The 112106-nt window shown below is 62.9% G+C and carries 119 protein-coding genes (1 of these 119 cut by a window edge); 37 read left to right on the top strand and 82 right to left on the bottom strand.

What is annotated here, in order from left to right:
- The 5 genes in view from WBR68_RS06495 to WBR68_RS06475 are tightly spaced (at most 23 nt apart) and all read left to right on the top strand, a layout consistent with a single transcriptional unit that may run on beyond the window.
- Window positions 1-1098 carry the 3' portion of a hypothetical protein gene (locus tag WBR68_RS06495; protein WP_127186141.1) on the top strand. Its footprint begins 156 nt before the window's first position, so only the last 1098 of its 1254 coding nucleotides appear in the window; its start codon lies off the left edge, out of view; its stop codon occupies window positions 1096-1098.
- Window positions 1095-2096, top strand: coding sequence for a glycosyltransferase family 2 protein (locus WBR68_RS06490; RefSeq protein WP_205736946.1), 1002 nt, complete (start codon window positions 1095-1097; stop codon window positions 2094-2096). Before WBR68_RS06495 ends, WBR68_RS06490 begins: the two co-directional genes overlap by 4 nt.
- Window positions 2097-2119: 23 nt before the next feature.
- Complete coding sequence (locus tag WBR68_RS06485) at window positions 2120-3019, top strand: glycosyltransferase family 2 protein (RefSeq protein WP_127186142.1); 900 nt, start codon at window positions 2120-2122, stop codon at window positions 3017-3019.
- Entirely contained in the window at window positions 3012-3887 is an 876-nt protein-coding gene (locus WBR68_RS06480) for an NAD-dependent epimerase/dehydratase family protein (protein WP_127186143.1), read from the top strand. The genes WBR68_RS06485 and WBR68_RS06480 overlap by 8 nt, the downstream gene beginning before the upstream one ends.
- Complete coding sequence (locus WBR68_RS06475; RefSeq protein ID WP_127186144.1) at window positions 3884-4948, top strand: MraY family glycosyltransferase; 1065 nt, start codon at window positions 3884-3886, stop codon at window positions 4946-4948. The genes WBR68_RS06480 and WBR68_RS06475 overlap by 4 nt, the downstream gene beginning before the upstream one ends.
- Here WBR68_RS06475 and rfbC read toward each other — a convergent pair.
- The 4 genes from rfbC to rfbB are packed head-to-tail and all read right to left on the bottom strand — an operon-like array spanning window position 4933 to window position 8310.
- On the bottom strand, window positions 4933-5478 hold the full coding sequence (rfbC, locus tag WBR68_RS06470; protein WP_127186145.1) for a dTDP-4-dehydrorhamnose 3,5-epimerase: 546 nt from the start codon (window positions 5476-5478) through the stop codon (window positions 4933-4935). The two genes, WBR68_RS06475 and rfbC, sit on opposite strands and share 16 nt — an antisense overlap.
- A complete protein-coding gene (gene rfbA / locus WBR68_RS06465) occupies window positions 5478-6359 on the bottom strand; it encodes a glucose-1-phosphate thymidylyltransferase RfbA (protein ID WP_127186146.1) in 882 nt (293 codons plus the stop codon). Before rfbA ends, rfbC begins: the two co-directional genes overlap by 1 nt.
- Window positions 6356-7252, bottom strand: a complete 897-nt coding sequence (rfbD, locus tag WBR68_RS06460; RefSeq protein ID WP_127186147.1) for a dTDP-4-dehydrorhamnose reductase — start codon at window positions 7250-7252, stop codon at window positions 6356-6358. Before rfbD ends, rfbA begins: the two co-directional genes overlap by 4 nt.
- A complete protein-coding gene (rfbB, locus tag WBR68_RS06455; RefSeq protein WP_127186148.1) occupies window positions 7249-8310 on the bottom strand; it encodes a dTDP-glucose 4,6-dehydratase in 1062 nt (353 codons plus the stop codon). Before rfbB ends, rfbD begins: the two co-directional genes overlap by 4 nt.
- Window positions 8311-8490: 180 nt before the next feature.
- Here rfbB and WBR68_RS06450 point away from each other — a divergent pair, with 180 nt between their 5' ends.
- From WBR68_RS06450 to WBR68_RS06440, 3 genes are all read left to right on the top strand, one after another.
- Entirely contained in the window at window positions 8491-9060 is a 570-nt protein-coding gene (locus WBR68_RS06450; RefSeq protein ID WP_230693733.1) for an SRPBCC family protein, read from the top strand.
- Between the two features lie 99 nt (window positions 9061-9159).
- On the top strand, window positions 9160-10512 hold the full coding sequence (locus tag WBR68_RS06445) for an MFS transporter (RefSeq protein WP_050446098.1): 1353 nt from the start codon (window positions 9160-9162) through the stop codon (window positions 10510-10512).
- A gap of 18 nt (window positions 10513-10530) precedes the next feature.
- On the top strand, window positions 10531-11400 hold the full coding sequence (locus WBR68_RS06440; RefSeq protein WP_127186150.1) for a DMT family transporter: 870 nt from the start codon (window positions 10531-10533) through the stop codon (window positions 11398-11400).
- Between the two features lie 9 nt (window positions 11401-11409).
- On the opposite strand, the gene clsB is transcribed toward WBR68_RS06440, so the two are convergent.
- The 12 genes from clsB to WBR68_RS06380 form a co-directional block, all read right to left on the bottom strand.
- Complete coding sequence (gene clsB / locus WBR68_RS06435) at window positions 11410-12621, bottom strand: cardiolipin synthase ClsB (protein WP_050446096.1); 1212 nt, start codon at window positions 12619-12621, stop codon at window positions 11410-11412.
- On the bottom strand, window positions 12618-13484 hold the full coding sequence (locus WBR68_RS06430; protein ID WP_050446242.1) for an endonuclease/exonuclease/phosphatase family protein: 867 nt from the start codon (window positions 13482-13484) through the stop codon (window positions 12618-12620). Before WBR68_RS06430 ends, clsB begins: the two co-directional genes overlap by 4 nt.
- Window positions 13485-13759: 275 nt before the next feature.
- Window positions 13760-15544 carry an aspartate--tRNA ligase gene (aspS, locus tag WBR68_RS06425; RefSeq protein WP_127186151.1) on the bottom strand — a complete coding sequence of 595 codons (1785 nt, stop codon included), beginning with the start codon at window positions 15542-15544 and terminating at the stop codon, window positions 13760-13762.
- 40 nt (window positions 15545-15584) lie between these two features.
- A complete protein-coding gene (locus WBR68_RS06420) occupies window positions 15585-16250 on the bottom strand; it encodes a DUF502 domain-containing protein (protein WP_164741322.1) in 666 nt (221 codons plus the stop codon).
- Window positions 16251-16266: 16 nt separating this feature from the next.
- Entirely contained in the window at window positions 16267-16605 is a 339-nt protein-coding gene (locus WBR68_RS06415) for an FmdB family zinc ribbon protein (protein WP_127186153.1), read from the bottom strand.
- A 220-nt stretch (window positions 16606-16825) separates the two neighbouring features.
- Window positions 16826-18109 carry a putative Na+/H+ antiporter gene (locus WBR68_RS06410; RefSeq protein WP_050448337.1) on the bottom strand — a complete coding sequence of 428 codons (1284 nt, stop codon included), beginning with the start codon at window positions 18107-18109 and terminating at the stop codon, window positions 16826-16828.
- Window positions 18110-18288: 179 nt separating this feature from the next.
- Window positions 18289-19185: a DUF6999 family protein gene (locus WBR68_RS06405; protein ID WP_127186154.1), complete on the bottom strand. Its 897-nt coding sequence runs from the start codon at window positions 19183-19185 to the stop codon at window positions 18289-18291.
- On the bottom strand, window positions 19182-21113 hold the full coding sequence (locus tag WBR68_RS06400; protein ID WP_127186155.1) for an iron-containing redox enzyme family protein: 1932 nt from the start codon (window positions 21111-21113) through the stop codon (window positions 19182-19184). The genes WBR68_RS06405 and WBR68_RS06400 overlap by 4 nt, the downstream gene beginning before the upstream one ends.
- Window positions 21114-21145: 32 nt before the next feature.
- On the bottom strand, window positions 21146-22078 hold the full coding sequence (locus tag WBR68_RS06395) for a fatty acid desaturase (protein ID WP_230693732.1): 933 nt from the start codon (window positions 22076-22078) through the stop codon (window positions 21146-21148).
- Window positions 22038-22814: a sterol desaturase family protein gene (locus tag WBR68_RS06390; RefSeq protein ID WP_127186157.1), complete on the bottom strand. Its 777-nt coding sequence runs from the start codon at window positions 22812-22814 to the stop codon at window positions 22038-22040. The genes WBR68_RS06395 and WBR68_RS06390 overlap by 41 nt, the downstream gene beginning before the upstream one ends.
- Window positions 22815-22948: 134 nt before the next feature.
- Window positions 22949-23842, bottom strand: coding sequence for a 4-hydroxy-tetrahydrodipicolinate synthase (gene dapA, locus WBR68_RS06385; RefSeq protein ID WP_127186158.1), 894 nt, complete (start codon window positions 23840-23842; stop codon window positions 22949-22951).
- 393 nt (window positions 23843-24235) lie between these two features.
- Entirely contained in the window at window positions 24236-24721 is a 486-nt protein-coding gene (locus WBR68_RS06380) for a GAF domain-containing protein (protein WP_050448331.1), read from the bottom strand.
- 158 nt (window positions 24722-24879) lie between these two features.
- Here WBR68_RS06380 and WBR68_RS06375 point away from each other — a divergent pair, with 158 nt between their 5' ends.
- The 5 genes from WBR68_RS06375 (at window position 24880) to WBR68_RS06355 (ending at window position 29606) form a co-directional block, all read left to right on the top strand.
- On the top strand, window positions 24880-26082 hold the full coding sequence (locus WBR68_RS06375; protein ID WP_127186159.1) for an aminotransferase-like domain-containing protein: 1203 nt from the start codon (window positions 24880-24882) through the stop codon (window positions 26080-26082).
- 101 nt (window positions 26083-26183) lie between these two features.
- On the top strand, window positions 26184-27110 hold the full coding sequence (gene ubiA, locus WBR68_RS06370) for a 4-hydroxybenzoate octaprenyltransferase (protein WP_230693731.1): 927 nt from the start codon (window positions 26184-26186) through the stop codon (window positions 27108-27110).
- Between the two features lie 106 nt (window positions 27111-27216).
- Window positions 27217-27621 (top strand): DUF1090 domain-containing protein, encoded by a 405-nt coding sequence (locus WBR68_RS06365; protein WP_050448329.1) that lies wholly within the window; start codon window positions 27217-27219, stop codon window positions 27619-27621.
- A 268-nt stretch (window positions 27622-27889) separates the two neighbouring features.
- Window positions 27890-28282 carry a DUF4148 domain-containing protein gene (locus WBR68_RS06360; protein WP_083447464.1) on the top strand — a complete coding sequence of 131 codons (393 nt, stop codon included), beginning with the start codon at window positions 27890-27892 and terminating at the stop codon, window positions 28280-28282.
- A gap of 202 nt (window positions 28283-28484) precedes the next feature.
- A complete protein-coding gene (locus WBR68_RS06355; protein WP_230693730.1) occupies window positions 28485-29606 on the top strand; it encodes a saccharopine dehydrogenase family protein in 1122 nt (373 codons plus the stop codon).
- A 45-nt stretch (window positions 29607-29651) separates the two neighbouring features.
- On the opposite strand, the gene glcC is transcribed toward WBR68_RS06355, so the two are convergent.
- Window positions 29652-30416 carry a transcriptional regulator GlcC gene (gene glcC, locus WBR68_RS06350; RefSeq protein ID WP_050448326.1) on the bottom strand — a complete coding sequence of 255 codons (765 nt, stop codon included), beginning with the start codon at window positions 30414-30416 and terminating at the stop codon, window positions 29652-29654.
- Window positions 30417-30655: 239 nt separating this feature from the next.
- Here glcC and WBR68_RS06345 point away from each other — a divergent pair, with 239 nt between their 5' ends.
- The 3 genes from WBR68_RS06345 (at window position 30656) to WBR68_RS06335 (ending at window position 34681) form a co-directional block, all read left to right on the top strand.
- Window positions 30656-32827: a malate synthase G gene (locus WBR68_RS06345; protein ID WP_050448325.1), complete on the top strand. Its 2172-nt coding sequence runs from the start codon at window positions 30656-30658 to the stop codon at window positions 32825-32827.
- Between the two features lie 105 nt (window positions 32828-32932).
- Window positions 32933-33565 (top strand): TetR/AcrR family transcriptional regulator, encoded by a 633-nt coding sequence (locus tag WBR68_RS06340; RefSeq protein ID WP_050448324.1) that lies wholly within the window; start codon window positions 32933-32935, stop codon window positions 33563-33565.
- A 246-nt stretch (window positions 33566-33811) separates the two neighbouring features.
- Window positions 33812-34681 (top strand): cysteine hydrolase, encoded by an 870-nt coding sequence (locus tag WBR68_RS06335; RefSeq protein WP_230693729.1) that lies wholly within the window; start codon window positions 33812-33814, stop codon window positions 34679-34681.
- Between the two features lie 117 nt (window positions 34682-34798).
- On the opposite strand, the gene WBR68_RS06330 is transcribed toward WBR68_RS06335, so the two are convergent.
- From WBR68_RS06330 to WBR68_RS06310, 5 genes are all read right to left on the bottom strand, one after another.
- Window positions 34799-35401 carry a TetR/AcrR family transcriptional regulator gene (locus tag WBR68_RS06330; protein WP_050448322.1) on the bottom strand — a complete coding sequence of 201 codons (603 nt, stop codon included), beginning with the start codon at window positions 35399-35401 and terminating at the stop codon, window positions 34799-34801.
- 127 nt (window positions 35402-35528) lie between these two features.
- On the bottom strand, window positions 35529-35837 hold the full coding sequence (locus WBR68_RS06325) for a DUF4148 domain-containing protein (protein WP_230693728.1): 309 nt from the start codon (window positions 35835-35837) through the stop codon (window positions 35529-35531).
- A 106-nt stretch (window positions 35838-35943) separates the two neighbouring features.
- Window positions 35944-36252, bottom strand: coding sequence for a DUF4148 domain-containing protein (locus WBR68_RS06320; RefSeq protein WP_050448320.1), 309 nt, complete (start codon window positions 36250-36252; stop codon window positions 35944-35946).
- 111 nt (window positions 36253-36363) lie between these two features.
- Window positions 36364-36672, bottom strand: a complete 309-nt coding sequence (locus WBR68_RS06315; protein ID WP_230693727.1) for a DUF4148 domain-containing protein — start codon at window positions 36670-36672, stop codon at window positions 36364-36366.
- Window positions 36673-36993: 321 nt separating this feature from the next.
- Complete coding sequence (locus WBR68_RS06310) at window positions 36994-37971, bottom strand: helix-turn-helix transcriptional regulator (protein ID WP_050448318.1); 978 nt, start codon at window positions 37969-37971, stop codon at window positions 36994-36996.
- A 143-nt stretch (window positions 37972-38114) separates the two neighbouring features.
- Here WBR68_RS06310 and WBR68_RS06305 point away from each other — a divergent pair, with 143 nt between their 5' ends.
- Window positions 38115-40322: a TonB-dependent siderophore receptor gene (locus WBR68_RS06305; protein WP_127186162.1), complete on the top strand. Its 2208-nt coding sequence runs from the start codon at window positions 38115-38117 to the stop codon at window positions 40320-40322.
- Window positions 40323-40434: 112 nt separating this feature from the next.
- Here the strand turns inward: WBR68_RS06305 and WBR68_RS06300 are convergent, their stop codons facing one another.
- Window positions 40435-41601: a mandelate racemase/muconate lactonizing enzyme family protein gene (locus tag WBR68_RS06300; RefSeq protein WP_050448316.1), complete on the bottom strand. Its 1167-nt coding sequence runs from the start codon at window positions 41599-41601 to the stop codon at window positions 40435-40437.
- A gap of 112 nt (window positions 41602-41713) precedes the next feature.
- Between WBR68_RS06300 and WBR68_RS06295 the strand changes: the two genes are divergently transcribed.
- Window positions 41714-42613 carry a LysR family transcriptional regulator gene (locus WBR68_RS06295; RefSeq protein ID WP_230693726.1) on the top strand — a complete coding sequence of 300 codons (900 nt, stop codon included), beginning with the start codon at window positions 41714-41716 and terminating at the stop codon, window positions 42611-42613.
- Window positions 42614-42725: 112 nt separating this feature from the next.
- Here the strand turns inward: WBR68_RS06295 and ssb are convergent, their stop codons facing one another.
- Window positions 42726-43247 (bottom strand): single-stranded DNA-binding protein, encoded by a 522-nt coding sequence (gene ssb / locus WBR68_RS06290; protein ID WP_046802916.1) that lies wholly within the window; start codon window positions 43245-43247, stop codon window positions 42726-42728.
- Between the two features lie 356 nt (window positions 43248-43603).
- Entirely contained in the window at window positions 43604-44788 is a 1185-nt protein-coding gene (locus WBR68_RS06285) for an MFS transporter (protein WP_050448314.1), read from the bottom strand.
- 195 nt (window positions 44789-44983) lie between these two features.
- Here WBR68_RS06285 and uvrA point away from each other — a divergent pair, with 195 nt between their 5' ends.
- Window positions 44984-47839, top strand: coding sequence for an excinuclease ABC subunit UvrA (uvrA, locus tag WBR68_RS06280; RefSeq protein WP_370641202.1), 2856 nt, complete (start codon window positions 44984-44986; stop codon window positions 47837-47839).
- Window positions 47840-47873: 34 nt separating this feature from the next.
- Window positions 47874-48536, top strand: a complete 663-nt coding sequence (locus WBR68_RS06275) for a glutathione S-transferase family protein (protein WP_050448312.1) — start codon at window positions 47874-47876, stop codon at window positions 48534-48536.
- 30 nt (window positions 48537-48566) lie between these two features.
- Here WBR68_RS06275 and WBR68_RS06270 read toward each other — a convergent pair whose 3' ends face one another.
- Genes WBR68_RS06270 through WBR68_RS06260 form a run of 3 tightly spaced genes read right to left on the bottom strand, consistent with a single transcriptional unit; the run spans window position 48567 to window position 51433 of the window.
- Window positions 48567-49694 carry a deoxyguanosinetriphosphate triphosphohydrolase gene (locus WBR68_RS06270; protein ID WP_050448349.1) on the bottom strand — a complete coding sequence of 376 codons (1128 nt, stop codon included), beginning with the start codon at window positions 49692-49694 and terminating at the stop codon, window positions 48567-48569.
- A 24-nt stretch (window positions 49695-49718) separates the two neighbouring features.
- Window positions 49719-50795: a 3-dehydroquinate synthase gene (gene aroB, locus WBR68_RS06265; RefSeq protein ID WP_127186168.1), complete on the bottom strand. Its 1077-nt coding sequence runs from the start codon at window positions 50793-50795 to the stop codon at window positions 49719-49721.
- Window positions 50792-51433: a shikimate kinase gene (locus tag WBR68_RS06260; protein ID WP_050448310.1), complete on the bottom strand. Its 642-nt coding sequence runs from the start codon at window positions 51431-51433 to the stop codon at window positions 50792-50794. Before WBR68_RS06260 ends, aroB begins: the two co-directional genes overlap by 4 nt.
- Before the next feature lie 114 nt (window positions 51434-51547).
- Between WBR68_RS06260 and WBR68_RS06255 the strand changes: the two genes are divergently transcribed.
- Window positions 51548-53992, top strand: a complete 2445-nt coding sequence (locus WBR68_RS06255) for a penicillin-binding protein 1A (protein ID WP_050448309.1) — start codon at window positions 51548-51550, stop codon at window positions 53990-53992.
- A 57-nt stretch (window positions 53993-54049) separates the two neighbouring features.
- Here WBR68_RS06255 and WBR68_RS06250 read toward each other — a convergent pair whose 3' ends face one another.
- The 6 genes from WBR68_RS06250 to hydA form a co-directional block, all read right to left on the bottom strand.
- Window positions 54050-55702, bottom strand: coding sequence for an ABC transporter ATP-binding protein (locus tag WBR68_RS06250; protein WP_230693725.1), 1653 nt, complete (start codon window positions 55700-55702; stop codon window positions 54050-54052).
- Window position 55703: 1 nt separating this feature from the next.
- Entirely contained in the window at window positions 55704-56600 is an 897-nt protein-coding gene (locus WBR68_RS06245) for an ABC transporter permease (RefSeq protein WP_230693724.1), read from the bottom strand.
- Between the two features lie 10 nt (window positions 56601-56610).
- Window positions 56611-57552, bottom strand: coding sequence for an ABC transporter permease (locus tag WBR68_RS06240; RefSeq protein WP_230693723.1), 942 nt, complete (start codon window positions 57550-57552; stop codon window positions 56611-56613).
- 6 nt (window positions 57553-57558) lie between these two features.
- Window positions 57559-59163 (bottom strand): ABC transporter substrate-binding protein, encoded by a 1605-nt coding sequence (locus WBR68_RS06235; protein ID WP_127186171.1) that lies wholly within the window; start codon window positions 59161-59163, stop codon window positions 57559-57561.
- A gap of 69 nt (window positions 59164-59232) precedes the next feature.
- Window positions 59233-60675, bottom strand: coding sequence for an amidohydrolase family protein (locus tag WBR68_RS06230; RefSeq protein ID WP_230693722.1), 1443 nt, complete (start codon window positions 60673-60675; stop codon window positions 59233-59235).
- A gap of 42 nt (window positions 60676-60717) precedes the next feature.
- A complete protein-coding gene (gene hydA / locus WBR68_RS06225; RefSeq protein WP_230693721.1) occupies window positions 60718-62166 on the bottom strand; it encodes a dihydropyrimidinase in 1449 nt (482 codons plus the stop codon).
- Between the two features lie 319 nt (window positions 62167-62485).
- On the opposite strand from hydA, the gene WBR68_RS06220 reads away from it, so the two are divergent.
- Window positions 62486-63166, top strand: a complete 681-nt coding sequence (locus tag WBR68_RS06220; RefSeq protein WP_050448347.1) for a GntR family transcriptional regulator — start codon at window positions 62486-62488, stop codon at window positions 63164-63166.
- A gap of 124 nt (window positions 63167-63290) precedes the next feature.
- Here the strand turns inward: WBR68_RS06220 and cyaY are convergent, their stop codons facing one another.
- On the bottom strand, window positions 63291-63620 hold the full coding sequence (gene cyaY, locus WBR68_RS06215) for an iron donor protein CyaY (protein ID WP_006227433.1): 330 nt from the start codon (window positions 63618-63620) through the stop codon (window positions 63291-63293).
- Here cyaY and lptM point away from each other — a divergent pair.
- A complete protein-coding gene (gene lptM / locus WBR68_RS06210; protein ID WP_332310611.1) occupies window positions 63571-63828 on the top strand; it encodes an LPS translocon maturation chaperone LptM in 258 nt (85 codons plus the stop codon). The two genes, cyaY and lptM, sit on opposite strands and share 50 nt — an antisense overlap.
- Window positions 63825-65114 carry a diaminopimelate decarboxylase gene (gene lysA / locus WBR68_RS06205; RefSeq protein WP_230693720.1) on the top strand — a complete coding sequence of 430 codons (1290 nt, stop codon included), beginning with the start codon at window positions 63825-63827 and terminating at the stop codon, window positions 65112-65114. Before lptM ends, lysA begins: the two co-directional genes overlap by 4 nt.
- A gap of 100 nt (window positions 65115-65214) precedes the next feature.
- Here lysA and ccsB read toward each other — a convergent pair whose 3' ends face one another.
- The 3 genes from ccsB to WBR68_RS06190 all read right to left on the bottom strand — a co-directional run bounded on the left by ccsB (window position 65215) and on the right by WBR68_RS06190 (window position 69491).
- Complete coding sequence (gene ccsB / locus WBR68_RS06200) at window positions 65215-66582, bottom strand: c-type cytochrome biogenesis protein CcsB (protein WP_083447463.1); 1368 nt, start codon at window positions 66580-66582, stop codon at window positions 65215-65217.
- A gap of 9 nt (window positions 66583-66591) precedes the next feature.
- The gene (locus tag WBR68_RS06195; RefSeq protein WP_230693719.1) at window positions 66592-68670 is read right to left on the bottom strand and encodes a cytochrome c biogenesis protein ResB; all 2079 of its coding nucleotides are present in this window, start codon (window positions 68668-68670) and stop codon (window positions 66592-66594) included.
- A 119-nt stretch (window positions 68671-68789) separates the two neighbouring features.
- Window positions 68790-69491 carry a c-type cytochrome gene (locus tag WBR68_RS06190; protein ID WP_127186176.1) on the bottom strand — a complete coding sequence of 234 codons (702 nt, stop codon included), beginning with the start codon at window positions 69489-69491 and terminating at the stop codon, window positions 68790-68792.
- 222 nt (window positions 69492-69713) lie between these two features.
- Between WBR68_RS06190 and yihA the strand changes: the two genes are divergently transcribed.
- Both yihA and hemB read left to right on the top strand, forming a co-directional pair.
- A complete protein-coding gene (gene yihA, locus WBR68_RS06185) occupies window positions 69714-70337 on the top strand; it encodes a ribosome biogenesis GTP-binding protein YihA/YsxC (RefSeq protein ID WP_006216506.1) in 624 nt (207 codons plus the stop codon).
- Window positions 70334-71350, top strand: coding sequence for a porphobilinogen synthase (gene hemB, locus WBR68_RS06180; RefSeq protein ID WP_050448301.1), 1017 nt, complete (start codon window positions 70334-70336; stop codon window positions 71348-71350). Before yihA ends, hemB begins: the two co-directional genes overlap by 4 nt.
- Here the strand turns inward: hemB and WBR68_RS06175 are convergent.
- From WBR68_RS06175 to cutA, 3 genes are all read right to left on the bottom strand, one after another.
- A complete protein-coding gene (locus tag WBR68_RS06175; RefSeq protein WP_050448344.1) occupies window positions 71347-72222 on the bottom strand; it encodes a DMT family transporter in 876 nt (291 codons plus the stop codon). The genes hemB and WBR68_RS06175 overlap by 4 nt on opposite strands.
- 129 nt (window positions 72223-72351) lie before the next feature.
- A complete protein-coding gene (gene dsbD, locus WBR68_RS06170; protein WP_230693718.1) occupies window positions 72352-74280 on the bottom strand; it encodes a protein-disulfide reductase DsbD in 1929 nt (642 codons plus the stop codon).
- Complete coding sequence (gene cutA / locus WBR68_RS06165) at window positions 74280-74627, bottom strand: divalent-cation tolerance protein CutA (RefSeq protein WP_050448300.1); 348 nt, start codon at window positions 74625-74627, stop codon at window positions 74280-74282. Before cutA ends, dsbD begins: the two co-directional genes overlap by 1 nt.
- 170 nt (window positions 74628-74797) lie before the next feature.
- Between cutA and WBR68_RS06160 the strand changes: the two genes are divergently transcribed.
- The gene (locus tag WBR68_RS06160) at window positions 74798-75235 is read left to right on the top strand and encodes an HIT family protein (protein ID WP_230693717.1); all 438 of its coding nucleotides are present in this window, start codon (window positions 74798-74800) and stop codon (window positions 75233-75235) included.
- A 108-nt stretch (window positions 75236-75343) separates the two neighbouring features.
- On the opposite strand, the gene rplQ is transcribed toward WBR68_RS06160, so the two are convergent.
- The 19 genes from rplQ to WBR68_RS06065 all read right to left on the bottom strand — a co-directional run bounded on the left by rplQ (window position 75344) and on the right by WBR68_RS06065 (window position 85513).
- Window positions 75344-75736 (bottom strand): 50S ribosomal protein L17, encoded by a 393-nt coding sequence (gene rplQ, locus WBR68_RS06155; RefSeq protein ID WP_006389635.1) that lies wholly within the window; start codon window positions 75734-75736, stop codon window positions 75344-75346.
- A gap of 184 nt (window positions 75737-75920) precedes the next feature.
- Window positions 75921-76907 carry a DNA-directed RNA polymerase subunit alpha gene (locus WBR68_RS06150; RefSeq protein WP_006216514.1) on the bottom strand — a complete coding sequence of 329 codons (987 nt, stop codon included), beginning with the start codon at window positions 76905-76907 and terminating at the stop codon, window positions 75921-75923.
- Between the two features lie 214 nt (window positions 76908-77121).
- A complete protein-coding gene (gene rpsD, locus WBR68_RS06145) occupies window positions 77122-77745 on the bottom strand; it encodes a 30S ribosomal protein S4 (protein WP_006389633.1) in 624 nt (207 codons plus the stop codon).
- 11 nt (window positions 77746-77756) lie between these two features.
- Window positions 77757-78158 (bottom strand): 30S ribosomal protein S11, encoded by a 402-nt coding sequence (gene rpsK, locus WBR68_RS06140; protein ID WP_006216516.1) that lies wholly within the window; start codon window positions 78156-78158, stop codon window positions 77757-77759.
- Between the two features lie 15 nt (window positions 78159-78173).
- A complete protein-coding gene (gene rpsM, locus WBR68_RS06135) occupies window positions 78174-78539 on the bottom strand; it encodes a 30S ribosomal protein S13 (protein ID WP_006216517.1) in 366 nt (121 codons plus the stop codon).
- Between the two features lie 43 nt (window positions 78540-78582).
- The gene (gene rpmJ, locus WBR68_RS06130) at window positions 78583-78696 is read right to left on the bottom strand and encodes a 50S ribosomal protein L36 (RefSeq protein ID WP_003806928.1); all 114 of its coding nucleotides are present in this window, start codon (window positions 78694-78696) and stop codon (window positions 78583-78585) included.
- A 34-nt stretch (window positions 78697-78730) separates the two neighbouring features.
- On the bottom strand, window positions 78731-78949 hold the full coding sequence (gene infA, locus WBR68_RS06125; protein WP_003806927.1) for a translation initiation factor IF-1: 219 nt from the start codon (window positions 78947-78949) through the stop codon (window positions 78731-78733).
- Between the two features lie 8 nt (window positions 78950-78957).
- The gene (gene secY / locus WBR68_RS06120) at window positions 78958-80283 is read right to left on the bottom strand and encodes a preprotein translocase subunit SecY (RefSeq protein WP_050448298.1); all 1326 of its coding nucleotides are present in this window, start codon (window positions 80281-80283) and stop codon (window positions 78958-78960) included.
- Between the two features lie 14 nt (window positions 80284-80297).
- Window positions 80298-80738, bottom strand: a complete 441-nt coding sequence (gene rplO, locus WBR68_RS06115; RefSeq protein ID WP_006216519.1) for a 50S ribosomal protein L15 — start codon at window positions 80736-80738, stop codon at window positions 80298-80300.
- A 9-nt stretch (window positions 80739-80747) separates the two neighbouring features.
- Window positions 80748-80933, bottom strand: a complete 186-nt coding sequence (gene rpmD / locus WBR68_RS06110) for a 50S ribosomal protein L30 (protein WP_006216520.1) — start codon at window positions 80931-80933, stop codon at window positions 80748-80750.
- A 3-nt stretch (window positions 80934-80936) separates the two neighbouring features.
- Window positions 80937-81458 carry a 30S ribosomal protein S5 gene (rpsE, locus tag WBR68_RS06105; RefSeq protein ID WP_006216521.1) on the bottom strand — a complete coding sequence of 174 codons (522 nt, stop codon included), beginning with the start codon at window positions 81456-81458 and terminating at the stop codon, window positions 80937-80939.
- Between the two features lie 15 nt (window positions 81459-81473).
- The gene (gene rplR, locus WBR68_RS06100) at window positions 81474-81839 is read right to left on the bottom strand and encodes a 50S ribosomal protein L18 (protein ID WP_006227039.1); all 366 of its coding nucleotides are present in this window, start codon (window positions 81837-81839) and stop codon (window positions 81474-81476) included.
- A 21-nt stretch (window positions 81840-81860) separates the two neighbouring features.
- Entirely contained in the window at window positions 81861-82394 is a 534-nt protein-coding gene (rplF, locus tag WBR68_RS06095) for a 50S ribosomal protein L6 (RefSeq protein ID WP_050448297.1), read from the bottom strand.
- Between the two features lie 12 nt (window positions 82395-82406).
- A complete protein-coding gene (rpsH, locus tag WBR68_RS06090; RefSeq protein WP_006216525.1) occupies window positions 82407-82802 on the bottom strand; it encodes a 30S ribosomal protein S8 in 396 nt (131 codons plus the stop codon).
- 10 nt (window positions 82803-82812) lie between these two features.
- On the bottom strand, window positions 82813-83118 hold the full coding sequence (gene rpsN / locus WBR68_RS06085; RefSeq protein ID WP_006216527.1) for a 30S ribosomal protein S14: 306 nt from the start codon (window positions 83116-83118) through the stop codon (window positions 82813-82815).
- A 12-nt stretch (window positions 83119-83130) separates the two neighbouring features.
- Window positions 83131-83670: a 50S ribosomal protein L5 gene (rplE, locus tag WBR68_RS06080; protein WP_006216529.1), complete on the bottom strand. Its 540-nt coding sequence runs from the start codon at window positions 83668-83670 to the stop codon at window positions 83131-83133.
- A gap of 12 nt (window positions 83671-83682) precedes the next feature.
- Window positions 83683-84003, bottom strand: coding sequence for a 50S ribosomal protein L24 (rplX, locus tag WBR68_RS06075; protein WP_006216530.1), 321 nt, complete (start codon window positions 84001-84003; stop codon window positions 83683-83685).
- An 11-nt stretch (window positions 84004-84014) separates the two neighbouring features.
- Window positions 84015-84383: a 50S ribosomal protein L14 gene (rplN, locus tag WBR68_RS06070; RefSeq protein WP_046807446.1), complete on the bottom strand. Its 369-nt coding sequence runs from the start codon at window positions 84381-84383 to the stop codon at window positions 84015-84017.
- Between the two features lie 374 nt (window positions 84384-84757).
- Window positions 84758-85513: an aspartyl/asparaginyl beta-hydroxylase domain-containing protein gene (locus WBR68_RS06065; protein WP_230693716.1), complete on the bottom strand. Its 756-nt coding sequence runs from the start codon at window positions 85511-85513 to the stop codon at window positions 84758-84760.
- A 192-nt stretch (window positions 85514-85705) separates the two neighbouring features.
- Here WBR68_RS06065 and WBR68_RS06060 point away from each other — a divergent pair, with 192 nt between their 5' ends.
- Window positions 85706-87133 carry an NAD-dependent succinate-semialdehyde dehydrogenase gene (locus WBR68_RS06060; RefSeq protein WP_046807447.1) on the top strand — a complete coding sequence of 476 codons (1428 nt, stop codon included), beginning with the start codon at window positions 85706-85708 and terminating at the stop codon, window positions 87131-87133.
- Window positions 87134-87181: 48 nt separating this feature from the next.
- Here the strand turns inward: WBR68_RS06060 and WBR68_RS06055 are convergent, their stop codons facing one another.
- A complete protein-coding gene (locus WBR68_RS06055) occupies window positions 87182-88141 on the bottom strand; it encodes an AraC-like ligand-binding domain-containing protein (protein WP_127186180.1) in 960 nt (319 codons plus the stop codon).
- A 161-nt stretch (window positions 88142-88302) separates the two neighbouring features.
- On the opposite strand from WBR68_RS06055, the gene WBR68_RS06050 reads away from it, so the two are divergent.
- From WBR68_RS06050 to WBR68_RS06025, 6 genes are read left to right on the top strand one after another with little or no spacing between them, the layout of a single operon-like run.
- The gene (locus WBR68_RS06050; RefSeq protein WP_370641198.1) at window positions 88303-89202 is read left to right on the top strand and encodes an alpha/beta fold hydrolase; all 900 of its coding nucleotides are present in this window, start codon (window positions 88303-88305) and stop codon (window positions 89200-89202) included.
- A 13-nt stretch (window positions 89203-89215) separates the two neighbouring features.
- Window positions 89216-90388, top strand: coding sequence for a substrate-binding domain-containing protein (locus WBR68_RS06045; RefSeq protein WP_127186181.1), 1173 nt, complete (start codon window positions 89216-89218; stop codon window positions 90386-90388).
- Window positions 90389-90403: 15 nt separating this feature from the next.
- Window positions 90404-91174 (top strand): ABC transporter ATP-binding protein, encoded by a 771-nt coding sequence (locus WBR68_RS06040; protein ID WP_230693715.1) that lies wholly within the window; start codon window positions 90404-90406, stop codon window positions 91172-91174.
- Window positions 91171-91923, top strand: a complete 753-nt coding sequence (locus WBR68_RS06035; RefSeq protein WP_230693714.1) for an ABC transporter ATP-binding protein — start codon at window positions 91171-91173, stop codon at window positions 91921-91923. The genes WBR68_RS06040 and WBR68_RS06035 overlap by 4 nt, the downstream gene beginning before the upstream one ends.
- On the top strand, window positions 91920-92930 hold the full coding sequence (locus WBR68_RS06030; protein ID WP_230693713.1) for a branched-chain amino acid ABC transporter permease: 1011 nt from the start codon (window positions 91920-91922) through the stop codon (window positions 92928-92930). Before WBR68_RS06035 ends, WBR68_RS06030 begins: the two co-directional genes overlap by 4 nt.
- Before the next feature lie 10 nt (window positions 92931-92940).
- Complete coding sequence (locus tag WBR68_RS06025) at window positions 92941-94008, top strand: branched-chain amino acid ABC transporter permease (protein ID WP_050448291.1); 1068 nt, start codon at window positions 92941-92943, stop codon at window positions 94006-94008.
- Window positions 94009-94068: 60 nt separating this feature from the next.
- Here WBR68_RS06025 and WBR68_RS06020 read toward each other — a convergent pair whose 3' ends face one another.
- From WBR68_RS06020 to WBR68_RS05940, 17 genes are all read right to left on the bottom strand, one after another.
- Complete coding sequence (locus WBR68_RS06020; protein ID WP_050448290.1) at window positions 94069-94512, bottom strand: hypothetical protein; 444 nt, start codon at window positions 94510-94512, stop codon at window positions 94069-94071.
- Window positions 94513-94665: 153 nt separating this feature from the next.
- Window positions 94666-95151 (bottom strand): hypothetical protein, encoded by a 486-nt coding sequence (locus WBR68_RS06015; protein ID WP_230693712.1) that lies wholly within the window; start codon window positions 95149-95151, stop codon window positions 94666-94668.
- A 111-nt stretch (window positions 95152-95262) separates the two neighbouring features.
- Entirely contained in the window at window positions 95263-95544 is a 282-nt protein-coding gene (gene rpsQ / locus WBR68_RS06010) for a 30S ribosomal protein S17 (RefSeq protein WP_006216549.1), read from the bottom strand.
- A gap of 2 nt (window positions 95545-95546) precedes the next feature.
- Window positions 95547-95738: a 50S ribosomal protein L29 gene (gene rpmC, locus WBR68_RS06005; protein WP_003806912.1), complete on the bottom strand. Its 192-nt coding sequence runs from the start codon at window positions 95736-95738 to the stop codon at window positions 95547-95549.
- Between the two features lie 11 nt (window positions 95739-95749).
- Window positions 95750-96166: a 50S ribosomal protein L16 gene (gene rplP, locus WBR68_RS06000; protein ID WP_006216552.1), complete on the bottom strand. Its 417-nt coding sequence runs from the start codon at window positions 96164-96166 to the stop codon at window positions 95750-95752.
- A gap of 2 nt (window positions 96167-96168) precedes the next feature.
- Window positions 96169-96963, bottom strand: a complete 795-nt coding sequence (rpsC, locus tag WBR68_RS05995; protein ID WP_050448288.1) for a 30S ribosomal protein S3 — start codon at window positions 96961-96963, stop codon at window positions 96169-96171.
- 9 nt (window positions 96964-96972) lie between these two features.
- The gene (gene rplV, locus WBR68_RS05990) at window positions 96973-97302 is read right to left on the bottom strand and encodes a 50S ribosomal protein L22 (protein WP_006227021.1); all 330 of its coding nucleotides are present in this window, start codon (window positions 97300-97302) and stop codon (window positions 96973-96975) included.
- Window positions 97303-97305: 3 nt separating this feature from the next.
- A complete protein-coding gene (rpsS, locus tag WBR68_RS05985; protein ID WP_006216555.1) occupies window positions 97306-97581 on the bottom strand; it encodes a 30S ribosomal protein S19 in 276 nt (91 codons plus the stop codon).
- Between the two features lie 12 nt (window positions 97582-97593).
- On the bottom strand, window positions 97594-98421 hold the full coding sequence (gene rplB, locus WBR68_RS05980; RefSeq protein ID WP_006216556.1) for a 50S ribosomal protein L2: 828 nt from the start codon (window positions 98419-98421) through the stop codon (window positions 97594-97596).
- Window positions 98422-98718, bottom strand: coding sequence for a 50S ribosomal protein L23 (gene rplW, locus WBR68_RS05975; RefSeq protein WP_006216557.1), 297 nt, complete (start codon window positions 98716-98718; stop codon window positions 98422-98424).
- The gene (gene rplD / locus WBR68_RS05970; RefSeq protein WP_006216558.1) at window positions 98715-99335 is read right to left on the bottom strand and encodes a 50S ribosomal protein L4; all 621 of its coding nucleotides are present in this window, start codon (window positions 99333-99335) and stop codon (window positions 98715-98717) included. Before rplD ends, rplW begins: the two co-directional genes overlap by 4 nt.
- 4 nt (window positions 99336-99339) lie before the next feature.
- Window positions 99340-100029: a 50S ribosomal protein L3 gene (gene rplC, locus WBR68_RS05965; RefSeq protein WP_050448287.1), complete on the bottom strand. Its 690-nt coding sequence runs from the start codon at window positions 100027-100029 to the stop codon at window positions 99340-99342.
- A 389-nt stretch (window positions 100030-100418) separates the two neighbouring features.
- Window positions 100419-101186, bottom strand: coding sequence for an ABC transporter permease (locus WBR68_RS05960; RefSeq protein ID WP_230693711.1), 768 nt, complete (start codon window positions 101184-101186; stop codon window positions 100419-100421).
- A complete protein-coding gene (locus WBR68_RS05955; protein ID WP_230693710.1) occupies window positions 101187-101975 on the bottom strand; it encodes an ABC transporter ATP-binding protein in 789 nt (262 codons plus the stop codon). It lies immediately after the preceding gene.
- Window positions 101968-102975 carry an ABC transporter substrate-binding protein gene (locus WBR68_RS05950; RefSeq protein ID WP_164741323.1) on the bottom strand — a complete coding sequence of 336 codons (1008 nt, stop codon included), beginning with the start codon at window positions 102973-102975 and terminating at the stop codon, window positions 101968-101970. The genes WBR68_RS05955 and WBR68_RS05950 overlap by 8 nt, the downstream gene beginning before the upstream one ends.
- A 79-nt stretch (window positions 102976-103054) precedes the next feature.
- Entirely contained in the window at window positions 103055-103654 is a 600-nt protein-coding gene (locus tag WBR68_RS05945; RefSeq protein WP_230693709.1) for a cupin domain-containing protein, read from the bottom strand.
- Between the two features lie 62 nt (window positions 103655-103716).
- Window positions 103717-104793: a porin gene (locus WBR68_RS05940; protein ID WP_230693708.1), complete on the bottom strand. Its 1077-nt coding sequence runs from the start codon at window positions 104791-104793 to the stop codon at window positions 103717-103719.
- A gap of 174 nt (window positions 104794-104967) precedes the next feature.
- Here WBR68_RS05940 and WBR68_RS05935 point away from each other — a divergent pair, with 174 nt between their 5' ends.
- From WBR68_RS05935 to WBR68_RS05925, 3 genes are read left to right on the top strand one after another with little or no spacing between them, the layout of a single operon-like run.
- A complete protein-coding gene (locus WBR68_RS05935; protein WP_230693707.1) occupies window positions 104968-105900 on the top strand; it encodes an alpha/beta fold hydrolase in 933 nt (310 codons plus the stop codon).
- Between the two features lie 13 nt (window positions 105901-105913).
- Window positions 105914-106726 carry an IclR family transcriptional regulator gene (locus tag WBR68_RS05930; RefSeq protein ID WP_050448338.1) on the top strand — a complete coding sequence of 271 codons (813 nt, stop codon included), beginning with the start codon at window positions 105914-105916 and terminating at the stop codon, window positions 106724-106726.
- Window positions 106727-106758: 32 nt separating this feature from the next.
- Window positions 106759-107568, top strand: coding sequence for an aspartate dehydrogenase (locus WBR68_RS05925; RefSeq protein WP_230693706.1), 810 nt, complete (start codon window positions 106759-106761; stop codon window positions 107566-107568).
- Between the two features lie 105 nt (window positions 107569-107673).
- On the opposite strand, the gene rpsJ is transcribed toward WBR68_RS05925, so the two are convergent.
- From rpsJ to rpsG, 4 genes are all read right to left on the bottom strand, one after another.
- Complete coding sequence (rpsJ, locus tag WBR68_RS05920; protein ID WP_003806903.1) at window positions 107674-107985, bottom strand: 30S ribosomal protein S10; 312 nt, start codon at window positions 107983-107985, stop codon at window positions 107674-107676.
- Between the two features lie 74 nt (window positions 107986-108059).
- Entirely contained in the window at window positions 108060-109250 is a 1191-nt protein-coding gene (tuf, locus tag WBR68_RS05915; protein WP_006221899.1) for an elongation factor Tu, read from the bottom strand.
- 75 nt (window positions 109251-109325) lie between these two features.
- The gene (gene fusA, locus WBR68_RS05910; RefSeq protein WP_050450090.1) at window positions 109326-111428 is read right to left on the bottom strand and encodes an elongation factor G; all 2103 of its coding nucleotides are present in this window, start codon (window positions 111426-111428) and stop codon (window positions 109326-109328) included.
- Window positions 111429-111446: 18 nt separating this feature from the next.
- The gene (gene rpsG / locus WBR68_RS05905) at window positions 111447-111917 is read right to left on the bottom strand and encodes a 30S ribosomal protein S7 (RefSeq protein ID WP_050450091.1); all 471 of its coding nucleotides are present in this window, start codon (window positions 111915-111917) and stop codon (window positions 111447-111449) included.
- Window positions 111918-112106 lie beyond the last annotated feature (189 nt).

Raw genomic sequence — 112106 nt, 5'->3', positions numbered from 1 at the left:
TCGGCCGTCGCGGCCCAGCGTCTGGATCTGCCGATGGAGCAGATCTCCACCATTCGTGCCGACGATGGGTCGCGTCTGGTCCGCACGATGAAGCGCGCTTTGGCCGCGCGACGTGATGGTATGCGAGATTTCAGGCAGATGCTGGTTCGCAACCAAGCAAGACTCCTGGTGCTGGGCAACGATACAGGCCATCTCGAACGCGCCGCGATCGCCGCAGCGCAATCCTTGCGCATTCCGACTCTACTCGTCCAGGACGGTTTCGTCTCCGACCAATTCTCGCTCGATTGGCGAGGCCGCCTGCATTTGCTACGCACCAAGGCATGGCTAGCTCTGGGTGGAGCACAACTGGGCCGTGTTCCGTATGGCATGGGTGGATGCGACCATATCGCCGCACATGGCGAAAGATGGGCCAAAATTCTGTCCGACAGGCAGCCGAGTCCGGGCACCACGGTACATATCACCGGTCATCCCAGCCTGGATATCTCCCATACCGAACCAGGCGTGTTCGACACCCGCGACGTGCTGTATTTCTGCACCAACTTCCTAAGTGGGATGGGAGATGCTCATGCCCATGAGAGGCAGATTGAGGAACTCCTGCAGCTACGCGGTGTGCTCGACCGGCGCTTGCCGAAGGGAGCCATCCTGCACATCAAATTGCACCCCGCCGATGACGTGGCAGCCTACAAAAGGCTGCAAGATGTACCTGGGCTGCAATTACATGTCGACATCGAGTTAAGCGCGCTGGTCGAACGTGTGTGGCTTTGCGTCACCAATATTTCGTCCGCCGCCGTGGAGAGCATCGCACGTGGGCGTATCTGCCTGATGTCGGGAATTTCGGTACGTTCGCCATATGACCAGCGTCTGTTCTCCTCGCTGCCCGGCACCAAATTCACCACTTGGGAAGAATTCGATACGCTTCTGGACACACTGGCAAACCCAGCCCAGTACCATGCGATGTTAGATACCGAACGACAGGAGATCCGGATGTATTTCGACTTTCGTCCGGACGCCCTGGCGCCCGCACGCCTTGCCGAGCTGATCGACTTGCTCACCGCTGGCACGGCGTCGCCAGCAGCCCCGGAATCTTCTCGGCCATGAACACCTTCGCTCTTGCCGGGGCCGCCACCGGAATGCCCGGGGCGCCGCGCTGCTCCGTCGTAATCGTCGCCTTCAACTGCTGGGACCTGCTGCACCCTTGTCTGGAAGCCCTGATGACACAGACTATGCCGCCCATGCGCATCGTTGTCGTCGACAATGGCAACGAATCTCCCGACGACGTCGCGCGACTGGCGCATCACACCAATCTGGTCTACGTCAAAGCGGCTGGCAACCTGGGTTTTGCCGCTGGCAATAACCTGGGATTCGCCCACGTGGGTGATTGCGAATGGATTGCACTGCTGAATCCGGACACCGTGCCGCATCCTGAGTGGTTGGCGCGGCTGGCGCAGGCCACCCTCGACTATCCGCAGTTTGCCTTTTTTGGCTCACGCCTGCTGCGAGCAGATAATCCGGCCTTGCTCGATGGCAATGGCGATTGCTATCACGTCAGCGGCTATGCGTGGCGTAGCGGTATCAATCGGCCGGCCACCGCCTATTCCACGGATAACGGTGAGATATTTGCACCCTGCGCGGCGGCCGCACTATACCGGCGAGATATTATTCTTGCCGCCGGCGGGTTTGACGAAGATTTTTTTTGCTATATGGAAGATGTTGACCTCGGTTTCAGGCTGCGCCTAGCGGGCCATCGCTGCCTGGGCGTACCCGGTTCGACCGTATTGCATGCTGGCTCGGCCGTGACCGGAAAACAAAGCGAGTTCTATATTTATCATGGACAGCGCAATCTGGTCTGGACGTTTGCCAAGAATATGCCGGGGTACCTGTTCTGGCTCTTCCTGCCACTGCATATCGCGCTCAACATGCTTGGAATCGCGCGGTATGTCCGGCGTGGCAACTTTCGGGGTGTCATGCGCGCCAAATGGGATGCCATTCGCGGCTTACCAAAAATCTGGCGCAAGCGCCGGGTCCTGCAGCGCAACCGCTTGATCGCGCCCTTGCAACTGCTCCGCGTACTGAATAAGAAACCGTATAAAGACTAGCGCGCAGACAGCGCGCACTACAAATGAAAAGCCCTACTTCGATCATCATCGTGAACTACAACGCCGGCCCAGGATTGGCGGCCTGTGTCTTGTCAGCTATCGATGACGTGCAGGAAATCATCGTGGTCGACAACGCATCCGCGGATGACAGTCTGGCCATCCTCGAACAACGCTGCGCCGGTCGCGACAATCTAGTCATCCTACGCAACCCCGACAACCAGGGCTTCGCCAAAGCGTGCAATCGCGGAGCCCACTCAGCCAAGGGCAAGTATCTACTGTTTCTGAATCCGGATTGTGAACTGCAGCCTGGCGCGCTCGCGCGCCTGCAGGCGGTGTGCGAAGCAGATCCCAGGGCGGGCATGGTCGGCGGCCTGCTGCTCAATCCGGACGGCACCGAGCAGGCCGGTGGCCGGCGCGCCGTGCCCACGCCGTGGCGTTCCTTTGTGCGGGCATTCGGCCTGGCCCGACTTGCCAAGCGTTGGCCGAAACTCTTCACCGATTTCCACCTGCACAAGCAGCCGTTGCCACCCGCCCCGATCGAAGTCGAGGCCATCTCAGGCGCGTGCATGTTCACCCGTCGTGAAGCGCTCGACGAAGTCGGCCTACTGGACGAGGAGTACTTCATGCACTGCGAAGATCTGGACTGGTGCATGCGGTTCTGGCGGGCACACTGGAAGATTCTATTCGTGCCGGACGCGAAGGTGCTGCACTATAAGGGAGTCTGCAGCCGGTCACGACCCGTATTCGTGGAATGGCACAAGCACCGCGGCATGATGCGGTTCTACCACAAGTTCTTCAGTCACCAGTATCCAGGCGCCTTGATGTGGCTCGTCACCGCCGGCGTATGGCTGCGTTTCTCGCTAGTCTCGCTGTACCACACGCTGTGCCGATGGTTCGGTATCCAGGGACGCAAGAATGGCTGATGGCCGCCGCGTCGCCGTTCTGGGCGGATCGAGTCTGGTCGGGCAAGCCGTGCTGCCGCTACTGGCGGCGTCCGGATGGCATGCGTGTGTGTATTCCCGTCGTCCACGCCCGTCCGGCCTGGACGTGACGGGCATTCCGTGGCGCCTGATGCCACCCGTGCTCGCCTCTGACGAGGCGCAGATTCCTTGGTGGTTGTGCCTGGCGCCCATCTGGACACTGCCTCAGTATTTCGCGGCGCTGGAAGCCTGTGGCGCGCGCCGGGTCGTGGCGTTGTCCTCGACCAGCCGATTCACCAAGATCGATTCCAGCGACGACGAGGAAAACGCTGTAGCACAGCGGCTCACGCAAGCGGAAGAACAAGTGCGGCAATGGGCTGAACGCCGCAATATCGAATGGGTGATCTTGCGACCAACGCTGATCTACGGCTTCGGCCAAGACAAAAACGTCTCCGAGATTGCCCGCCTCATACAGCGCACTACGCTGTTTCCACTCTTGGGACCCGCTCAGGGGCTGCGCCAACCCGTCCACGCTCTGGATATTGCCAGCGCCTGCGTCGCGGCATTGACCTCGCCTGCGGCCGCCGATCAAGCCTACAACCTGTCCGGTGGCGAGACCTTGCCCTATCGCCAGATGGTGGCACGAATTTTCGAGGCCCTGGGCCGACCGGTACGAATGATCGCCATCCCGCTGTTCATGTTTCGAATCGCGGTATGCCTTGCGCGCGTGCTACCTCGCTTCCGGAAATGGTCGCCCGCCATGGCGGAACGGATGAACCGCGATATGGTGTTCGACTATACCGCCGCCCGCCAGGACCTTGGTTTCCGCCCTCGCCCCTTCCATCTTTCACCAAACGACATCCCGGCATGAATCCAGGCCTTATCCTCCTGAGCGCCGCGCTGCTGCTCTCCGGTCTCGTCACCGTGCTGACGCTGCGTTTCGCAGCCCGGCTGGGCCTGATCCAGGCGCCCAATCAGCGCTCGTCGCACGAGGTGCCCACACCAGGAGGCGGCGGCGCGGGTATGGCGGTGGCCGGTGTCGTCTCCGGATTGTGGATCGCGACGCAAAGCGCGCAGCCGCAAGCGTGGGTAGCGCTCGCTGGCGCCGGCGGCATCCTGGCCCTGGTCGGCTTCCGCGATGATGTCGCGCCTGTTTCAGCACGCGTGCGCTTCTTGGTACAGATTGGGGTATGCGCCACGCTCCTGATCGTGTTGCCCCCGTTGCCACCATTGGTCCTGCCGGGCGGTTGGTCACTGAGTGGCGCTATGCAACTGGCCCCGCTACTGTTTATTGGAATATGGTGGGTCAACCTGTTCAACTTCATGGACGGCGTGGATGGCCTGGCCAGTGTCCAGGCTCTGTTCATGGCAGTGGGGGGTGCCGTACTGACCGCAGTCGTCGCGCCCGCTGTTCCCGACAGCCATCCCATCTGGCTCTGGAATTTGGCGTTAGTGGGTGCGATCACCGGTTTTCTGCCATTCAATTGGCCTCCGGCAAAGATATTCATGGGTGACGTGGGCAGCACATTCCTGGCCTTCTCTCTGTTCGCACTTGCCCTGCTGTCGGCCTCGGCAGGCTGGATGCCGCTGACGACATGGTTGATTCTTGCCGCCGTATTCGTATCGGATGCCACGTCGACGCTATTGCGCCGGATGATGGCAGGCGAGCGCTGGTTGCAGGCCCATCGCAGCCATGCCTATCAGCACCTTGCACGCCGTTGGCATGGACCGCGCAAGCGTGGCCACCGCCGAGTCACCTGCCTTGTGCTGGCCGTGAATGTATTGTGGTTGGCGCCCCTGGCAGCGGCCAGCGTCGCCTGGCCTAAATGGCAGTGGGCGTTCGCCGTGCTTGCCTATTTGCCGCTGGTCGCCGCGGCCATACGCCTGGGCGCCGGACGTTCGGAAACCGCGGCCAGTCAGTCGAACACCTGAGCTTCAGCCAAGACCACCCCGGCCTGATCCTTGGCCGACAGGGCCGGCACACCCTCGAATGGCCAGTCGATGCCAATCGACGGGTCATCCCATTTGAGGCTGCGCTCGTGCTCCGGTGCGTAATAGTCCGTCGTCTTGTAAAGAAAGCTGGCGTAATCCGACAACACCACAAAACCATGCGCGAAGCCTTCCGGCACCCATAGCTGCTGCCGATTTTCCTGGGACAGGACCGCGCCGACCCATTTCCCGAACGTGGGCGACGACTTGCGCAGGTCTACGGCCACGTCAAACACTTCGCCTTCCACCACCCGTACCAGCTTGCCTTGCGTGCGCTGGATTTGATAGTGCAGCCCGCGCAACACGTGGCGGGCCGACCGCGAATGATTATCCTGCACGAACTCGACCTTACGACCCACCGCCGCGTCAAACGCGGCTTGGTTGAAACTCTCGTAGAAATAGCCGCGCGCGTCGCCAAACACCCTGGGTTCGATCAACAGCACGTCACGAATGGCAAGCGGAGTGGCCTTCATCAAAACACCGATTCGTTCAGAATACGCAACAGGTACTGACCATAACCATTCTTGGCCAAAGGCTGCGCCAGCGCTTCGAGCTGCGGCCCGTCGATCCACTTCTTGCGGTAGGCAACTTCTTCGGGACAGGCGACTTTCAAGCCCTGGCGATTCTCCAGCGTAGCGATGAACTGGCTCGCGTCCAGCAGGGAATCATGCGTACCCGTATCCAGCCAGGCGTAGCCGCGGCCCATGATTTCGACGTTGAGTTGATCCTGTTCCAGGTACAAACGGTTCAGATCCGTGATCTCGAGTTCGCCCCGCGTCGATGGACGGATTCGCTTGGCCAGCTCGACCACCTGGCGATCATAAAAATACAGGCCCGTGACCGCGTAGTTCGATTTCGGCTGCGCCGGCTTTTCCTCGATCGACAGCACCTTTCCTGCCTGGTTGAACTCGGCCACGCCATAGCGCTCCGGGTCCAACACATGATAGGCAAACACGCTGGCACCCTGCTCACGCCGCATTGCGCTGCCCAGTAGTTGCGGAAAGTCGTGACCATAGAAGATGTTGTCGCCCAGGACCAACGCGCACAAGTCGTCGCCGATGAACGACTCGCCGATCAGGAATGCCTGCGCCAAGCCATCGGGAGACGGCTGCACCGCATACTGGAGGTCCAACCCCCAGCGCTCTCCGGTACCCAGCAATTGCTGAAACCTGGGAATATCCTGTGGTGTGGAAATAACCAGAATTTCCCTGATGCCAGCCAGCATCAGCGTGGTCAGGGGATAGTAGATCATCGGTTTGTCGTAGACCGGCAGCAACTGCTTGCTAAGCGCCAACGTCGCTGGATGCAGTCGGGTACCGGATCCGCCCGCCAGGATGATGCCCTTGCGCTTCATGATCGATTTTCCTGTTTGGTGAGTTGATCCACGACGCGGTCCACGTGAATCGTCCAATGGGGCAATTGCAGCCCCAACGCCTCGGACAAGGCGGCGCAGTCCATGAGGGAATTCCGCGGCCGGACGGCGGGCAAGGGATAATCTTCCGTGTTGATCGCCGTGATGCCGCGTTCGTCGACCTTCAACGCCACGCCGTTGTGGCGAGCGCGAGCCACGACATGCCGAGCCAAACCGCACCAGGACGTCATGCCAGATGCGGTCAGATGGTATACGCCCGCTGCCAGCGCGCCACGTTGGTAGGCCACGATCGCCAGCGCGGTCGTATCCGCCACCAGTTCGGCGGCCGTCGGGGCGCCGAACTGGTCGTCCACCATGCGCAGGGCATCACGGCTGCCAGCGAGCCGCAGCACCGTCTTCACGAAATTCGCCCCGGTCGCTGACACCACCCAGCTGATGCGAAAGACCAGCGCCTGGCAGCCGCTCTGAACGATAGCCCGTTCGCCTGCCAGTTTCGAACGCCCATACGCGTTCAAGGGCGCGGGCGTGTCGGTCTCGCGATATGGCCGATCCAGCGTTCCATCGAACACATAGTCCGTGGAGTAGTGCACCAGCAGAATGCCAGCCTGCCTGGCGTAGGCCGCCAACGCCGCGACCGCGACAGCATTGACCGCGTCGGCGGCATCCGGCTGGCTTTCGGCTTGGTCCACCGCCGTATAGGCAGCCGCATTGACAATCAGGTCGGGCGCGCAGGCGGCCAGCATCGACGGCAAGGTGTCGGGGCTGGCCAGATCGGCGTCTTCCCGCCCCCAGGCAGTAACCTCCGCCAGCGGCAATAACGTCCGCCGCAATTCCTGCCCCACTTGGCCATTGGCACCGATCAGCAGAATTTTCATACGTCGTACTGTACCTTCATCCAGTTGCGGTACGCACCGCTGGTCACGTCCGCCACCCACTGCGGATTATCCAGATACCACCGCACTGTCTTACGGATGCCGGACGCGAAGGTCTCGGCCGGCTTCCATCCCAGCTCTCGTTCCAGCTTGCGCGCATCAATGGCGTAACGTCGGTCGTGGCCAGGGCGATCCTTGACAAAGGTGATCTGCGCCTCGTACGGCTGGCCGTCCGTACGCGGCTTGAGCTCGTCGAGCAGACGGCAGATGGTCTTGACGACGTCAAGGTTGGACATTTCGTTCCAGCCGCCCACGTTATAGGTCTCCCCTGCCCGGCCGCCCGCCAGCACGGCACGGATAGCGCTGCAATGATCCTTGACGTACAGCCAGTCGCGAATCTGCTGGCCGTCGCCGTAGATCGGCAGCGGCCGATCGCCCAGCGCGTTGTGGATCACCAGCGGAATCAGCTTCTCGGGGAAATGATAGGGGCCGTAGTTGTTCGAGCAATTCGTCGTCAGCACCGGTAGCCCGTAGGTATGGTGGTAAGCGCGTACCAGATGATCACTTGCCGCCTTGCTGGCCGAATACGGACTGTTGGGTTCGTACCGGTGCGTCTCGCTGAAGGCTGCGTCTCCGGGTGCGAGCGAGCCATACACCTCGTCGGTGGAGATGTGCACGAAGCGAAAGGCCGCACGTTCCGAAGACGGCAGCGCGGCCCAGTAGGTCCGCACCACTTCGAGCAGATTGAAGGTGCCGACTATATTGGTCTGGACGAATTCACCTGGCCCGAGAATGGATCGATCAACATGTGATTCTGCAGCGAAATTGACCACGGCCCTCGGACGGTGCTGCGCAAGCAGGGACTCAACCAACTTGGTGTCGCCGATATCGCCCACCACCAGCTCATGCCGCAGATCGCCATTCAGCGACGCCAGATTGGCGGGATTGCCCGCGTAGGTCAGCTTATCCAGCGTGACCACCGGTTCGCCAGAGTCGCCCAACCAATCGAGCACGAAATTCGAGCCAATGAAACCGGCCCCACCGCTAACAAGAATGCTCATGGAAATGCGCGCCAGAGTAGATTGCCGCCACCCCTCGGGTTATGACCGGCGGAACTCGGTATTTTACCTCTACGCCATGGGGATACCCAGGTCCCCTGCAGCGCCTGCCGAAGTATGGTTGGCATTTCCGTGGATTAAGTCCAAAATGAACTTACAACTACGCCAAGCAAGGAGACAACCATGCGCATTGCAGATGCCCAATGGATTCCCTCCACCCAGCACCAAACCTGGGATTCCCTCACGGATCCGGCGGTGTTGCAACGATGCATACCGGGATGCGTGAACGTGACGCAACGGTCCGCTACCGAATACGCCGTCACCTTGCGGGCCAACATCGCGGGGATCGACACTGACTACGAGGGCGAGATCCTGCTCTCGGACGTCAACGCCCCTGACAGTTGCACGCTGGTCTTCGAAGGCAAGGGCCGCGCGGCCTGCCTGGCCATCGGGACCGCCCAGGTCAACCTCAGCACCAAGGACCAAGGCACCCGCGTCGCCTACACCGTGGCCGGCATGGCCGGGGGCAAGCTGGCTGAGTGCGGAGAAGGCCTGCTGCTGAAAGCGGGCGACAAAATCATCCAGAAGTTCTTTGCCGCCTTCATCGACCACATGGCTGCCCAGCCACGCGTCGCGCCTCCCCCCCCGCCTCCCGAACCCGAACCCCGCGGTCTGTCCAATTCCCGTTGGTCTTGGCTGTTGGTCGTATTGGTTATCGCGGTTTTCTGGGGTTATCACTCGTTTTACAAGTGAAAACCCTAGTGGGCCGGTGATATCCTAGGCGGCATGACTCCGCCGCCGCCACCGACACAGCCAGCCGCCGATTCCACTCGCTCTCGACGAGACTTGCTGATGGCCATGGCGGGCGTATCGGCGACGGTGGTGCTGGCCGCGCTGGATTCCACCATCATCAGCACCACACTGCCTCGCGTGGCCGAGGCCCTGAACGGCATGGCGCTCTACGCCTGGGTGGGCACCGGCTATCTGCTGGCCACCGCGGCGTCCATCCTGATCTTTGGCCGGCTGGGCGACATGTTCGGCCGCAAACCCTTGATGCTGGTTTCCGTGCTGATCATCGCGCTGGGCTCCATCGCCTGTGGACTGGCGCAGTCCATGACCCAGTTGATCGTGTTCCGCACCTTGCAAGGGGTAGGCGGGGGCATGATGATCGCCACTGCTTTCGCGGCGCCCGCCGACCTGTTTCCCGATGCCAAGCAGCGGGTGCGCTGGATGGCGCTTGTGTCCGCCGCCTTCGCCATGGCCAGCGGAATCGGCCCGGTGCTGGGTGGCGCGGCGACCCAGGCGCTGGGATGGCGCGCGGCGTTCTTCATTTCTCCGATTGCAGCGGCCGGCGCATTTTTTCTGCTGGCCCGGTACTTCCCCCGTATCCGCCCCATTCACGACGGCAGCCGAAAGATCGACTGGGTGGGCGCCATCCTGCTGGTCTTGGCCGTGGGCGCTCCGCTCGCAGCGCTGGAACTGGCCTTTGCCCAGGGCGAACATGCCCATCCCCTGCTGGGCGCCATGTTGGCGGTGGTTGGCGTGGCCGCCATCGCCATCCTGATTCCCACTGAACGCCGCGTAAAGTCGCCCATTTTTCCGCTGCGTGTGCTGGCGGGGCAGGAATCCCGCCTGCTGAACCTGGCCGCCATGATGGTGGGCGCGGTGATGTTTGTGCTGATCTTCTATAGCCCGCTGTTGTTGCAGCAGGTGCTGGGCTATTCCCCCAGCGAAGCGGGTTTGCTGCTGACTCCGCTGGTCGCCGCGATTTCGGTGGGCAGCATCATCAATGGCCGGATGTTTCCCAAGCAGGCCGAACCACAACGCCTGATGGTGTTCGGCGGCCTGCTGCTGGCGGGCGGCACGCTGATGGTGCTGTTGATCTCGCCCGGGACGTCGGCATGGTGGATTCTTGCCGCCTTCTTCGTCAACGGCTGCGCGCTGGGATTCCTGCTTCCCAACCTGACGCTCTTCATGCAGATGCTGAGCGAACGCCGCGACGTGGGCGTGGCGTCGGCGCTGGTCCAGACCACGCGCGCGATCGGCAGCGCCTTGGGTACCGCGCTGGTGGGCATCATGATTTCACACGGCACGGTACTAAACGGAGTGCGGGCCGGCCTGGTCTTGTGTATTGTCCTGTCCCTGGCCTGTGCGCTGCTTGCGCATCGGGTCAAGATGAAGAATCTGGTCACTGGCCGGAAATAAGGCAAACCGAGATACATCATGCGTCAACGCAATCTGTTGGACCTGCTGCTGCTGGCGGCGGTCTGGGGCGGCTCTTTCCTGTTCATGCGCCTTGCCGTGCAGGACTTCGGGCCCATCGCCCTGATCGAGTTGCGTGTCGGCCTGGCCGCGCTGTTCCTGCTGCCGGCGGCCATCTGGCGCGGCAAGCTGCCCTTGATTGCGCGGCACTGGAAGGCGCTGCTGGTGGTGGGCACCTTGAACGCCGCCGTGCCCTTCCTGCTGTATGCCTACGCGGCACAATCGCTGGGCGCGGGGTTCCTGTCGGTGGCCAACGCGGTGACGCCGGTATGGGGCGCGGTTGTCGGGTGGCTGTGGCTGAAAGACAGGTTGCCCTGGATGCGGTCGCTGGGCCTGTTGATTGGTTTTGTGGGCATTATCGTGCTGGTGTGGGACAAGCTGAATTTCCAGGCCGGGGGCACCGGGCCCGCCGTGCTTGCCGCCGTGTCGGCGCCCGTGTTCTACGGCATCGCCGCCAACTGGACCAAGCGTTTCCTGACCGGCGTGGACGCCTTGGCCAGCGCCACGGGCAGCATGATCGCCGCGTCGCTCGTGCTGCTGCCGCTGGCGATATCCGCCTGGCCGGAGACGCCAGCGTCGATGACCGCCTGGATCTCCACGATCTTGCTGGCTGTCGTCTGCACGGGCGCGGCCTACATCATCTTCTTCCGGCTGATCGCCAATGTGGGGCCGACCGGCGCCGTCAGCGTCACCTTCCTGGTGCCGATCTTCGGCGTGGTGTGGGGCGCGTGGTTGTTGGACGAGAGCATCACGCCGTCCATCGCGCTGGGGGCCGCCATCATTCTGATAGGGACCGCGTTGGCGTTGGGGCTGATCAAGCGCCGGGCCTGAGCAGGCGCTTCAGTATTTATCCGACGACCCCGTCAACGCCACACCTATACGCAGCAGCGTGTAAGACACCGCGTCCACCCAGCGCCGCAACCATCCCCGGCGCTGGTAATCCAAGGGCCGGATGAAGCGGCCGCCTTCGCGGATGGCCGTTTCCAGGCGTTCTTGCAGGTCCCACGCAAAGGGCTGGCTGTCGATGACGACGTTGGCCTCGCGCGCCAATAGCAGGCTGAACGGATCCAGGTTGGACGAGCCCACCGTGGCCACGTTATCAATGACGGCAACTTTGGCGTGCAGGTATCCCGGCATGTACTCGAAGATCTCGATGCCGTCGCGCAGCAGTTGGTCGTACAGGGAACGGGTGGCGTGGTACTGCATGCGGTATTCGACCTTGCCCTGCAACAGCAGCCGCACCCGCACACCGCGCGCGGCGGCTTTGGCCAGCGCGCGGCGGAACTGGCGTCCTGGAAAGAAATAGGCGTTGGCGATCAAGATATCGCGGCGCGCCTGCGTGATGCCATACAGATACGCGCGTTCGAACGTCTGGCGATACCGCAGGTTGTCACGCAGCACCAGCGCCGCGCGCAATGTGCCGCAAGGTTCAACCGGCGCATGGTGCGGCTTGGTGAGCCGCATGCGGCTCCAGTCGCGCGGATGGCGCCGCAACCGCGCCCAGTTCAAGCGCACCCACAGCAAGTCCTGCGCATAGGCCGCTTCGGTGACGAGCGGGCCTTCCACCTGCACCGCGAAATCAAAGCGCGGCGCGGATATGCCGTCCGTGGGATCCAAATCATCGTAATCGTCGATGACGTTGATGCCGCCGATGAACGCAATGCGTCCATCCACAATGCTGACCTTGCGATGCAGCCGTCGCAGCCGGCTGCGCGACGGAATAAAGCGAGCGAACCAGCGCGGTTCAGGCCGGAAGATGCGGCATTGGGCACCTGCGTCCAGCAGCATCGCGCGCACGTGCTCGACGCTCATGGCGCTGCCGAAGCCATCCAGCACCACCCGCACTTTGACGCCGCGCCGCGCCGCCGCCGTCAGGCACTCCAGCACCTGCGAACCGGTGCGGTCCACCATGAAAATATAGGTTTCCAGATGCACGCTGACCTGCGCGGCATCGATAGCCGAACACAGCGCGGGGAAGAAGTCGGCGCCGTTCTGCAACAAGCGGATGTGGTTGCCGTCCGTCCATTCCAGCTTGACCTGCTCGGTCTTCACGGAAGTTCCAGCTCCGCCAGCAAGGGGGAGTGATCCGACAGCCGCGCCCACTCCCGCCCGCGCAATACCCGCGCGCTGCGCACGGCAAACCCGCGCTGGTAGATGCGGTCCAGGCGAAACCACGGAAACACGGCCGGAAAGGTGCGAGGCGGCGGCTGCAGCATGCGCGCGCTGCCGCCCATGCCCAGTTGGTTGGTGCGTTCCATGACGGATAAGCCGCCATTGGGCAAGCCGCGCAGCGCGTTGCTCAGCCGTTTGACCGAATCGCGCAAGCGCGGCAATTCACCGCCATGGCTGCGCGGCGCATGGGAAAACACTTCGTACAGCCCCAACTGTTGAACGAACAACGGCGCCAGGCGGTCATTCCAATCGTTGAAATCTCCCGCGATCAGAATGGGCTCGCCGTCCGGCACCATGCGCCGGATCCGCTCGGTCAAGGCCAGCACCTGACGCGTACGGCTGCCGGCAAACAGGCCCAGATGCACCACAAAGCAATGCACCGGGCGGTCGCCCACGTCGATGCGCGCGTGCAGCAGGCCGCGTTGCTCCAGGCGGTGGTCGGAGATGTCGAGATTTTCGTGATCAAGAATGGGAAAGCGCGAGAGCAGCGCGTTGCCATGGTCCGTGGCGTGGCGGATGGCATTGCGGCCGTAGGCCACATCTAGCCGCAAGGCGGCGGCAAGCGATTCGTGTTGCGCGTGAAGCAAGGATCGTTGCTCGTTGCGGCCCTGAACTTCCTGCAGGAAGACCAGGTCGGGGCGCAGGCCATACAGCCCCAAGCGAAGTTCATTCAGGGAGTCGAGCCGGCCCAATGCCGAACGGCCCTTGTGAATGTTGTAGCTGACGACACGGATGAGCGACATAAAAGCGATGGCGCCTTTGAAAGCAGAGGAACCACGAGCCAGGCCCAACAACAGCCCCGGCAAGCACCGCCAACAAAGCGGCGTCTGCCAGATTACTCCAATTCAGCAAGCCCTAGCCGCAACAAGAACACACTTATCGCAAGCCAAGCCGCCAAAGAACGCAACCCGCCGCAAGCCCATGCCGCCCCACAAGCCGGGCCGCCGAGGATCCGGCTCCGCCGGTCCCGTGAGGCGCCCCCTGGGGGGGGGAGGCGCCCCCGGCGCCTCGGGGGGGCTTACTTTTCTACGTTACGCAAGCGGATGTGCAACTCGCGCAACTGCTTTTCGTCGACTTCGGAAGGCGCTTGCGTCAGCAGATCCTGAGCGCGTTGCGTCTTCGGGAAGGCGATCACGTCGCGGATCGATTCGGCGCCGGTCATCATCGTGACGATGCGGTCCAGGCCGAACGCGATACCACCGTGCGGAGGCGCGCCATACTGCAACGCGTCCAGCAGGTAGCCGAACTTTTCCTGGGCTTCCTCGGCACCGATCTTCAGCGCGCGGAACACCTTGCTTTGCACTTCTTCGCGGTGGATACGGACCGAACCGCCGCCGATTTCCCAACCGTTCAGCACCATGTCGTAAGCCTTGGCGAAGGCCTTGCTGGGATCGGTTTCCAGGAAGTCTTCGTGGCCGTCCTTGGGGCTGGTGAACGGGTGGTGGGCAGCGGTGTAGCGGCCGTCTTCCTCGTCGTATTCGAACATCGGGAAGTCAACCACCCACAGCGGCTGCCAACCGGCTTCGAACAGGCCCGTCTTCTTGCCGAATTCGCTGTGGCCGATCTTCACGCGCAGCGCGCCGATGGCGTCGTTGACGACCTTCTCGCGATCCGCGCCAAAGAAAATGATGTCGCCGTCTTGCGCGCCGGTACGCTTGACCAGTTCGGCCAGCGCGGCGTCGTGCAGGTTCTTGACGATGGGCGATTGCAGGCCGTCACGGCCCTTGGCCACATCGTTGACCTTGATGTAGGCCAGGCCCTTGGCGCCGTAAATGCCCACGAATTGCGTGTAGGCATCGATTTCGCTGCGGGACATTTCCGCGCCACCCGGCACGCGCAGGGCAACCACGCGGCTGCCAGGCGCCGTGGCGGCGGCGGCAAACACCTTGAAGTCCACGTCGCGCATGACGTCGGTCATGTCGGTGAATTCGAGCTTCACGCGCAGGTCCGGCTTGTCCGAACCGTAGCGGCGCATCGCTTCCGTCCACGGCATGATGGGGAACGGCGCAGCCAGGTCCACACCCTGCACGACCTTGAAGACGTGACGGATCAGGTTTTCAAAGATTTCACGAATCTCGAACTCGTCCAGGAACGACGTTTCGCAGTCGATCTGGGTGAATTCGGGCTGGCGGTCAGCGCGCAGGTCTTCGTCGCGGAAGCACTTGGTGATCTGGTAGTAGCGGTCAAAGCCCGACACCATCAGCATCTGCTTGAACAGTTGGGGCGATTGCGGCAGCGCGAAGAAGTGGCCGGCGTTCACGCGCGAGGGCACGAGATAGTCGCGCGCGCCTTCGGGCGTGCTCTTGGCCAGCATCGGCGTTTCGATGTCGATGAAGCCCAACTGGTCCAGGAACTTGCGCGTTTCGATCGACACGCGGTAACGCAGCATCAGGTTGCGCTGCATCTGCGGGCGGCGCAGGTCCAGCACGCGGTGCGTCAGGCGGGTGGTTTCGGACAGGTTGTCGTCGTCCAGCTGGAACGGCGGCGTGACCGACGCGTTCAGGATTTCAACTTCCTTGCACAGCACTTCGATTTCGCCCGAAGCCAGTTCGCTATTGGCGGTGCCGGCCGGACGCTCGCGCACCAGGCCGGTGACGCGGACGCAGAATTCATTGCGCAGGCGCTCGGCGGTGGCGAAGGCGGCATTGTCCGGATCGAACACGATCTGGGCCAGGCCCGCGCGGTCGCGCAAATCGATGAAGATGACCCCGCCGTGGTCGCGGCGGCGGTTCACCCAGCCGTACAGGGTGACGGTCTGGCCGAGATGGTCACGGCAAACCTGGCCGGTGTAGCAGGTACGCATGCGGGATGACTCCGTTGTGTGCTTAGTTGTAGCGTAAGGGTTACGAATCGGCGCGCGGCGCGTCTTGCGCGCCAGCCGCCGGAGAGAGCGGGGCCGATTGGCCTTCAGGCGTGAACGCCTGGGCCGGGGCGACCACGCCCATGGAAACGATGTACTTCAAGGCCGCGTCCACGCTCATCTGAAGATCGATCGCGTCGGCGCGAGGCATCATCAGGAAAAAGCCGGACGTGGGGTTCGGCGTCGTCGGCACATACACGCTGATGTGGTCGCCTGGCATCAGGCTGGCCACTTCACCGCTGGGCGTGCCGGTGACGAAAGCGATGGTCCAGGAACCCGCCCGCGGATACTGCACCAGCACCGCGCGGCGAAACGCCTGCCCGTTCGGGGCAAGCACGGTATCGCTGACCTGCTTGACCGAGTTGTAGATGGAACGCACCAGCGGAATACGGCCCAGCAGGTTTTCCCACTGGTCCACCATGGTACGGCCGATCAGGTTGGCCGCAAACACGCCCGTCAACAGCACCACCACGATGACCAGGACGAAGCGGAAGCCGGGGATGTCGATGCCGAACAGCGATTCGGACGACAGAAAGCCAGGCACGAACCCTTCCAGGGTGGCGACCAGCAAACCCAGCACCCACACCGTGATGACCAGGGGAACCCAGATCAGCAGGCCGGTGATGAAATACTTTTTGATAAGGCGCATCCGCATCGCGAGGGCTCTAGGCGGCAGGCGTACCTGCGGCAGGCGATCCTGCGGCAGGCGTACCTGAGGCAGGGGCGCTTGCCGCAGGAGCCGCCGCCGGCGTGGCTGCCGGCGCCGCGGCAGGCGCACCGCCTTCCGCTGCCGCCCCGGTGGACGCAGCGCCCCCGGAACCGTTACCGCGAAAATCGGTGACGTACCAGCCGGAGCCCTTGAGCTGGAATCCAGCCGCGGTCACCTGCTTGGAAAACGTGCTTTGGCCGCATTCGGGGCAAACCGAAAGGGGCGCATCGGAAATCTTCTGCAAGACGTCTTTGGCATGGCCGCAGGCGCTGCATTTATAGGCGTAGATGGGCATCAAGGGCTCCCAGGCGCGCGCCCGGAAAATCATAAGCCGTCAGTCGCCAGGCAAGGAATGCCGGGAGCAACGGGAGGGCAAGGCCGGAAAAAAATTCGGGAAAGTCTTGAATTTTAGCGGTTTTTCATTAACCGTCGGTGTCTGGCCCGGCCTGGGGCGCCGGGCGGCATCCGCCGGGGGCCGGCCGCGGCGACGCCAGCCGACTTTCCCAGGCTTTTCCCTATACCGGCAGCAGGAACATGATGGCCGCAACCAGGGTCGGCGCCAGCGCCGACAGGAATAGGCGGCCCGACGAAATACTGCCGTCCGGAAAGTGGTTCTTCAGAATTGCAAAGCCCGCCGGGTTGGGCGCGTTGGCAATCACGGTCAAACCGCCGCCCGTCACCGCGCCGGCCACCAGCATGTAGCGCCAGGTCTCATTCGTGCCTTCAACCAGCGAGCCCAGATACGTCAACGCGGCGTTGTCGGTAATGGCCGTCAGCGCCGTGGCGCCCCAGAACAGAACAAAGGGCTCAAGCCCGCCCAGCAAGTCCTGCAGCCACCACTTTTGCAAGCCGCCCAACACCACCAGGCCAGCCAGGAAGAAGCCCACCATCAGGCCTTCCTTGATCAGCAGGCGGTTCTGGTGACGCTTGTAGGCTTCCGAAAAGCCGATGAACATCATCAGCAGGCCCATGAAGATGGCCGGGTGGTGGGCGGTGAGCACCACGGCCACCAGGAACGCCAGATGCACCAGGATGACCAGCACAGGCACCGGGGGACGCGAGTCCGACCCTTCCGGCGCATCCACCCCGCCGCCCGTACCGACCGAGCGTTCCATCAGCGCCTTGCGGCAGACGAAGGTCAGGATGCCTGCGTTCAGGAAGACCGCCACCGCGGCGCGCCAGCCGAAATGCTGCACCATGTGCGCGGCGTCCCATCCGAAGGTGGAGGCCACCATCAGCACCGGCGGCGCGGCGTATGACGTCAACACACCACCGATGGACACGTTCACGAACAGCACGCCCAAGGTCAGGTACTTGAAGCCGGCGCGGCCGCTGGTGCGGAAATAGGCGTCGCGCAGCAAGATGGCGGCCAACGTCATGGCGGCGGGCTCGGTAATGAACGAGCCGCCCAGCGGCACCAGCGACATCACCACGAAGAACGTCGCCAGCTCGCGCGGCAGCGGCAGCACGCGCGCCACGATGCGCACCATCAGCCCCACCATTTCCAGAATCGGCCGGCTGGCCGCCACCACCATGATCACAAAGACGAACAGCGGTTCGGTGAAGTTGCGCGTATCCATGTAGCCGACGGCGCTGGCGGGGCCGGACAGCGCCGCCATGGTCACGATCAGCGCAAACGCCCAGACGCCGAACACCGCCTCCACTTCGGCAAACAGATGCCAGATGCCCGCGTGCGGGCCGCCGCGGTGGGCAAGCCGCGCAAAAACGGGAACGGAAAAGGTATGAAGAACCGCCACGGCAAACAGAATGGTGGCGATGACTTCAATGGGTTGAGGCATAGGAGGGACTTCCGAAATAAAGAATCACGCAACGGGAATTCACGCGAGGCGAGCGCGATCCGGCGCTGCTGACCGAACAAGGCAGGCAATATAACGCAGGCATATTGCCGTGTAACGCAGGGTCTATACCAACACGCCCCGCGCCAAGCCCGATACGCCGGCCCGCTCCAGGGCCCTGCCTAGCTGATCGGCGCGGGCGGTTCCGCGCCCTGCTGCGCCGCCTTCATCTCCATCAACAGACTGTGCAGCATTTCGGTGGACAAGCCGTGCAGCACCAGGCGGTAGCCCGCGCGCAAGGTCGACATGGGCACCAGCGGATGGCTGTTGTTGACCAGAATCAGGTGCTGCGGCGCGCCCAGCAACTTGGCCGCGTAGATGCCAATGGTTTCGTCCAGCTGCAACGAATTGGCCGCACGCCAGAAGTCGTTGTCGGTCAGCATCAGCTGATACAGCGGCGTGAACAGTTCGATGGCGCTTTGAAGGTCCAGGAAGTTCAGCCTGCCCTGCGGCATGTCTTCCAGCTTCAGCGGCGGGTCCTGGATCATCGAAAAGTCGACTGTCTCGGGCGCGTGCATTTCCACGCCAGCTTCGCGCAGCGCCTGGTTCAAGCGGATGACGAAGTTGAACAGGTTCAGGTCGTGCTTGACGAAGAGTTCGTCCTTCAGATCATCAATCTCCATTGGCTCAAGCGGCGTGGTGGTGATCGGCACCGGGGAATTGGCGGCGATGAACGCCAGCACCTGCGCGCCCAGATGGAAGTGACGCAGGATCAGCCAGTTGGCCTCGGGCGACACGAAACGCTTGAGCCCCCAGGCCAGAATGCGATGCAGCAGCTTTGAATGCGACCAGCGGCGCGGCACGAACGTCTTCACTACCTGGATCAGGATGATGAAGGCGCGCGCCAGCGGCCGCAGAAACGGCAATAGGTATTGACGCGAGGCGCAACTGGAATCCGTCAGCCAGGCCTTTTTCACCTTGTCCGGCAAGGGTGTGCTGCGGTCCAGATACAGGGCAAGCCAGGGATTGGGGTCGGCCGGGTCGTGCGGCTTGGCCAGAAATTCGGGTTCCTTGCTCATGCTGCATCGCCCTCCATGACGTGATGGAACTGCATCAGATACAAGGCCGCCGTACGACGCGCGGTGTCCACGATGCGTTGTTCGGCGCGGCCATCTTCGTCGCAATCCAGCGCCAGTTCCACCGCCGACAGCCAACGCGCCAGGTGATGCTCGTCGTTGTGGCCGTGGTATTCCAGAAAGCGGAAGGCGTCGGGCGGCAGCTTCAGGCTGGCTTTCAACAGCGGCAGCAGCGCCGGCACGATGCGCTGGCCGGTGCCTTCGATGATGTAGATGGCGCCCAGCAAGCCAATCGGGTCGCGCGTGGCGGCCAGACCGTGCAGATAGGCGTTCAGCGCTTCGCCGCCGGGGTTGCGGCGCAGCGCGTCGATGTTGTCGACCGCGCCGCCCGCCGTTTGATAATCCTGGAACAGAATCTGGAAGTCGTTCTGCTCTTCGCCGGCATGCATGTCGATCAGCGCGGCCAGCGGCGCGTATTGCTCCGTCAGCGACGCGGCGCCCTCGCGCATCCACTTGCTGCCTTCACGCACCTGCGGAATCCAGTTCTCCATCCAGTTCAGGTAGTCGGCCGTCTGGAATTGGCGGTTGCGCAGCCGGCGCACTACCGGCGTGCGCCATACTCGCGAACGGTAGTCGTGCCAGATCGCGGCCAGCTCGGTCAGCAGTTGGCCCAGGCCTTGCGGGGCCATGTCAGGGTCGTGCGGGGGCGCGATGGCGTCGGCGTCATCGCTTTGCGTGTCGTCGCGGGTCGCCGGCTTGGCGGCGGACGTCGTGATTCCGGTCGCGGCTGGCGCATGTACCGCCTCAGCCTCCAGCAGCATGTAGGCCGCCATGAAGCGCCCCGATTCCGGGATGTAGCAGAAGATCTGCTCGCCCGGCTTGATCTCTCGCGTTTCCAGGAACTCGGCCAGCATGATCAGGATCGATGCCGCGCCCGTGTTGCCGCGCCACGTCAGATTGCTGAACCAGCGCTCGCGCGGAATCACCAGGCCCGCCTTCTCCATCAGGTCTTCGACCACGGGAATGAATTTCTCGGATGAGTAATGGCACAGGAAATGGTCCACCTGGTCCGGGTCCAGCCAACCATCGCGCACCAGCTTGGCGTACTCGTGGATACCGATGTCGAACAGATGCGGCAACAGGCGGATGTCCTGGCGCAGCGACAGCGCGCCGTCGGCCTCGGCCTCGTTCCAGGACGGATAATCCAGATGGCCCTTTTGGCGATCAGCGGACAGGCCCAACTGCATGCACACGGGGTAGTCGCCCGAGAACGAGCGCTGATGCACCCATTTCAATTTCAGCCGCACGCCGCTGGACGCCCCCGCCAGCGCGCGGCCCGAGTTGCCCAGCAGCAACGCGCCCGCGCCGTCCGACAGCATCCAGCGCAGGAAGTGCGCGTCGAAGTCCGCGTCATAGCCGCGCGCCGCGAAGCGCGACCGCTTGAACAGGCGCGACGGCAGTTCGCTGGCTACGGCCAGGGCGCTGGCGTGTCCGCCCATCTCCACGCCCTGCGCCGCCACCTGGATCGCCGACACACCGGCCGCGCAAATGCCATGTACCGACAGCGTTTCCATGGGCTGCGCGGCAAGCTCGCCCTGGATCATGTTGGCAAAGCCCGGCATCAGGGCGTCACCACCCGACGATCCGCTGGTCAGCAAGGACACGGCGGCAAGCTCACTGTCATTGCGCCGCAGGCAGTCGCGGATGGCGTTGGCCGCCAGTTGCGCGTTGGTGTAGACGGTCTGGCCTTCCGGATCAATGGCGTAGTAGCGCTGCTTGATGCCGTTCTCGGCAAGGATGCGGCTTTTGATGCGGCTGGACATCCGGTTCAGCGGCGCGATGTAGCGGTCCATGGCGTCGTTGGACACGGCTTCGCCCGGCATGAAATAGCCGGCGCTTTCCAGGTAGACACGATTAAACGCGATGGGCATGTGACAGGCCTCGTTGGGGAAAGGATAGGGCGCTAGCGGACATGCTCGGGCGCCATGCGGGAACGGCTGCGCAAACGCGGCACGAACGCCGCCAACACGAAGACCCGGCACATATAGGGCAGCAGCCCGCGCTCATTGAGTACCGGGTCGACGCCCGCGCGATAGTGCTCGCGATGCAGTCGGGTCAGTTCGGACCAATGCGCGCGCGGATGCTCGTGATGCGCGGTGTGCAGGCCGATATTGAACAACAACGGGTTGACCAGCCCTTCGAAATTACGCGCGTAGTTCAGGCCCGCAACCTGGCGCGGCCCGCCATCGGCATGCGCATGCTGCAAGTAATTGGTGGCCAGCAGCCAGTGCAATCCGTGCAATTGCGGCACGATCACCAGCACCAGCGCCTTGACGGGGTTGACCATCAGCAGCCCGCCCCACAAGCCCAGCCACGCGCCGTATTGCGCCAGGCAATAACGCCAGGCGCCTGGCCAATGGCGGCGCAGCCGGCCCAGCCACGCGAAAAACAGCGGGTACAGCACCCAACCCGCCTGCAGCGGGTGTAGCAGGTAGCCCGCAAGGTGATTCGTGTCGCCGCCAAAGCGATAGGTGCGCGCCACGTCGCGTTCGCCGTGCTTGAACCGGTGATGGTTGGCCACATGCGCCGGATAGAACACAAACGTGGGGTGCCCTTGCAGCAGCGTGATCCAGAAATCGGTGGCGCGATTGGTCCAGCGGCCGCGCCACATGCGCAGATGCGTGTGGTTGTGGTGGATGACGCCGATGCCCAGCGTCAGGAAAAGCATCAGCACGTAGAGCGGCCACCAAATGCCGTAGACCCATTGCCAGGCCGCCAACGCGGGCAGCGCGGCCAGGTAAGCCAGGCTTTGCCAATCGCGCGGGTTACGCAGCGACGGCAGTCGGCGCCGAATGCTAAGCCCTTGCGCCAACAGATTCTCTGCGCTGAAACGCATCCAGCTGCGGGGCCGCGGCGTCGGCGGTCAGGCGGGTGCGGAACAAGCGGTCCATGAAGGTGAACTGAAAGCCGTAATTGCCGTTGTAGCAAGCGTGGTGCAGATGGTGGCGCCGGCTGGCGGCGAACCAGTGCGCGTAGGACACCTTGGGGAAAAAATCGTAGTTGGCGTGCCCGATGCAATTGAAGAACAGGCTGAACAGCGGCACCGACGCCAGCGCCCAGAAACTGAAATCGTGCAACACCATGGGCAGCAAGATCACGTTGCCCAGCATCAGCGCTTCAATCGGGTGAAAGCTGTAGGTCGAGAACGGCGTGGTCACCACCGACCGATGATGCGGCAGGTGAAAGCGGCGCAGCGGCTTGGTATGCAGCAGCCGGTGGTTGACCCAGAAATGCACGTCGTTCCAGGCCACCAGCACCAGGATTTCAAGCATCACTTTCTGCCAGCTTGGGTTCGGGTCCAGATGCGCCCAGCCCAGTTGCAGCAGGCCCCAGGGAAAGATCATGCCGGTGCCGAACAGCAGGATGGACAAGCCAGATTGCGCCAGCTCGCGCCGCATCTGGCCAGGGGCCAGCGGGCGCGGGTCCAGCGGCCGCCCCATGCCCAGCGCCGGCAACACGTGCCGCGTCAGCAGCCACGTAGCCGCGCCGAAGGCCAGATAGATACCGCCGAAGAACAGCAGCCCCGCCAGCATTACCTGCCACGCGGACAAGGCTTCAAATGCTTGAGCCATGAACGTTTTGTTTCACCCGAAGAATGGCCGCATGATAAGCAATCCGTCAGCTTCCCGGTGATGCATGTATTACCAAATGCATCAAGGCACCACAAAGCGGAAGAGCCTTGCTCTTGCTACGGCCTGACTCCGGGCTAGTGGCAGGGATACCGGCGGTTCAGGCTGGCCACCGCCGCGTCCAGGCGCGTCGCCAACGCCGCGCTGGCCGCGGGCATGGGCAGCCGCAATTCGTCGGTCAACAAACCTTGCCGCCCCAGTTGCGCCTTCAACGGTCCCGGGTTCGGCTCTTCAAACGCCAACTGGATGACGGGCGCCAAGGCATGAAACAAGCTGCGCGCCAGATCCAGTTGTTGGCCCCGCACCGCTTGATACATCGCCACGAACAGGTCGGGCCGCAAGTGCGCGGCGGCCGCGATCATGCCGGTGCCCCCCAGGCAAAGCACCGACAGCGTTTGCAGGTCTTCACCCGCCAGCACGTTCATCTGGCCGTCGGCGATCAATGCCAGCGTCTTGTCCAGGGCCCCCCCGCAATCCTTGATGGCGGCAATGTTCGGATGCGCCGCCAGCGACAGCAAGGTCGATGTGTCCAGCGTGGTGCCCGTGCGGTACGGAATGTCGTAGAGCACCAGGGGAAAGCGCGAAGCATCGGCCAGACAGCGGAAATAGGCGGCGGCCCCTTCTTGCCCGGCCCGCACGTAGTACGGCGCGGGCGCCAGAATGCCCGCCAGCGGCCGGGTGCCAAAGGCCGACAGGCGTTGCAGCACATGCCCCTGGTGGTTGCCGGCCAGGCCCATGATGACCGGCAGCCTGCCGGCTTCAGTCAACACCGCGTCCAGCACGGCCAACTGCTCGGCGTCGTCCAGCGAGGCGGCCTCGCCCGTGCTGCCGCACACGACCAGCCCGTTCACGCCCGCCGCGGCATAGTGGCGCACCAGTCGGCGCAATGCGCCGCCGTCAACGGCGCCGCCAGCAAATGGGGTAACCAAGGGCACCCAGACGCCCTGGAACACAGATTGTTGAATAGACATGAGAACACTCCTTCGATGTAGGCGGACCGCGGTTGGACCGTACAGAAGTGCTCGGGATACCAGGGGATGCGCGCGGAGGCGCTGCTGCGCCGCCAGGAGGCCGCTGTTCCGTCGCCCATCTGACGGAACAGCATGCTCCGGTCAGATGAGCGGCTGTTTTTTGGATTTCAGGCCGACCGCAGCCAACACCACGCCCAGGGCGCGGATGCAGGAAACGGATTGGATGGCCTGATGAATCATGAATGAATAAAACGATAAGACGCGCCAACAAGACACAGGTGGCGGCTGATGCGGAAATCTACCGGGCGGCCGTCAACGTGTCAACGGCGCGCGGTGGCGGGCGGCTTGCGCGCATAGGACGGCTCGAAGGCGCTCAGCCCGCCCTTGTCTCGCCTAACCCAGGCTGGCCAGGAACACCGCGCACAGCGCCTGCATGCCTTGGCGGTCGTCTTCGTCGAAGCGATCCGGCACGGGGCTGTCCACATCCCAGACCCCGATCAATTCGCCCTGATGCACCAGCGGCACCACGATTTCCGAACGCGACGCAGCGTCGCAGGCGATGTGGCCGGGGAAAGCATGCACGTCGGGCACCAACTGCGTCTGCCGTTGGCTGGCGGCCGCGCCGCACACACCGCGATTCAAGGGAATGCGCACGCAGGCCGGCTTGCCCTGGAAGGGTCCAAGAACCAGCTCGGTGCCATCAAAAAAATAAAAGCCCGCCCAGTTCAAATCGGGCAAGGCCTGGTAGGCCAGCGCGCTCAGGTTGGCGGCGTTGGCGATGCGGTCGGGCTCACCTTCCAGCAGCGCGCGGGCCTGCGCCACCAGTTCGGCGTACAGGGCGGACTTGGATTCGGCGACGATAGGGGCGGCTTCGAACATGGCGATAAATGTAACTGTACAGGCGGTTTTCGATGCAGGTGATTTTAGGGGTTCCGCGCGTTAAAGGGGCCGGGCTGCTACCGTATGGGACAATACTTTTTTGTCGCAGTGCCTGTTACAAGCCTCTCCCTTTACCCTTCTTCTTCAAGAAGCAATCCATGGACAAGCCTCTAGAACCTGCGTTTTCCTTTTCGGAACGCGCTCAGCAACTCACCAGCTCCGCCATCCGCGAGATCCTCAAGGTCACCGAGCGCCCCGAAGTCATTTCGTTCGCTGGCGGCCTGCCGGCGCCCGGCGGCTTCCCGGTAGAAGTGGTACGTGCTGCGTTCGACAAGGTACTGTCCACGAACGGTCGCGCTGCCCTGCAATACGGCCCCACCGAAGGCTATGCGCCGCTGCGCCAATGGGTTGCCGACGACCTGAACCGCGCGGGCGCCAACGTCGCCGCCGACCAGATCCTGATCGTTTCGGGTTCGCAGCAGGCGCTGGACCTGCTGGGCAAAGTGCTGATCGACAAAGACAGCAAGGTGCTGGTCGAAGACCCCAGCTACCTGGGGGCGCTGCAATCGTTCAGCCTGTATCAGCCGAAGTTCGTGCCGGTGCCCACCGACGAAGGCGGCCTGATCCCCGAAGCCATCACGCCCGAACTGGCTGACGGCGCGCGCTTCCTTTACGCGCTGCCCAACTTCCAGAACCCCACGGGCCGCACGCTGAACCTGGAACGCCGCATCGCGCTGGTCAAGCGCGCCGCCGAACTGAACCTGACCATCGTTGAAGACGACCCCTACGGCGAGCTGCGCTACGCAGGCGAGCCGCAGCCGGGCCTGGTTGCACTGGCCGCCGAATACGGCGCCAACGTGGTGCGCCTGGGCACGTTCTCGAAGGTACTGGCCCCCGGCCTGCGCCTGGGCTACATCGCCGGCGCACGCTCGCTGATCAACAAGCTGGTGCAGGCCAAGCAAGCCACCGACCTGCACACGCCCACGCTGACGCAGATGGCCGTGTACGAAATCGTCAAGGACGGCTTCCTGGAAGAGCACTTGCCCAATGTGCGCGAAATCTACCGCGCACAAGGCAGTTGCATGCTGGACGCCATCAAGCAGGAATTCCCGTCCACCGTCACCTGGACCAAGCCTGAAGGCGGCATGTTCATCTGGCTGACGTTGCCCGAACACATGGACAGCACCAAGCTGCTGGAAAAAGCCATCGCGCAAAACGTGGCCTTCGTGCCGGGCGCGCCGTTCTACAGCGGCGCGGGCAAGCCGAACACGCTGCGCTTGAGCTTCGCCACCGTGCCGGAAGACAAGATCCGCACGGGCATCGCCATCCTGGGCAAGCTGCTCAAGGAATACACGGCCTGAAAAACGCCGGCTTGAACGTCGCTTGAACTTCCACGGCCGGGCGCAATGCCCGGCCGTTGTTTTATGCTGTCGGCTTTCCCGACCATTTTCTGACCGTGACAGTGAGCGCCTCGCAACAATCTCCCGTCGATCTCAGCGACATCGTCTTCACCGACTGGGTCGAACGCTGGCTTCCGAAGTCGTGGCGGCCCTACGCTCGTCTGTGCCGCCTGGACCGGCCCATCGGCACGTGGCTGACGCTGCTGCCGGCCATCGCCGCGCTGGTTCAATCGGCGGGCGGGCTGCCCGACCTGCAACGGCTGGTCGTCTTTTCGCTGGGCGCGCTGCTGATGCGCGGCATCGGCTGCACCGTCAACGACATGTGCGACCGCAACTTCGACAAGCACGTCGAACGCACGCGCTTCCGTCCACTGACCAGCGGCCAGTTGTCGATGAAGAACGCCGTGTGGTTCCTGGTGGGCCAGTTGCTTGTTTGTGGATCGTTGCTTTTTTTCCTGAACGAAATGAGCCGCTGGCTGGCCCTGGCCGTGCTGCCTTTCGTCTTCATCTACCCGCTGTGCAAACGCGTCACGTACTGGCCGCAAGTGGTGCTGGGCATCTGCTTTAACTGGGGCATGCTGATGGCCTGGTCCGACACGCAGAACGTGGTGCCGCTGGCCGCCATCGCCATGTGGCTGGGCGCGGTGCTCTGGCAGGTGGGCTACGACAGCATCTACGCCTATGTCGACGTGCGCGACGACCGCAGCCTGGGCCTGCACTCCACCGCCATGCGCTTTGGCGACCAGGGCAAGCTGTGGATCGGCGGCTTCTACGCCGCCACCGTGGTGCTGTGGGCCTGGGGCGGGTACGCCATGGGGCTGTCGTGGGCGTATCAGGTGGGCATGGCCGCCGTGGCAGTGCATCTGGCGTGGCAGTTGAAGGTGTTCGACATCCAGCGCCCCGACCGCAACTTCATGCTGTTTCGCGCCAACCTGTGGCTGGGCGCGCTGCTGGTGGCGGCCGCGTTGGCGGGCACACTGATCCGCTAGGAAGGGCAAGGGGCGCATGAGCCGGCCGCGATTTGCCGCGCGCATTGCCGCCTGGGTCGGATCGCGCCATCATGGCGCTTGTCGAAACGACTTACGGAGACACCGCATGCCCTCTTTCGTGAAATCCCTTGCGACTGCCGCCGCCGCATTTGCCGTGTTCGGTGCAATGCCCGCGCAAGCCGCCACCGATTGCTCGGCGCAGCGCGGTTGCGCGGCCAAGTTCTGCGAGATCGAAAACGACATCGCCGCCGCTCAGGCACAGAACAACACCCGCCGCGAAGCCGGCTTGAAAAAGGCATTGGCCGAAGCCCGGGCAAATTGCACGGACAGCCGCCTGCAATCGCAACGCGAAGCCGACGTGCGTGAGAAACAAGCCAAGGTGTCCGAACGCGAGCAAGAGCTGAAGGAAGCGCGCGCCAAGGGCAAACAAGACAAAATCGACAAGGCCCAGCGCAAACTGGAAGAAGCCCAGTCCGACTACAACGCCGCGCTGGTTGAGTTGAACCGCTGAGACGGTTCCGTCCTGTTTGGGCTCCATCCACCCCGGGCATGCCCCGGGGTTTTGTTTTTGTCATCAGATGGAAATATCGCCATCTATGGTGACGATTGGCAAAATCTAAATCGATTAGTGCGGATTTTGGAAAGATGTTTTCAGAGAATAAGGGTTTATCCCAGGGGTCTTTGAGCACAGAATGCACTTCATCGGGACACAGCAAGCGAACCCTGGCAATGACGCCAGCGGTTCGAATCCCAAGCTCACAAGACACCGGAGGTCTGCTATGAAAACCCTTGCTACCGCATTGATGCTGTCCATGTCCGTTCTGGCTGCCGGCGCGCAAGCCGCCGAAGCCGACCAAGGCCCGACCCGCGCACAGGTTCAGGCCGAACTGCAACAAGCCAAGATTTCGGGCCAATACACGTTCGGCGAAGAAGGCTACCCCGCCCCCATCGCCCAGACGTCCAGCCTGACCTCGCAACAAGTCCAAGCTGAACTCGCTCAAGCCAAGAGCGCTGGCGAAGTCACCTTCGGCAACCTGGACTACCCGCCCGTCGCCGCTGCTGCACAAGCCACGTCGCTGAGCCGCTCGCAGGTCCAGTCGCAACTGGCCCAAGCCAAGGCAGAAGGCCTGGTCACCTTCGGCAATCTGGACTACCCCCCCATGGGCAGCTGATCCACGGGCCTGCAAAGGCCGTGACAGCCCCATCGAAAGCCCCTCGGCAAACCGCCGCGGGGCTTTGTTTTTGACGATTCGACAGCAAATTAAGTCATATTGGCGTTAACTTAAACCGTTACGACGGATTTGATTCTACAAATCGACAGCGCTCCCGAATAGGATGAGGCCACCCCATTCCTTTCCTTGCAGGAGCCGCACCATGTCTACCTCAGCCACTCGCCCCATCGTTTTGCTGGGCGCCGGAAAAATCGGTTTCGCCATTGCCCTGATGCTGGAACGCAGCGGCAACTACACCGTCCTGGTTGCCGATCAAGACCCTGCCCGGCTGGCCGTTCTGGCCGAGCTGGGCTACGAAACCCGCCAGATCAGCGACGACGCCTCGGTAGCGCGCTGCATCGAAGGCGCCTATGCCGTGGTCAACGCCCTGCCCTTTCATCGCGCCACCGCCGTCGCAAGCCTTTGCGCCCGCGCCGGCGTGCACTACTTCGACCTGACCGAAGACGTCGCCAGCACCCATGCCATCCAGGCGTTGGCGGGCGATGTGCAAAGCGTGTTGATGCCGCAGTGCGGCCTGGCCCCCGGCTTCATCGGCATCGTCGGCAACGCGCTGGCACGCCGCTTCGACACCTTGCTAGACCTGCGCATGCGCGTGGGCGCGCTGCCGCGTTACCCCTCCAATAGCTTGCGCTACAACCTGACCTGGAGCACCGAGGGGCTGATCAACGAATACTGCAACCCTTGCGAGGCTATCGTTGATGGGCAACTGACCAGCGTGCCGGCGCTGGAAGGCTACGAAACATTCGCGCTGGATGGCGTCGAATACGAAGCCTTCAACACCTCTGGCGGGTTGGGGACCTTGCCGGCGACGCTGCTGGGCCGCGCCCGCAACGTCGACTACAAATCCGTGCGCTATCCCGGCCATTGCAACATCATGAAGTTGCTGCTCAACGACCTGCGCCTGCGCGATCGCCGCGATCTGCTCAAGGATATCTTCGAGTCCGCCATCCCCACCACCGAGCAGGACGTCATCGTCATCCAGGCCTCGGCATCGGGCCACCGCCACGGGCGGTTGGAAGAAGAGTCGTATCCGATCCGCGTGTTCGGCGCGGACGTAGACGGCCATCGCCTAAGCGCCATCCAGTTGTCGACGGCGGCAGGCATTTGCGCGGCGCTGGATCTGGTGGCGCAAGGCGCCTTGCCGCAAAAGGGATTCGTGGGCCAGGAAGCGATTGATCTGGACGCCTTGCTGAACAACCGCTTCGGCCGTGTGTACGCCGGCAAACCGCTGGCGCTGGCTGGCTGCGCGACGGCCGACCGCTAAGGGCCGCTGCCCATCGCGCGCGCACACACGCCCGCCCGCGCGGCGTTACGTCCAGCCTTCCAGACGTAGCGTCGCGCGCACCAACCGTTGTTCTTCCTGTTCAATATCCGACAAGCTCTGCCGCACGCTATCTACATGGTCCGCCGCGGCCTTGCGGGCCTGCTCTGGCTGGCGCCCCGTTACCGCGTGGAACAGGCGCGTGTGCTGGCGATCAATCTGCCGCTTTTCCGGCTCGCGGTGGTACAGATTGTTCACGCAGGCAAACACCGACCCCAGCAGCAGATCCGTCAGCGATTGCAGCGTGTGCACCAGCACCGGGTTGTGCGATGCCTCGCAAATCGCCAGGTGGAAGGCGTGGTCCAGATGGGCGTGGGTGGCCGTATCGGTAGCCGCGCCTTGCGCCGCCACCATCTCGTCATAACGGCGGCGGATCATGATGAAATCTGCCTCGGTGCCGCGTATGGCAGCAAGCCGCGCGGACTCGGCTTCCAGCAACGAACGCACTTCCAGCAAGTCGTAAAGCGTGCGCGGCTGCGAATTGAACAGATGCATCAAAGGCCCGGCGTCCACCTTTGAAATATGCGCCACGAACGAACCCTTGCCTTGCGAGGTATGGATGATTTCGCGCGCGCGCAACAGCTTCAGCCCTTCGCGCAGCGCCGTGCGCGACACGCCCAGCTTTTCGGTCAAGCGGCGTTCGGACGGCAACGCCTGCCCCGCCTTGAGCACGCCATCCAGGATCAGGCGTTCGATTCTTTCAGCGACCTCGTCCGCCACCTGCCGGGGCTTTTCTTCTGTTTCCGCGTACATGCAATCTCCGCACCAGTGGTATGACCAAGCCGAACGCTTGTTTTTGGCGAATTGGCGCACCGCCGTAAGTGGCTGATATAAAACCATAAAAACAAGCGTCCTGTCTTCACGCGCGTAAACAAACTGGTATGACCAGCTGGTTTTGATATAGACATTGCAGCGGGTGCGAACGATGATGTCAAAACAGATTCGCCCGGCGCCCCGGCGCCGGCCAGCCCTACTTACCGCTAGAGACCCGCATGACTCAACGCATCCAGCACCACGGCCTGCAAGTGGCGGCCAATCTCAACCAATTCATCGAACAAGAAGCCTTGCCCGGCACCGGCCTGGATGCCGACGGCTTCTGGCAAGGCTTTGCGGCGCTGGTACACGACCTGGCGCCCAAGAACCGCGCGCTGCTGGCCGAACGCGACCGCCTGCAGGCCGAACTGGACACCTGGCACCGCGCCAACCCCGGCCCCATCGCCGATCCGGCCGCCTATCGCAAGTTCCTGGAAGGCATCGGCTACCTGCTGCCCCAGCCCGCCAGCGTGCAGGCCACCACCGACAACGTCGACACCGAAATCTCGCAGCAGGCCGGCCCGCAGTTGGTCGTGCCGATGTCGAATCCCCGCTATGCCTTGAACGCCGCCAACGCGCGCTGGGGCAGCCTGTACGACGCCCTCTACGGCACCGACGCCATTCCCGCCACCCCGGGCGATACCGGCAAGGGCTACAACCCCGAGCGCGGCGCCGCCGTCATTGCGCGCGCGCGCAGCTTCCTTGATACCGCCGCCCCGCTGGCCAACGGTTCGCACGCCGACGCGCAAAGCTACACCGTTGAAGGCGACCAACTGCGCGTGGCCTTGGCCAAGGGCGTGGTCACCGGGCTGAAGTTCGGCTCGCAATTCGCCGGCTACCAAGGCGAGGCGTCCGCCCCCACGGCCATCCTGTTGAAGAACAACGGCCTGCACTTCGAAATCCAGATCGACCGCGCCAACCCCATCGGCAGCACCGACGCCGCCGGCGTCAAAGACGTGCTGGTCGAAGCCGCGCTGACCACCATCATGGACTGCGAAGACTCGGTCGCCGCCGTCGATGCCGACGACAAGGTCCATATCTACCGCAATTGGCTCGGCCTGATGAAGGGCGACCTGACCGAAGACGTCACCAAGGGCGGCAAGACCTTCACCCGCAAGCTGAACGCCGACCGCCAGTACACGCGCCCGGACGGCGGCGCACTGACCCTGCATGGCCGTTCGCTGATGTTCGTGCGCAACGTGGGCCATTTGATGACCAACCCCGCCGTGCTCGACCGCGACGGCCAGGAAATTCCGGAGGGCATTCTGGATGCCGTGGTTACCAGCCTGGCCGCTTTGCACGACCGCACCGCCAAGCTGAATTCGCGCACGGGATCCGTCTACATCGTGAAGCCCAAGATGCACGGCCCCGATGAAGCCGCCTTCGCCAGCGAACTCTTTGATCGCGTGGAAGACCTGATCAAGGTGCCGCGCAACACGCTGAAGATGGGCATCATGGACGAAGAGCGCCGCACCAGCATCAACCTCAAGGCCTGCATCGGCGCGGCTGCCTCGCGCGTTGCCTTCATCAACACGGGCTTTCTGGACCGCACCGGCGACGAAATGCACTCCAGCATGGAAGCCGGCCCGATGCTGCGCAAGGGCGACATGAAGTCCACCGCCTGGATCACGGCCTACGAACGCAACAACGTGCTGGTTGGCCTGGACACCGGCCTGCGCGGCCGCGCCCAGATCGGCAAGGGCATGTGGGCCATGCCCGACCTGATGGCGGCCATGCTGGAACAGAAAATCGCGCACCCGAAGGCGGGCGCCAATACCGCCTGGGTGCCCTCGCCCACCGCCGCCACGCTGCACGCGCTGCACTATCACCAGATCGACGTGCAAGCGGTACAGAAGGAACTTGAGCGCACCAAGCTGGATAGCGTGCGCGACGACCTGCTGAACGGCCTGTTGACCGTGCCGGTTGGCGATCCGTCCAAGTGGTCCGCCACGGACATCCAGCAGGAGTTGGACAACAACGTGCAGGGCATCCTGGGTTACGTGGTGCGCTGGATCGACCAGGGCGTGGGCTGCTCCAAGGTGCCGGACATCCACAACGTGGGCCTGATGGAAGACCGCGCCACGCTGCGCATCTCCAGCCAGCACATCGCCAATTGGCTGCGCCATGGCGTGACCAACAAGGAACAGGTCATGGAGACCTTCAAGCGCATGGCCAAGGTGGTGGACGGCCAGAATGCGGGCGATGCACTCTACCGGCCGATGGCAGGCAATTTCGATACGTCCCTGGCTTTCAAGGCGGCATGCGCCCTGGTGTTTGAAGGCCTGACGCAGCCTAACGGCTATACCGAACCCTTGTTGCACAAGTATCGTCTGCAGTTCAAGGCGGCCTGATCGCCATTCGCGCGACACGCAAACCGGGCAGCCTTGGCTGCCCGGTTTTTATTGTCATCGAAAAACTCCTTATTAATTTCGCACGATCGTGCTAAATTCTGCCGCATGACTGCCGGAACAGACACTGCCAAAACCGGAAAAAGCGAGCTGACCTTCGCCGCCATCGTGGATGCGTCCCTGGACATGGCCGCGACCCAAGGCATGGAAAGCCTGTCGCTGGGCCAGGTAGCCAAGCGGCTCGGTATCAGCAAAAGCGGCGTGTTTTCGCGCGTGGGCTCGCTGGAAGCCTTGCAGCAGGCCGTGCTGGACGAATATGACCGGCGCTTCGTGGCCGCCGTCTTCACCCCCGCCATGGCGCATCCGCGTGGCTTGCCGCGCTTGAATGCGCTGGTGTCGCTGTGGGTTGAACGCGCCAGCAACGTCGAATTGGCGACGGGCTGCGTCTACGTGGCGGGCGCCTTCGAATATGACGACGTGGAATCGCCACTGCGGACGGTACTGGAAGGCAACCTGCGACGCTGGCGCTCGGCCATGGTGCGCACGGTGCGCCAAGCGCTGGAAGCCGGCCATCTGCGGCCCGACACCGATCCGGAACAGCTTGTGTTCGAGGTCTACAGCCTGATGATCGGCCTGATGCATGACGCCCGCTTCCTGCGGGACCCGAAAGCCCCCGCGCGCGTGCGCGCCGCCTATGACAGGCTTATCTCGACCTATCGTAGCTTTACCTACCTGGAATAACCCTATCCCCCGCCGGCTGACGCCGGCGATTCTTTGGCCCAATTTCGCACGGTCGTGCGAAATATTCTTTGGATACTGCCATGTGGATGCTGATCGCCGCTCTTGCCCTCGCCGTACTGGCCTACCTTTGGCGGCAATGGCGCGCCTTGCTGCGTCAACTGCCTGACTGCGCGGAACATCTGGTGCTGTTCTAGTGGTCAAGCCTCATCCCGGTCTATATTCCGGAAAAGGTCATCGAAATTCCCCATGCCGCGTTCCGTCCATTTATTGATTGTCGACCCGCAGAATGATTTCTGCGACCTGCCCGAGCCATACCTGCCCAGGGATCCCCAGACGGGCGAGGCCGCCCAGCCCGCCCTGCCGGTGCCAGGCGCCCATGCCGACATGCAACGACTGGCGCGATTCATCGACGTCACCGCGCCTGCCTTGAGCTCGATCACCGTTACGCTGGATTCGCACCATCGCGTGGACATCGCGCACCCCACGTTCTGGCATGCGGGTGCAGGCCAGGCGGTCGAGCCGTTCACGCCGATCTCTGCCGCGCAACTGCGTGCGGGGCACTTTGTGCCCCGCCACGCTGACGACCTGCCGCGCACTTTGACCTATCTTGACGAGCTTGAGGCCCGCGGCCGTTACACCCTGATGGTGTGGCCGGTACATTGCGAGATCGGCACATGGGGCCACAACGTGCACCCCGACGTGCGAGCGGCGTACAACCGCTGGGAAGACGCTGGCCAGTTCATTGTGCGCAAGGTGCCCAAGGGCACCAACCCGTGGACCGAACACTACAGCGCGCTGATGGCCGAAGTGCCCGACCCCGACGACCCGCGCAGCCAACTCAACCGCAGCTTGCTGGGTTCGCTGGATCGGTCCGACCTGATCCTTGTCGCAGGTGAAGCGGGCAGCCATTGCGTGCGGGCCACTGTAGAACATCTGGCCGAACACCTGCCAGGCGGCAATCTGTCGCGGATCGTGCTGCTGACCGACTGCATGAGCCCAGTTCCGGGATTCGAAGATGCTCAAACCGCCTTCCTGCAACGCATGCGCGATCTGGGCGTACAGGAACGCACCAGCACCGACATGGCTCGCGCGCTGCAAAGCGACATCCCTGGCTGACGACCGGGGTTTACGTTCGTCCTTGACGCCCATGACAACGGCCGCCTGCTTACGCCGGGCGGCCGTGAATTACTACGCCAAAAAGTGCTGCTGAACGCCTGTTGCCAGGCCGACTGCTTAGACGCCAGCCGCGGGCTTGGCAACGTTGTCGCATGCCACGTACAAGGCGCTGATGGCCTCGCACAACGCGGGCGGTTGCTGGAACAGTCGCGAGACAAGTAAGCAACCTTGCACGGTGGCGAACACCGCGCGGCCGGCGGCCTCGGCCGAGCCAGAGAATCTCAGCGTGCCCTCAGCCGCGCCTTGGGCCAGCACACGCGCCAGCCAAGCTTCGTGCGCGCGGAAAAATCCCTGCAATGCGCCGCGTACGCGATCAGACAGGCTCATGATGTCGGCGGCCAACATGCCGCCCAAACAGAGCTCACCTTCGCCGCAGGCCGCCGATTCCATCATCGACAGGTACGCCTTAAGCTGCGCTTGGGCAGGCTGTGCGGTGTCGATGCCGCGTATGGCACCCAACGCGCGCGTGCTGTAGGCTTCGACCGCTTCGTACAGCAGGTCGTCTTTGCCTGGAAAATAATAGTGAATGCTGGACGTCTTCACGCCCACGTGCTCCGCCAGGTCGCGGTAGCTGAAACCGTTGCATCCGCGCGTGCGGATGAGCTTTTCGGCATGCGCCAGCAGCAGGTCTCGGGTTGTGTTGGGGGTCGGAGTGTCCATGGCTGAATATTACCTACTAATAGGTCGGTCCGTCATTGGTGGCCGCCCTAGTGTGTGGACCGAAGCCCGTGCGAACCCCGGCCGGGAAACATCCCGCCCCCCGGGGTTCGCATGTGCCGGCATCGGCTTAGCCTTGCACGGGCGGGTAGTCGAGTTCGCCGGTGTCGGTCAGGCCTTGGGCACGGGCGGCAGCCAGTTCCTGCTTCACTTGGGCGCGGGTCTTGTCGGCGCCGACGGCGGCAAACGCGGTCGCGGATTCGCCTTCTTCACCGAACACCAGTTCACCATTGGCGCGGGCGTCGGCCAGCTCTTGCTGCACTTGGGCGCGCGTCACGGTGCTGGCGGTGTTCAGGGGAGGCGGGTAGTCCAGTTCGCCAGCTTGGGCGGCGCCGATAAACGAGGCGGACAGGATCAGGGCGGATACGAGGGTCTTCATGGTTGATCTCCAGTAAGGATCAGTGCTGCGTCAGTTGAAAGAATCAGGGTGGGTAAACACGTTGCAGATGCTATCTATGCCTAGATAGACAAGGTTTCAAAAAAACTCAGCCTTGCACGGGCGGGTAAGCCAGTTCATTGCTTTCGGTCAGGCCTTGAGCACGGGCATCGGCCAATTCCTGCTTCACTTGGGCACGGGTCTTGTCCGAGCCAGCATCCGCAAACGTCGTGGCGGCGTAGCCTTCTTCACCGAACTCCAGTTCGCCATTGGCACGGGCGGCGGCCAGTTCTTGCTGCACTTGAGCGCGCGTCACGGTGCTGGCGGTGTTCAGGGGAGGCGGGTAGTCCAGTTCGCCAGCTTGGGCGGCGCCGATGAACGAGGCGGACAGGATCAGGGCGGATACGAGGGTCTTCATGGTTGAACTCCAGTAAGGATCAATGTTGCTAAACGTGGGTAAGGTCTTTACGGCTACCGGGTAATGCTGGAAGGGCTATCTATGCCTAGATAGATAAGGCTTCAAAAAAACTCAGCCTTGCACGGGCGGGTAAGCCAGTTCATTGCTTTCGGTCAGGCCTTGAGCACGGGCGGCGGCCAATTCCTGCTTCACTTGGGCGCGGGTCTTGTCCGAGCCGGCATCCGCAAACGTCGTGGCGGCGTAGCCTTCTTCGCCGAAATCCAGTTCGCCGTTAGCGCGGGCGGCGGCCAGTTCTTGCTGGACTTGAGCGCGCGTCACGGTGCTGGCGGTGTTCAGTTCGGGCGGGTAGTCCAGTTCGCCAGCTTGGGCGGCGCCGATAAACGAGGCGGACAGGATCAGGGCGGATACGAGGGTCTTCATGGTCAGTTCTCCAGATGGAATAAGTGAAAAGTGCTTCAGTTGAGTTTGGGTTACGATCACCAGCTATCTACTTATAGATAGATGCTGCGATAAATAAAAAGGGCCAATCAAAATCGTCCTGCTGTGTTTCTGGTTTCGGCGGCAGCGGTGTTTCCTGGGTGTTGCCTGTACTGACTTGCTGCGTTTGCTGCTTGTGCTGCGTCGATGGATGAATCTTACCTACTACTAGATAGACAACGCAAGTGGGTTTTGTGAAACTAAATATTTCATGGTGCCGGCAAGCAACGCTGTCTCGGCCCGGGGTTGGGGCCAAACCTGGGGCTACCAGGATCGCGGCGACGCGCCATAGCGCAGTTTGAAGACCTTGCTGAAATGGCTCAGGCTGGAAAAACCCACCTCGCCCGCTACCTGCGTGACGCTCATGCCGGCCTGCAACAGATCCGACGCGCGAGCCAGCCGCATGTCGCTCAGATAGGCATGTACCGAACGGCCCACGCATTCGCGCATCAATTGCTGCAGGCGCTTCTCTGACAGCCCTACCGTGCGCGCCACTAGCCCCGGCGGCCAATGTTCCGCGCAGCGGTCCCGCAACAGTTGGCACGCGCGACGAACCCGTTGATGCTCATTTTCCACGGGTCCGGCCAGCGCGTCCGGCAACGACAATAGCTGCACGAATGCCGACAGCATTTCAAGAGACTTGGCGCGATACCAGAGGCGTCGCGCCTCTGCCGCAGACGGTGCATCGCTGGAAAAGCTGCCCGCCAACGCCCGCAATCCGGCTGGCGCGTCCAGCGCCGCAACCAGGGACCCGTGCGCCGGCACGCTGACATCTCGACGAAACCGCTGGCGCAGCAAGCCGATGGGCATCGTGCCACCCAAGCGCGCCAGCGCGTCCGGCGTGTAGCGGATGTCCACCATCCGCACCCGGCGCTTGGCTGGCAGATGCGTGGCCCAGCCCATCACACGCTCGTGATTGAACAACAGCGCCGCGCCACCCGTCACGCGCAGCGGTTCGCCCCCCTCCAGCGCCAACAGGGCCTCGCCTTCCAGCCACACCTGCATGCCGAACACCGGCGCGCCCGGCGCGGGAATCGTCAAGGTCCGGCCTGGACAACCATCCAACACCACCAGGCTGACGCCCTCATCCACCCGCTGCACCCGCTCGATAACATCTTCCCAGTCGTCGGTGGCAGGCACGGTCGGCAGCGTGCCACGCCACCATTCATGCGGCTTGACGGGACCCGTGCAGGGGTCGGGCAATGACAGAGAGGACAAGGGCGCGGCGGCGCTGGCAGGCATAGGTGTCGGGCGCAAAAAACGGGGCGGCAGCAAAACCGTCAATGGGCGCCGAAGAATCGTCAGACAGAAAAACAGAGATCTGGAATCATGCCGACGCTTAGGAATGATTCTTGTTAATTATAAATTGAACCAGGGGTAACACCGTGTCCTTTTCCAAGAAGCCGCTGCCGTTGGCGCTGTTGGCCGCCCTTGCCGCGTCGCCGGCTCTCGTCGCCGCCCAAACCGCACCGCCTGCCGCAAGCGGAGTGACCACGCTGGCCCCAGTGGTAGTGCAAGGCGCACGCGACGCGTCGCCCACTTCTGGCGCGGACTACGTGGCCACGCGTAGCCGTTCCGGCACCAAGTCAGACGCGGAACTCATCAACACGCCCCAGACCATCAACGTCATTACCCGCAACGAAATGGACCAGCGCGGCGTCACCTCGGTCGCCCAGGCCGTGCGTTACACCCCGGGGGTGATCGCGCAATACGGCGACAACGACGTGCGCTATGACTGGCTGACCATACGCGGCTTCACGCCGTCGCGCTATCTGGACGGCCTGCTGCTGCCCTTTGGCGCGCGGGGCTATTCGCAGCCACGCATCGACACCTATGGCCTGGAGCGCATCGAAATCCTGAAAGGCCCGTCGTCCGGCCTATACGGCCAAAGCGCGCCGGGTGGTCTGGTCAACATGACCAGCAAGCGCCCCACCGCCGAGCCACTTAACGAAGTGGTGCTGCAGGCGGGCAGCTTCAACCGGTTCCAGGGCGCGTTCGACTTCTCAGGCCCGGCCGATGAAGAGGGCAAGTTCCTGTACCGGCTGACGGGCACACTGCGCGACAGCGATACGCAGTATCAACACGTTGACGACGAACGCCAGTTCATCGCGCCCAGCTTCACCTGGCGTCCGTCTTCCGACACCAGCCTGAACCTGAGCGCCCAGTATCAGAAGATCACCAGCCATGGCGGCGGCGGCGCGCCCGTGCTGCCCGTCATCGGCACACTGGAAAAAAGCGACACCGCGGGCTACATCCCGCGCGACCGCTTCGTGGGCGAACCCGGCTACGACATCTTCACCAACGAACAAACCATGGTCGGCTACACGCTCGACCACCGCGTGAACAACACCTGGAGCCTGCGCCAAAGCGCCCGCTACACGAACGTGGACACCAACACGCGGCGGGTGCAAATTGGCGCGATGGTGTCGGACACCCAGGCCATTCGCTACGCCTGGGCCTTTCCCGAAACCTCGCACACCTTCCAGATCGATAACCAGTTGAACGCCAAATTCAGCAGCGGCCCGATGCGTCATGACCTGACCTTCGGCCTGGACTACCTGCGCGAAAAGTCGCGCTACAACGAGAGCAGCCTGGGCCTGATGCTGCCCCCGGCATCCCCCTTGTTCAACGTGTTCGACCCGGAGTACGGCACCTCGGTGACGCGCCCGGCCACCGCCACCAAGATCAACATGACGCGCACCCAGCTAGGCCTGTACGCGCAAGACCAGATTGAACTGGACCGCTTGCGCTTCACGTTCGCCGGCCGCTACGACTGGACCGAAGGCACCACCGACAGCGGCACCGTGGGCAGCGGCGGCCAATGGGGCTGGACGTCGCGCACGGCCGATGCCGACCGCTTCACCGGCCGCGCCGGCGTGACCTACCGCTTCGACAACGGCCTGGCGCCGTACCTGAGCTATTCCACGTCTTTCCAACCGATGACGGGCGTCACGCGCGACGGCTCGGCGCTCAAGCCGACCACGGGCGAACAGTACGAAGCCGGCGTAAAGTTCCAGCCCGATGGCTACGACAGCTTCGTCACGCTGTCAGCCTTCCAGATCACGCAGAAGAACGTCAGCACGCCGGACCCCGTCAACACCAGCTTTGTCGTGCAGACCGGCGAAGCGCAGGTGCAGGGCATCGAACTGGAAGGCAAGGCCAGCTTCGACAACGGGCTGGACCTGACCATGTCGTATGCGTTGAGCGACAGCGAAATCACCAAGACCAACGTGGCCGCGCAACGTGGCAACCAGTTGATCTTCGTGCCGCGCCATCAAGCTGCGCTGTGGGCCGACTACACGCTGCGCGACGGCCCACTGCAGGGCGTAGGCGTGGGCGCGGGCGTTACCTATCGCGGCGGGTTTTATGGCGACTTGAACAACCGCTACGCCATCCCCGCCGTCACGCTGGTGGACGCGGCCATTCGCTACGACCTGGGCCGCGTCAGCCCCACACTGGCCGGCGCGCAGGTGGCGCTGAACGTGTCGAACCTGTTCGACAAGCGCTACGTCGCCAACTGCCTGGGCACCGCCGTCAGCTGCTACTGGGGCGCGGAACGCACAGTGATGGCGACGCTGCGGTATCGCTGGTAAATCGGGCGGGGATCGCGGGTGATTCGCGGGTGACCTGCTGAGAACGACCCGCTGAGAATGACCCGCTGGGGGTCCGCCGGTGATTCGCCGGCAAACCCTCAGCGGCCCCGGCCTACGCCGACAATTGCCGCATGACGGTGATCAGGTCCGACTTGCCTTCGAAGCCGATGCCGGGCAGCTCCGGCATCGTGACGTAGCCGCCGTCGACTTTCACCCCATCGGGAAAGCCGCCGAAGGGCTGGAACAGGTCCGGGTAGCTTTCGTTGCCGCCCAGCCCCAAGCCTGCCGCAATGTTCAGGGACATCTGGTGGCCGCCGTGCGGAATGCAGCGGCTGGCCGACCAGCCGTGCTGCTTCAGCATGTCCAACGTGCGCAGATACTCCACCAGCCCGTAGCTCAGCGCGCAATCAAATTGCAGCCAATCACGGTCCGGGCGCATGCCGCCATGGCGGATCAGATTGCGCGCGTCCTGCATCGAAAACAGGTTCTCGCCCGTCGCCATGGGGTTGGCGTAGTAGTTGCGCAGCGTGGCCTGCAACTCATAATCCAGCGGGTCGCCCGCCTCTTCGTACCAGAACAGGTCGTACTGTGACAGCGCCTTGGCGTACTGGATGGCGGTGTCCAGATCAAAGCGGCCGTTCGCGTCCACCGCCAGCTTCTGCCCATCTTGCAGCACGCTCAAGATGGAATCGATGCGGCGCAAATCCTCGTCCAGCGACGCGCCGCCAATCTTCTTCTTCACGACCGTGTAGCCGCGGTCGATATAGCTGCGCATTTCGTCCTTGAGCTTGCCGTGGTCCTGGCCCGGGTAGTAATACCCACCCGCCGCATAGACGAACACGCGACGGTCGGCCTGGCCATTGCCGTAGCGGTCGGCCAGCAACTGGAACAGCGGCTTGCCTTCGATCTTTGCGACCGCATCCCACACCGCCATGTCGATGGTGCCGATCGCCACCGAGCGCTCGCCATGGCCGCCCGGCTTTTCGTTCGTGAACATGGCGTTCCAGATCTTGTGCGGGTCCAGGTTCTTGCCCGTCGCGTCCACCAGCGATTCAGGATCCGCCTCCATGACGCGCGGAATGAAGCGTTCGCGCATCAGCTTGCCCTGGCCGTATCGGCCATTTGAATTGAAGCCGTAGCCCACCACCGGCTTGCCGTCGCGGATCACGTCGGTGATCACGGCGACCAGGCTCAGCGTCATCTTGCTGAAATCGATATAGGCGTTGCGGATGGGCGAGCTGATGGGCAGCGTCTGTTCGCGGATCTCGACGATTCTCATGGGTGTCTCCTGATGTGCCGGCTGAGGCGGCGTAGTGGCATGGGGAACCGCTAGCGTAGAAGCGAATACCCGCACTAAGATTCACCATTATTCATTTGATTATTTACTTTCAGTGAAAACCGACATCGCGTCTGAACTGGAGTTCTTCATCCACCTGGCCCGGCTGGGCAGCCTGTCCGCCGCCGCGCGCGAGCTCAACCTGACGCCGCCCGCCGCCACCAAGCGCCTGGCGCTGATGGAGCGGCGCCTTGGAGTGCGGCTGGTGAACCGCAGCACGCGCAACCTGAGCCTGACAAGCGAAGGCGAGACGTACCTGTCGCACGCCCCCAAGATCCTCGAAGATCTGCGCAACATGGAAGACGCCGTGTCCAGCAGCGGCGCCACCCCGCGCGGCGCGCTGAAAGTGAACGCCACCTTGGGGTTCGGCCGCACCACCATCGCCCCGCTGGTCTCGGACTTTGCCAAGCGCTATCCCGACGTCCAGGTCCAACTGGAAGTCACCGACCGGCCGGTGGACCTGGTGGAAAGCGGGTTCGACCTGGCGATCCGCTTTGGCGAACTGCCCGACAGACGCCTGAGCGCGCGGCGCGTCATGTCCAACCGCCGCTTCTTGTGCGCCGCGCCGCGCTATCTGGACAAACACGGCACGCCCGCCACGTTGGCCGATCTTGCGTCACACCGCTGCATCCTGCATACGCAAAACGATGAAGCGCACGGCGTGTGGCGATTCACCCGCTATGGGGAAAGCGTGGCAATCAAGGTGGATGGGGCCTTGTCCAGTAACGACGGAGATATCGTGCTGGGCTGGGCGCTGGACGGCCATGGCATATTGATCCGCTCGGAATGGGATCTGGCCAAGTATTTGCAAAGCGGACGGCTGCGCGTGGTATTACCCGACTTCACGCTGCCGTCCGCCGACCTCTTTGTGTATTACCCACAACGCAGAAATCAAACCGCCCGGGCCAGGGCGTTTATTGATTATCTGGTTGAGGTGTTCCAGCGGTCGGTGTGACGATTCCCGCTAACTGCTACACGTCGCGATTCTTTTTTGTGTTGATCCGGCCCGTCAAAAACAATGCCCCCGCATTGCGGGGGCATGGATTGAAACCGTGCGATAGCCGGGATTAGAACGGAATATCGTCGTCCATATCCGCCAAATTCGCGCCGCTGCTGGCCGGGGCCGCCGCAGGCGCCGGGCGCTGTTGCGGGGCCGGGCGTTGCGCCGGGGCGCGTTGTTGTTGCGGGCGCGACGGAGCGTCGTCGTAGCCACCGCCACCACCGTAGCTGGCGCCACCGCCACCGCCGTCTTCGCGGCCGCCCAGCATTTGCATCTGGTCAGCCACCACTTCGGTGCTGTAGCGATCAGCGCCGGTGTCCTTGTCTTGCCACTTGCGCGTCTTCAGACGGCCTTCGATGTAAACCGAACGGCCTTTCTTCAGATATTCGCCGGCGATTTCAGCCAGGCGGTTGTACATGACGACGCGGTGCCATTCGGTTTCTTCGCGGCGCTCGCCCGATGCCTTGTCCTTCCAGGTGGAGGTGGTGGCGATGGACATGTTGCAGATTGCAGCCCCTTCCGGGCTGTAGCGGACTTCCGGGTCGCGACCCAGATTGCCCACGAGTATGACTTTGTTAACCGATGCCATGCCGATGTCCCTCAGTTGTTGACAGCCTGCGCCTGAGCGTTGCCGCGAGCGCGCCGGCAACAACATAAAAAGCGATGTTGAAGACCGGCTTCATGAAACACGCCGGTCATCATGACAATGACCGGCGACGCCTGGGATCCTGATGACCCCTACTTCCGTGAAGCCCTAATTTGGTACGTATTATCGACGAAAAGCCCTCACCACGCCAAACGCGATTCGTGACAAAGCGATCCACCCAGGGAATCGATTTAGGGGCTATTGGCCGCCATTCGCAGCGCGATCAGCGGCTTTTCGGGTGAGGTCGGGGACGCATCATCCGGCCGATCGCCAGCCCTGTATCACCCGCCTCATCACCCTTATGCCAGCGGCCGCAGCGCCCAGGTCACCACCAGCCACACCGCCGACAAAACAGCCGCGCCGATGAACACCGCGCTGGCGCCTGAATGAGCCGCCAACCAGCCGCCCAACGCGCCGCCCGCGAACAGCCCCGCCGCCTGCGCCGTGTTGTAGAAGCCCAGCGCCAAGCCCTTGTAGGCCTGCGGCGCCACGCGCGACACCAGCGACGGTTGCAGCGCTTCCAGCACGTTGAAGGCGACAAAGAAGCCTGTCAGCGCGATGGCCAACGAGTAGAAACCATGACTGGCCGCCGGCATCAACGCGCACACCAGCACCAGGCCCGCCACGGCGGCGCGCAAGGCGCCGCGATGGGCGCGGCGTTTTTCCGCCACGAACACCACGGGCACCATCAGCACGAACGACACCAGGATGACGGGCAGATACACCTTCCACAGCTCGCGCGCGTCCAGGCCGCCTACCTTGGCCAGCAGCGCCGGCACCACGACAAACATCGACACCTGGATCAAATGCAGCACGAACACGCCGAAATTCAGGCGCAGCAGGTCACGGTGGGTCAGCACTTCCTTCGGCCGTGCGGCCTGCATGGTACGGGCCTGGGTGCGCGGCACCACGGGTACGACGAACCGCGCCACGCCCAGGCAGATCACGCCCAGGCAGGCAATGGTCCAGAACAGGCCGGACAAGCCCCACCACCCCACCAACACGGGCGACAGCACCAACGACACCGCGAAAGACAGGCCGATCGACGCGCCCACCATGGCCATGGCGCGGGTGCGGACTTCGTCGCGGGTGGCGTCTGCCAGCCAGGCGGTGACGGCGGCCGAGATGGCGCCCGCCCCCTGGATGGCGCGGCCGATGGTGATCCAGTACACGTCGTCCGCCTGCGCACAGACGATGCTGCCGGCCACGAACAGCAGCAGGCCGAACAGCACGACGGGGCGCCGGCCCCAGCGGTCGGACGCCAGGCCGAAAGGAATCTGCATGAACGCCTGGGTCAGGCCATACATGCCCAGCGCCAGGCCAACACGCGCGGGGTCGTCTCCACCCGGCATGCCGGCCGCCGCCACGGCGAACACCGGCAGCAACAGGAACAGCCCCAACATCCGTGCGGCGAACAGGCCGGCCAATGCCACGCTGGCGCGGCGTTCGGAAGGGGTCAATTTCAGTTTGATGTCTGCCGGCATGCGGAAAATTCAACAATGACAAGGGCGGTGCGCGCGCGTGGATGTCACACGCTCACAGTCTGATCTGGCGGTGCGGCGCCGTGGCCCATACAGCCCAAATGGCGGACTGCCTTGAACGCGGGGGGACTCGGCGCGCTATAGTAACAAGTTGGCCTTTGAAACCGCTTAAAAGAGCCTGATGGACACCCGATCGACGTGACAATACGCATACGGGGTGCACGCACCCACAACCTCAAGAACGTTTCGCTGGACCTGCCGCGCCACAAACTGGTGGTCGTCACCGGCTTGTCCGGCTCTGGCAAATCTTCGCTGGCGTTCGATACGCTGTACGCGGAGGGCCAACGACGTTATGTGGAAAGCCTGTCCGCGTATGCCCGCCAATTCCTCCAACTGATGGACAAGCCGGACGTCGACCTCATCGAAGGTCTGTCGCCCGCCATCTCCATCGAGCAGAAGGCCGCCGGCCACAACCCGCGTTCCACTGTCGGCACCATCACCGAGATCCACGACTACCTGCGCCTGCTGTATGCGCGGGTCGGTACGCCCTACTGTCCCGAGCACGGCCTGCCGCTACAGGCGCAGTCGGTCAGCCAGATGGTGGACGCGGTGCTGGGCTGGACGCCCGAAACGCGGCTGGCCGTGCTGGCGCCCATTGCGCGCGGCAAGAAAGGCAGCTTCGAGGACGAATGCGCCAGCCTGCAGGCGCAAGGCTATGTGCGTCTGCGCGTAGACGGGCAGTTGATGGAAATCGACGGCATGGCGCCGTTGAAGAAAACCGAAAAGCACGACATCGACGTCGTCATCGACCGGCTGCGCATCAAGCCAGAAAGCAAGCAGCGCCTGGCGGAAAGCTTCGAAACCGCGTTGCAACTGGCCGACGGCCGCGCGCTGGCGCTGGACATGGACAGCGAGCACGAACAGGTGTTCTCCAGCCGCTACGCCTGCCCGGTGTGCAGCCACAGCCTGCCCGAGCTGGAGCCGCGCCTGTTCAGCTTCAACAACCCGATGGGCGCCTGCCCCAGTTGCGACGGCATCGGCCAGGTTGGCTTTTTTGACCCCAAGCGGGTCGTGGCCTTTCCGGAACTGAGCCTGGCCGCTGGCGCCATCCGTGGCTGGGACCGCCGCAACGCCTTCACGCATTCGCTGTTGGCCAGTCTGGCGGCGCATTACGAATTCGATATCGAAGCCCCGTTTGAAGACCTGCCCGAAGCACTGCGCGACAAGGTGCTGTACGGCTCGGGCGAAGAAGAAATTTCCTTTCTCTACCTGAATGAAAAAGGCCGCAGCACGGTCAAGCGGCATACCTTTGAAGGCGTGATCCCGAACCTGGAGCGCCGCTGGCGCGAAACGGACTCGGCAACGGTGCGCGAAGAACTGGGCAAGTACCGCAATATCAAGACCTGCCCCGACTGCGCGGGGTCGCGCCTGCGTCCCGAAGCCCGCAACGTGCTGATCGGCCACGATCCGCGCGGCGGCGAGCGCCACGGCCAGGCTATCTATGAAGTCGAGGCCATGCCGCTGTCGGGCTGCCTGGCCTGGTTCCGCGACCTGAGCCTGACCGGGGCCAAGCAGGAAATTGCACAGCGCATCGTGCGCGAGATCGAAGCGCGGCTCAGCTTCCTGAACAACGTCGGCTTGAATTACCTGTCGCTGGACCGCAGCGCCGACACCATTTCAGGTGGCGAGGCCCAGCGCATCCGGCTGGCCAGCCAGATCGGTTCGGGCCTGACGGGGGTGATGTATGTGCTGGATGAACCCTCCATCGGCCTGCATCAGCGCGACAACGATAGGCTGATCGGCACCTTGCAGCACCTGCGAGACCTGGGCAACAGCGTCATCGTGGTCGAGCACGACGAAGACATGATCCGCATGGCGGACTGGGTGGTCGACATGGGCCCGGGCGCGGGCGAGCACGGCGGCGAAGTGGTGTCGCAGGGCGATCCAGAAACGGTGCAGCGCGATCCGAATTCGCTGACCGGCCAGTACCTGAGCGGCGCGCGCGAGATCGCGATTCCCGCACGCCGCCCGGTCAACGACGAACTGCCCTGGCTGACCCTGAGCGGCGCCAGCGGCAACAACCTGAAAGACGTCGAACTGCGCGTGCCTGCCGGCCGCCTCGTCTGCGTGACGGGCGTATCGGGTTCCGGCAAGTCCACGCTGATCAACGACACGCTGGCAGTCGCCGTGTCGCGCCAGCTGCATCATGCGCAAAGCGAACCCGCCCCCTACGTGTCGATGCAGGGGCTGGACAATTTCGACAAGATCATCAGCGTGGACCAAAGCCCCATCGGCCGCACGCCGCGCAGCAACCCGGCAACCTACACCGGGCTGTTCACGCCCATCCGCGAGCTTTTCGCGGGCGTGCCCGAGGCGCGTACCCGCGGCTACGATCCCGGCCGATTCAGCTTCAACGTGAAGGGCGGGCGCTGCGAAGCCTGCCAGGGCGACGGCGTGGTCAAGGTGGAAATGCACTTTCTGCCCGACATGTACGTGCCCTGCGACGTGTGCCACGGCAAGCGCTACAACCGCGAAACGCTGGAAATCCGCTACCGGGGCCGCAACATCAGTGAAGTGCTGGACCTGACGGTTGAGCAGGCGCTGGAATACTTCGAGTCCGTGCCGGCCATCTCGCGCAAGCTGCACACGCTGATTGACGTTGGCCTGTCCTACATACGCCTGGGCCAAAGCGCTACCACGCTGTCGGGCGGTGAAGCGCAGCGCGTGAAGCTGTCGCTGGAACTATCGCGCCGCAGTACCGGACGCACGCTGTACATCCTGGACGAACCCACCACCGGCCTGCACTTCCGCGATATTGAATTGCTGCTGCAAGTGCTGAACCAGTTGGTAGACAGCGGCAACACCGTGCTCATCATCGAACACAACCTGGACGTCATCAAAACGGCGGACTGGCTGATCGACATGGGCCCGGAGGGCGGCGATGGCGGCGGCTACGTGGTGGCGCAAGGCACGCCGGAAGACGTCGCGAATACGCAAGCCAGCCACACCGGGCAATACCTGGGCAAGCTGCTGCGACGCAACGCAAGCAGGTAGATCGACTTATCAACACCCCGCGAGAAACCACGCCATGTACACCCTGATCATCGGCAACAAGAATTACTCTTCGTGGTCCTTGCGGCCGTGGCTGGCGTTACGAGCCACGGGCATCGCCTTCACTGAGCAAAAGCTCGCGTTCTTCACGGAAGAGTTTTCACGCAAGGTGGGTGCGGTGTCACCCGCCGGGCTGGTGCCGGTATTGCTGGACGACGACTTCGCCGTCTGGGATTCGCTGGCCATTTGTGAATACGTGGCCGAACGGCATCCAGATGCCGGGCTATGGCCCAAGGATGCCAAGACCCGCGCCCGCGCGCGTTCACTGGTGGCGCAAATGCACAGCGGCTTTGGCGCCCTGCGCAACGCCCTGCCGATGAATATCGAAGCGCATCTGCCGGGCATCAAGCTGCCCGAGGCCGCCCAACAAGACATCTCGCGCCTGCAAGCCATCTGGCACGACACTCGTGCTGAATTCGGCCACGGCGGCCCGTTCCTGTTCGGCGCATTCTCGATTGCCGACGCATTTTTCGCGCCGGTGGTGTCGCGCTTCACCACCTACGGCATCGCTGCCGCGGGCGCCGTGCGCGACTACATGGATGCGGTCCTGGCATTGCCGGCCATGCAGGATTGGATGCGGGATGCGCGCGCCGAAGCCACGTTCGTGCCCGAAGACGAACCCTACCGCAAGCACCGCTAAGCAAGCACCGCGCGCGGCCAGCCCGCCGCTTCAGCCCATCTCGAACAGGCGCTTGTGTTCTCGGATGGCGTAGCGGTCGGTCATGCCGGCGATGTAATCGGCAATGGCGCGCGCCTGCTCGTTGAACACTGGGCGCCGGTAGTCTGGCGGCAGCAGCCTCGGGTCATCAAGAAACGCCCCGAAAAGCTCACGCACGATGCGGCGCGCCTTGGCCGTCATGCGCAGCACCTGATAGTGCCGATACAGGTTGTCGAACAAGAACTTCTTCAGGGCATCGGCCTCGCGCCGGATGTCGTCCGAAAACCCCGCCAGCGGCGGTGAGCGGCGCACGTCGTCCACGCTGGCCGGCGCCGCGTCGCGGATGCGCGCCAGCGAGGTTTGCGTCAAATCGACGATCAACGTGTTGATCATGCGGCGGATGGTTTCCGCCACCGCGCGGCGCGGCGCCAGGCCCGGATAGCGGTCCAGCACATAGGCGTGATGCCGTTCGAAGATCGACACGTCCTGCAGTTGCTCAATCGTGATCAACCCGGAGCGCAGGCCGTCGTCGATATCGTGGTTGTTGTAGGCGACTTCATCGGCCAGGTTGGCCAGTTGCGCTTCCAGCGATGGCTGCGTGCGATTCAGGAAGCGTTCGCCCACATCGCCCAACTGGCGCGCGTGCGCGGCCGAGCAATGCTTGAGGATGCCTTCGCGCGTTTCAAAGCAAAGGTTCAGGCCGTTGAAGTCCGCGTAGCGCTCTTCAAGCTCGTCCACCACACGCAGGCTTTGCAGGTTGTGCTCAAAACCGCCCGCCTCGGGCGCCAGTTCGCGCATGCAGGCGTTCAGTTCGTCCTGCCCTGCGTGGCCGAAGGGCGTATGGCCCAGATCGTGCGCCAGCGAAATGGCTTCGGTCAGGTCTTCCGACAGTTTCAGGCTGCGGGCCAGCGTGCGCGCAATCTGCGCCACTTCCAGGCTGTGCGTCAGGCGCGTGCGAAAGAGGTCGCCTTCATGGTTGACGAAGACCTGCGTCTTGTACTCCAGCCGGCGAAACGCGCCGGAATGCACGATGCGGTCGCGGTCGCGCTGAAATTCGGTCCGGTTTTCAGGCGGCGGCTCTGCCGTTTTCCGACCACGCGATTGAGACGGGTCGGATGCGTAAGAAGCCAGTTCATTCATCTGCAACACCGTCTCCAATCGCGGTTACTGGGTGGTTCGGGACAAGACGGCGCGCACCGCGTCGTCGGGGGCCGCGCGCATGAAGGCTTCGCCGATGCGCGGCATGAGCACGTAGCGGATGGACCCGCCTTCCGTTTTCTTGTCGACCTGCATCAGGTCCAGCCAGCGGTCGGCGCCCAGGTCGGGCGCCACGACCGGGCAGCCGATGGCGGCCACCAGCGCGCGCACGCGCTCGACATCGGCGCGGTCAAAGCCGGCCACGTCGGCAGACAATTCCGCCGCCTGCACCATGCCGCAACCGACGGCCTCGCCGTGCAGCCAGGCGCCATAACCCAGGCCGGATTCAATGGCGTGGCCGAAGGTGTGGCCCAGGTTCAGGATGGCGCGCAAGCCGGATTCGCGTTCGTCCTTGCCCACCACCTGCGCCTTCAGTTCGCACGAACGGCGGATGGCATGGGCGACGGCCTGCGGGTCCAGCGCGCGCAGTTTCGCGGCGTTTTCTTCGCACCATGTCCAGAAATCGGGGTCCAGGATCAGGCCGTACTTGATGACTTCGGCCAGCCCCGCCGACACTTCCCGCGCGGGCAGGGTGTTCAGCACATCGGTGTCGATTTCGACCGCCACCGGTTGGTAGAAGGCCCCGATCATGTTCTTGCCCAGCGGATGGTTGACGGCGGTCTTGCCGCCCACGGACGAGTCCACCTGGGCCAGCAGGGTGGTGGGCACCTGCAGAAAGCGCACGCCGCGCATGTAGACGGCGGCCGCAAAGCCCGTCATGTCGCCGATGACACCGCCGCCCAAGGCCACCAGGACGCAACGGCGGTCCAGGCGGTGGGTCAGCAAGGCGTCGAAGATCAGGTTCAGCGACTGCCAGTCTTTGTAGGCCTCGCCGTCCGGCAGCTCGATGCGCAACACGCGCTTGCCGGTGCGCGCCAGCGCCGCTTCGGCGCGTTCGCCGTACAGCGCCGCCACCGTGGGGTTGGTCACAACCGCAATCGCGGTGGCGTCGGCGGGAATGCACTGGTCCAGGGCATCGATGCGGCCGGGGCCGATGTGGATCGGATAGCTTCCGCCCGGGGTGTCGACGTCAACAACGTTCATATGCGCTTCTCAAAGGCTTGTAATTGCGGCAGCAGCGCCTTGACCAGGGTGTGGATGGGCGTCGCGCCCGTTTCCACGACCAGATCGGCGACTTCTTTATAGAGGGGTTCCCGCAGGGTCATCAGGTCCCGCAGGGTGCCGCGGGGGTCCGCCGTGGCCAGCAAGGGCCGGTTGCGGTCGCGGCAGGTCCGGCGGAATAATTCGTCCACGCTGGCCCTTAAATAGATGACAATTCCGCGCTCGCGCAGCCGCTGGCGATTTTCAGCGGCGAGGATGGCGCCACCGCCCGTGGCAAGAATTATGTTGCGCCGTTGGGTACACTCCTCCAAGGCGGCGGACTCTCGGCGACGAAAACCGGCTTCGCCCTCGATTTCGAAGATAACCGGCACCCGAACGCCGCAACGCGCCTCGAGCTCATGATCCAGATCCATAAACTCGCGCCCCAACGCACGCGCCAGGCTACGGCCTATGGTGGTCTTGCCCGCGCCCATCATCCCCACAAGGAAGACAGGCAGATCGTGCGGCAACGGCACCGTCTTGCCTGTGCATTCGATGGCGCAAGGCACGTTTTCGGGCGCCTCGCCAGTGGGCGCTGGGTCCGGGTCAGCTTCCGGACATGAGTGGGCGGAAAAGTTCATGCCGGCATTATCACATCTGCCGCCAGTTGCCCGCGCACCACACAGAACAATCTTGTTACAGAAACCGATCCTTCTCGCTGAGATGGGCCCGGAGATACCCGTAAAATCGCCGCGATGAGCAAGCCCCAGAATTCCTCCAAGAAAGACAAGCCCGCCAAGAGCGGCTCCCCGATCCTGCGATTCTTCGTAAAAACCGGCATCTTCTGTGTCGGTCTGTTCCTGTGCGGCGTATTGCTGGCCGCAATGGCGCTGGCGCTCGCTTGGCCCAACTTGCCAAACCTGAACGCCATGACGGACTATCGCCCGCGGGTGCCGCTGCGCGTCTACACGGCGGATCGCGTCCTGATCGGCGAGTTCGGCGAAGAACGCCGCAACGTGCTGCGCTTCAATGAGATTCCCGACGTCATGAAGTCGGCGGTGCTGGCGGCCGAGGATGACCGCTTCTACCAGCACGGCGGGATTGACTGGATGGGCGTGGTGCGGGCTGGCCTGACCAACCTGATCAACATGTCGAAGACGCAGGGCGCCAGCACGATCACGATGCAGGTGGCGCGCAACTTCTACCTGTCGTCGGAAAAGACCTATTCGCGCAAGTTCTACGAACTGCTGCTGACGTTCAAGATCGAGAACGAGCTCACCAAGGACCAGATCCTGGAGCTCTACATGAACCAGATCTACCTGGGCCACCGCGCTTACGGCTTCGCGGCCGCATCGCGCGCCTATTTCGGCAAGCCGCTGTCGGAAGTGACGCCGGCCGAAGCCGCCATGCTGGCCGGCATTCCGAAGGCGCCCTCGCGCTTCAACCCGATTTCAAACCGCCCCCGCGCCGAACTGCGCCAACGCTACGTGCTGGGCCGCATGCTTTCGCTGGGCTACCTGACCGAGCCGGAATACAAGCAGGCGATGGCGCAACCCATCGTCATGAAGTCGGCGGAAGGCACGCCAGCCGGCGGTTATGCCATCCATGGCGAATACGTGGCTGAACTGGCGCGCCAACTGCTCTACAACGTCTATCAGGACAACGTCTACTCGCGCGGCATCAACATCTACACCACCGTGCAGTCCAAGGACCAGGAAGCGGCCTATCGCGCCGTGCGTGAAGGCGTGCTGGACTACACCCGCCGCGCGCCCTACCCCGGCCCCGAAGAGCAGTTGGACCTGCCGCCGGGCACCGAGAACAATCCGGCCGCGCTGGATGAATTCCTGGACGGCGTGTTCGACAAGTTCAGCGACAGCGGCGACCTGCTCACCGCCCTGGTGCTGTCGGCCAGCCCCACCGAAGTGAAGCTGGCGCGCAGCTCGCGCGAAATCATCACCATCACGGACAAGAAAGTGCTGGCCGTCGTGGCGCGCGCGCTGAACGACAAGGCCAAGCCCGACCAGCGCATCAAGCGTGGTTCGGTGGTGTACATCCGCAAGTTCGGCGACCACTGGGAAATCATCAACCTGCCGGCGGTGCAAGCGGCATTCGTGGCCCTGACCCCGCAAGACGGCGCCATCCGCGCCATGGTGGGCGGCTTCGATTTCTATCGCGGTAACTTCAACCGCGTGACGCAAGCCTGGCGCCAGCCCGGTTCCAACATCAAGCCGTTCATCTACGCCGCCTCGCTGGAGCGCGGCCTGACCCCGGCCACGCAGATTTCCGACCAGCCGTTTGAACTGACCGCGGCGCAAACCGGCTCCAAGGCCTGGAACCCCAAGAACTACGGCAACCAGTACGAGCCCATGCTGACCTTGCGCCAGGGCCTGTACAAGTCGAAGAACATGGTGTCGATCCGCATCCTGCAGGCCATTGGCCCGCAATACGCGCAAGACTATCTGACCCGTTTCGGCTTCGACAAGGCGCGTCAGCCGCCCGTGCTGCCGCTGGCGCTCGGCGCGGGCTCCGTGACGCCGCTGCAACTGGCGGGCGCGTTCTCGGTGTTCGCCAACGGCGGTTACCGCGTCACGCCCTACCTGATCGACCGCGTTACCGACAGCAGCGGCAAGGTCATCATGCAGTCCCGGCCCGTGGTGGCCGGCGACGCGGCGGCACGCGCCATTGATCCGCGCACCGCCTGGGTCATGGACGACATCCTGCGTGGCGTGGCCACCTACGGTACCGCCGCGCGCGCCCGGGTGCTGCTCAAGCGCAACGACATTGCCGGCAAGACGGGTACCACCAATGAATCCGTGGACGCCTGGTTCTCGGGCTACACCCCGAACCTGGTGGCAACGTCCTGGCTGGGCTTTGACCAGCCCAAGTCGCTGGGTTCGCGCGAAACCGGCGGCGGCGTCGCCATGCCGATCTGGGTCGATTACATGCGGGAAGTGTTGAAGGGCGTGCCGGAAGAAAAGCCGCGCCCCCGTCCCGACGGCCTGATCGTGGAAAACGGCGAGTTCTACTTCTCGGAGTTTCCTCCGGGGCAGGCCGTCGCCCGCCTGGGCCTGCCCGAGGCTGATACGCTGGGTGAATTCCTGAACGGCCTGGGTAGCAGCAACCCGGACACGCAGATCAAGGTGGCACCGGGCGTGGGCACGCAAAACACCGCGCCCTGGTCGCAGAAGATCCCGTTCTGACGCAACAAGGCCGGCCTGGATAGGCCGGCCTTATTACTGCTGACAGCTTCCAGCGCCTTACCGCAGCACTGCTTCGGCCGGCCTGAAACGCTTGAAATCCCAATGCCTGCCTGGCGCGGCGTCCAGCAACTGACGCGTGTAGCCGTCCTGCGGCCGAGTCAGCACCTCGGCCGCCTCCCCTGCCTCGACGATCTGCCCCGACTTCATCACAACGATGGAGTTGCAGATCTGCGCCGCGACCCGCAGGTCGTGCGTAATGAACAGCACCGCCGTGTCGGTGCGGGCGCGTATGTCTTCAATCAGTTCCAGCACCTGCGCCTGTACCGACACGTCCAGCGCGGACACCGCCTCGTCGGCGATCAGGATGTCGGGCCGCAGGGCAAGCGCCCGCGCGATGCAGATGCGCTGGCGCTGCCCGCCCGAAAACTGATGCGGATAGCGATCCATGGTGTCCGCCCCCAGCCCGACGATATCCAGCAGCTCGATGGCTCGCGCCCGGGCTTCGTCTTGCGGCACGCCAAAATTGCGCATGCCCTCGACAATGGAATCGCCCACGCGGATGCGCGCATTGAGCGACCGGTACGGATCCTGGAACACGACCTGGATGCGTTTGCGCACGGGATGAAATTCCCGTTTGCTGGCGGTGGCGATCTCGGTACCGTCCAAGCGCACGCTGCCTGAACTGGGGTCGATCAGGCGCGCGATGCAGCGCGCCAGGGTGGACTTGCCCGAACCCGACTCGCCCACGATGCCGACGATCTCTTTCTTGCGCAGCGTAAAGCTGACGTCGCGCACGGCGTGCACCGCGCGCCTGGCCTTGAAAAAGCCGCGTTCGGCATAGGTTTTTTGCAGCCCCTTTACCACCAGCACGGGTTCGCCTTCAGGCGTCTGCCGCGCTGCCGGCGCCAGGCCCGGCACCGACGACACCAGCATGCGCGTGTAGGCCTCTTTCGGGCGCGCCAGGATCTCGTCGCGGGTACCCACTTCGACCAATCTTCCACGGTTCATCACCGCAATGCGGTCAGCAATCTCGGCCACCACGCCAAAGTCGTGCGTGATGAACAACACCGCGGTGTTGTGCGACTTCTGCAGCTCCAGGATCAGCGCCAGAATCTGCTTCTGGGTCGTCACGTCCAGCGCGGTGGTGGGCTCGTCGGCGATGAGCAGCTTGGGGTTCAGGATCAGCGCCATGCAGATGACGATGCGCTGGCGCTGTCCGCCAGACAACTGGTGCGGATAGGACTGGTAGATGCGCTCCACGTCCGGCAACCGCACCGACTCCAGCATGTCCAGGATCTTGCGCTTGCGGGCGGCCGCGTCCAGGCCGCTATGGGTACGCAGCACCTCGTCGATCTGCCAGCCCACCGTGCGCACGGGGTTGAGCGCCGTCATGGGTTCCTGGAACACCATGGACATGCGGGTGGCGCGCAGTTCCCGCAGGCGCTCCGGCGTGCACGCCAGCACATCTTCGCCGTCAAGCAGGATGCGGCCCGCGCTGGGCCGCAGCGCATCCGGCGCCAGCAGGCCCATCACCGAAAACGACGTAACGGATTTGCCCGATCCGGATTCCCCGACCACGCACAGGGTTTCACCGGCGTGTATGTCGAAACTGATGCCTTCGACCACGTGGCGCGGCTCATCCGCCGGCGCGCCCACCAGCGCCACCGACAGGTTCTGCACTTGCAACACCGGCATTGTGGAATCGTTCATGTCAGACCCTCCGTGCCATCTTGGGATCCAGCGCGTCACGCATGGCGTCGCCCAGCATGTTCACACTAAGCACGGTCAACGCCAGGAACAGGCCCGGCAGCAGGATCAGCCCAGGCTTGATCTGGAAGTACATGCGGCCCTCGGCAATGACGTTGCCCCAGGACGGGAACTCCGGCGGCATGCCCACGCCCAGAAAGCTCATGACCGCCTCGGACAGCATGGCGGACGCGAAAATGAAGGTGCCCTGCACGATCAGCGGCGCCACCGTGTTGGGCACCAGATGGCGCATCATCAACACGTGCGTGGGCGTGCCCAGCGAGATGGCGGCTTCCACATAGGGCTCGTCGCGCAGGCTCAGGATCAGGCCACGCACCAGGCGCACCACGCGTGGAAATTCAGGCACGGCAATGGCGATCAGCACCGTCAGCATGCTGGCGCCGGTCACCGCAACCAGCGCGATGGCCAGCAGAATACTGGGCACGGACATGATGCCGTCCATGACGCGCATGATGACCATGTCGGCCGCGCGAAAGTAGCCGGCGATCACGCCCAGCAGCAGGCCCGGTATCAACGCGGCCACGGCGGTGCCCGCGCCGATCATCAGCGAGATGCGCGCGCCGTGAACCACGCGCGACAGCACGTCGCGGCCGTAGGCGTCGGTGCCGAACCAATGCTCGGCCGAAAAGCCCTGCAGGCGCTGCACAGGGTTGATGGCCATCGGGTCGGCCAGGCCCAGCAGATTGGCCAAGATGGCGGCCAGCACGATGACCGCAAGCATCACCAGCGCGGCCATGACCGGCCAGGTGGACAGCGTGCGCATCAGCGCGGACCTGGGTCGTTTGCGGATGGCGGGCGCGAGGCCGGCCCCACCCGCTATCGAGTGTATGGAAGTGGACATGCGGGTTCCTTCAATAACGGATGCGCGGATCGAACACCGAGTACAGGACGTCGATGGTCAGGTTCACGCCGATGTAGACCAGCGAGAACAGCAGGATCAGCCCCTGGATCAGCGGATAATCCCGGGCCAGCACGGACTCGACCACCAGCCGGCCCAGGCCGGGCAGGTTGAACACCGACTCCGTGACGACCACGCCGCTGATCAGCAGCGCGATGCTGACGCCGATCACGGTGATGATGGGCACGGCCGCGGTGCGCAGCGCGTGCGCCATCATCACGGCGCGTTCGGTAATGCCCTTGGCGCGCGCGGTGCGGATGAAGTCTTCACCCATCACCTCCAGCACGCTGCTGCGCGCGATGCGCGCAATCAGGGCGACAAAGCCCGTGCTGAGCGCAAGGGTGGGCAGCAGCAGGTGCATGCCGAAGGCCCAAAGGCCCGCCGACGGCGACTTATAGCCTTGCACGGGCAGCCAGCCCAACTTCATGGCGAACAGCAGGATCAGGGCATAGCCTGTGACGAAGATGGGCACCGAAAAGCCCAGTACCGAAAATGCCATCACCGCCCTATCCGCGCGGGTGCCGCGCCGCCAGGCCGCGAACACGCCCAGCGGCACCGCGATCAGCGTGGACAGCAAGATGGTCGACAGCGCGAGGGCCAGCGACGGCCCGACGCGGCTGCTGATCATCGCAGTGACGGGCGTGCCCGAATGCAGCGACACGCCCAGATCACCCTGCAACACCTGCCCGCTCCACAGGAAAAACTGGGTGGCCAGCGACCGGTCCAGCCCCATGTGTTCGCGGATCTGCGCCAGTTGCGTCTCGGTGGCCGCATCGCCCGCCAGCATCAGCGCCGGATCCCCCGGCGTCAGCCGCAGCAGGCAGAACACCAGCACGGCCACCGTCAGCACCACGGGAACCGTGGCCAGGATGCGTCTGAGTAGGTAGCTGAACATGCTGGCTTACCGGCTGGCTTTCTTGATGTTCCAGAACACCGGCGCGGGCGATTCCAGCACGCCCGACAGCTTCTTGCTGTAGGCCGCGGCCGTCTCGATCTGGCCCAGTGTGATGGCCACGCCTTCATCCAGCATCACGTCCTGCAACTGTTCGGCGATCTGCTTGCGTTCGGCTTCCGTCGCCGCCACCAGGAACTGGTCGCGCAGCGCTTCCACCTTCGGCACGGTCGGCCAGCCGAACCAGGCCTTCTCGCCGTTGGCCGACACGCCATAGTTGCGCAGCGGATCCATGATTTCGCTGACGTGCCACGTGGTCACGAAAATGCTCCAGCCGCCCTTGGCCGGCACGTCGCGGTTGGCGCGGCGCGACAGCATGGTCATGAAGTCCATGGCTTGCAATTGCACGTTGAAGCCTGCCTGGCGCAACTGCTGCGCCATCACCACGGGAATGGCGGAGGCCATGGCGATGTCGGTCGCATGCAGCACCACCACGGGCGTGCCGTCATACTTGGCTTCTTTCAGCAGCGCCTTGGCCTTGTCGATGTTGGACGGCACGATCATGTCGGCGCGCGTATCGCTGGAATAAGGCAGGCCGCAGCCGAACACCGCGCCGCAAGTCTTGAAGAATTCCGGATCGCCTACCTGCGCCTTCAGGATGTCGTCCTGGCCGACCGCGTACATGGCGGCCTGGCGTACCAGCTTGTTGTCGAAAGGCGCGTTGAGTTGGTTGAAGCGGTACATGGGCTGGTAGCCCATCTTGTCCAGCACCCGCAGCGTCAGGTCGGGTGAACTCTTCACCATCGGCACCAGGTCGAAGGGCACGGTCTCGATGTAATCGACCTCGCCGCCCAGCAAGGCGTTCACGGTCGTCATCGGGTCGGCCATGGCCACCCATTCCACGCGGTCCACGTTCACCACCTTGCCGCCCGCCGTCCAGCTGGGCGCTTCCTTGCGCGGCACGTAGTCAGTGTTCTTTTCGTAGACCGTCTTCACGCCCGGCTGGAATTCCTTTTGCACGAACTTGAAAGGCCCCGACCCCGTGTAGTCGGTGATGGCCTGCGCCACCGGCGTCTGCGCCACGCGCTTGGGCATCATGAAGCTGGGCAGGCCGCTGGGCTTGCCCAATGCCGACAACACGTCCGCGGGCTCCTTCAGCACGATCTTGAAGGTCTTGTCGTCAACGACATCCATCGACGTGACCAGCGGCATCAGCTGGCGGCCAGTCTTGTCCGACTGCGCCCAGCGCTGGATCGACGCCACGCAATCCTCGGCTTTCACCGGCGTGCCGTCATGCCATTTCAAGCCATCGCGCAGCGTGAACGTGTAGGTCTTGCCGTCCGGCGAGATCTCCCACTTGTCCGCCATCTGCGGCTGGACCTTGTTGTTCGCGTCCGTCGCCAGCAGCGTGTCGTAGATCATGTAGGCGTGATTGCGCGTCTGGTGCGACGCGGTCAGCACGGGGTCCAGCACGGTCAGCTTGCTGGCCATCACCACGGTCAGCGTTTCCGCCTGCGCGGGCGCCCAGGCTAAGGCGGCGGCGCAAGCCAGCGTGGCACCCACGCGGCCCAGGCCGTAGCGGGTTTCAAGTCTTTCAGCGTTCAGATAAGCCATGTCATTCCCTTGAAGTTTTTATGGATGAACGGGGCCTGTGGCCAGCCCCTTGAGTCGGTAGCGATCGGATCAGACGATGTCGAACGACAGCGGCGACATCTGCTCGGCGCTGCGGCCAGCCACCAGGTCGCGCGAAGGCACCAGCGCCTCGGCGCGGCGCTGGGCCTCGTCCACCTGCTCGGCGGCCTTGCGGTAGTCCAGCGAATGCACCTGCCCCTCATGCACCACACGATGGCCGTCGATGTACACGGTATGCACGGCGCGGTCGGCGGCGGCGTAAACCAGGCTGCGCACCGGGTCGCGTGACGGGCGCATCAAGTGATGCGTCATGTCGACCATCACCAAGTCGGCACGCGCGCCCACGGCGATGCGGCCCAGGTCGTCGCGGCCCAGCGCCTTCGCGCCCCCGATGGTCGCAGCGTGGAACACTTCGCCCGTGGTGACGGCGCGTGGCGTTTGCGCCATCAAGCGGGCCAGATAGCCCACGTGGCGCATTTCCTCGATCATGTTGTGCGGATAGGTGTCCGTGCCGATGCCCAGGTTGATGCCCGCGCGGCGATAGCGCCCGAAGTCGCGCAGCGCCATGCCCCGGCGCATGAAGACCGTGGGACAGTGCGCCACGCTGGCGCCTGTTTCAGACAGAATGGACAGGTCGGTCGCCGTATTCCAGTGCGTATTCGGGTGGTCGTCCACGAAGATGCCGTGGCCCACGATGCTGCCGGGGTCCAGCACGCCCAGGCTGTGCAGCCACTGAATCGGCGTCAGGCCATGGCGGCGCGTGATCTCGTGAAATTCCGGCAGCGACTGCGCGGCATGCGTCTGCCAGCCGATGCCACGGCGCTTCGCCTCCTGGTGGCTGGCCGTCAGCAGTTCCGGTGTACAGGTGTCGATCTGCGCCGGCACCAGCATGCCCGTCAGCCGGCCGCATGCATGCGCCTCGGCCTTGTCGATCAACGCCAGCGCGCGTTCCATGCCTGCCTCGCCGGCCTTCTCGTTCCATTCGTATTCCACAACATGGCCGTTGCGCGTGTACCAGCGCGCCGAGCGGAACATGGGCGCGATATAAGCCCGCAGCCCGCTCTGCACCATGATGTCGATCCACTGCTCGTGCGCCACCGACATATCCACCACGGTCGTCACGCCGGACATCAGCAGTTCGGCGGCGGCCAGCGTCAGTTGCGCGGGCGCGGCCTCGTCGTCGCCTTCCATCGTGGGCATGTACTCGTACAGGTTTGAGTTGTACAGGCCCGCCGATCCGGTCTCGTCCGTGTAGCCCTTGTTGATGGGCTCATGCACCAGATGGCTGTGGATGTCCACCAGGCCCGGCATCACCATCATGCCGCTGCCACTGACGATTTCCGCATCTGGCGCCACCGCCTGCGCGCCCGGCCCGACGTGCGTGATGCGCCCGTCCGCGAACGCCACGTCGGCGTTCTTCATGTAGACGTGCCGCTGGCGTGCTTCGTCCCAGGCAACCACAACATCGGCGTTCTTGATCAAGGTAGTTTTCAACGCAATATCCTCCGAATGAATGACGGGTATCCGTGTGGCACGCTAGCGCCAGGCGGGCTGCGCGCCCTTGCGGGCGCTGGGTGGCGCAAGACTGGGCAGCCCGCGCGGCAAGAACGTTCCCTGGCCCGGCGCGCCGGCAAAACGCTCGCCGTCCCAAACGACTTGTCCGCGCAACAGGGTCATTGCGGGCCAGGCCCGCAGCGTCATGCCCGCATATGGCGTGTAGTCCACCGCGTGGTGCAGGTGTTCGTTGGTGAGCGTGAATTCGCGCTCTTCCCAGATCACCAGGTCGGCATCGCTGCCGATGGCCAACGTGCCCTTCTGTGGGTACAGGCCGTAGGCGCGCGCCGGCTGGGTCGCGGTCAGCTCCACAAAGCGATTCAGGCTGATGCGCCCGCCCAGCACGCCTTCCGAATACAGCAGCGGCATGCGCGTTTCAATGCCGGGGATGCCATTCGGAATATGGCGGAACGCCACCTCTTTGCCGCCGGGCGTCTTGCCGTCTTCGCCCGTCAGGTTGAAGGGCGAGTGGTCCGACGAAAACACCGTAAACAGGCCGTCCGCCAGCCCCTGCCAGATATCCTCCTGGCTGGATTTGTCGCGTGGCGGGGGGCTGCATACGCAGCGCGCGCCGACATAGCTGTCGTCCATGCCCAGGTCGGCGGCGGTCAGCAACATGTATTGCGGGCAGGTTTCGGCATAGACATTCAGCCCCTTGGCGCGCGCGTCACGGATCTGCGCGACGGCCTCGCCGCCCGAGATATGCACCAGCAGGATGGGCACGTCGATAAGTTCGGACAGCGCGATCGCGCGATGCGCGCCCTCGCGCTCCACCAGCGTCGGCCGCGACACCGCATGGAAACGCGGCGCGGTGCGGCCCGAGGCTTCCAGGCGGCGCGTCAGCCAGGCGATGCAATCCGAATTCTCGGCATGAATCATCGCCATGCCGCCATGCGTGCGCGCCACGTCCAGCACGTCCAGGATCTGGCCGTCGGACAGCTTGAGCGCGTCGTAGGTCATGTACAGCTTGAACGAGGTGTAGCCTGCCTTGATCAGCCGCGGCAGTTCGTCGTTCAGCACGGCGGGCGTGGGGTCGGTCAGGATCAGGTGGAAGGCGTAGTCCACGCAGGCGCGGCCTTCGGCACGCTGGTGGTAATCGTCAATGGCGGCCTGCACGGTGCCGCCCTTCTGCTGCGCCGCGAACGGAATCACGGTGGTCGTACCACCGCAGGCGGCTGAACGCGTGCCGGTGAAAAAGTCGTCCGCCAGTTTGACGGGTGGCGCCATCGGTTGGTCCAGGTGGCAATGCGCGTCAATGCCACCCGGCGTCACCACGCGCCCGGCCACATCGATCTCGCATAGGCCCGGCGCCAGGCCACGCCCGATCTGCACGATGCGGCCGTCCGATATCCCCAGATCCGCGCGACAGGTATCGCCAGCGGTCGCCAGCACCGCGTCGCGCAGCACCAGGTCAAAACCATGCTTCGTCATATGCGTCAGCCCGTCTGATCCGCCCTTTCCGTGTCGCGAAAAGCGCGGCCGGATGGACATGTTGTGAGCGGATTCTAGGCTGAATACAAGAATGATTACGCTAGTGATTACCCTGAAATATACATTTCAACAGTAAATTGTTAACATTATTTCCGACCGCACCTCGAGCCGCGTCTCCAACGGCGGCGGTTGATCGGGTATCTTCACGTTCACCCGTCATGTTGCGAACAACATGAGGTCTACAAGCGGCAAGAAGCCGCTCATTACCCAGGGCGGCGATCCCGTCCTGGCTTTTCACGCGCAAACCAAGAACGAGCCCATGGCATCAGACAAACGCGAAACTTCGGTCACCGGCATCTACGAGCGCATCTATCGCGCCATCCTGGACAACCGCCTGAAACCCGGCACCAAGCTGGTCGAAGAGCGCCTGGCCGAAATCTTCGAAGTCAGCCGGCCGCGCATCCGCGAGGTGCTAGCGCGCCTGGCCCACGAACAGATTGTTGAACTGTTTCCCCAGCGCGGCGCCTATGTGGCCAAGCCGTCGATCGAGAAAGCACGCGACGTCTTCGAGGCCCGCAGGCTGATCGAACCCGCCGTGGTGCGGCGCCTGACGCAGAACCTCACCCCTGAAAAACTGGCGCGCCTGCGCGAGCACGTCGTCCTGGAACACGACGCCCGCAAGCGCGACGACAAGCGCGCCATCATCCGGCTGGCGGGGGAATTCCATATCCTGCTAAGCGAACTGGCGGGCAACGGCGAACTGGCGCGCACCATGCGCGAACTGTCCACGCTGACCTGCCTGGTCATCTTCCTGTACAACCTGCCCACCGCCACAAGCTGCCGCGACGACGAGCACGAGCTCATCACCGAAGCCATTGCGGCCCGCGACGCCCAGCGCGCCGAGGAACTGACACTGCATCACCTGGAGCACATCGAACAAAGCGTAAAGCTGGAATCGGTGGAAGAAACCGTGGACCTGGAAGAAGTGTTCAAGTTCTGACCCTGGCCACATAAGCCCGGCGAAGAAAACAATAAGCCCCAGGGTCGTAAAACCTGGGGCTTATCAACAAGCTTGAATGCATGCCTGCGCTGGGCAGGCCGGCCGGTTACCAGCCAGGCCGGCCTTACAGTTTCAGCGTAACGGGCACGCCGGCCGCAGCCGAGCAGATCTGGGACAAGGCGTCTGGCAGTTGCGGGCCACCCCGGGTGTCGTTCCAGTGTTGGCCGTCGTAGCGGTAATGGAAGCCGCCGCTGCGCGCGGCCACCCAGAGCTCCTGCATGGCGGCCTGACTGTTCACGACGACATGGGTGTTATCTTCAAAGACCATGGTCAAGACATTGCCGCTGCGGCTGGTTTCCACATCGACGTCGAGCGAAGCCGCCCAGTCATCGGCCTGGCTTTCGATGCTGTCCAGCACCTGGTCGATCAACGCAAGAAATTCGGTTTCGGTCATAATCGAGCCTGCAAGAATTACGGAGTTCCCAGTGTTCCAATTGGCATTCAGCCGCATGGCTCTTCGCATTGTAGCCACGCTTGTGGCCTCCGGCATGGTGGCGGCCTGCGGGTACAAGGGGCCTTTATATATGCCGACGCCTGACGGCAAGCCGCCGTCGAGTTCGCAACCCACGCCGCAAATTCCGGCCCCGCCCTCGATTCCATGACGTCTGCCTATCCCTTGCCGCCCGAGCTGGCCGGTCATCCTTATTTCCAGTACCGCAATAACGTACTGTACGCCGAGGATGTTCCCCTGGACCATCTGGCGCATAGGCTAGGCACCCCGCTGTACGTCTATTCGCGCGCGGCCCTCAAGGCCGCCTGGGAAACCTACCATAGCGCCATCGGGCAACGCCCCGTGCTGGTCTGCTACGGCATGAAGGCCAATTCAAATCTGGCGGTGTTGAAGGAATTCGTGCGGCTGGGCGCGGGCTTTGACATCGTTTCGGGCGGAGAACTCAAGCGCGCGCTGGCGGTGGGCGCCGATCCGTCCAAGATCGTATTTTCCGGCGTGGGCAAGCAAGCCTGGGAAATGCGCGACGCGCTGGCGGCCAAGGTGAAGTGCTTCAACGTGGAGTCCGAAGCCGAGCTGCACCGCCTGTCCGACGTGGCCGAAGCACTTGGCGTGCGCGCCCCGGTGTCGCTGCGCGTGAACCCCGACGTGGACGCGCAGACGCACCCCTATATCTCCACCGGCCTGAAAGAGAACAAGTTCGGCATCGCCATCGAATCAGCGCTGGACGCCTATCGCGTTGCGCGGTCCTTGCCGGGCCTGGACATCGTGGGCGTCGACTGCCATATCGGCTCGCAACTGACCGACATCAGTCCCTATTTCGATGCGCTGGAAAAGTTGCTGGACCTGATCGACGCGTTGGATCACGAAGGCATTCGCATCGCTCATCTGGACCTGGGCGGCGGCCTGGGCATCCGCTATACGGATGAAACACCCCCTTCGCCCAAGGCGTTGCTGGATCGCGTGTTTGAACGCCTGAATGCGCGCGGCCAGGGGCATCTGCATCTGGTGCTGGAACCAGGCCGTTCGCTCGTCGGCAACGCGGGCGTGCTGCTGACCACCGTGCAGTATCTAAAGCATGCCGAAGCCCGCAACTTCGCCATTGTCGACGCCGCCATGAACGACCTGCTGCGCCCCGCGCTCTATGAGGCCTACCATGGCGTGCACCCGCTGCGCCCGCGCGCCGGCGATCAAGTGGAATATGACATCGTCGGCCCCGTCTGCGAAAGCGCCGACTGGCTGGCCAGACAACGCAAGCTGGCGATCAAGCAGGGCGATGTGCTGGCGGTGGAATCGGCGGGCGCCTACAGCATGGCGATGGCCAGCAACTACAACACGCGCGCGCGCGCCGCCGAAGTCATGGTCGACGGCGGCAACTATCACGTCGTGCGCCAGCGCGAGACGCTGGACGATTTGCTGCGAGGTGAATCCACACTGTGATCCTCGGACGGGCCAATGCTGGCGAGTACATTGGCGCGGTAGCCCGGCAAGTCCCAATGAAAAAGGCCCCGAGGGGCCTTTTGGTCAGTCTTCCGCGTATTTACAACTGACCGTACGAGTGTAGCCCCGACAGGAACATGTTCACGCCCAGGAATGCAAAGCCGGTGATCAGCAGGCCCATCAACGCCCAGTAGGCCGCCATGGTGCCGCGCAAGCCCTTGATCAGGCGCATGTGCAGCCAGGCCGCGTAGTTCAGCCAGACGATCAGCGCCCAGGTTTCCTTGGGATCCCACTGCCAGTACGCGCCCCAGGCATCCGCTGCCCACAGCGCGCCCAGAATCGTCGCCACCGTGAAGAAGGCGAAGCCGATCGCGATGGCGCGATACATGATGTCGTCCAGCACCTCCAGCGAGGGCAGCGCGGCGGCGATGCGGCGGCGGCCCAGCAGGATGGCGCCCACGATCACGGCGCCCACACCGAAGTACAGCATCCAGGTGGCGGACAGGCCGTCGGTGCGGAACACCATCGGCTCGGCGCACAGCAGCACGCCCAGAATGAACAAGGGCGCCAGCTTGGCCCACGACGTGGTCTGCCCGTGCTGCTTGACCAGGTAGGCAAAGCCCACCATCGCCGCCAGCGAGAACGTGCCGTAGCCGATGAAGTTGGCGGGCACATGCAGCTTCATCCACCAGCTTTTCAACGCCGGCACCAAGGGCTGAATCTGGCCGGCATCGCGCGTGAAGGAATACCAAAGCAGGAACACGACGGCTGACGTCACCACCAGCAGCACGAAACCGCCCAGTGCGCGCGTGGCGTACTTGCGTTCGTAATACAGGTAGAACAGCGCCGTGATCAGCGAAAACAGGACAAAGACTTCGTACAGGTTGCTGACGGGGATATGCCCCAGGTCAGGCCCCATCAGGTGGCCTTCGCGCCAGCGCACCAACAAGCCGGTGACGCCGGCAAACACCGCGCCCCACGTCAACGCCGTGCCCAGCCACGCGGCGGTGGGGCTGAATACGCCGATCCAGTAGCAGACCATGGCCAGCGCAAACAGCGCGCACATCCACAAAATGGCGGACTGCGACGAGAACAGGTACTTCAGGAAGAACACCTGCTCGGCGCGGGCCAGGTCATTGCCGTACAGCATCAAGGCCAGGCCCGCCGCGATCGCACAGGCGACCATCAAACGGCGCAGCGGTCGCCACAGCCAGCCCAGCCACGCCAACGCGGGCACGGTGCCGCACAGGATGATCTTCTCGTAATAGTCCATCGCGTTGCCGTGCCGGGTCAGCGCGAAGGCCGCGCCCACCGACAGCAACAGGAAAAAGACTACGTCGGTCCAGTCCGGCTTGCCGCGTCGGGCGCGGTTGTCGCCCGTTTCCGACAGGCTGTCTTGCCAGAGAACCTCGGGCGCCACGTTCAGCGTGTCCGGCGAGGAAGGGTGCGGGGTGGTCGTCGTCGACATAAGAAAACCTTAAGACCTTTTCTGGCGCAGCAGCGCCTGCTTGAAGCGTTCAAACTCCTGATTGAAGTCGAGTGTACGCTTCTGGGACGTCATGGCCGCCAGGACGCTGCTGCCACTGCCTTGCGGCTTGACCCAGATCCAGACGCGGCGGTCGCGGATGTAGAACATCGAAAACACCCCCAGGACCAACAACAGGCTGCCCAGGTAGACCGTATTCTTGCCCGGCGTGCGGCTGACCTGGAACACGCTGGCCTGCACATGGTTGAAATCGGCCAGCGACAGAAACACCGGCGCGGGATAGACCGTCAGATCGGACAGTGCCGCCACGGCCAGGCGCGACCATACTGCCGCGCGCTCGCCGTCGGGGCCTTCGACCGCAACGGGGGGCAAGCCGGCGCGTTCGCGTTCAATGGCGCGCAGTTCGTTCATGCTGGCACCGATCAGCCGGATCACCACATCAGCGGCCCGTTCCAGGTCGGCGGCGGGCGTGTTGGCTTGCAGAAAAGCGGCCACCGCTTGCAGGCCGCCTGACGCAAAGGTCTCCAGCGCGCGCTCGGCAGCGGTTTGCAGGGGTTGCTGGTCAGCGCCAGACGGGCTGTTGCGCTCGGCGAAACGGCGGGCAGCTTCGCGGCGCGCGGCCGGGTCGGCCAGCGTGGCGCGCAGCCGCATGAATTCCGCGATCGAGCTGTCGTCGTCCGCCGGGATGCGCAGATAACGGAACGGCTCGGACGCATTGTTGCGCACGCCGGCCAGGAAGACGCTGGCGCCGTCCAGTTCCATGGGCAGCATGTAGTTCTGGAATTCGTGGGCCTGGCCCGCGTCATCGATCAGCTTGTATTCAACGCTGGGGCCCACGTTGCGCAGGTTCTCGTTCTTCTTGCCCGCCGCGCTGCCCGACACCGAGGCCACGTGTTCAGCAAAACTCTGGTTGGCGCCCTTGGGATCCCCGCGCGTCAGGTCTTCCACATTGATCGGCCGCATGGCCGTGATTTCGACGCCCATGCTGCGCGGACCGGCCGACGTGTGAGCGGTCACTTCGCTTGTCTTGCCCACCGTGCCGTCCACCGTAAACGTGGCATCCTGAGAACCTACCAGCGGATAACCCTTCAAGACCACCGTGCTGCCGCCATCGTCAAAGCTGGACTGGTACACCGTCATGCCCTTGAAGCGCAGCGGTTCGTTGACCTCGATGGTGGAATCGAAGGTCTTGCCCGTATCCGGGTCGGTCACTTCGACTTCGCTGGCGAAACGGCTGGGCATGCCGGTCGAGTAGTAATCGACCACGAATTTCTTCAGCTTCAGCGTGAAGGGCATCGGCTGCACCAGAGCCCCGTCGCCCACCATCACGACCGCCGTGCTGGCCTGGCCGCCTTCCGGCACCAGCACGCTGGCGCGGAAACTCGGGTTATTGACCGACAGGCGGCCGCTTTCCGGCACTTCCGAGATCAGCATGTTGTCGACAATGGGCTGCTTGCCGCCGAACATGACTTGCAGCCGCACGGGCAATTCGCTGTCGAGCAGGCCGCCCACGCAGATGATGACCATGGCCGAGTGCGCGAACACATAGCCCAGGCGGTTGGCGCTGCCCTTCTTGGCGGCCAGCAGCACGCCGTCGTTGTTCTGCCGTACACGCACGGCGTAACCCAGCCGTTCCAGCAATGACTTCAGGCCGGCCGAGGTCTGCGCGACGTCGGTGGGTTCTTCCGTTTCCACGCGATGCGGGAAGGCACGCAGGCTGCTGGCGCGCACATGTTCGCGGAACGAGCGCGCGTCGCGCAGCATCTTGGGTGCGTTGCGGATCAGGCACACCGATGTCGACACGACCAGGAAGCCCATGATCAGCAGGAACCACCAGCTGTTATAGACGTGCCAGATGGAGAACTTGTCGAACACTTCGTACCAGAACGGACCGAACTGGTCGATGTAGTTGCTGGACGATCGGTTCTGCTGCAACACCGTGCCCACCAGGCTCGCCACGCAGATGAACATCAACAGGCTGACGGCGAACCGCATCGAACCGAGCAGTTCGAAGAAGTCACCGGGCAGGCTGCGCAAGGAGGGGCGAGTGTGGGTGCGTGTTGAATTCATGAAAAAAGGGGGGCCGCGCGATCGGCTACCCCCCTCATAGACAGCGCGTAACGGAATCGGGTTCCGTCACGCTCAGGTTGCGTGAACGCGGACCAGCCGCGCGTGTTGCGGGCTGACGCCTACCGCAGGCCTGCCGCGTAGTCGGACACCGCCTTGATATCGGCATCCGACATGCGGTCGGCAATCGCGAACATGATGTCGTTCTTGCGGTCGCCGCTGCGGAACAGCTTGAGCTGCTCTTCGATGTACGTGGGGAACTGCCCCGACAAGCGGGGGTACTGGGCGGGAATGCCGGCGCCATTGGCAGCGTGGCAAGCCGCGCAGGCCGGCACATTGCGTTCGGGCAACCCGCCGCGCCAGATCTTCTGGCCCAGATCCACCAGCTTCTCCTGGCCGGCCGTGGCGGGTTCCTTGAGAGGCTGTTGCGCCAGGTACAGCGCGATGTTCTGCATATCGGCAGGCGTCAAGTTTTGCGCCATGGCGGTCATCGGGGTGGGATTGCCGCCCGGGCCATTGCGCACGGGCAGCTTGGCGCCCTGCTTGATCTGGAAGTCGGCCAATTGCTTGGCCAGATATTCGTGGGGTTGCGCGGCCAGGTTGGGGTTCACCGGGATGGTGCTGTTGCCCGCCGCGCCATGACAGGACGCACAGGCGATGATGCCTCTGGAGGCGTCGCCCTGGTCAAACAGCTGACCGCCCTTGGCGGCATCTGGCTTGGCCGGGCCCGCAGCGCCGTCAGCGGCGAAACTGGGTGTAGAGAAGGCGGAGGCGCCGAGCAACAGCCCGCTCGCAACCAACATTCGGGACAGCACACGCTTCATGAAGACCTCGACGATCACATCGATCAAGGCGCAAAAAGGCGCCCACGCCTGCCCCGCACACCCTGGAAAACCGTATCGAACCTCGTTTGCCCATTCTGCCTGCCAAGTTGCCGCAGGCACCTAAACAGTAAGCAAAAAAGACGGCTCCGCGCACGGGGACCACTGTTGCAAACGCCGGATTATACAATAGGGCTCGAAACCAACCGTATCCAAAGCCCATCCGTGTCCCTCCTACATCGCGCCTCCTTCCTTACCTCCGCAGCTCGCCTCGACCAGTTGCCGGCCGCCGGCGCTCCCGAGGTCTGCTTTGTCGGCCGCTCCAACGCCGGCAAATCCACGGCCATCAACGTGCTGTGCAACCAGCGCCGTCTTGCGTTTTCCAGCAAGACGCCGGGCCGCACGCGCTTGATCAACATGTTCGGCTTGCCCGACCCGCTGGATCCGGAAGGCCACATCGGTTTTCTCGTTGACTTGCCCGGCTACGGCTATGCGTCGGTCGCGCGCAACGAGAAAGAAAAATGGGCGGACATTCTCGGCGGCTATCTGCGCGACCGCGAGTCGCTTGCAGGCATCGTGTTGCTGATCGACATCCGCCGCGGCGTCACCGAACTTGACCGCCGCCTGGCCAACTTCATCGCCCCCACCGGACGCCCGGTGCTGGCGCTGCTGACCAAGGCCGACAAACTGCCTTACGGCCAGCGCATGCGCACGGTGTTCTCCGTCCGCAAAGACCTGGCCGACATTGGCGCGCTGCACACCATCCCGTTCTCGGCGCCCGAGCGCATCGGGCTGGAAGAAGCCGGCGCCCACATTGAGAATTGGATTTCCCCCAAGGTCGAATCATGAACCCGCAGATCATCACCCCTGAGTTTCCGGTTTCCCGCCCTCGCCGCCTGCGCCGCGACGACTTCACCCGCCGCCTGGTGCGCGAAAATGCGCTGACGGTCAATGACCTGATCTACCCCGTCTTCGTGGCCGACGGCACTGGCGTGCAGCAAGCCGTGGCGTCGTTGCCCGGCGTGGTCCGCTATTCGCTGGACACGCTGCTGCCGGTTGCCGAGCAATGCGTGAAACTGGGCATACCGGTGATGGCGCTGTTCCCCGTCATCGACCCCTCGCTGAAAACGCCCGACGGCGTCGAAGCCACCAACCCGCGCGGCCTGATTCCGCGCGTGGTGGGCGAACTGAAAAAGCGGTTCCCCGAACTCGGCATTCTGTGCGATGTGGCGCTGGACCCCTACACCAGCCATGGCCAGGACGGCGTCATCGACGAGAACGGCTACGTCATCAATGAAATCACGGTCGAGATCCTGGTCAAGCAGGCGCTGACCCAAGCCGCGGCCGGCGTCGACATGGTTGCCCCCAGCGACATGATGGACGGCCGCATCGGCGCGGTCCGCAAAGCACTGGAAGCCAACGGCCACATCCACACGCAGATCATGGCTTACTCGGCCAAGTACGCCAGCGCGTTCTACGGCCCGTTCCGCGACGCCGTGGGCTCGGCCACCAACCTGGGCAAGTCCAACAAAATGGCTTACCAGATGGACCCGGGCAACCTCGATGAAGCCTTGCGCGAAGTGGCGGCCGACCTGCACGAAGGCGCGGACATGGTCATGGTCAAGCCCGGCATGCCGTATCTGGACGTGCTGCGTCGCGTGAAAGACACCTTCCGCGTGCCCACGTTCGCCTATCAGGTCAGCGGCGAATACGCGATGATCAAGGCCGCCGCCGCCAACGGCTGGCTGGACCACGACAAGGTCATGATGGAAGCGCTGCTGGCGTTCAAGCGCGCTGGCGCCGACGGCATCTTGACGTACTTCGCCATCGAAGCGGCTACGCTGCTCAAGGCACAGCGCTAAGCGGCTTTACGGGCAGGCGCCGGCGTCGTCCGGCGCAGCCCCAGCCACGTTCCGCCCAACACGCAGGCCAGGCCCAGCACGTGGATCAAGGTGACGTGCTCATCCAGGAACAGCGACGCGAACAGCAGCCCGAATATCGGCAGCCAGTTCACGAACAAGGCCGCGCGGCTGATGCCCAGCCGCGCGATGCCCGCGTTCCAGATGATGTTGCTGACGCCTGAGGCGATCACCGCCGAAAACAGCAGCACCAGCCACGGCCACCACGTCATCTGCCACGTATCGGTCTGATAAGAAGACGGCGTCACCAGCGCGTGCGCCACCAGCATCAGCCCGCCTGCCAGGTACATGTACCAAAGCATGCCCAGCGGATCCATCGTGCGCGACATGCGCTGGATCACCAGCCCGCCACACACGAACACCAGCACGGCCACGAAAACAACCGCATCGCCCCAGCCGGTCAGGCCGAACTGCGCCCCACTGCCCGCCACCACCATGCCCACGCCCAGCAGGCCGAGCAATGCCCCGCAGATGCGTACCGTGGTCAGTTTTTCGCGATAGAACAGCGCGGCCAGCAATGCCGACAACAATGGGCTGGTGGCCATGATCAGCGTGCCGTTGGCCGCCGACGAGAACCGCAGCCCGGACACCAGCGCTACCTGGTGCGCGTACACCACCAGGAAGCCCGCCAGCGCCACCCAGCCCAGCTCCACGCGACCCAGCTTGGGTACGCGGCCTCGACGGGCCTTGATGATCAGGGTGACGGTGATGAACGCAATGACGATCCGCACGGCGGCCAGCGCCTGGATGTCCATGTGTTGCGTGAGGTACTTGATGGAGACGATGTTCAGGCCCCATGTGGCCATGACGAACATCAATTGAAGATAGATAAGACCTTGTCGGTCTTGGCTTGCATCAACTGTTGGGGACGTCACGGGCGCAGGCCTGATGGGAGTGGGATGCGCCGCCCACGCGGCGCAGCCGCCATGGTATATCGCCCGTCGTCAGCGCACCAGCACCTTGTCCAACGATTGGGTGAAGCGCTTGGCGTCCTGGAAACCGACGACGCGTGCGTCCGGCAATTCCTTGCCGCCCGGTTCAAAGAACATGATGCCCGGCGGGCCGAACAGCCGGAAGCGCTTGAGCAAGGCCCGGTCGTCGGCGTTGTTCGCGGTGACGTCAGCCTGCACCAACAACATGCCCGACATGCGCTGCGCCACGCCCGGATCGGTAAACGTGAACCGCTCCATTTCGCGGCACGACACGCACCAGTCGGCATAGAAATCCAGCATGACCGGCTGGGTGCTCTGCGCCAGCAGCGCATCCAATTCCGCGTTGTTGCGCACGCGGGTGAACTGAAGCTCGCCTTTAGTGACGGCCGTGCCCACGGATGCGTCGGCACGCGCGGCCAGATGCGACAAGGGTTGCAGCACGTCGCGCCCGCCGCTGGCCGCGCCCACCAGCCAGGCGGCAGCGGCAAGCGCCAGCAGCAGCCCCAGCCCCTTGCCGAACATGCGTCCGGCACCGGCGCCGTCGGGCAAGGCATCAAACGCGCGCAGCATCACCGCCGAAACAACTGCCAGGAAGGCCCAGCCCGTCATCTGCACCCAGGTGGGCACCACCGGTATCAGCATCCACCACGCCGTCGCCAGCAGCAGCATCCCGAACAGGCGCTTGACGCCGTCCATCCAGGGGCCGGCCTTGGGCAGCAAGGCGCCCGACGATGCGCCCACGATCAACAACGGCACGCCCATGCCCCAGGCCATGGCGAACAGGGCCGAGCCGCCCAGCACCACGTCGCCCGTCTGCGAGATATACAACAGCGCTCCGGCCAGCGGCGCGGCAACGCAAGGCCCGACGATCAGGGCTGACAAAGCGCCCATCACCAGCGCACCGGTGTAGCGGCCGCCTGGAACGCGCGACGAGCGCTCGGACAGCTTGGCCTGCACGCCTGACGGCATCTGGAACGTGAAGACATCAAACATCGCCAGCGCCAACACGGTCAGCAGGATGGCGAACAGCGTCAGGATCCACGGGGTCTGCAACCAGGCGGCCAGGCCGGCGCCGCTCAAGCCGGCGGCCACGCCCAGCGCGGTGTAGACCACTGACATGCCCAGCACATACATCGCCGCCAAGGCCAGGCCGCGCCCACGCGAGGGCCGGGCCTGCGTTGCGCCGCCCAGCACGATCGACGACAGGATGGGAATCATCGGCAACACGCAGGGCGTGAACGCCAGCAACAAGCCCAGAATCAGGAACACGCCAGCCGTCTTGGCCCAGCCCAGGCCACCCAACGCATCGGCCAGGCCGGTGTCGCCAGCATTGACCAGTGCGCTCAGGCCCGTGGATGCGGGGGCCGACGTGGCCTGTCCGTCTTGTATCGCTTGTCCTGTTGTTCCGGCCGACCCGCCCGCCAGCGCATAACCGCCCGCAACCGGAGTCAGCTTGACGCTGCTGTCCATGGGCGGATAGCACAGGCCAGCATCCGCGCAGCCCTGCCCGGTCAAGATCAGGGTAAAGGGCTGCCCGCCCGCGCCGACCGGCACGCGGATCATCACATCCTTGTGAAAGACCTCCATGTCCTTTTCAAAGGTCGGGTCGTACTTGACCTCGCCTTTGGGGTAGACCGCGTCGCCCAATGTGGTGGCGCCGATCGGGCTGATCGTGATGCCGAAGCGCTCACGGTACATGTAGTAGCCGGGCGCGACCTTGTAATGCAGTTCCAAGGTATCGGGCGCGGCCATCCGCGCACTGAACACGAACGCCTTTTCGGGTTCCAGGAACTCGGTTTCGGCCTGCGCGGCCGCTTGCCAGGTCAGCAGCAACAGCGCCGTCGCCAGCAACACCAGGCTGCGCCAGATCAAGGCGCGCGCCGCGCGGATGGCATGAATCGGGCGCCCCGGCGCACCGACGATACCGGCAAGTTGCAACATTATTCTCTCTTGGTTTGCTTGACGGCCGTCTGCTCGCGAACCCAATCCAGGTAGGGTGCGGCGCCGCCGATTACCGGCAGCACAATGATTTCGGGCACATCGTAGGGATGCATCTGCGCCAGGGCCTGAACAACAGCCTGATGACGCGCGTAGGTGGTCTTGATGTGGATGGGGACTTCTTCCGTCCCCTCGACCTCTCCGTTCCACAGATAGATGGACAGGCCCGGCGCGCCAAGGTTCACACATGCGGCCAATCCGTCTTCAACCAGCACATGCGCGATGCGCTTGGCCAGCAAGAGATCAGGCGCATTGCTGATGACCAGCACGACGTCGTCATCGCGCAACATGGAAGCTCCTTGAGATACCCTTGTGGGATGTAACTCGGGGTATTTTATCGGTATTGCGCCGAACGCCGGTTGTCGAGTCCCGGCCTGAAAATCCGCGCTCGGACCGCCGCAGCCTGCATCTGCTGCCGTATCGACGCCGCCATCATGCCACCCGCTTTCACGAGGCCCGCATGCCAGACCAATGCCTGTTCTGCCGGATCGCCCGGCACGAGATTCCCGCCCACATCATTCATGAAGACGAGCGTTTGATGGCCTTCCTGGACATCCAACCCGTGCGGCCGGGACACACGCTGATCATTCCGAAGCAGCATTACCCGTACTTCGAGGACATGCCGGCCGACCTGGCGGGGCACATCGTGAATCTGGGGCAAAAGCTGGGCCGCCACATGAAGCGCCTGTACGACGTGGAACGGGTGGGCTTCGCCTTCACCGGCATACACGTGGCGCACTCCCACGCGCACGTCATTCCCATGCACCACACGCAGGACGTCACGTCCACGGCGTACATCGAACAGCAGAACCTGACGTTCAAGATGCCGCCACAACCGCCTCAGGAGGTGCTGGCGGCCACTGCCGCGCAATTGCGCGGGGAACTGCACGCGTCCTGATTTGAAGCGCGAGGCGGATGCGCCAACGCCGGACACGCAAATGCCCAGCGCAAATAAAACAAGGGCGGGTCCGAAGACCCGCCCTTGTCGCTTATCTAGCAACCGAATTTATTCGGCGCTGTCCTCAGCGGCTTCATCAACTTCCGGACGATCAACCAGTTCCATGAAAGCCATGGGAGCGTTGTCGCCTTGACGGAAGCCCATCTTCAGCACGCGGGTGTAGCCACCGTTACGGGCCGCGTAGCGCGGGCCGATTTCGGCAAACAGCTTCACCACCGCATCGCGATCGCGCAGACGGGCAAATGCCAGACGCTTGTTCGCCAGCGTGGGCTCTTTGCCCAGCGTGATCAGGGGTTCGATGACGCGGCGCAATTCTTTCGCCTTCGGCAGCGTGGTCTTGATGGCTTCGTGAGTGATCAACGAAACGGCCATGTTGCGGAACATGGCAAGACGGTGACTGCTGGTGCGGTTGAGCTTACGCAAGCCATTACCGTGACGCATGATAAGTTTCCTTTGAATCTAAAGATGGCGTTCGCCATCGGGTTGCCGGCTCTTCTATCAACCTGCAATCAGGCTGCGGTCCGGTAGAAAACGGTGCATTTTACGACGAATTCGCAAACCGCCCGACGGGGTTGCCGGGCGTTGCAGGAGACGCCCCGTTGCCAGGGCGCCACCCGTTTAAAGCTTAGGGACGCTCCAGGCCCAGGGGCGGCCAGTTCTCGAGCTTCATGCCCAAGGTCAAGCCACGCGCAGCCAGAACTTCCTTGATTTCGTTGAGCGACTTGCGACCCAGGTTCGGGGTCTTGAGCAGCTCGTTTTCGGTACGCTGGATCAGGTCGCCGATGTAGTAGATGTTTTCGGCCTTCAGGCAGTTGGCCGAACGCACGGTCAGTTCCAGATCGTCGACCGGACGCAGCAGGACCGGGTCGATCTGCGGCGTGCCGCGGACCGGCGCTTCGTACGAATCGCCAGCACCTTCCAGCGCGGCGAAGACCGAGATCTGGTCCATCAGGATGCGAGCCGACTGGCGCACCGCTTCCTCGGGCGAGATCACGCCGTTGGTTTCGATGTCCAGAACCAGCTTGTCCAGGTCGGTGCGCTGTTCCACACGGGCGCTTTCCACCGCGTAGCTGACGCGGCGAACCGGGCTGAACGAAGCGTCCAGAACGATGCGGCCGATGGTGTGGGTGCGGTCTTCCGACAGCGCGCGCACGTTGCCCGGCACGTAGCCACGGCCCTTCTCAACCTTGATCTGCATTTCCAGCTTGCCTGCGTCCGTCAGGTTGCAGATGGCATGGCCGGGGTTGATGATCTCGACGTCGTGCGGCAGCTCGATGTCGCTGGCCAGCACGGTGCCCGCGCCGGTCTTGCGCAGAACCAGGGTCACTTCGTCGCGATTGTGCAGCTTGAAAACCACGCCCTTCAGGTTCAGCAGGATGTCGACGACATCTTCGCGAACGCCCGGGATGGTCGAATATTCGTGCACCACGCCCGTCATTTGCACTTCGGTCGGCGCGTAGCCGGTCATCGAAGACAGCAGGATGCGGCGCAGGGCGTTGCCCAGAGTATGACCGTAGCCACGCTCGAACGGCTCCATCACGATCTTGGCATGGTGCGTGCCGACCGGTTCGACTTCAATGGAGCGCGGCTTCAGAAAACCTTGAGTGGACATTTACTGTGTTCCTTTTCAATACCCTCGGCTCGTTACACCGATAAGGCTGATGGACAGGGTGAAACATGAAACTCGGGCGGCGCGAAAACGCCGGCCGATACTTACCGCAAAGCCCGCCCCACCAAAAGGCGGAAAGCGGGCTGCTGCGAGACGTGCAAACGGGTCGCGGGACCAGTAGCCGGCACACCTGCGAAGGAGGCGCCGGCAGACCTGATTAACGCGAGTACAGTTCGACGACCATCGATTCGTTGATGTCGCGAGCGACGTCAGCGCGATCGGGAGCCGACTTGAACGTACCGGTCAGCTTGGTCGTGTCGACTTCCACCCACTGGGGGATGCCGATGCTGGTGGCCAGGTCGAGCGATTCCTTGATACGGCCTTGCTTCTTGGCCTTTTCGCGGATCGAGATGACGTCACCAGCCTTGACCAGCATCGAAGCGATGTCAGCCGTGTGGCCGTTCAGTTCGATGGCGCGGTGGCTGACCAACTGGCGAGCTTCGGCGCGCGTCGAGCCGAAGCCCATGCGGTAGACGACGTTGTCCAGGCGCGATTCCAGCAGCTGGATCAGGGTTTCGCCCGTGTTGCCACGGCGACGCTCTGCTTCAGCGAAGTACTTGCGGAATTGCTTTTCCAGCACGCCGTACATGCGCTTCAGCTTTTGCTTTTCGCGCAGCTGCAGGCCGTAGTCGGAAGTGCGGGCACCCGAAGTGCGGCCGTGTTGGCCAGGCTTGGAATCCAGCTTGCACTTGGAATCCAGCGAGCGACGGGCGCTCTTCAGGAACAGGTCAGTACCCTCGCGGCGCGAGAGCTTGCATTTGGGTCCAATATAACGTGCCATGTGGATTCCCTTTAGATACGACGACGCTTCGGCGGACGGCAGCCGTTGTGCGGAACGGGCGTGATGTCGGCGATGGACGAAATCTTGATGCCCAGCGCGTTCAGCGCGCGGACAGACGATTCGCGGCCAGGACCGGGGCCCTTGATGCGCACTTCCAGCGTCTTGATGCCGTATTCCAGCGCGACGCGGCCAGCCGTTTCAGCGGCGACTTGCGCGGCAAACGGGGTCGACTTACGCGAACCCTTGAAACCAGCACCACCCGAAGTGGCCCACGACAAAGCGTTGCCCTGACGGTCGGTGATGGTGATGATGGTGTTGTTGAACGAAGCGTGAACGTGCGCGATGCCGTCCGAGACGTTCTTCTTAACCTTTTTGCGCACGCGCGAAGCGCCGCTGGTGGAAGCTTTCGCCATAATCCAGTTCCTCGATTATTTCTTCAGGGACGCAGCAGCACGACGCGGGCCCTTACGGGTCCGGGCGTTGGTGCGAGTGCGCTGGCCGCGCACGGGCAAACCGCGCTTGTGACGCATACCGCGGTAGGTTCCCAGGTCGATCAAACGCTTGATCGAGAGCTGTACTTCACGACGCAGGTCGCCTTCAACCGTGAACAAACCAACATGTTCGCGGACGCGTTCCAATTCAGCGTCGTTCAGATCCTTGACCTTTTTGTCAAAGGGTACGTTTGCCGCTTCGCAGATTTTGCGAGCGCGCGTACGACCAATGCCAAAAATGGCGGTCAGTCCGATCTCGGCGTGCTGTTGCGGCGGGATGTTAATGCCAGCAATACGGGCCATGACTATTCCTTGAATAAATCTGTTGCGTAGTCGCTAACCCGAGTTAGCCTTGACGCTGCTTGTGACGCGGGTCGGTGCAGATAACACGCACCACGCCGTGACGTTTGATAACTTTGCAGTTGCGGCAGATCCGCTTAACCGATGCCATTACTTTCATGGTTGACTCCTAATTTTCCGTAATCCGGTTCCGCTCATTTGGAGCGGAAAACTATCCTGGCTCGCGTCAGATCATAGGGCGTGAGCTCCACTGTGACCTTGTCACCCGGCAGGATCCGGATGTAATGCATACGCATCTTGCCGGAAATATGGCCCAACACCACGTGGCCGTTTTCGAGCTTGACGCGAAATGTCGCGTTCGGGAGGTTCTCAAGAACCTCGCCTTGCATCTGAATGACGTCGTCCTTGGACATTCTTTTGCTTACCGCATCGGCAAACCCGCGCCCTTGAAGTTGGCCTTCTTGAGCAACGAGTCGTACTGGTGAGACATCATGTAGGCCTGAACCTGTGCCATGAAATCCATCGTCACCACCACAATAATCAACAGAGACGTACCACCGAAGTAGAAGGGAACGTTCCAGCGCATCACCAAGAATTCAGGCAACAGGCACACCAAAGTGATGTACAAGGCACCCGCCAGCGTCAGACGCATCAGGATCTTGTCGATGTAGCGCGCCGTTTGCTCGCCCGGACGAATACCCGGAACAAACGCACCACTCTTCTTCAGGTTGTCCGCCGTTTCGCGGCTGTTGAACACCAGAGCCGTGTAGAAAAAGCAGAAGAAAATAATCGCGACGGAGTACAGCGTGATGTAGAGCGGTTGACGAGGCGACAGGGCCGCAGCCAGGTCACTAAGCCAGCGCATGTTCTCACTGCTGGAGAACCAGCTCGTGATCGTGGCCGGGAACAGAATGATCGACGATGCGAAAATCGGCGGAATCACCCCTGCCATGTTCAGCTTCAGCGGCAAATGCGAGCTTTGACCACCGTAGACCTTGTTGCCGACCTGACGCTTGGCGTAGTTCACCGTGATCTTGCGCTGTCCGCGTTCCACGAACACCACAAAAGCGGTAACCAGCACCACCAGAGCCACAATGAACAGTGCCGAAAGCACGGACATCGCGTTGGTGCGGACCAGGTCCAACAGTGCAGCCAGCGCCGCGGGCAGACCCGCAACGATACCTGCGAAGATCAGGATGGAAATCCCGTTGCCCAGACCGCGTTCCGTGATCTGTTCACCCAGCCACATGACGAACATGGTGCCGGTGACCAAAGTCACAATGGTCGTGAAGCGAAACAGCATACCCGGATCGATCACCAGTCCCTGTTGGGACTCCAACGCTACCGAAATGCCCACTGCTTGCACCAGCGCCAGCACGACTGTGCCGTAGCGGGTGTATTGGGTAATCTTCCGACGACCGGCTTCGCCCTCTTTCTTGAGCGCTTCCAGCGACGGCACCACCACCGACATCAACTGCATGATGATGGATGCCGAAATGTACGGCATGATCCCCAGGGCAAAAATCGAGAAACGCGAGAGCGCCCCACCCGAGAACATGTTGAACAGGCCCAGGATCCCGCCCTGGTTCTGACGGAACAAGTCCGCCAGCGCATCCGGATTAATACCCGGTACGGGGATGTGTGTACCCAAACGGTAAACCACCAGAGCGAGCACCAGGAACACAAGACGGCGCTTCAAATCACCGTACCGTGCTCCGGTTTTGCCCAATGCCTGCGCGTTAGCCACTCGTCACCTCATGATCAAGCAAGCGAGCCGCCCGCGCCTTCGATGGCGGCGCGAGCGCCGGCCGTCGCGGTAATGCCCTTGAGCACGACCTTGCGCGAGAGTTCACCCGACTTGATGACCTTGGCGTAACGAACCGCCTGGCCAATCACGCCAGCCGCCTTGAGCACTTGCACATCGATTTCGTCGATGGGCAGGGCTTGCAGGTCCGACAGACGGACTTCGGCGTACAGGTGTTGACCGAGCGGGGTGAAACCACGCTTGGGCAGACGACGCTGCAGCGGCATTTGACCGCCTTCGAAGCCAACCTTATGGAAACCGCCCGAGCGCGACTTCTGACCTTTGTGGCCACGGCCGGCGGTTTTACCCAGACCCGAACCGATACCACGGCCGACGCGGCGCTTGGCGTGCTTGCTGCCCTCAGCGGGCTTCAGCGAATTAAGTTGCATATCCGACATGGTGATTCCTTAGGCTTCCGAGACGGAAACGAGATAATCCACCTTACGGATCATCCCACGCACCTCGGGCGTATCGACCAACACGCGGCTGCTGTTGATACGGCCCAAGCCCAAACCGCGAACCGTGTCACGGTGCGATTGCTTGGTACCGATCACGGAGCGCACGAGGGTCACTTTGATCTGCTTCTGAGCCATGATTTACCCCAGGATTTCTTCGACCGACTTGCCGCGCTTGGCAGCAACATCGGCCGGGGTCAGGGAAGCGCGCAGACCATTCAACGTGGCGCGAACCATGTTGTAGGGGTTGCTCGAGCCCAGGCTCTTGGCAACCACGTTACGCACACCCATCACTTCAAAAATAGCGCGCATCGGGCCGCCGGCGATAACGCCAGTACCTTCAGCAGCCGGCGAGATCAGCACGGTAGCGGCGCCATGCTTGCCAACCACGGTGTGGTGCAGCGTGCCGTTCTTCAGGGCAACCTTGAACATGCCGCGGCGGGCCTGTTCCATTGCCTTCTGGACGGACACCGGCACTTCACGCGCCTTGCCCTTACCCATGCCGACGCGACCATCGCCATCGCCAACCACGGTCAGCGCGGCAAAGCTCATGGTGCGACCACCCTTGACCACTTTGCTCACGCGGTTGACCGCGATCATCTTTTCGCGGAGGCCGTCATCGTTCTCTTTTTCCGCGGCGTTCTTGCCTTGTACTTTAGCCATTTGACAGATCCTCGCTTAGAACTTCAGGCCGGCTTCACGCGCGGCATCGGCCAGCGCTTTCACGCGGCCATGGTAACGAAAGCCCGAGCGATCGAAAGCGACCAGTTCAATACCGGCAGCCTTGGCCTTTTCGGCCACGCGCTTGCCAACCAGCGTCGCAGCGGCAGTGTTGCCACCCTGACCGGTTTGGCCGGCCAGTTGCGCACGCACTTCGGCTTCCACCGTCGAGGCGCTGACCAGAACGCGATCGCCTTCCGGCGAAATGATGTTGGCGTAGATGTGCTGGTTCGAGCGGAAGACCGAGAGGCGGTGAACGCGCAGCTCGTTGATCTTCCGGCGGGTCGGAACCGCACGACGCAAACGGGAAACTTTTTTGTCCATGATTCGTCCTTGCGTGCGCCGTTATTTCTTCTTGGTTTCTTTGATGACGACGCGTTCGTCCGAGTAACGCACACCCTTGCCCTTGTAGGGTTCGGGTTCGCGGTACGCGCGGATTTCAGCGGCCATCTGACCGACGACTTGCTTGTTGGCGCCCTTGATGACGATTTCCGTCTGGGTGGGGCATTCGGCCTTGATACCGGCCGGCAACTGATGCAAAACGTCGTGCGAGAAACCGAGCTGCAGCTTAACGGCATCGCCTTGGATCGAGGCGCGGTAACCCACGCCAACCAGGGTCAGCTTGCGCTCGAAGCCCTTGCTCACGCCGGTAACCATATTGGCAACCAGAGCGCGCACGGTACCCGACATGGCATTGGCGTGACGAGTTTCGTTGGCGGCGGCAAACGTGAGCTTGCCTTCGTCCATCGCAACCGTGACGTCGCCAGTCAGGGCTTGAGTCAGGGAACCCAGCGGGCCCTTGACGGTGATCTGATCCTGCTTGATGTCAGCTTCGACACCCTTGGGCAGTTCGACCGGATACTTAGCGATACGTGACATTCGAATTTCTCCTTAGGCCACGTAGCAAAGCACTTCGCCGCCGACGCCGTTGGCGCGAGCCTTACGGTCGGTCATGACGCCGCGCGAGGTCGAAACGATAGCCACGCCCAGGCCGTTCATGACCTGAGGAATGCTGGTACGGCCCTTGTAGATACGCAGACCGGGGCGCGAAACGCGTTCAATGCGCTCGATAACCGGACGACCAGCGTAGTACTTCAGGGTGATCTCGAGCTCAGGCTTGGCCTGGGTGCCCTTGATTTCAAAGCTGTCGATGTAGCCTTCGTCTTTCAGCACAGCGGCAATAGCCGCCTTCAGCTTCGAGGAGGGCATGCTCACCGTAACTTTGTCCACTTGCTGCGCATTGCGAATGCGGGTCAGCATATCGGCGATGGGATCGCTCATGCTCATAATGTATCTCCTACCAGCTGGCCTTGGTGATGCCGGGGATTTCGCCCTTCATCGCCATTTCACGCAGTTTGTGACGCGTCAGGCCGAACTTGCGGAACACACCGCGCGGACGACCGGTGACCACGCAACGGTTACGTTGGCGCGTCGGATTGGCATTGCGCGGCAGCTGTTGCAGCTTGAGCCGAGCTTGGTAACGTTCTTCGTCGGTCTTCGACTGGTCGTCGATGATCGCCTTCAACTCAGCGCGCTTGGCAGCGAACTTGTCAGCCAGCTTGGCGCGCTTGATGTCGCGATTGATGAGGGAAAGTTTAGCCACGTCATCAGCCCCTTAGTTACGGAACGGGAAGCTGAAGGCCGTCAACAGCGCCTTGGCTTCTTCGTCGGTCTTCGCGGAGGTGGTGATGCTGATGTTCAGCCCACGCAGCGCGTCGATCTTGTCGTACTCGATTTCGGGGAAAATGATTTGCTCTTTCACCCCGATGTTGTAGTTGCCACGGCCGTCGAACGCACGACCCGAGATACCACGGAAGTCGCGCACGCGAGGCAGCGCGACCGCAACGAGGCGATCCAGAAATTCGTACATGCGTTGACCACGCAACGTGACCATGCAACCAATCGGGTAGTTTTCGCGGATCTTGAAACCGGCGATAGCCTTCTTGGTCTTCGTCACGACAGGCTTTTGGCCAGCGATCTTGGTCAGGTCCGACACCGCGTGTTCGATAACCTTCTTATCGGACACGGCTTCCGAGACACCCATGTTCAGGGTGATCTTGGTGATGCGCGGCACTTCCATGACGCTCTTGTAGCCAAACTTGGCCTGCAGGTCGCCAGCGACCTTGCTCTTGTAGAAATCTTGCAAACGAGACATGTCTATCGCCCCTTACGCCTTGGCGCCGACAACGGCACCATTGGAACGGAACACGCGGACCTTGCGACCGTCGACTTCTTGAACGCCCACGCGGTCGCCACGACCGGTTGCGGGGTTGAAGAGCGCCACATTCGAGATGTGGATCGGCATGGTCTTTTCGACAATCCCGCCCGGGTTGTTAGCCATCGGGTTGGCTTTCACGTGCTTCTTGGCAACGTTGACGCCTTCGACCAGGACGTGGTCGGCATCAACACGCGCCAGCACGGTACCGCGACGCTTCTTGTCGCGGCCGGTCAGGACGATGACTTCGTCGCCTTTACGAATGTTGTTCATCGTAGGGCTCCTTACAGCACTTCCGGGGCCAACGACACGATCTTCATGAACTTCTCGGTACGCAATTCGCGCGTAACGGGTCCGAAGATGCGGGTGCCGATGGGCTCCAGCTTGGCGTTGAGCAATACGGCGGCATTGCCACCGAACTTAATCAGCGAACCGTCTTTACGGCGCACGCCCTTGGCGGTACGAACCACCACGGCATTGTAAATTTCGCCTTTCTTGACGCGTCCGCGCGGAGCCGCATCTTTGACGCTCACCTTGATGATGTCGCCGATACCGGCATAACGGCGCTTGGAGCCACCGAGCACCTTGATGCACATGACATGACGCGCACCAGTGTTATCGGCCACGTCCAGCGTGGTCTGCATTTGGATCATGATTTTTCCTGTTCCAACTTAACTGGAAATACTGTTTTCCCGGGGTTTTCCCCCCGAGGAACTCTGCAATTCCTGCCAGTTTTGGTCCCGTCAGGTCTGCCGCCCTGCTTTTGTGTTGTAGACCTAGAGCTTTCGCTCTACCTCTGCAACGGGTTGGCAACGCAACGACCCTGGGTTGAAATCCTGCGGGTATTCCCCCAACACGACGAATTCAGAAGCTAGCTTTTAGGGCTAAACGTTCCTTAACTCAATCGACAATCTGGGAAAGCTGATCATTCTAGCGTGGTTAATTTTTGAGCGCAAGCACTTTGTTGGAATGACGCACAAAAGACCACGCTCCCCTATAAGGGGAACGGTTTTCGAGCTATCCGCCCCTATTTCTGACGGTAGTAGCCCTTCTCCCAGGCGTCATGATTGGCCTTGCCGCGACGGATTTCATCCGTGAACGGGGCCGCTCTGAGCACCAGGCGATTCAGCCATTTTACCGGAACCCGGCAGGGGCGTTCAAAGTCGACAAACAACACGGCCCGCAGGCCTGGCGTATCGTTGTGGACCTGATGGGGATAAAGGTCGTCAAACACCACCGCCTGACCTTCCTGCCAGTGGTAGCGTTCGTCCCCGACTTCGATCCAGCACCGTTCGGCAGGTTCCGGTACGACCAGGCCCAAGTGCAGGCGCAGTACGCCGTTGTAGGGGCCAGTGTGCAGCGGAATGCGCTTGCCCGGTTCCAGTATCGAGAAGAACGCGCTTCGAATACCGGGTATGCCCTGCAGGGCGAGGGCGGTCTCCGGGCAGCGCGCCAGGTTGCGCTCGGAACGCAGACCGTAGCCCATGAATACAAACGTCTTCCATTGGTCGTCGGACGTGATCATCCCGACGTCCGGGGATATCTCGTGAAACGCCGGCAGATGCTGACGTTCGGCCAGCAATTCGGTGAGTTCGGCACGGATCGCCGGAGTGCGGGCCTCTAATTCTGGAATCCACGAGAACTGACTGTTCTGGAAGATCGGCTTGTCGCCCACCAGCGATGCCCGTGCTATCCGGTGGCGCAACCAATCGATAAAGCGAAACAGCAGGCGGGAATACAGACTGGGTTTGTTGCCGGGAAGCGGCGCATCAACGGGTTGCACGATGGGGATGGAATCAGGCTGCGTAAGAGGGCCCCATTGTGTCCAAGCATGCATGGCCTTGCAAGGCTCGGCCCGTGGATTGGCTCCAATCTCGGGATGCGGATTGGACCTCCCCGCCACGCGCAAGCTGGTTTAGACTGGCGTGGGCGATCGCGATCGCACTCCACTTCTATTTCGCAAGGAACGACAGGCATGTATGAACAGTTGGCGCTGTATATCGACGGCGAATTCATCTCCGGCGAGGGTAGGCGCACCCAGGACGTCATCAACCCGGCCACGCTGGAAGTGCTTGGCCAGCTGCCTCACGCCACCGAAGCGGATCTGGACCGTGCGCTAGCCGCCGCCCAGCGCGCGTTCGAATCGTGGAAGAAGTCTTCTCCCATGGATCGTTCCGCCATCCTGCGCAAGGTGGCCACGCTGTCGCGTGAGCGCGCCAAGGAAATCGGCCGCAACATGACCTTGGACCAGGGCAAGCCGCTGGCCGAAGCCGTGGGCGAAGTTACCTCCTGCGCCGAACACGCTGACTGGCACGCCGAAGAATGCCGCCGCATCTACGGCCGCGTGGTCCCGCCCCGCAACCCGGACGTGCGCCAGTTCGTCGTGCGTGAACCCATCGGCGTGTGCGCCGCGTTCACGCCCTGGAACTTCCCGTACAACCAGGCCATCCGCAAGATTGCCGCCGCGCTCGGCGCCGGTTGCACGGTGGTGCTGAAGGGTCCGGAAGATTCGCCCAGCGCCGTCATGGCGATTGCCCGCATGTTCCACGACGCCGGCCTGCCCAAGGGCTGCCTGAACATCGTCTGGGGCGAGCCCGCCAAGATTTCCGACTATCTGATCCGTTCGCCGATCGTGCGCAAGGTGTCGTTCACCGGCTCCGTGCCGGTGGGCAAGCAACTGGCCGCGCTGGCCGGCGCGCACATGAAGCGCGTCACCATGGAATTGGGCGGCCATTCGCCCGTGCTGGTGTTCGACGATGCCGACATCGACCGCGCCGCTGAAATGCTGGCCAAGTTCAAGGTCCGCAACGCCGGTCAGGTTTGCGTGTCACCCACCCGCTTCTACGTGCAGGAAGGCGCCTACGAACAGTTCCTGGCGCGCTTCTCGGACGTGCTGAAGAACATCAAGGTAGGCGACGGTCTGGAAGCCGGTACCGACATGGGCCCGCTGGCGCATGAACGCCGCGTGCCCGCCATGAGCGCCTTCATCGACGACGCCAAGAAGCATGGCGGCAAGGTCGTGGTCGGCGGCGGCCCGCTGGACCGCAAGGGCTTCTTCTTCGCCCCCACGGTCGTGACGGAATTGCCCGACGACTCGATGCTGATGACCGAAGAACCCTTCGGCCCCGTGGCGCCGGTGGTCCGTTTCAAGGACACCGATGAAGTGCTGCGCCGCGCCAACAGCCTGCCGTTCGGCCTGTCGTCGTACGTCTTCACGAACTCGCTGAAGACGGCAACCAAGGTGTCGAACGGCCTGGAAGCCGGCATGGTCAACATCAACCACTTTGGCAGCGCGCTGGCCGAGACGCCGTTCGGTGGCATCAAGGACAGCGGCATCGGCAGCGAAGGCGGCCTGGAAACGTTTGACGGTTACCTCGTCACGAAATTCATCACGCACATCTGATCGGTTTCGACCGTCAGCCAAAAAGCCCCGCAAGGGGCTTTTTTTCGTCTAACTCCGGGCGCGCATATCGCGCGGCGTGATGCCGAAGCGGCTCTTGAACAGCCGGCTGAAATGCGATGGATGGGTAAACCCAACCTGGTAGGCCAGTTCCGCGATGCCGCGATGGCGATGCCGCGGATCCAGCAACAGCTCGCGGCACTTGTCCAGGCGTTGATCAAAGATGAAGGACTCCACCGACAGGCCCCCTGCCCGCAAAATGCGGTGCAGGTAAGCGACCGACACGCCACAGCCCTGCGCCACCTGCTGCGGCGAGAGCGCGGGGTCCGCCAGGTGCTGCCGGATGTACGCCAGCACGCGTTGCCGATGCGCCAAGGTGACGCTGCTATCGGATTCCGAAGCATGCCCCTGCCCCGGCTGCACCAGGAACAGCACGATCAAATCGATCAAGCGTTCGCCAAGCTCGGTCACCTCGGCGTCCGACCAGCTTGCCATGCCTTTGAACAGATGATCCATGTAGCTGGCCAGCATCGCGCCGCGCGGTGAGCCGTCGTCGATGCGCAGCTTGTGAAAAGCACCGATGCGCGAATCCCGCTGCGACAAGGCGCTGCGCGGAAACGACACGCTCAGGCTGCGATAGCCCGAAGAACCTAGCGCCGTTGCCTGATAAGGCAAGCTCTGGTTCATCAGGTACACACAGCCTGGCTCGACCTGAAATTCACGGCCTTGCTGGCGCACGGCAAGCGGGCCAGACAGCGGCAGGCCGAACGTGTAGAACTCCTGATCCAGCCGCGACACGTTTCCCGCCGTTCGCTCCAGCTTCTGTCCCTGGTAGTGCAGGTCATTGAATTGCAGGCTGGCGCGGCGGGCGTAGCGCACGTGTCCAGCGAAATGATCCGGCTTGCCGCGGTGTACCTCGAACGGGCCGAATGCGTCCGCCAAGGCAGCGCGCCATTGCTCACGCCCATCGGCGCCCGCAGTGGCCGAAATGGCGAATTCCGTATCGGGCATGTCTCGGTCTCCTGAACGCGGCGGCAAGCGCAATTTGATCTTGCGTCTACAAGCTCTTGACTCACCCTGCTCTGGGGTGCGCGGCGCATTGTGGATGCGTCTGGCGCAAGTCTATAGTCAGCCCGATAAGCACACAACCTGGACAACCCGGGAGGAGACTCATGGCAAACGCGCCCGCAATGGCCGACCGCCACAAGCCGGTTTCGCGCTATTTGCGCTGCGAGGGCCGTGAACTGCACTACATGGAATGGGGCGCGCCGGATGCGCCCCCCATCGTCATGTGGCACGGCCTGGCCCGTACCGGCCGTGATTTCGACGACCTGGCACAAGCGCTGGCGAACGACTACCGCATCATCTGCCCGGATACGATCGGCCGCGGCCTCTCGCAATGGAGTCCCGACCCGGTGTCTGAATACCGGCTGGATTTCTACGCGCGTCTGGCGCTCGCGCTGGCCGAGGGCCTATCGCTTGCGCGCATGCGTTGGGTCGGCACATCGATGGGCGGCGCAACCGGCATGCACGCCGCCGCCACCACCTTGCGCGACCGTATCTCGCACCTGGTTGTCAACGACATTGGCCCCGAACTACCCCAACCCGCCATCGACCGCATCCTTGCCTACGCGGGCAACCCGCCCGCGTTCGACACCGTCACCGAACTGGAGGCGTGGCTGCGTGTGGCCTACAAGCCTTACGGCTGGCAGAGCGACGCGCAATGGCGGCGCATGGCCGAGACCTCGGTTCGGCGCTTGCCCGATGGCCGCTTCACGGCGCATTACGACCCCGCCATCGTGGGCCAATTCAAGCACCATCCCGATGACTACAACCGCTGGAGCAGCTACGACACGCTACGCATGCCCTTGCTGCTCTTGCGCGGCGCCGACTCCGACCTGCTGCTGCCAGAAGTCGCCCACGCCATGACGCAACGCGGCCCACGCGCCACACGCATCGACTTCCCCGACTGCGGCCATGCCCCCGCCTTGAACGTGGCGCCGCAGATCGACGCCATCCGCCAATTCCTTGCCACGCCGGACAATATGGCGGGCGCTCGCGCCCACAGATAACAGGAGACTTTCCATGAATCGCATTTTGCTGGCCGCACTGGCGGCCCTTTGCATGAACTCGGCCGTGGCCGCCAAGGACTTTGTCGTGGCCCATGTCTACGACAAGACCGGGCCGTTGGAAGCCTACGCCAAGCAGACGCAGACCGGCCTGATGCTGGGCTTGGAATACGCCACGCAAGGCACGATGACCGTGGCTGGCCGCAAGATCCGCGTTATCGAAAAAGACAACCAGGGCAAGCCGGACGTCGCCCGCGCGGAGCTGGCCTCGGCCTATGCGGACGACAACGCCGACATCGCCGTCGGCCCGACCTCGTCTGGTGTCGCGCTGGCCATGCTGCCCATCGCTGAAGAGTACGAGAAGATCCTGCTGGTCGAACCCGCCGTGGCGGACTCCATCACCGGAGCCAAGTGGAACAAGTACATCTTCCGCACCGGCCGCAATTCGTCGCAGGACGCCATCGCCAACGCCGTTGCGTTCGACCAGGCTGGCACGTCCATCGCCATGCTGGCGCAGGACTACGCCTTCGGACGAGACGGCGTGAAAGCCTTCAAGGGCGCGCTGAAGAACGCCAAGATCGTCCACGAGGAATACCTGCCCGCCAACGCCACCGACTTCACTGCGGGCGCACAACGCCTGTTCGATGCGCTGAAGGACAAGCCCGGGCGCAAGATCATCTTCATCCTGTGGGCGGGCGCCGGCAACCCGTTCAAGATCGCGGACCTGGACCCCAAGCGCTTCGGCATCGAAATCGCCACCGGTGGCAACACGCTGGCCGCAATGACGCCGCTGAAGTCCTTGGCCGGCATGGAAGGCGCCACGTATTACTACTACGGCATTCCGAAGAATCCCGTCAACGATTGGCTTGTGGCTGAACACCAGAAGCGCTACGGGCAACCGCCCGACTTCTTCACGGCGGGTGGCATGTCCGCCGGCATCGCGATCGCGGCGGCGCTGAACAAGACTGCGGGCAATTCGGACACGGACACGCTGATCAAGGCCATGGAAGGCATGAGCTTTGATACCCCCAAGGGCAAGATGACCTTCCGCCCCGAAGACCACCAGGCCATGCAGTCGATGTACCACTTCCGCATCAAGAACGATCCGTCGGTGCCATGGGCCGTGCAGGATCTGGTCAAGGAAATCACACCCGACCAGATGAACGTGCCCATTCAGAACAAGCGCTGAAGGTCGACCGCCGCAATGCTTGAAACCCAATCGCTCACCATCCGTTTCGGCGGGCACGTGGCCGTCAACGACGTCAGTTGTGGCTTTGCGCCCGGCACGCTGACGGCCATCGTTGGCCCGAACGGCGCGGGCAAGACCACGTACTTCAATCTGATCTCCGGCCAGTTGCGCGCAAGCACGGGTTCGGTGCGCTTGAATGGGCACGACCTGACCTCGCTATCCGCCCCCGCGCGCATGCATGCGGGGCTGGGTCGCGCGTTTCAGTTGACGCAGTTGTTTCCGCGTCTGTCCGTGCACGAGAACGTACGGCTGGCGCTGCAATCCCGACAGCAAGGCATGAGCTGGCGCCAGATCCGCTTCTGGCGAACGTGGGATGACGACCGGACCCTGCTGGCGCGCGCGGATGAGCTGCTTGAGCGCACCCGCCTGTCGGCACGCCGCGACCAGGCTGCTGCCGACCTGCCGCATGGCGATCAGCGCAAACTGGAAATCGCCATGCTGATCGCGCTGGAGCCACAGGTCTTCATGTTCGATGAGCCCACGGCGGGCATGAGCGTGGACGACGTGCCAGTGGTGCTTGAACTGATCCGAGAGATAAAGAACGACCCGACAAAAACGATACTGCTGGTTGAACACAAGATGGACGTCGTGCGCGAACTTGCCGACCGCATCGTCGTGCTGCATAACGGCCAACTGATGGCCGATGGCGACCCCGCCGCCGTCATCGCGTCGCCCATCGTGCAGCAGGCGTACCTGGGCGTCGCCCCCACGGAGAAGCCTGCATGAGCGCGCCCCTGCTGCTTGAACTGAAGGACGTGCACACGCACATTGGTGCGTATCACATCCTGCATGGGGTGGACCTTTCGGTACCGGCTTCGGCCGTCACCATGCTGCTGGGCCGCAATGGCTCCGGCAAGACCACCACGCTACGCACCATCATGGGTTTGTGGCGCGCGTCACAAGGTCAGGTGACGTTTGAAGGCACGCCCATCGGTGGGTCGGCAACGCGCAAGTCACCACCCGACATGGCGCGCATGGGCATGGCCTACGTGCCCGAGAACATGGGGATCTTTGCGGACCTGTCCGTGAAAGAGAACATTCTGCTGGCCGCGCGTCAGGCCAAGAACGCGGATCAGCTCGACACGGGCCGGCTGGAATGGATATTCGGGTTCTTCCCCGCGCTACGGAAGTTCTGGCTGCACCCGGCCGGCAAGCTCTCAGGCGGACAAAAGCAGATGCTGGCGGTGGCGCGCGCCATCATCGAGCCGCGCCGGCTGCTGCTGATCGACGAGCCCAGCAAGGGCCTCGCGCCCGCCATCATCCAGAACATGATCGACGCCTTTCTTGAACTCAAGCAAGCGTCCACCACCATTTTGCTGGTCGAACAGAACTTCAACTTCGCGCGGCGGGTCGGCGACCATGTCGCCGTCATGGACAACGGCCGTGTCGTCCATGCGGGCGGCATGCAAGCGCTGGCGCAAGACGACGCACTACAGACGCGGCTGCTGGGCCTGTCGCTGGGAAGCCATCAATGAACACGCTGGATATCGATACCCCCTTGCCGCGCGACCGGGCGGATCTGCGCCCGGTTCTGCTGGTGCTGGCGCTGGCCGCGCTGGCGCTGCCCTTGGTGGGCTCGTTCTCCACCTGGATCACGCTGACGCTGGCGGGCCTGGCAATGGGCATGATCATCTTCATCGTCGCGTCCGGCATGACGCTGGTGTTCGGGCTGATGGACGTCCTGAACTTTGGCCACGGCCTGTTCATCGCCATTGGCGCCTACATGGCCGCGACCGTGCTGGGAGCGATGTCCGACTGGACCCAAACGGGCAGCCTGTGGATCAACCTGGCCGCCGTACTGCCGGCCATGATTGTGGGCATGTTGGTGGCGGGCGCCGTCGGCCTGGCCTTCGAACGTGTGATCGTGCGGCCCGTGTATGGCCAGCATCTGAAGCAGATCCTGATCACGATGGGCGGCATGATCATTGGTGAAGAGATCATCAAGATGATCTGGGGTCCGCAAACCCTGTCGCTACCGCTGCCCGAGGCGCTGCGTGGCGCATTCCTGCTGGGCGATGCGGCCATCGAGAAATTTCGTATCGTTGCCTTGGCGGTCGGCCTGCTGGTGCTGGGTGGCATGCTGTGGCTGCTGAACCGTACCAAGCTGGGGCTGTTGATCCGCGCGGGCGTCGAAGACCGCGAAATGGTCGAGAGCCTGGGCTACCGGATCCGCCATCTGTTCGTGGGCGTATTCGTCGCGGGGTCGATGCTGGCGGGGCTGGGCGGCGTGCTGTGGGGCATGTACCAGCAGTCGATCGTGCCGCAACTGGGGGCACAGGTGAACGTGCTTATCTTCATCGTCATCATGATCGGAGGCCTGGGTTCGACGGTCGGCTGCCTGATCGGTGCGTTGCTGGTCGGCTTGATGGCCAACTACACGGGATTCCTGCTTCCCAAGGCGGCCCTGTTCTCGAACATCGCGCTGATGGTCGCCATATTGTTGTGGCGCCCGCAAGGCGTGTATCCGGTCACGAACCGCTAGGAGCCCAGACATGTCATTCCGCCTGCTCTCCGGCGACCCGCCCCGCAGCCCGCTGCTGGCGCTAGCGCTGATTGCCATCGTCGCCTTGCTCGCTACCGCGCCCTTCCTCTTTCCCGGCCCCAAATCGCTGGCGGTGGCCGCCAAGATCCTGGTGTTCGTCATCCTGGTTGCCAGCTATGACCTGCTCTTGGGCTACACCGGCATCGTAAGTTTTGCGCACACCATGTTCTTCGGCGTTGGCGCCTATGGTGTGGCGATCGCCAGCATCCGGATGGAACCGGGGTGGACGGCGATATTCGCGGGGGTGGGCGCGGGCCTAGCGGTGTCGCTGGCATTTGCCTTGCTGATCGGCTTGGCCAGCCTGCGGGTGCGCGCCATTTTCTACGCGATGATCACGCTGGCGGTCGCCGCCGCGTTCCAGACGCTGGTGTCGCAACTGTCGGACCTGACAGGCGGCGAAGACGGCCTGAACTTCAAGGTGCCGCAACTGTTGCGGCCGGCGTTCCGGCCCTTCTCCGAACCCGTCTTCGGCGTCACGATCGACGGCCGGATCATCACGTACTACCTGATCGCCGCGGTCTGCGTGGTGTTGTTCCTGATGCTGCTGCGCATCGTCAATTCACCCTTCGGCCGGGTGCTTCAGGCCATTCGCGAAAATCCTTTCCGCGCCGAGGCCATCGGCTATCGCACCGTGCTGTACCGCAGCCTGTCGAACCTGCTTGCCGCCGCGTTCGCCACGCTGGCCGGCGCGCTGTACGCGCTTTGGCTACGCTACAACGGCCCGGACACCACGCTGTCGTTCGAGATCATGCTGAATATCTTGCTGATGCTGGTGATAGGCGGCATGGGGACGATGTATGGCGCGGTGGTGGGCGCCAGCCTGTTCGTGTTCGCGCAAAGCTATCTGCAAGACGGCCTGCAAGTCATCCACGACGCGGTGACGGGCGTTGCGCCATTGGCGCTGCTGTTTGAACCTGACCGCTGGCTGCTATGGCTGGGGATTCTGTTCGTGGTGTCGGTGTATTACTTTCCGACGGGAATCGCGGGGCGATTGAGGGAGTTCGCGCGGCGGCGCTAACACCCAAAAACGCCTGCGCGCGCTGGCATGCCCACCATGCCGCGCGCGAGGCTTGTCGCCTTACTTCACCTTGCTGCGTATGCGATCCAGGTCGCGGCTCAACTGATCAATCTGCCGCTGCATCGCGCTGAACTGACGCTCGTTTGCGCTGTTGTTGTTGCTGGTACTGCTACTTCGGTTGCTATCGCTTTGCTTGCGCTCCAATGCAGCGATTTTTTTCTCCTGATCGTCCACCTTGCGTTGCAGCGCGCGGTTCTCGTTCTTCAGGCCGTCCAATGTACGTGTTTGGTCGCGGACCTCATCCATCGTTCTCTGCAACTCCCGGACTTCCATGCCGGCGCGCGCCCGACTATCGCTCCCAACGACCAGTACGCTGTCGTGGATTGGCCGAGAGATCTCCACATCCTTGAAAACAATGCTCTGAGCGCTTGCGGATGTTGAGAAACCCGCGCCCGCCAACACCATGAAACCTGCAACGCCAAGCTTGCCCGCGGACCTGATCATAATTGCCACTCCTGTGGTCAGAATTGTCAGCGCAATGGTTGCGCTGACAGGATTTATATCAGGAGCCACGGGGGGGTGTAACAACGCTTGCGCCGATAATGGCTACGCTGCGTTTCAAAGACGGCAAGGACCAGGCAGCAACCGCAGCGACGGTCACTTTCCGCTTTGACGCAACGTGTCCGCCTCGCGCCGGAGGCTGTCGACGCGCCGCTGCATCTCTTCGATCTTGCCTCGGTCAAGCTGCGAGCCGGCCGGCGTAGGCTGCAAGGGCCGCATCGTCGAACCCGTATTCAGCGGCATCATGGCCGGCGCAGTTCCAGCGGCGCTGGCCGGCTTCTGAGTGAACAGGCGCTCCAGCAATAGCAGTTGATTGCGCTGATTTTCCAGCGTCTGTTCCTGCGAGGCCAACGCCTGCTCGTCGTCGTCATCCGATCCGAATATGGCGGCGTGGTCGCGGGACCCGGGAGGCAGCTTCACGCGAGGCTCGGGCCCGGCGTTCAAGACGTTCTTACCGGCACGGGCGTCATCGGGTGGTGGCGCCGGGCCGTTACCTGCGCCCGCGTCCAACGCTTGCGCGGCGGCGGTACCAGCCAAGCACAAGGCGGCGACAAGCACATAGGCCCGTACGGTACTGCGCATGATGTTCCTGACCCGCATCGACATAGATCTCAAGGACGAAAAAAAACGGCAAGGGGTTTAGCCCTTGCCGTTTTATATCAGAACGGCGAACCGTTCCGATGACTGCATCACTTAGATGATACGTGCGGCTTCAACCAGACGCACCACACGCCACGACTTCGAGCGCGAGATGGGACGGCCTTCAGCGATTTCAACCGTATCGCCTTCGTTGTATTGGTTCGATTCATCGTGCGCCTTGTACTTCGCGGAACGCATGATGATCTTGCCGAAGATGGGGTGCTTGACGCGGCGCTCAACGAGCACAACGACAGTCTTGTCCATCTTGTTGCTGACGACCTTGCCAACCAGCGTACGCTGGCGCTTGGCCACTTGGGTGTTTTGAGTTTCGCTCATGTTTATTTCCCTGCCTTCTCGGTCAGCAAGGTACGAACGCGCGCAATGTCGCGACGCACGTTGCGCAGCTGGCTGGTGTTGGCCAGTTGCTGCGTGGCCTTCTGCATACGCAGACCGAATTGTGCCTTCAGCAGGCTTTCGAGCTCTTTGCCGAGCTCGGCGGCGTCTTTCGAACGGAGTTCGCTAGCTTTCATGTTAGTACTCCTTAAGCACCGATATGACGCGCGACGAACGTGGTCGAAATCGGCAGCTTGGCAGCGGCCAGGCGGAAAGCTTCACGCGCGATCTCTTCGCTCACACCTTCCATTTCGTAGAGCACTTTGCCGGGCTGAATTTCAGCGACCCAGTACTCAGGATTACCCTTACCGTTACCCATGCGGACTTCGGCGGGCTTTTGCGAGATGGGCTTATCCGGGAAAATGCGAATCCAGATACGGCCGCCACGCTTGATGTGACGATTGATAGCACGACGAGCGGCTTCGATCTGGCGAGCGGTCAGACGGCCACGGCCGGTGGCCTTCAGACCGAATTCGCCGAACGACACGTGGGTACCACGAGTCGCCAGACCGGTGTTGCGGCCCTTCTGCTCTTTGCGATACTTTCTGCGAGAGGGTTGCAGCATGGTTATTCTCCTTCAGGCGCCGGAGCAGCGTCCGCCTTGCGGGGACCACCACGACCACGGCCACCCGGACGACCGGTGCGAGCACCGTCCGGACGATCACCACGCGGAGCGCGGCGCGGACGACGTTCTTCTTCGCGCGGGGTAGCGGTTTCCGGCGGCAATTCGCCGTTAGCCAGCATGTCGCCCTTATAGACCCAGACCTTGATGCCGATCACGCCATACGTGGTGTGGGCTTCGGAGGTGCCGTAGTCAATATTGGCCTTGAGGGTGTGCAGCGGCACACGGCCTTCGCGATACCACTCGGTGCGAGCAATTTCGATACCGTTCAGACGGCCCGCGCTCATGATCTTGATGCCTTGGGCACCCAGACGCATCGCGTTTTGCATCGCGCGCTTCATTGCGCGACGGAACATGATGCGCTTCTCGAGCTGTTGCGAAATCGAGTCGGCGATCAGTTGAGCGTCGGTTTCCGGCTTGCGGATTTCCTCGATGTTGACGTGCACGGGCACGCCCATCAGACGCTGCAGATCAGCCTTCAGGTTTTCGATGTCTTCGCCGCGCTTGCCGATCACCACGCCCGGACGAGCCGAGTAGACGGTGATGCGGGCATTCTTGGCCGGACGCTCGATGATCACGCGACCAACGGAGGCGCTCTTGAGCTTCTTTTTCAGGTACTCGCGAACGCGAATGTCTTCGGCAAGCATCGTGCCGAAGGCCTTGTCGTCGGCGAACCAACGCGAGGACCAATTACGGGTGACCGCGAGACGGAACCCAGTGGGGTGAATTTTCTGACCCATCGTGACTCCTTAAGCTCCGACCTTGACCGTGATATGGCAGGTCTGCTTCTCGATACGGTTGCCGCGGCCCTTGGCGCGAGCGGAGAAGCGCTTCATCGACTGAGCCTTGTCCACAAAAATCGTGGTGACTTTCAGTTCGTCGATATCGGCGCCGTCGTTGTGCTCGGCGTTGGCGATGGCGGACTCGACAGCCTTCTTCAGGATGACGGCAGCCTTCTTCGGCGAGAAGGTGAGGATTTCCAGGGCACGACCGACCTTCTGACCACGGATCAAGTCCGCAACCAGACGGGTCTTCTGTGCCGAGATGTGCACCCCACGGATAATGGCAGTAGTTTCCATCGCTTACCTCTTCGCCTTCTTGTCCGCAGCGTGGCCCTTGAACGTACGGGTCAGCGCGAACTCGCCCAGCTTGTGACCGACCATGTTCTCGTTGATGTACACGGGAACATGTTGCTTGCCGTTGTGGACCGCGATCGTCAGGCCGATGAACTCGGGCAGGATCGTGGAACGACGCGACCAGGTCTTGATCGGCTTCTTGTCTTTGCCCGCGACGGCCGTGTCCACCTTTTTGATCAGGTGAGCATCGACAAACGGGCCTTTCTTGATCGAACGTGACATAGTGTTCGCCTCTTACTTGCGCTTGCGCCGTTGGACGATCATATTGTTCGTCCGCTTGTTGCGACGGGTCTTGAAACCCTTCGCCGGGGTGCCCCACGGGCTGACCGGCTCGCGTGCTTCACCGGTACGGCCTTCGCCGCCACCGTGCGGGTGATCCACCGGGTTCATGGCAACGCCACGAACCGTCGGGCGGATACCACGCCAACGCATTGCACCGGCCTTGCCGATTTGGCGCAGGCTGTGTTCTTCGTTACCGACTTCACCAATGGTGGCGCGGCATTCGATGTGCACACGGCGAACTTCACCCGAGCGCAGACGAACCTGAGCGTAGATGCCTTCGCGAGCCAGCAGGACGGCGGAAGCGCCGGCCGAACGGACCATTTGAGCACCCTTGCCAGGCAGCATTTCGACGCAGTGAATCGTCGTACCCACCGGGATGTTGCGGATCGGCAGCGTGTTACCAGCGCGGATCGGAGCATCGGTGCCCGACAGCAAGGTAGCACCCACTTCCAGACCACGCGGAGCGATGATGTAACGACGTTCGCCGTCGGCGTAGCACAGCAGTGCAATGTGCGCCGTACGGTTGGGGTCATATTCCAGACGCTCGACCTTTGCCGGGATACCGTCCTTGTCGCGACGGAAGTCGACGACACGGTAGTGTTGCTTGTGACCACCACCACGGTGACGGATCGTGATGTGACCGTTGTTGTTACGGCCAGAACCACGGGTCTTCTTTTCCAGCAGCGGCGCGTAGGGCTCACCCTTGTGCAGGTTCGGGCTAACAACCTTCACCATGCCACGGCGGCCAGCCGAAGTCGGCTTAACTTTTACGAGGGCCATTTACTTCACCTCCGCAAAGTCGATTTCCTGGCCGTCCTTGAGCGACACGTAAGCCTTGCGCTCATTACGGCGACGGCCAACGAATCGGCCAAAGCGCTTGACTTTGCCCTTACGGTTGAGGACCTGCACGGACTCGACCTGCACCTTGAAGAGCAGTTCGACGGCAGCCTTGATTTCCGGCTTGGTAGCGTCAGCCACGACACGGAAAGCGACTTGCTGATTCTTCTCAGCGACGAACGTGGCCTTTTCGGTCACGATCGGAGCCAGAATGACTTGCATCAAGCGTTCAGCGTTCATCCCAGCATCTCCTCGAGTTGAGCGATGGCCGGCTTGGTGATCAGCACTTTCTTGTAGTGGACCAGCGACAACGGATCGGCATAACGGGGCTCGACAACAGCAACGTGCGGCAAGTTGCGGGTGGCGAGGTAAACATTCTCATCAACGCTGTCGGTGATGATCAGGACCGAGTCCAGGCCCAGGCTCTTCAGCTTTGCAGCAGCAGCCTTGGTCTTGGGCGATTCCAGATCAAACGATTCGACAACGGCGATACGGTCTTCACGAGCCAGTTGCGACAAGATCGAACGGATCCCGGCGCGGTACATCTTCTTGTTGACCTTCTGGCTGAAGTTCTCTTCGGGCGAGTTCGGGAAAATCCGACCACCGCCACGCCACAGCGGCGACGAAGTCATACCAGCGCGTGCGCGGCCGGTACCCTTCTGGCGCCAGGGCTTCTTGGTCGAGTGCTTAACTTCGGCACGATCCTTCTGAGCGCGGTTGCCGGCACGGGCATTGGCTTGGAAAGCCACCACGATCTGATGAATCAGTGCTTCGTTGAAGTCACGGCCGAAGATCGTATCGGGCGCGCTGAACGTAGCAGCGGCCTGACCTTGGTCGTTCAGGAGCTTGAGATCCATTTACTTACGCTCCCTTCTTGGCCGGGGCCTTGATGGCCGGGCGCACGACGATGTCGGCGCCAGCGTGGCCGGGGACAGCGCCCTTGACCAGCAGCAGGCCACGCTCAACGTCAACGCGAACGACGTCGAGGTTTTGAACGGTGCGGGTGACATCACCCAGGTGACCAGCCATCTTCTTACCCGGGAACACGCGACCCGGATCTTGAGCTTGGCCAATCGAGCCCGGGACGCGGTGCGAACGGGAGTTACCGTGCGACGCGCGTTGCGAACCGAAGTGGTGACGCTTGATGGTACCGGCGAAGCCTTTACCAATGGTCGTGCCCGTCACGTCGACCTGTTGGCCGGCTTCGAACACGGATTCCACGGCGATCACGGCACCGGCTGCAAATTCAGCAGCGCGAGCGGGATCAAGGCGGAATTCTTTGAGGATGCTACCGGCTTCAGTGCCGGCTTTGGCGTAGTGGCCCGTTTGCGGCTGAGCCACACGCGAGGCACGACGAGTGCCATAAGCCACCTGGATCGCGGCGTAGCCGTCGGTTTCCAGCGACTTAACTTGGGTCACGCGGTTGTTAGACACGTCCAGCACGGTTACCGGGATGGATTCACCTTCCTCGGTAAAAATGCGGGTCATGCCGACCTTGCGACCCACCAGCCCCAGCCGGTGAGCGGCGGGCGTGGGTGTCGAATTCGACATCGTTTTCTCCATTCCTGACTGCGATTGGTCAGGGCTAATCAGGCAAAAGGTAACGGCCTTTGCCCTACGACTATGTTCAACCTGGTTGGTATTACCTCTAGCGACTTCTTTGCCTTGCAGCAAAGGAGCAATTCAAGCTAATCCGCCCATAGTTAGACTCGCCACAAAATGGCAAGCTTGGCATATTAGCATGATTTTTTCAGGCGGCACAAGCACTTAGCCCGCTTTGGGCGTGGGGAAGTGGGCTGTTTTGCCACACTTCAAACGGGCCGAATCGGTTACCGGACGGGTTCCCGATTGGATTGCCCAACAGGCAGCCCCGCGAACAGGGCGCCCTTGGGACAGTAAGTGACCGCTTACCGAGAGACAGCGCGCCTCAAGGCCATGAGTCAAGCCCCCTTCCTGGCCCTGCCGGACTCGTGCCAGGGGATCAGCACCTTGCGCAGCGAACCCACCGCGAAGTAGAGCACAAAGCCGATCATGGCCAGCAGCAGTACCACGGCGAATAGCGTGTCGACCTCCATGTCCTGCAACTTGACGGTGGCCAGGTAGCCCAACCCGCGCGAGCCGGCCACGAACTCCGACACCACCGCGCCAATGATGGACAACACGATCGCCATCTCCATGCCCGTCAATATATAAGGCAGCGACGCCGGTATCACCAACAGGCGGAAACGGCGGCGGCCGGTCGCGTTGCCCACCTGGAAGACTTCGACCAGGCCAGTGTCGACCGATTTCGCTCCCAGATAGCTATTGGCAAACACGGGAAAGAACGCCATCAAGGCCGAGATCACGATCTTGGATTCGATGCCAAAACCAAACCAAAGGATAAAGAGCGGAATCAGCGCGACCTTGGGCGTCAGTTGCAAGGCGACGACGAACGGCTTGAAGATCGTGTCCAGCAGCTCGACCCTGCCCAGCACCTGGCCGATCAATGTGCCCAACACCACCGCGATCACGAACCCGCCCAGGCATTCGGCCAGCGTCGTATAGATGTGGAAATAGGTATCGGGCCGCTGCATCAACTGCACCAGCGCGGCCAGCACGTCCTCGGGCGGCGGCAGCACCAGCGGCGACACGTCAAAAAGCGTCACATAGCTTTTCCACAGGACAAAGAACACCACCACGGAACAGAGTTGAATGGCGAAGCGTTTCATTCAGATCTCCAGGTGCTTGCGCAGTTCGGCGCACAGCCGAGCATAGTCGGGGTGTTCGCGCTGCTCGGTGCGCGGACGCGGCAGATCCACGCGGATCTCCGCCGCCACGCGGCCCGGACGGGCAGACATGACAATGACGCGGTCGGCCAGATGCACGGCCTCGCTGATCGAGTGAGTAATCAGGAACGCCGCGAAGCCCTCGCGCATCCAGATGCGTTCGGCGTCCGCAATGATCTGCTCGCGAGTCAGTGCATCCAACGCACCGAAGGGCTCATCCAGCAGCAGCAACTCGGGGGTTGAGAACAACGCCCGCGCGAACGAGGCACGCTGGCGCATGCCGCCCGATAGCTCCGACGGATTGCGCTTTTCGAATCCGCCAAGGCCGACCATGGCGCACAACTGGCGAGCGCGCTCCAAGTCGGCGCGCGTAGCCCCCGTAGTCATCAGCTTGGGCAGCGCCACATTCTGCTCGATATTCAGCCATGGCAGCAGACGATGCTCTTGAAAGGCGACGCCGAAACGAACCGGGTTGGAAGCGCCCCGCCCCGGCCAGTCGATCTGGCCTTCGCTGGGCGATTCCAAACCGCACAACAGCCGCAGCAGGGTGGACTTGCCGCAGCCGGACGGCCCGATGATGGCCACGAACTCACCCGGCGCGATATGTTGGTTCACTCCCTGCAAGGCGATGGTTACGCCCGAGTCGGTCTTGAATTTCTTGGTGACGTCGACGAAGCGGACGATCGCCGTGCCGGCATCCACCGCCGGCGCTATGGATAGAGCGTCAGGCAACGGCACTCTCCCAGATGTCGTTGGTATAGAGCTTGCGATCGGTCGCGCGCATCAGGCCGGCGTCCAGCAGCAGCTTGCTGCCTTCCTGCCATTGCTTGGGATCGTTGCGCACCGCCTGCTCGGCGCCATGGCTCAGCCACAGTTCGCGGTTGCCGCGCAGGTCTTGCAGCGCGATATCCGTTTTGTCGATACCAGGGATATCGAACGCGCCCCCCATCAGCGCAATGGCTTGCAGCAGCGCTGCGTCATCCATTGCGGCCAGTTCCCTCACGGCTTGCACCACGCCCCGAGTGAAGGCGACATAGCCGTCACGGTTTGCCGCCAGTTCGCTTTCGCGCGCCACATAGACCTGGCCGGGTACGCCGTCGTCGGCATGCATGACCGAGATTGCCAGCTTTTGCGCCCGCAAACGCGACACCGTGCTGGTATTGCCAAAGAACGCATGCAGGCGGCCGGCCTCAATCATCGCGAACGAGGCGGGGCCGTCGGCCACGCGTTCACGGCGCACCGACTTCGGGTCCACCCCAGCATGCGCCAGCATCAGGTTCAAGGTCGCTTCCATCGAGCCCCCGAACGAGGCCAGCCCGACGATCTTGCCGGCCAGATCGCGCGCGTCCGTGATTGGCGCGCGCTCGGCGGACACTACGACGAAGGGCGAAATCTGGGCAATGGTGCCGAAGGCGACGACGTCGGAGTTGCCTTGCGCGCGGGCCGACATATAGTTCGCGGCGCCCGTGCGGCCGGCGTTGACCTGGCCTGCGGCGGCCAGTTGCACGGCTTGCGCCGCGCCACGGCCGACTTCCACGCGCAGGTCCAGGCTTTGCGCCTTGAACTTGCCAGATGCCGATGCATACAGCACAGGCGCGAATGCCAAGGACAGCGTGAACGGCGTCAGGAACGTGAATTTGCCGCCCGGTGCGGCATGCACCGCACCCGCCGCGGGCAACATCAGGGCGCCCGCCATGCCGGCGGCCGCCCCCAGGAAAGATCTGCGATTCATCAAGGGGTCTCCAAACGGGGACTTCATACAGGGGCTAAATTCGGGGGCTCGTTACGGCAGATACTGCGAGACACACGCATCACGCCTTCGCCGCTGCCGCAGCGCGCTTACGCTCCGCCTTGGCGATGGCGATCGGATGGTCGGCGGGATAGTCCGGCAGGTCCGGGCGGTTCGCGCCCAGCATCACGCACATCAGCGCTTCCTCCTGGCCTTCGTTACGCAGCCCGCGATAGATGCCAGGCGGCACCGAGATCACATCGCGTTCGCCCAGCACGGTTTCGAAGGTCTCGCCCTGGTATTCCAGGAACAAGCGGATGTTGTGGCCGCGCAGGATGAAAAAGGCCTCTTCGACATCGGGGTGTACGTGCATGGGACCTTCGCAGCCGGCGGGCAGCACCATCGTGGAGAACGTGAAGTGCTCGGCCGGAATCGAGTTCTGGTCGTCGCGCACGCCAGCCGCGCCGGTGCCGATGTAGCGCGTTTGCGCACGGCGATAGACGGGGTCGACTTCGGCCTGCCAGCCCAGCGCGTTCCAGTCGTAGGACCGCGTCGCGCGGCGGGCGACCCGAGTCTCCATCCATTCGCCCAGCGTCTTGTCCTTCGGGCGCTTCCAACTGGCGAATTGGGGGTTCTCCTGCTCGGGAACGGGGATGTCGTGGTTTTGGGGTGCAGCATTCATGGCGTTTCCTTTTGGTCACGTTCGGCCAGGCCATTCCTGGCGGGAAAAGACGGGGATTGCGATCAGAACGAGTGCTGGATGCCGACGCCAAACTGGCGACGGCTGATGTCGTCGCCCGTGGTGTGGTCGCGCGTGTCGGTATCGTTGAAGAGCACGTACAGGTTCGTGCGCTTGGACAGGTAGTGCTGGTAGGCCACCCCAACGCCAGATGCCTGGGAAAGCACGGCGTGTTGGTAGCTGGCCATGACGCGGCCGCGACCAACCGGAACGCTGACGCCGAACGTGTAGACGCGGTCGCGGTCGCCACCGGCGGCGACGTAGCCGGGCGCGGGGTTCAGATTGATGTCGCGCTGTTCGTTGTAGCCGGCGTGCAGCTTCAAGATCTCGAAATCGTAAGCGGCGGCCAACTGCAGGTTCTTGGCGTCGCGGCGTGCTGGGGTCAGGTTCGACGCGTTCAGTTGCTCGTAGGTGGCGGCCAGCTTCAGCGGGCCGTGGCCGTAGCGCAGGCCGGCCGTCACCACGCGGTCATTGTCAGCCGTCCGGAAGCCCTGCTCCGCATCGGGCGAAAAGCTGTAGCCGATGCCCGCCTCGAGCCCATTCCAGGCTGGCGTGAAGTACAGGACGGAATTGCTGATGCGGCCGTCGACGCCGAAGTCGCCCGATTTATAGCCAAAGGTATTGCCGATCGAATTGCGCGACCACGACACGCCGAACGGGCTGGCGACAAACGGCGTCCATGCATAGCCGAACACCACTTGGCGTCCCACCCGTACCTCGCCGAATCCGCCCTTCAATCCGACCGTGGCCTGGCGGCCGAACAGCCGGCCTTGTGTGTTGGTGCCGTTGTCGCCGTTGAAGCCGCTTTCCAACTGGAATGTAGCTGCCAGGCCATTGCCCAGGTCCTCTACCCCGCGCAGGCCCCACCGCGATTGACTCGAAATACCGCTGTCGACACTGAGCTTGGTGGCGTGGTCATTGGTGTCCGACCGGAAGCCCATGTCAATCAGGCCGTAGAGGGTGATGGACGATGCCTCCACGGCCGGCGCCGCGTGCACGGTATGGGTGGCGATGGGCGCCAGGCTGGCGAAGGCGACGGCGAGGCCGACGGAAACCGCACGGCGCGGCGAGTACTGAGTCATGCTGGTATTCCCCTGGGTTTGTACTTCCACGCGTTAGGGCCGGGCGGCTGGCGCTGCTGCCCGGCCGTTGCAAAATCGGCGTGGCATACGTTTTATTGGTGAAACGTTGATTTGCAAATGAGACGAACGCAGTATAATTGCGCTGCATCAAAAACCATTCCCGGGATTACCCGTATGCCCACTGCACTCACTTCTTCCGTGTCGCCAACGGGATCTGCCCTGGGGCCCGACCCGACGCGCGCCCTGTCCGCCCGACTTGAAGACCTGGATAAAGGCTTCCCTTTGCACCAGGCGCCCTCGGCGATCGGCACCCTCACCTACCGAAGCTCGGGCACCGGCCCCGCCGTGGTTTTGCTGCACGGCATCGGGTCTGCCGCCGGCTGCTGGCTGGATGTCGCGCTGATGTTGCGAGACGGGTTTCGTGTCATCGCCTGGAACGCGCCAGGCTATGCCGGTTCCACGCCGCTGCCCCAGGCGCATCCGTCGGCCGACGATTACGCCGACGCCTTGCATCAGTTGCTGGCGCATGCGGAGGTGTCGGAATGCGTGCTCGTGGGCCATTCCCTTGGCGCCATCGTGGCGGGCGCTTATGCGGCGCGCGGGGCCGGCAACGCGCGGGTAGCGATTCGGCGGCTGGTGCTGCTCAGTCCCGCCCAAGGGTACGCAAGCCATGACGAGGCACAACGCGAGGCCGTACGCACGCGCCGCTTGACCTTATTGGAGGCAGAAGGCATCGAGGGCATCGCCGCGCAACGGGCTGCTGCATTGCTATCGAATGCGGCGACGCCGGCCATGCGGGAATGGGCGAGCTGGAACATGCGCCAGATTTCGCCGACCGGTTACCGCCAAGCGGTCAGCCTCCTGTGCAACAGCGACCTCCTGTCCCGTCCAGCACCCGCCATGCCGGTGGACGTGCGGGTGGGCGAGCTCGACGTCATCACGCCAGCCGCTCAAGGCCAAACCGTGGCACAAGCCTGGCACGCTTCGTTTGCACTGATCGACGGCGCGGGCCACGCCTGCCATATCGAGCGCCCTGCACAAGTCGCCGAGATCGTGCGCGGCTCGGCCAGGAACGGCGGCGTCAAGTCGGAGCTCCCCTTTGCTTGAAGACCCCAACGTGATGCAAGACAAGCGCTACACCGTACCGGCGCTTGAGCGAGGCTTGCGGCTACTGGGCGAGTTCAGCCGTCAAGATCGTGTGCTGGGCGCCCCGGAATTGGCGCGCCGGTTGAACATTCCACGCTCGACCGTGTTCCGGATGTTGAACACGCTCGAGACCCTGGGTTTCGTCCGCAAGGCCGATGGCGGCGCGGCGTACAGGCTGGATACGGCCGTGCTGCGCCTGGGCTTTGAGTATCTGGCGTCGCTGGAACTCACCGACCTGGGCCGGCCGTTGTTGGAACGCCTGCGTGACGCTACCGGCTATTCCACCAATCTGGTGGTGCGCGACCGCCGCTCGGCGGTCGTCGTCGCCAAGGTCTCCGCGCCCACGCCCTTCGTCAGCACGGTCTTCGTCGGCACCCGCCTGCCGACCCATGCAACGCTGCTTGGCCGGGCTGTCATGTGCGACCTTTCCCTGCCCGAACTTTTTGATCTTTATGGCGCCGATCCCTTGCCGCCGCACTCAGCGCACACGCCACGCAGCGTGCCGGCGCTGCACGCCTTGCTTCAGAAAGATCTGGCGCGAGGCTATGTGATTGAACGCGGCTTCTATGAAGCTATCGTCGGCAGCATTGCGGCGCCCGTGCGCGATGCCAGCGGCCGAGTCATCGCTGCGTTGGGCGTCACCATCCCCACCCTAAGCCCTGAAGAACCGACCATCGACGAAGCCTCCGTCATCCACGCGGTATGCGCCGCTGCGAATGAACTGTCCGCCTCGCTCGATTATGTACCGCCATTGGCAGAGCACAACGTCGTCTCTGGAAGGACCTGACCCTGAACCCGTACCAATTTGAGGATGTACCGATGTTGAAGATAGCCATGGTGGGCTGCGGCGCAATCGGCGTTGCCGCGCTGGAGTTGCTTGCCAGCCGTACTGACTTGGCGGTGACCACGGTGCTTGTGCCCGCATCGCACCTGGACGATGCGCGCCAGCGCATCCAGCCCTGGGCGCCGCAGGCCACCATTCACGCCAGTCTTGACGCGGCGCCCACGCGCCCGAACTTGCTGGTGGAATGCGCCGGCCACGGCGCCATCGTCGAACATGTGTTGCCCGCCCTGCGCGCGGGGATCCCTTGCGTCGTCGCCTCAGTAGGCGCCTTGGCGGCACCGGGGCTCATTGAAGAGTTGGAACAAGCCGCGCGCGCCGGCCAGGCGCGCGTGCAACTGCTGTCCGGCGCGATCGGCGCCATTGATGCGCTGGCTGCGGCACGGCATGGGGGTCTGGACGAGGTGGTGTACACCGGCCGCAAACCACCGCTTGCCTGGACCGGCACGCCAGCGGACAAGCAGTTCGATCTGGCATCGCTGGGCCGCGGCGCTACGGTTATTTTCGAAGGCACCGCGCGCGAAGCGGCGGCCACGTATCCGAAAAATGCCAACGTGGCAGCCACGCTTGCGCTGGCCGGGCTTGGGCTGGACCATACCCGTGTGCGTCTGTTGGCGGACCCCGATGTGCAGGACAACGTGCATCACGTTCACGCCAGGGGTGCGTTCGGCGAATTTGAACTGACGATGCGCGGCAAGCCCTTGGCCGCAAACCCGAAGACCTCGTCCTTGACCGTCTACAGCCTGGTGCGAGCCATCTGCAATGCCGTGGAGCCGGTGGTGATCTGAACACCTCGGCCGCAGGCTACGTCGCAAAACAAAATGGCCGCATTCCCTGGGGAATACGGCCATTCTTTACGAGCCTACCGGCGAAGGTAGCAGGCTCGGTTCGCCTTACTGCAGCGCGATTTCGACGTCGACGCCGGCCGGCAGGTCCAGACGCATCAGGGCGTCAACGGTCTTGTCGGTGGGATCAACGATGTCCATCAGGCGCTGGTGCGTACGGATTTCGAACTGGTCACGCGACGTCTTGTTGACGTGCGGCGAACGCAGGACGTCGTAGCGACGGATACGCGTGGGCAGCGGCACCGGGCCGCGGACAACGGCGCCGGTACGCTTGGCGGTGTCGACGATTTCAGCGGCCGATTGATCGATCAGCTTGTAATCGAAAGCTTTCAAGCGGATACGGATCTTTTGGTTTTTCATGGCGTTTCCTAAAGAACGAGAGGCGAAGGCGACGAGGCGCCCTCGCTGGTTGTTTGCTGCTTAAGTGATCCGAATTACTTCAGGATCTTGGCGACGACGCCGGCGCCGACGGTACGACCGCCTTCACGGATGGCGAAACGCAGGCCTTCTTCCATGGCGATCGGAGCCAACAGCTTGACCGTCATGGCCACGTTGTCGCCCGGCAGAACCATTTCCTTGTCGGCCGGCAGCTCGATCGTGCCCGTCACGTCCGTCGTGCGGAAGTAGAACTGGGGACGATAGCCTTGGAAGAACGGAGTGTGACGGCCGCCTTCTTCCTTGGACAGGATGTACACCTCGGACGTGAAGTCCGTGTGCGGCGTGATCGAACCCGGCTTGGCCAACACTTGACCACGCTGGACGTCTTCACGCTTGGTGCCGCGCAGCAGAATGCCCACGTTGTCGCCAGCTTGACCTTGGTCGAGCAGCTTGCGGAACATTTCAACACCCGTGCAAGTCGTCTTGACCGTCGGCACCAGGCCCACGATTTCGATTTCTTCGCCGACCTTCACGATGCCGCGTTCGATACGGCCGGTAACCACCGTGCCACGACCCGAGATCGAGAACACGTCTTCAACCGGCATCAGGAACGTGCCGTCCACGGCGCGCTCGGGCGTCGGGATGTACGAATCCAGTGCAGCGGCCAAAGCCATGATGGCTTGCTCGCCCAGTTCGCCCTTGTCGCCTTCCAGCGCCAGCTTGGCCGAACCCTTGACGATCGGGGTGTCATCACCCGGGAAGTCGTACTTCGACAGAAGTTCGCGAACTTCCATTTCCACCAGCTCGAGCAGCTCGGCGTCGTCAACCATGTCAGCCTTGTTCAGGAAGACGATGATGTACGGCACGCCAACTTGGCGGCTCAGCAGGATGTGTTCACGCGTTTGCGGCATCGGGCCGTCAGCGGCCGACACAACCAGGATCGCGCCGTCCATTTGCGCCGCGCCCGTGATCATGTTCTTCACATAGTCAGCGTGGCCCGGGCAGTCAACGTGAGCGTAGTGACGCGCTTCCGTTTCGTACTCGACGTGAGCGGTGTTGATCGTGATGCCGCGAGCCTTTTCTTCAGGAGTCGCATCGATCTGGTCGTAGCCCTTGGCTTCGCCACCGAACTTGTTCGACAGAACGGTCGTGATAGCTGCCGTCAACGTCGTTTTGCCGTGGTCAACGTGACCAATCGTACCCACGTTCACGTGCGGCTTGGTACGTTCAAACTTGCCTTTTGCCATGATCTCTATCCTTTAACTTTCAAGGAAACTTGAATCTGCCAGGCCACCCGGATGGGTGGACCTGACCAGGGTTATTTACTTGGCCCGAGCGGCGATGACTTCGTCAGCGACGTTCTTGGGAGCCTCGGAGTAATGCTTGAATTCCATCGTGTACGTGGCACGACCTTGCGTCAACGAACGCAGGTTCGTGGCGTAACCGAACATCTCGGCCAGGGGCACTTCAGCCTTGATGGTCTTGCCGCCACCGACCATGTCGTCCATGCCTTGGACCATGCCGCGACGCGAGGACAGATCGCCCATCACGGTACCAGCGTAGTCTTCCGGCGTTTCGACTTCAACGGCCATCATCGGTTCCAGCAGCACGGGGCTGGCCTTGCGCAGACCTTCCTTGAATGCCATGGAGCCGGCCATCTTGAACGCGTTTTCGTTCGAGTCCACATCGTGGTACGAACCGAAGAACAGCGTGACCTTGACGTCGACGATCGGGTAGCCAGCCAACACGCCCGAAGGCAGCGTTTCCTGGATGCCCTTGTCCACCGCGGGGATGTATTCGCGAGGAACCACACCGCCCTTGATGGCGTCCACGAATTCGTAGCCACCGCCAGGAGCCAAGGGTTCAACCTTCAGCACCACGTGACCGTACTGGCCACGACCGCCCGACTGCTTGACGAACTTGCCTTCAACTTCGTCGCAGGTCTTGCGGATGGTTTCACGGTAGGCCACTTGCGGCTTGCCGACGTTGGCTTCAACGCCGAACTCACGCTTCATGCGGTCGACCAGAATTTCCAGGTGAAGCTCGCCCATACCGGAAATGATGGTTTGGCCGGATTCTTCGTCGCTGCGCACGCGGAACGACGGATCTTCCTGAGCCAGACGCGACAGCGCCAGACCCATCTTTTCCTGGTCAGCCTTCGACTTCGGTTCCACGGCCTGCGAAATCACGGGCTCGGGGAAAATCATGCGTTCGAGCAGGATGTGGGAGTCGGTGTCGCACAGCGTTTCGCCGGTGGTCACGTCTTTCAGACCCACCACGGCGGCGATGTCGCCTGCCAACACTTCCTTGATTTCTTCGCGGTTGTTCGCGTGCATCTGCAGAATGCGACCGATACGTTCCTTCTTGCCCTTGATGGGGTTGTAGACCGTATCGCCCGACTTCAGGACGCCCGAGTAGACGCGCACGAAGGTCAGTTGACCCACGAACGGATCGCTCATCAGCTTGAATGCCAGCGCCGAGAACTTCTCGCCGTCGTCAGCTTCGCGCGTGATGGGATTGCCTTCGTCGTCCTGACCGTCAACCGCGGGAATATCCACGGGCGAAGGCAGGTAGTCGATGACCGCGTCCAGCATGCGCTGCACGCCCTTGTTCTTGAAGGCGGTGCCGCACAGCATCGGCTGGATTTCGCCAGCGATGGTGCGTTGGCGGATGGCCAGGTTGATTTCGGCTTCGTCCAATGCACCCGTTTCCAGGTACTTGTTCATCAGCTCTTCCGACGACTCGGCGGCGGCTTCAACCAGCTTTTCACGCCATTCGTTGGCCAGGCCTTCCAGCTCGGCGGGAATATCGTGGTAGTCGAACTTGATGCCTTGGCTGGCTTCGTCCCAAATGATCGCCTTCATCTTGACCAGGTCGACCACGCCTTGGAACGTGTCTTCGGCACCAATCGGAATCACGATCGGCACGGGATTGGCGCGCAGGCGGTTCTTCAACTGGTCATAGACCTTGAAGAAGTTGGCGCCGGTGCGGTCCATCTTGTTGACGAAGGCCAGACGCGGCACGCCGTACTTGTTGGCTTGGCGCCACACGGTTTCGGACTGCGGCTGAACGCCACCCACCGCGCAATAGACCATGCAAGCACCGTCCAGGACGCGCATGGAACGTTCCACCTCAATGGTGAAGTCCACGTGACCCGGGGTGTCGATGATGTTGATGCGGTGTTCGGGATAGTTCTTCGCCATGCCACGCCAAAACGCCGTCGTAGCTGCCGACGTAATGGTGATGCCACGCTCTTGCTCTTGTTCCATCCAGTCCATGGTGGCTGCGCCATCATGCACTTCGCCAATCTTGTGATTGACGCCGGTGTAGAACAGGATACGTTCGGTCGTGGTGGTTTTCCCTGCATCGATGTGCGCAGAGATACCAATGTTGCGATAGCGCTCGATCGGGGTTTTGCGGGCCATGGTGGATTAGTCCTTAAATTACCAGCGGAAATGGCTGAAGGCCTTGTTGGCCTCTGCCATCTTGTGCGTGTCTTCGCGCTTCTTCATCGCGGCGCCACGACCTTCGGCGGCGTCGATCAGTTCGCCAGCAAGACGCAGATCCATCGACTTCTCGCCACGCTTCTTGGCGGCTTCACGGAGCCAACGCATAGCCAGGGCCAGGCGGCGCACGGGGCGCACTTCAACCGGCACTTGGTAGTTGGCACCGCCAACGCGGCGGCTCTTCACTTCGACGATCGGCTTGATGTTGTTGATCGCCAGGCTGAAAACTTCGATCGGCTCTTTGCCGGTCTTGGTTTGCACTTGCTCGAGGGCACCGTAGACGATGCGCTCGGCGACGGCCTTCTTGCCGTCCAGCATGACGACGTTCATGAACTTGGCGAGCTCGACGCTGCCGAACTTGGGATCGGGCAGAATCTCGCGCTTGGGTACTTCGCGACGACGGGGCATTGTTGCTTCCTTGTGTCTGTTCAGTTGAACCGTGTTTCATTACACGGCCATGGCCGCCCATTGGGACGACCCCTTACGTGCCGCGCTCCTTCCCAAAAGCCGGAGGGCGCGGTCGCACTTCCCTAGTGACGGTCTTCCGCCACGCGGGGATACTACTGACTCGTTATTAAGCCTTCTTCGGGCGCTTGG

The sequence above is a fragment of the Achromobacter sp. JD-1 genome, assembly GCF_038594925.1.
Classification (GTDB): domain Bacteria; phylum Pseudomonadota; class Gammaproteobacteria; order Burkholderiales; family Burkholderiaceae_B; genus Achromobacter; species Achromobacter spanius_C.
The sequence above is the reverse complement of the archived record's forward strand: the minus strand, read 5'-3'. Positions and strand labels throughout refer to the sequence as shown.

Coding starts and splice junctions, on each gene's coding strand:
- WBR68_RS06490 (WP_205736946.1), top strand. CDS start 1,095: ATGAACACCTTCGCTCTTGCCGGGGCCGCCACCGGAATGCCCGGGGCG.
- WBR68_RS06485 (WP_127186142.1), top strand. CDS start 2,120: ATGAAAAGCCCTACTTCGATCATCATCGTGAACTACAACGCCGGCCCA.
- WBR68_RS06480 (WP_127186143.1), top strand. CDS start 3,012: ATGGCTGATGGCCGCCGCGTCGCCGTTCTGGGCGGATCGAGTCTGGTC.
- WBR68_RS06475 (WP_127186144.1), top strand. CDS start 3,884: ATGAATCCAGGCCTTATCCTCCTGAGCGCCGCGCTGCTGCTCTCCGGT.
- rfbC (WP_127186145.1), bottom strand. CDS start 5,478: ATGAAGGCCACTCCGCTTGCCATTCGTGACGTGCTGTTGATCGAACCC.
- rfbA (WP_127186146.1), bottom strand. CDS start 6,359: ATGAAGCGCAAGGGCATCATCCTGGCGGGCGGATCCGGTACCCGACTG.
- rfbD (WP_127186147.1), bottom strand. CDS start 7,252: ATGAAAATTCTGCTGATCGGTGCCAATGGCCAAGTGGGGCAGGAATTG.
- rfbB (WP_127186148.1), bottom strand. CDS start 8,310: ATGAGCATTCTTGTTAGCGGTGGGGCCGGTTTCATTGGCTCGAATTTC.
- WBR68_RS06450 (WP_230693733.1), top strand. CDS start 8,491: ATGCGCATTGCAGATGCCCAATGGATTCCCTCCACCCAGCACCAAACC.
- WBR68_RS06445 (WP_050446098.1), top strand. CDS start 9,160: ATGGCCATGGCGGGCGTATCGGCGACGGTGGTGCTGGCCGCGCTGGAT.
- WBR68_RS06440 (WP_127186150.1), top strand. CDS start 10,531: ATGCGTCAACGCAATCTGTTGGACCTGCTGCTGCTGGCGGCGGTCTGG.
- WBR68_RS06430 (WP_050446242.1), bottom strand. CDS start 13,484: ATGTCGCTCATCCGTGTCGTCAGCTACAACATTCACAAGGGCCGTTCG.
- aspS (WP_127186151.1), bottom strand. CDS start 15,544: ATGCGTACCTGCTACACCGGCCAGGTTTGCCGTGACCATCTCGGCCAG.
- WBR68_RS06420 (WP_164741322.1), bottom strand. CDS start 16,250: ATGCGCCTTATCAAAAAGTATTTCATCACCGGCCTGCTGATCTGGGTT.
- WBR68_RS06415 (WP_127186153.1), bottom strand. CDS start 16,605: ATGCCCATCTACGCCTATAAATGCAGCGCCTGCGGCCATGCCAAAGAC.
- WBR68_RS06410 (WP_050448337.1), bottom strand. CDS start 18,109: ATGCCTCAACCCATTGAAGTCATCGCCACCATTCTGTTTGCCGTGGCG.
- WBR68_RS06405 (WP_127186154.1), bottom strand. CDS start 19,185: ATGAGCAAGGAACCCGAATTTCTGGCCAAGCCGCACGACCCGGCCGAC.
- WBR68_RS06400 (WP_127186155.1), bottom strand. CDS start 21,113: ATGCCCATCGCGTTTAATCGTGTCTACCTGGAAAGCGCCGGCTATTTC.
- WBR68_RS06395 (WP_230693732.1), bottom strand. CDS start 22,078: ATGCGTTTCAGCGCAGAGAATCTGTTGGCGCAAGGGCTTAGCATTCGG.
- WBR68_RS06390 (WP_127186157.1), bottom strand. CDS start 22,814: ATGGCTCAAGCATTTGAAGCCTTGTCCGCGTGGCAGGTAATGCTGGCG.
- dapA (WP_127186158.1), bottom strand. CDS start 23,842: ATGTCTATTCAACAATCTGTGTTCCAGGGCGTCTGGGTGCCCTTGGTT.
- WBR68_RS06380 (WP_050448331.1), bottom strand. CDS start 24,721: ATGTTCGAAGCCGCCCCTATCGTCGCCGAATCCAAGTCCGCCCTGTAC.
- WBR68_RS06375 (WP_127186159.1), top strand. CDS start 24,880: ATGGACAAGCCTCTAGAACCTGCGTTTTCCTTTTCGGAACGCGCTCAG.
- WBR68_RS06365 (WP_050448329.1), top strand. CDS start 27,217: ATGCCCTCTTTCGTGAAATCCCTTGCGACTGCCGCCGCCGCATTTGCC.
- WBR68_RS06360 (WP_083447464.1), top strand. CDS start 27,890: ATGAAAACCCTTGCTACCGCATTGATGCTGTCCATGTCCGTTCTGGCT.
- WBR68_RS06355 (WP_230693730.1), top strand. CDS start 28,485: ATGTCTACCTCAGCCACTCGCCCCATCGTTTTGCTGGGCGCCGGAAAA.
- glcC (WP_050448326.1), bottom strand. CDS start 30,416: ATGTACGCGGAAACAGAAGAAAAGCCCCGGCAGGTGGCGGACGAGGTC.
- WBR68_RS06345 (WP_050448325.1), top strand. CDS start 30,656: ATGACTCAACGCATCCAGCACCACGGCCTGCAAGTGGCGGCCAATCTC.
- WBR68_RS06340 (WP_050448324.1), top strand. CDS start 32,933: ATGACTGCCGGAACAGACACTGCCAAAACCGGAAAAAGCGAGCTGACC.
- WBR68_RS06335 (WP_230693729.1), top strand. CDS start 33,812: ATGCCGCGTTCCGTCCATTTATTGATTGTCGACCCGCAGAATGATTTC.
- WBR68_RS06330 (WP_050448322.1), bottom strand. CDS start 35,401: ATGGACACTCCGACCCCCAACACAACCCGAGACCTGCTGCTGGCGCAT.
- WBR68_RS06325 (WP_230693728.1), bottom strand. CDS start 35,837: ATGAAGACCCTCGTATCCGCCCTGATCCTGTCCGCCTCGTTTATCGGC.
- WBR68_RS06320 (WP_050448320.1), bottom strand. CDS start 36,252: ATGAAGACCCTCGTATCCGCCCTGATCCTGTCCGCCTCGTTCATCGGC.
- WBR68_RS06315 (WP_230693727.1), bottom strand. CDS start 36,672: ATGAAGACCCTCGTATCCGCCCTGATCCTGTCCGCCTCGTTTATCGGC.
- WBR68_RS06310 (WP_050448318.1), bottom strand. CDS start 37,971: ATGCCTGCCAGCGCCGCCGCGCCCTTGTCCTCTCTGTCATTGCCCGAC.
- WBR68_RS06300 (WP_050448316.1), bottom strand. CDS start 41,601: ATGAGAATCGTCGAGATCCGCGAACAGACGCTGCCCATCAGCTCGCCC.
- ssb (WP_046802916.1), bottom strand. CDS start 43,247: ATGGCATCGGTTAACAAAGTCATACTCGTGGGCAATCTGGGTCGCGAC.
- WBR68_RS06285 (WP_050448314.1), bottom strand. CDS start 44,788: ATGCCGGCAGACATCAAACTGAAATTGACCCCTTCCGAACGCCGCGCC.
- WBR68_RS06275 (WP_050448312.1), top strand. CDS start 47,874: ATGTACACCCTGATCATCGGCAACAAGAATTACTCTTCGTGGTCCTTG.
- WBR68_RS06270 (WP_050448349.1), bottom strand. CDS start 49,694: ATGAATGAACTGGCTTCTTACGCATCCGACCCGTCTCAATCGCGTGGT.
- aroB (WP_127186168.1), bottom strand. CDS start 50,795: ATGAACGTTGTTGACGTCGACACCCCGGGCGGAAGCTATCCGATCCAC.
- WBR68_RS06260 (WP_050448310.1), bottom strand. CDS start 51,433: ATGAACTTTTCCGCCCACTCATGTCCGGAAGCTGACCCGGACCCAGCG.
- WBR68_RS06255 (WP_050448309.1), top strand. CDS start 51,548: ATGAGCAAGCCCCAGAATTCCTCCAAGAAAGACAAGCCCGCCAAGAGC.
- WBR68_RS06250 (WP_230693725.1), bottom strand. CDS start 55,702: ATGAACGATTCCACAATGCCGGTGTTGCAAGTGCAGAACCTGTCGGTG.
- WBR68_RS06245 (WP_230693724.1), bottom strand. CDS start 56,600: ATGTCCACTTCCATACACTCGATAGCGGGTGGGGCCGGCCTCGCGCCC.
- WBR68_RS06240 (WP_230693723.1), bottom strand. CDS start 57,552: ATGTTCAGCTACCTACTCAGACGCATCCTGGCCACGGTTCCCGTGGTG.
- WBR68_RS06235 (WP_127186171.1), bottom strand. CDS start 59,163: ATGGCTTATCTGAACGCTGAAAGACTTGAAACCCGCTACGGCCTGGGC.
- hydA (WP_230693721.1), bottom strand. CDS start 62,166: ATGACGAAGCATGGTTTTGACCTGGTGCTGCGCGACGCGGTGCTGGCG.
- WBR68_RS06220 (WP_050448347.1), top strand. CDS start 62,486: ATGGCATCAGACAAACGCGAAACTTCGGTCACCGGCATCTACGAGCGC.
- lptM (WP_332310611.1), top strand. CDS start 63,571: ATGCTGTCCAGCACCTGGTCGATCAACGCAAGAAATTCGGTTTCGGTC.
- cyaY (WP_006227433.1), bottom strand. CDS start 63,620: ATGACCGAAACCGAATTTCTTGCGTTGATCGACCAGGTGCTGGACAGC.
- lysA (WP_230693720.1), top strand. CDS start 63,825: ATGACGTCTGCCTATCCCTTGCCGCCCGAGCTGGCCGGTCATCCTTAT.
- ccsB (WP_083447463.1), bottom strand. CDS start 66,582: ATGTCGACGACGACCACCCCGCACCCTTCCTCGCCGGACACGCTGAAC.
- WBR68_RS06195 (WP_230693719.1), bottom strand. CDS start 68,670: ATGAATTCAACACGCACCCACACTCGCCCCTCCTTGCGCAGCCTGCCC.
- WBR68_RS06190 (WP_127186176.1), bottom strand. CDS start 69,491: ATGAAGCGTGTGCTGTCCCGAATGTTGGTTGCGAGCGGGCTGTTGCTC.
- hemB (WP_050448301.1), top strand. CDS start 70,334: ATGAACCCGCAGATCATCACCCCTGAGTTTCCGGTTTCCCGCCCTCGC.
- WBR68_RS06175 (WP_050448344.1), bottom strand. CDS start 72,222: ATGTTCGTCATGGCCACATGGGGCCTGAACATCGTCTCCATCAAGTAC.
- dsbD (WP_230693718.1), bottom strand. CDS start 74,280: ATGTTGCAACTTGCCGGTATCGTCGGTGCGCCGGGGCGCCCGATTCAT.
- cutA (WP_050448300.1), bottom strand. CDS start 74,627: ATGTTGCGCGATGACGACGTCGTGCTGGTCATCAGCAATGCGCCTGAT.
- WBR68_RS06160 (WP_230693717.1), top strand. CDS start 74,798: ATGCCAGACCAATGCCTGTTCTGCCGGATCGCCCGGCACGAGATTCCC.
- rplQ (WP_006389635.1), bottom strand. CDS start 75,736: ATGCGTCACGGTAATGGCTTGCGTAAGCTCAACCGCACCAGCAGTCAC.
- WBR68_RS06150 (WP_006216514.1), bottom strand. CDS start 76,907: ATGTCCACTCAAGGTTTTCTGAAGCCGCGCTCCATTGAAGTCGAACCG.
- rpsD (WP_006389633.1), bottom strand. CDS start 77,745: ATGGCACGTTATATTGGACCCAAATGCAAGCTCTCGCGCCGCGAGGGT.
- rpsK (WP_006216516.1), bottom strand. CDS start 78,158: ATGGCGAAAGCTTCCACCAGCGGCGCTTCGCGCGTGCGCAAAAAGGTT.
- rpsM (WP_006216517.1), bottom strand. CDS start 78,539: ATGGCCCGTATTGCTGGCATTAACATCCCGCCGCAACAGCACGCCGAG.
- rpmJ (WP_003806928.1), bottom strand. CDS start 78,696: ATGAAAGTAATGGCATCGGTTAAGCGGATCTGCCGCAACTGCAAAGTT.
- infA (WP_003806927.1), bottom strand. CDS start 78,949: ATGTCCAAGGACGACGTCATTCAGATGCAAGGCGAGGTTCTTGAGAAC.
- rplO (WP_006216519.1), bottom strand. CDS start 80,738: ATGTCGGATATGCAACTTAATTCGCTGAAGCCCGCTGAGGGCAGCAAG.
- rpmD (WP_006216520.1), bottom strand. CDS start 80,933: ATGGCTCAGAAGCAGATCAAAGTGACCCTCGTGCGCTCCGTGATCGGT.
- rpsE (WP_006216521.1), bottom strand. CDS start 81,458: ATGGCTAAAGTACAAGGCAAGAACGCCGCGGAAAAAGAGAACGATGAC.
- rplR (WP_006227039.1), bottom strand. CDS start 81,839: ATGGACAAAAAAGTTTCCCGTTTGCGTCGTGCGGTTCCGACCCGCCGG.
- rplF (WP_050448297.1), bottom strand. CDS start 82,394: ATGTCACGTATCGCTAAGTATCCGGTCGAACTGCCCAAGGGTGTCGAA.
- rpsH (WP_006216525.1), bottom strand. CDS start 82,802: ATGAGCATGAGCGATCCCATCGCCGATATGCTGACCCGCATTCGCAAT.
- rplE (WP_006216529.1), bottom strand. CDS start 83,670: ATGTCTCGTTTGCAAGATTTCTACAAGAGCAAGGTCGCTGGCGACCTG.
- rplX (WP_006216530.1), bottom strand. CDS start 84,003: ATGAACAACATTCGTAAAGGCGACGAAGTCATCGTCCTGACCGGCCGC.
- rplN (WP_046807446.1), bottom strand. CDS start 84,383: ATGATCCAAATGCAGACCACGCTGGACGTGGCCGATAACACTGGTGCG.
- WBR68_RS06060 (WP_046807447.1), top strand. CDS start 85,706: ATGTATGAACAGTTGGCGCTGTATATCGACGGCGAATTCATCTCCGGC.
- WBR68_RS06055 (WP_127186180.1), bottom strand. CDS start 88,141: ATGCCCGATACGGAATTCGCCATTTCGGCCACTGCGGGCGCCGATGGG.
- WBR68_RS06050 (WP_370641198.1), top strand. CDS start 88,303: ATGGCAAACGCGCCCGCAATGGCCGACCGCCACAAGCCGGTTTCGCGC.
- WBR68_RS06045 (WP_127186181.1), top strand. CDS start 89,216: ATGAATCGCATTTTGCTGGCCGCACTGGCGGCCCTTTGCATGAACTCG.
- WBR68_RS06040 (WP_230693715.1), top strand. CDS start 90,404: ATGCTTGAAACCCAATCGCTCACCATCCGTTTCGGCGGGCACGTGGCC.
- WBR68_RS06035 (WP_230693714.1), top strand. CDS start 91,171: ATGAGCGCGCCCCTGCTGCTTGAACTGAAGGACGTGCACACGCACATT.
- WBR68_RS06030 (WP_230693713.1), top strand. CDS start 91,920: ATGAACACGCTGGATATCGATACCCCCTTGCCGCGCGACCGGGCGGAT.
- WBR68_RS06025 (WP_050448291.1), top strand. CDS start 92,941: ATGTCATTCCGCCTGCTCTCCGGCGACCCGCCCCGCAGCCCGCTGCTG.
- WBR68_RS06020 (WP_050448290.1), bottom strand. CDS start 94,512: ATGATCAGGTCCGCGGGCAAGCTTGGCGTTGCAGGTTTCATGGTGTTG.
- WBR68_RS06015 (WP_230693712.1), bottom strand. CDS start 95,151: ATGCGCAGTACCGTACGGGCCTATGTGCTTGTCGCCGCCTTGTGCTTG.
- rpsQ (WP_006216549.1), bottom strand. CDS start 95,544: ATGAGCGAAACTCAAAACACCCAAGTGGCCAAGCGCCAGCGTACGCTG.
- rpmC (WP_003806912.1), bottom strand. CDS start 95,738: ATGAAAGCTAGCGAACTCCGTTCGAAAGACGCCGCCGAGCTCGGCAAA.
- rplP (WP_006216552.1), bottom strand. CDS start 96,166: ATGCTGCAACCCTCTCGCAGAAAGTATCGCAAAGAGCAGAAGGGCCGC.
- rpsC (WP_050448288.1), bottom strand. CDS start 96,963: ATGGGTCAGAAAATTCACCCCACTGGGTTCCGTCTCGCGGTCACCCGT.
- rplV (WP_006227021.1), bottom strand. CDS start 97,302: ATGGAAACTACTGCCATTATCCGTGGGGTGCACATCTCGGCACAGAAG.
- rpsS (WP_006216555.1), bottom strand. CDS start 97,581: ATGTCACGTTCGATCAAGAAAGGCCCGTTTGTCGATGCTCACCTGATC.
- rplB (WP_006216556.1), bottom strand. CDS start 98,421: ATGGCCCTCGTAAAAGTTAAGCCGACTTCGGCTGGCCGCCGTGGCATG.
- rplW (WP_006216557.1), bottom strand. CDS start 98,718: ATGAACGCTGAACGCTTGATGCAAGTCATTCTGGCTCCGATCGTGACC.
- rplD (WP_006216558.1), bottom strand. CDS start 99,335: ATGGATCTCAAGCTCCTGAACGACCAAGGTCAGGCCGCTGCTACGTTC.
- rplC (WP_050448287.1), bottom strand. CDS start 100,029: ATGTCGAATTCGACACCCACGCCCGCCGCTCACCGGCTGGGGCTGGTG.
- WBR68_RS05960 (WP_230693711.1), bottom strand. CDS start 101,186: ATGAAACGCTTCGCCATTCAACTCTGTTCCGTGGTGGTGTTCTTTGTC.
- WBR68_RS05950 (WP_164741323.1), bottom strand. CDS start 102,975: ATGAATCGCAGATCTTTCCTGGGGGCGGCCGCCGGCATGGCGGGCGCC.
- WBR68_RS05945 (WP_230693709.1), bottom strand. CDS start 103,654: ATGAATGCTGCACCCCAAAACCACGACATCCCCGTTCCCGAGCAGGAG.
- WBR68_RS05940 (WP_230693708.1), bottom strand. CDS start 104,793: ATGACTCAGTACTCGCCGCGCCGTGCGGTTTCCGTCGGCCTCGCCGTC.
- WBR68_RS05935 (WP_230693707.1), top strand. CDS start 104,968: ATGCCCACTGCACTCACTTCTTCCGTGTCGCCAACGGGATCTGCCCTG.
- WBR68_RS05930 (WP_050448338.1), top strand. CDS start 105,914: ATGCAAGACAAGCGCTACACCGTACCGGCGCTTGAGCGAGGCTTGCGG.
- WBR68_RS05925 (WP_230693706.1), top strand. CDS start 106,759: ATGTTGAAGATAGCCATGGTGGGCTGCGGCGCAATCGGCGTTGCCGCG.
- rpsJ (WP_003806903.1), bottom strand. CDS start 107,985: ATGAAAAACCAAAAGATCCGTATCCGCTTGAAAGCTTTCGATTACAAG.
- tuf (WP_006221899.1), bottom strand. CDS start 109,250: ATGGCAAAAGGCAAGTTTGAACGTACCAAGCCGCACGTGAACGTGGGT.
- fusA (WP_050450090.1), bottom strand. CDS start 111,428: ATGGCCCGCAAAACCCCGATCGAGCGCTATCGCAACATTGGTATCTCT.
- rpsG (WP_050450091.1), bottom strand. CDS start 111,917: ATGCCCCGTCGTCGCGAAGTACCCAAGCGCGAGATTCTGCCCGATCCC.